The following is a 115,343-nucleotide window of genomic DNA, read 5'->3' as shown; positions in this document are numbered from 1 at the left end:
CATACAACAGGAGAATATCAAAAAGGATTAGAAATAAATAGTACTTCCCTTATGCAAAAAGATTAACATTTTTGTTATGGGAAGATTAGCTATCTCAATACTTAGGCCCACAGCCCTTTGATAATTCCCAATTCCAATCCCCGGATCTCAGCTAAACCTTTCAGTCGCCCTATGAGAGTATATCCAGGATTATCAGGTACCTCTTTCTTCAAATCATCGATAATGGTATGTCCATGGTCTGGACGAAAGGTGAATCGCCAATCTGGACGGCCTTCTGATTTCCTTCTGGCCTGTTCTTTTAATAATTGGGTTATAACCTGATACATATCCACTGACCCTTCCAAATGATTGGCTTCATAAAAGCTTCCATCACTGTTTCGCTGGGTACTCCTTAGGTGAACACAGTTAATTCGGTTTCCATATTGCTCTATCATCCGGGGTAAATCATTATCTGAGCGTGGGCTATAGGATCCGGTACAGAAACATAATCCATTAGAAGGATCATCAACCATAGCCAATAGGTCTTCAATGTCCTGGGAACAAGAGACAATACGGGGCAGCCCCATGATATTCCATGGTGGATCATCAGGGTGAACGGCCATTCTAATGCCAACACGAGCTGCTACGGGAATGATCTCTTCCAAAAAGCTTTTATAATGTGCTTTTAGCTGATCCGTATCAATGTTGGCATACTTGGACAGCATATTTTTAATATCATCAATCGACAATCCTAATTTTGTCCCAGGAAAAACATCAATGATGGTTTGAGTAAATTCTTTTTTTTCTTCTGATGATAGACTATCATAAAAGATTTTTGCTCTTTTGATTTGATCTTCTGTATAGTCTTTATCAGCTCCTGGCCGCTCCAGTATAAACATGTCGAACGCCGCAAAATGAACAGGATCATAGAAGAGACATTCCGAACCATCAGCCAATTTGTAACTTATATCTGTTCTAACCCAATCCAATACGGGCATGAAGTTGTAGATAACCGTATCAATTCCAGCTTTACCAAGGTTGATTAAACTGATTTTGTAGTTTTCAATATATTCCTGATATCGTCCCGTTCGAGTTTTAATGTCTTCATGAACCGGGACTGATTCTACAGCAGCCCATCTAAGTCCAGCTTCTTCTATAAGCTTTTTGCGGACAATGATATCTTCCAGAGGCCAAGCTTCACCGTAGGGGATGTGATGCAAAGAAGTGATGACAGCACTGGCTCCTGACTGTCTGATATCATTAAGAGACACTTTATCAAGAGGGCCGTACCACCTCATGGACTCTTCCATCCCCCATTCATTTAATGCACTCATGTTGCTCTCCTGATTACTAATACTTAGAACAATAGTGAATCACAGAAGGAGAGCTGTCAAATAAAATTATTTATAAAAAATCATTACTGGCTACATAAGCCAGGAAATCATCATCACTCATTTTTTCACTGAGATAATCTTCATATAAAGGTCTTGGACTGTATAAATAGCGTGTCTGATTCCTTTCATCTATCAATAAAACAATCAGATTACTTTTTTCATCAGCGAATTTGTCTGCATAGGCAAAAGCATCAAGAACTGGTTCACGTAATAAATCCAGTTGATCCACAGATTGGCAATGATATATGATGGTATAAGCACCATCTTTCTGTCCTCCATCTTCATATCCTTTTTCAAGTATTGGAGAAGATTTTAGTGCAGCACTATTGCTCTCATTAACCGTTTTGCATCCCATTAATGCTATCATGACAATTATCCCCAACTGTCCTATTTTATTCATTTCCGGCTCCCTTCCTTTCAAGCTTTAAGACACCAATAGAGTCCGTTTATCATGTCCCCTTGGTATTAACATTTTGGGATAAACATTTTTTTCATACATTCTTTGTGACAAAGCTATCATAATACTCTCTATTGGGCCAACAGTGAAATCTAACTCTATTTCCACTTCTGTAGAAAAATGATTATCAATCGGGAAAATCCTGACTTCCTTCAATCCTACCTATTGATTTTAAGTATTAACATGTGTTAATTCTGATTAACATAGTTATATATACACGAAAGGACCAGAAAATGATTTACCTCAATAACATAAATAAATTACCAGTTATAATGACACATTGGATACAAAATACTCTCTATTGTCTATCTCATATTCCCTCATCCCGATTATCCCAAACCTATGATGAAGCATTAAAGAAACGAAATGCCATACTCTTTAGAAATTTAGCCAAATCAGGAGATTCCTTTCATATAGAATCCAGAACTAGACTGGATCCCCTAGATAAGGACCATTCAACTTGGAAGCTGGTCTTTAAAGGTAAAAGCCGAACAAAAACAAAACCCGGGGATCTTCTTTATATACAATGGGAGAATTCCCCTGAAGAAGTACAAGAGCTCTTGGATTTTTATAAAAAGAAAGGTTCAGAACTCATACTTGTTCCCACATTAAGTGCCCCGTATCAACCAGGTCGTTTAAAACTTATGACTTTACGCAAAGCACTAAGGTCCTACTACGATATAACAGAAGCTTCCAACTCAACATTACGACTTATTGGTAATTCCGATACGGCAAACTGGAATGAAAAGATGGAAATATCCCAACGTAAAAAGTATATACAAGTCAATCAGGGGATCTCAGCGAAAGAGGACAATAGTAAGATTCAATTCAAACATCCTAAACTTCTTAAGGTATTAAAACAATGTTCCCAAGCACCTTCTCTAATGGCATTACTCAAATCACAGCCCCCTATCAGACCGAGATCTTATAGTATGAGCCACTGCCATCATGAGGGATCTTATGTAAAAGCAGAGATCACTCTCAGTCATTTTCAAAAGGAATATACGGATTTGGCAGGTCAAAAAGAAACGGGGGAAGGAAGATCAACGGCTTACTTAACACGGATTCCTTTAGGTACAGAGGTAAAAACATGGTTCCTTCCTGAAACCCATCAGTTTCCTTCAGAAATCAAAAGGAATATTCCCACTATCATGATATGTACAGGAAGCGGCATTGCTGGAGTAATGTCCTTACTTAGAAAAGGATACACAGGTGGTCCTTTATGGCTTATCTATGGTGTCCGTTCATGGAAGATCAAAAGTCTTTATGGAAAAGAACTAACAGAATATCACGTCAAGGGTGTTATCAATAAAATCACAGCAGTATCCAGTCGCCCCCAAGATCCTTCTGAGGGGAAAGCTCAATATGTACAGGATTATCTCTGGGATCATAGATCTGAGATAAAAGAATGGATTGAAAAAGAGGCTCATTTCTATCTCTGTGGCCGTTTAGCTATGGGAGTTGATGTTAGTAAAACAATGAAAAGAATATTTGAAGATCAGGGTTTGGCATCAGATAAAGAAGAAGCAGCCAGACTTCTCAAATCATGGAAGGATAGTCTCCGATACCAGTCATCTGTGTCTGGACTATAAAAAAATACCAGGTTAGCCCGGCTAACCTGGATTATATAAGCTTATTAATGAACCTCTAAAACAGACTCATGAGAAGCCCATAGTTTACGGCTTTTATAGAAAAAGAGCAGTGCCGACAAGGCTATGGAAAAGATATCAGCAAATGGTTGGGCATACACAATCCCTGTTAACCCCATAGTCCTATTTAAAATAAACAATAAAGGAACAAAAACTAGTCCTTGCCTGCTTATAGAGAGAATCAAAGACTCTTTTGCTGCTCCTAAGGCCTGTAGAGTGTTCATGAATACAAATAAAGTACCAATCACAACCCCAGACACTAATAATGCCTTAACAAACTGTACTCCATATGTAAAAACCTCTTTTGAATCAATAAAAGCTCTTACAATGGTAGGAGCACCTACCCAACAAAGTGAGGTAATAACCACACCCATAACGATCGAATAGAGAAGAGCCACTTTTATGATACTATTGAAACGTTTATGATTTTGAGCACCATAACTATACCCCAACAAAGGTTGAATACCAATTCCTAATCCAATTTGAAGAAGTGCCACAATCATAGCTACTTTCATAGCTACCCCCATAGCTGCTACTTGAATATCACCATAGGTGGCTAAAAAATTGTTTAACAAGATATTGGATAAACTCATTAATACATTATTAAGGGCAGCGGGAATACCAATAGCAAAGACGCCTAACATTATGTTATCCCTAAAATCAAAATCCTTAGGAGACAAGGATAAAAGAGAACTTTTCTTCAGAACATAATAAATGTAATAAGCCGCTCCTGCTACATTACCAATAAGTGTAGCTAAAGCCGCTCCGGCTACACCCAAATTCATACTTAAAATCATAATAGGATCCAATATAATATTAACAATGGTTCCTATCATCATTCCCACCATGGCCTCTTTGGACTTACCTTCTGCACGTACAATATTACTAAATGCTGTTGATATGATAACAAAAGGAGCACTAGGGGCCACATACATCAAGTATGATTTAGCAAAACCGGCCGTATCTGCACTAGCTCCAATGAGTTTTAAAATAAAACCCATACCCCCCAGGAACAACATCATCATAAACACACCCAAGATTAAGGAAGCATAGAAAACAAAAGAGGATACTTTCTTAGCATACTCTATACGTCCTGCCCCCAAGGCACGGGAAATCACAGAGGTTCCCCCTATCCCTAACAAATTACCAGTTGCCATAAAAAGCAAGAATACAGGTACTGTTAAGGAAACAGCTGCCACCTGAAGGGGATCTCCAATTTGACCAACAAAATAAGTGTCCGCAATATTGTATACAAGGACAACGACCATTCCTATAATAGCCGGTACAACGCTCTTTAATATGGCCTTTGGTACTGGCATATGTTCAAAAATTTCTTTATCTACCATCTAATTCTATTCCTTTATATTCTCATAGACCTTGAATAACAGTCTAATGAGTTCTGATTTTTCGCTTTTTGTTAAATTTTTATTTATCTCTTGCTCTATCTTTATACGACAGAGTTCCATTTTTTCATTTAGTTCCATTTCTTTTGGTGTTAACTCGATAATTTTAGATCGCTTATCACAAGTATCAACTTTGGAACTCACATATCCTTTTTGTTCTAGACGCTTAATAATTCCTGTAGCCGTTGGATGTGATATCTCAAAATGAACCTGCAGATCCTTTTGAGTAACCTTCTCATGAGCATGTTCATGAAGATAATATAAAAATCTACCTTGCTTAGCCGTTATTCCTTCAGTTTCCAATTCTTGATTAGCATGTTTTCTAATCTTATTAGATACAAGATGAATTATAAAACCTATATCCCCGGTACTATTACGTAGCATGCTACGCATTCTCCCGATTTATCCTAAGCTTGTCAATGAGAGAAATAACAAGATTTGATCACTTTTTTATCGCTAAGAGTTAAAAGTCATATTACTGTTGTATCTATGACCTCAAAGAATATGACAATCAAGCAAATATATTATAAGTCCTTTATAACATTAATCGTCTTGCCCATCCTTATTGTGTTCGTCATCACATTACCTATTATCCATAACATAATAAAAAGTCAGTCCCTGGATAATATAAGAATTCGGCAATCGAACATCAAAGATACTCTGGTAAGAGAATATGAAACCATGTCTATCCGATTGTCTCATCTAGTTTATGTTAATAATAATAACTTACTGGATATCATAGCATCTATAGACACAAAGGATCCCGGGGAAAGGCATCAGTATGAGCAGGAATTAAACAAAGCGGCTCAATTGGCACTAGTTCCGGTCTCTCATATCATTGGAATGAATATCTATATGAAAAGTGGTCGAATCATCAATTATAAAAACGAAGTGGAACTTACAGAAGAAGACATCCGTAATAATATAATCCCTGCCACTCCTTCCTTAGTTAGTAATAAAGTCTATGTGGGATCAAGTAACAAAAATCAAGAAGTCTATCAAGGAGCTGGTAAAAGTGCTCTTATTCTGGTAGCTGCTTTACAGCCTGATGTACTAACAGATCGATCAGAGAAGATAAGCCTCATTACCATGTATGATTTGTCTGAAATCTCAAAGCTTATTCATCGTTATGATAGTGAAGAACAAGGCTATACCATCATTACCAGTGGAGAAAACCAAGATCAATTAGTCTATGCCGGTAAGATCGATTCCCAATTATTAAATGGGTACCTAGGAAAGCTAAGTTTACCAGGATATACCATAAGCAAAACACCCATAAATCTAAAAGATAAGCACTTGAATATCATAACCATTACGAAGACAGCCAGTTTGACCAAACATTTCAATGTTATATCGACTATCATTCTCTCTGTTATTCTTGTTATCTTGTTGCTATTCACGGTTTTCTCCCGAATGTTTCTACAGAACATTGTTCATCCTATACTTACAATGTGGAAGAGTTTGAAAAAGGTTGAAGAAGGTCAGCTTGATATATATGTAGAACCAATGGGATGTTTAGAAGTAAGCACTATGACTCATTCCTTCAACTCAATGGTTTTGAGGATAAAAGCTCTCATAGATGATTATGAAAATCGAATAAATGAACAAAATGGCACTCCCCAGAATATCTTTATGGATCTGATCAAGAAAAACATTAGCCCTGAAGATATCATCAAGAAAAACAATACATACTTTACACAGCCCTTCCTAATAATTGGTCTACAACTGAAAAACCATACCAAGGACCTAGTGAAAAGCTTATATCAAGTCCCCCATTTTGCCTCCCATTGCCTCATAGAGCAGTTCCAGGATGACTACTACATTGTTCATTATCAACTTCAGTCCGTATATAACGAGAGTCAAATCATTCATATGCTCCATGATTTAGATAGCATTGTCTTAAAAGAAACGCATAGCAACCTACAGGCTATCCTACGGAAACCACTTTCAGATTTAACATTGATAGAGGAAGAAATAAAGATACTGGGACAGCTTAAAGGACTCTTTGAAATCACCCCCCAAAAGCCATATATGATCCTGGATGAAGACCAAACACAAAGATTACTACAAGGAATAGGTCAATATAAAGAATGGGCCCATGCGGTCTACCTGGGTGATGAAAAAAAAGAAAATGATCAAAGACAACAGTTTATTAACCACATTGAGACAGAATCCATTTCACTAGCAAGAGATGAAATCGTTAGTTTACTTCTGGCGTTCGTTCAGGAATTTAACAAAGAAAACCTGTCCCTAAGTCAATTACTGGGGGATAACAAATCAGATTACATTGATACAATTAACAATATAGAAACGGTGACAGAATTAATTCTATTTATTAATAATATAATCAGAACATTACTGGATTACAGCCTCAAACAGTTAGGACAGCATTGGACAGATCATGTGACATTAGCCAAACGTTACATTATTAACAATTACAGAAATCCAGAATTGTCCCTAGGTGTTGTAGCTGAATATGTACAATTGAATGAGAATTATTTTGCAACCCAATTCCATCAAGAAGCAGGAGAGACTTTTCTATCCTATGTAACAGGACTTCGTATCCATAAAGCTAAACAATTAATCGAAACAACTAACTTCAAGATATACGAAATAGCACATAAAGTGGGTTATGCCAGTCCTGAGCATTTCAATAGGGTTTTTAAAAAAGAAGTAGGAAAAAGCCCCTCAAAATGGGGAAAAGACCTACAAAATGTGAAGAATAATCAATAATTATTAATATTTGCCTGTAGCGAGTTCCTATTTTTCCCCCTAGTCTGGATTAACCTTACAAAAAAATCTAGGAGGATTTTGAATGAGAAAAACGAATTACCTTATTCTTGGAATGGCAGTTCTTATCCTAACGGCTGGGGTAAGTTGTTCAAAGGGTAATGCTAAATCTGATGATCCCTATAGTGGAACAATCACCTTTACAATCTGGGACAATAACCTAAATGATTTTATTGAGTCCCAGGACATGGTAGCGAAGTTCCAGGAAAAATATCCCAATGCGGATGTGGAAGTCGAAAAAATCAAGGATGACTCAGAATACTGGAACAGTATGAAGATGCGTGCTTCTGCTAATCAGTTACCTGACGTTATGTTTAATAAGCCTTTCACTTTATCAAGATTCAAAGATTATCTTGTTGACCTATCAGATACTGAGGCAAATAAAAATAATCAATTAGCAGATGGTTATGCTATTAATGGAAAAGTTCTTGGTATCCCCATGACTAGTGGATATGAGTATGTATACTACTGGAAAGATCTCTTTGAAAAAGCAGGAGTTGAAGTTCCAACAACCTGGTCAGAATTAGAAGAAGTAAGCCAGAAGCTACAGAACTATTATAGTAAGACCAATCCTGACTTTATAGCTTTAGGTATAGGTCTTAAAGACGAATGGCCTGACTATCCTTTCATGGAATTTGGTCCGGCACTTGAAAGTGGTAATGGCCAGTACTGGAATATGATGGCCACACAGGACAGACCATTTGAAAAAGGAACAGATATCCGAAAAGTATATGAAAAGATATACGACCTCTACACAAGCGGTGTTCTTGGTAAGGATCCCTTAGGCTTAGGAAATGATCAAATCACAAATCTATTTGCGACAAAAAACATTGCCATATTTGCCTCTGGAGACTGGTCCCTGCAAAACATCACTAAAGGTGCAGAATCAATTGATGATTTGGGAACCTTCTACCTACCTGTAAGAGACTCCGAATCAGATCCTTACAATGTAATAGTACAAGGAGATTCCTTTATGGGAATCACAACTCATTCCAAACAACCTGAATTGGCAAAAGCCTTTTTGGAATGGTTCTATTCAGAAGATTGGTATCCCGATTATTTGAATTATGTATCTAGTGCCTCTTCAATGAGTAATTTTCCTAAAGCAAAAGAAGCAGTCCTAGCAGAAGCTGATAAGAATACACCAGACATGACATTAGTTATGTATGATGGTGGTGGCGATAACTTTATGGCCATCCAAAACGAAACAGCTTTTGACTACAAAAAGCTAGGAGCCCAGATGTTAACACCTAATTTTGATCTTGATCAAAAGTTATCTGAGCTTAATGACAAATGGGAAGCCGCCAGGGACAAACTTAACATTCAATAAACCACTATATAAGGAGGAGTCTTGTTGACTCCTCCTCTTTCAAGGATTATCTATGGGTACTTTAAAGAAACAAAAAATGGTCTTCATTTTAACAGCATTGCTGGTTCCGATATCCCTTTTAATAGCTTTTGTTATCGTTCCTGGTTTGGATCTATTCCGAATTAGTGCAACAGATTGGGATGGATTATCACAATCCTATCAGTTTGTTGGATTCCAGAACTACATTGATATGTTTCACAACAAAGATCTGTGGGGATCTCTCAAAAACAACATGGTGTATTTTGTTATTCACCTTCTCATGATTCCAGTTGAATTAATGTTCGCCGTCTTATTAACCAGCAAGTTACGGGCAGCCAAGTTCTATAAGACAACAGTATTTTTGCCCTATATTATAAATGGTGTAGCCATCAGTTATGCCTTTTCCTATTTTTTCTCTCCTATTAATGGCGCCTTTAATGCCATATTAGAAACCATGCATCTCTCTGGATTGATTCGCAATTGGTTAAGTGATGCAGGTATTGTAAATTATGTCCTAGCCTTTGTATCTTTATGGCGCTTTAGTGGATACCATGTGGTACTCTTTATGGCAGCCCTACAATCTATCCCCCAGGACATTCATGAAGCAGCTCTTGTTGATGGAGCGAATCCCTTACAAATATTCAAGTACATTCAAGTTCCCTCTATTATGTTGATGGTGGACTTCATCTTATTTGATAACATACGGGGAGCTTTGCAAGTATTCGATATTCCCTTTGTTATTACCAATGGAGGGCCGGGATATGCCTCATCAACCTTCACCTTATACACAATCAAAACCGCTTTTACTTTCAGTAAGTTTGGTTTAGCAGCCACAATGGCAGTAGCCATAATGTTTATGATTATCTTGATATTCCTTATCCAGAATATCCTCATACATAAAGTCGTACTAAGGGAGGGAAAGAAAAGATGAGAAAAAACGTTACCGTTCAGTTAATTAAACAAGTATTTTGTATAGCCATGGTAGCTATTGTAGCAGCGCCTATTATTTTAACCTTATTTGCTGCTTTCAAAGATAGAGCTGATATGGTTAATACATCCCCCCTATTACTTCCCCCTCTTAGCCGTATCACCTGGGAAAACTTTAGAACCGTACTTACGAATAAATATTTACTATTAGGGTTCAAAAACACAGGAATTATACTGGGGATAAGTTTGGTCTTCAATGTTCTTTTTGGAACCATAACTGCCTATATTATTGAACGTTTTCAGTTCCCCTTTAAAAAGATAATAGTTGGACTCTTTTTCTTTGGAATGTTAATACCTACCTTTGTCACAGAGATAGCCCGATTTAAACTCATTAGCGGATTGGGATTATACAATACACTGAGAGCTCCTATCCTTATATATATAGCCAGTGATTTAATGCAGCTCTATATATACAGACAATTTATCAGCACCATTTCTGCATCCCTGGATGAAGCAGCCATTATTGATGGATGTTCCTATTATGGTGTATTTGGAAGAATTATCTTTCCTTTATTAGCACCGGCAACAGCCACAGTATGTATCATAAAGTCCATCACAATAATCAATGATATGTATATTCCTTACTTGTATATGCCCAAAAGTAAGTTGAGAACCCTAACAACATTCTTAATGAACTATGCCAATGCACAACAAGGATCATGGCAAACTCTTGCAGCTGGAATCATTATTATTATGATCCCTACTATATTACTCTACCTCTTTTTCCAAAAATATATTCTGGCAGGGGTTGTTTCTGGAGCAGTCAAAGAATGATGAATTACAATTATATAGATAGGGAGGCAATATGAATACAAAACCTCAGTTAGAATGGTTGACAGATCCAAAAGTCTTTCGAGTTAACCAATTAGCAGCTCATTCAGATCACATTCATTATGATAGTTGGGACAACATGACTGAAGATAATCGGACATGTTATATGAGCCTAAACGGACGATGGAACTTTAAATGGTCCCGTCATTATAAAGAAAGGCCTATGGACTTCTATAAAGTAGAGGACAAGCTGGAAGGGTTCACCAAAATCGATGTTCCTGGACATGTAGAATTACAAGGCTATGATCAAATTCATTATATAAACACCATGTATCCCTGGGAAGGGCATGTATCTTTGCGCCCCCCTGAAGTGGATATGGATCATAATCCTGTTCTATCTTATGTCAAAAACTTTGATATTCCCTCTTCCTGGACCCATCAAAGGACCTATATTCGTTTTGAGGGAGTAGAACAAGCTTTTTATCTCTATTTAAATGGTCATTTCATTGGTTATGGTGAGGACAGTTTTACTCCTAGTGAATTTGATTTAACTCCCTATATCAAAGAAAAGGATAATAAGTTAGCTGTAGAAGTGTATAAACGATCTAAAGCTGCCTGGGTTGAAGATCAGGATTTTTTCCGGTTCAGTGGAATATTCCGACCTGTAAGCATATATACAAAACCTAAAATACATCTGGATGATATGTGGGCTAAAACAAAACTGCATGAGGACAAAGGAAGTTTGCAACTTGATGTCCAATTGTCTTATCAAACTCCCTCAAAAGGTTTCATAGAATATAGCCTGGAAGATGAGAACCGTGTCATTTTACAAAACAAACAAGAACTAAGTGGGGAATCATCAAAAATATGCTTTCCCCAACAGGATATAGATCGTCCTAAATTATGGTCGAATAAAACACCTTATTTATACAAGCTCATTATTAAGCTTTTCGATGATAAGAATAATCTTATAGAAGTTGTGCCCTATCATATCGGTTTCCGAAGTATAGGACTGGAAAACAAGATCATCCAATTCAACGGAAAGCGTCTTATCATCAATGGCGTTAACCGTCATGAATGGAGTGCTAAGAAAGGTCGAGCTATTGATACAACGGAAATGGAACAGGATATACAGATTATTCTGCGTAACCACATCAACTCTATACGAACCAGTCATTATCCCAATCGTTTAGAATGGTATGACCTTTGTGATCAAAATGGTATTTATCTCATGGCAGAAGTGAATCTGGAAAGTCATGGATCATGGCAGAAGATGGGGGCTGTAGAACCATCATGGAATGTTCCTGGAGACGATCCTGATTGGACGGCATTAGTCTTGGACAGGGCTAAAACTGTATTTGAAACCTTCAAAAACCATCCCTCTATACTCTTTTGGTCTTTAGGTAATGAATCCTATGCAGGAACAGCTTTGGTAGAAATGAATCAGTATTTCAAACAAACTGATCCCTCCCGTCTCGTCCATTATGAAGGAGTCTTTCATAATCCAGATTTAAAATCCAAGATATCAGATGTGGAATCCCAAATGTATGCTCCCCCTGAACGTATAGAAGAGTATTTGAAGACAGATGGTTCCAAACCGTTCATCCTATGTGAGTACATGCATTGTATGGGTAATAGTTTGGGTGGAATCAAAACATATGATGCCCTATTGGATAAATACCCCCAATATCAAGGGGGCTATATTTGGGACATGATTGATCAGGCTCTTCTGGTTATAGATCCCTACACGGGTCGCAAAGTATTAAAGTACGGAGGAGATTTTGATGATAGACCGAGTGATTATGAATTCTCCGGTAATGGAATCCTGTTTGCGGATCGAACAGAAAAGCCCTGTATGCAAGAAGTGAGGTATTTTTATGCGCTGCGTTCTGAGTGATGTGTTCTTAGGTCTGCATGGAGATCGATTTGAATATTTGTTTTCCTATGATCATGGTGGACCAGAATCGATAGTTATTGACCATATGCAATGGCTATATAGAAGTCCTAAACCAACCTATTGGAGGGGAACAACCTGCAATGACAGAGGAAATGGGTTTGGGCAACGTTCCCATATGTGGGTGGGAGCTGATTTGTTTACAGGAGTTGATTCTATACAAATCATTATTGATGGACAGGAACTGCCCCAATACATAGCTCCTTATAATAATACTTTTAGAGGGACGGCCTATGAAACTCCTAAGGTAGTCTGTATAAAATATACCTATACAACCTGTACAAATCCTTCTACCAAAGTAGAAGTAAGCTATACCATAACAGAAGATGGGAATATGACCGTTGATGTTCATTATCACGGAAAAGAAGGTTTACCTGAACTACCGCTTTTTGGGATAAGATTTATCTTACCACGTCCTGTTGAAAGCTTTATCTATAAAGGTTTAAGTGGTGAGACTTATCCCGATAGAAGAATGGGAGGCATACCTGGTACCTATAAAGTAGAAGGTCTTCCTATGACTCCCTATTTGGTACCACAGGACTGTGGTATGCATATAAAGACAGAATATGTAACCCTTAGACAAGAATTTCAGGAAAGGAAAGGAACCTTAACCTTTGCCATGAAGGGACAACCTTTTGCCTTTAGCGCCCTCCCCTATACGGCTTTAGAAATAGAAAATGCTACCCATCAAGAAGAACTCCCCCCTGTCAGACGGACTGTACTTAATATACTAGGTGCTGTTAGAGGGGTAGGTGGTATTGACAGTTGGGGAAGTGATGTAGAAGAAGATTTTCGTATACCTGGGAATAAAGATATCCAATATTCCTTTGTTATAAAACCCTAAGTTACTGATGCTTCTCAATGAAGCGATTTATCATCCATCCGGCGATGCTCAAGTTGGGGGCTCTCTTTGGTAATTCATCAAAGGCAAACCAACGGGCATCGTCGATTTCTTCTTCTTGAAGTGAGATATCACCAGAATCGTATTCTGCTTCAAATCCCAACATTAATTGATGAGGAAAAGGCCAGGATTGACTATTCAAATACTGGACATTCTTAACCCGGATTCCTACTTCTTCAAAGATTTCCCTGTGAACCGCTTGTTCTGCTGATTCCCCGGATTCAATAAAACCGGCTAAAGTAGAATACATACCACTGTCTTTAAAACGTACATTGCGGGCTAAAAGGAGTTGATCTCCCTTGTAGACCAGAACGATAACACAAGGTGATATACGGGGATAAGCAGTTAAGTTACAACTATCGCAATGGGCTCCCGGTTCATGATCAAAATAGTTAAGTGGCTTTCCACAGCGACCACAAAATTGATGATCCTGTTTCCAACGTCTTAGACTCAAAGCCCTTCCGGCAAGAACAAATATTTGTTCATCCAATGGCCCCACATCTCTTAGACTAATAAGTTCAACATTATCTAGGTCAAAAGAATCATCCACCCAGAAGGCACTCCAAGTTATATGATCTATGGTAGCCAGGTATTGAGGGTCTTGCGAACTAATCCCCTCGAACTCAGAAGCCTCTAAAAATAGCTTTTCTCCAGGAAAAGTAATAATATTATCCTCTTGAAAGAGAATAACCTTACCTGTTTGTTTATTATGCTGGCCTTTGGGAGTGATATCCCATAGGGTGTCCTGTAAACGGTAGAGCATGGGCGAAGCCCCCTTTTCAAATGCAAAAATAGTGACACCATGCTAAGCATAGCTCTCCATGGTGTCAAGGCATCATTCCCGGGAACCAAACTTATGGATCTCCTGACTTAATTCAAAGGTACTCATCCGATTTTGTTCGCTTAACTCTCCTAAAGCCTTAGTACCATTAGCCAATTGAGTCAGACCATGACGCATCTCTTCCGACTCTAACAACAACTCTTTTTGTTTATCTTTAATTCCTTCCATATGGTGACTTATTTGATGGCCGCTTTTGCGGACATCTTCACTAATGTGGTGGATCTTGGTAGATTCAGTAAGAATGTCCTTTAAGGAACTAAAAAAGGAACTTGTTAAATGGTGGATTTCACCATGACTTTGCTTGAGGGATTGTACAGCTTCTTCTGCATTCCGGTTCTGTAAAATAAGACGATCAATTGTTTTTTGACTAGCCTTTTCTTCCTCTGCCATTTTTGCCAGGCTTCCTTCAAGTTCATCCAATAGTTCTGTGATGATACTCGAATTAGATCGAACTTCATTAGATAACTGCCTCATGGCGCCGGCAACGACAGAAAAACCTTTACCAGAATTTCCGGCCTGGGCTGCTTCTATAGAAGCATTGATAGCCAAGATATCCGTTTGATCAGCCAGATCCTGAATGGACATAATAGATTTGGCAATCAATGAAGAGTTATCCAATATCTCCTTAATCTGGTTCTTAAGCAATTCCATAATCCGGCGGTTTTCCAGACCTTCCTTACGAACCTGTTCTGTCAATCGGACTTGTTCTGATACCGCCTCTATCTGCCGAGCTAAGGATTCTTGAACATCCTTACCATGATTATCCATGGTGACCACCTGATTCTGCTGACGCGAAGCCAAAGCATTGAGTTCCACTAATGTTTTGGCTATCTTCTGCACTTCTCCAAAGGAGTCACTCACACGTTGTTCCATGGTATAGCTGTGCTCATAGATAGAATTCAAATTCTCCGTGATATTAGTAACAGCCCCCTTATGTTCAACAGTAACATCATTAAGACGCTCTCCGGATTGAACTTGCTGATCTGCTATCACTAATAAACTCTGATGTCTCTCATTCAAGTTGGACATGAAGTGATTAAAGTTAGCTCTTAAAGAAGAGATCTCATTTTTACCTTTAACAGGAAGAGCTACATCTAAACGCCCCTGCCCCTCTGCCAGCACCCCCAGAAGGTCTTTTGTTTTATTAATATTACTTAGAATAAACTGGATGATTAAAAAGTTAACAAATAACAATAAGAAAAGAACCCCAAAACCAGCGGGAAGCCAAATGGTTAGAAGATTTTCCTGTTGCTCACTTTGCAATAAACTTTGTTCTTTTATTATTGTACTTAACTTTTCTCTTGCCGTATTAATATCCGTTTTTAATCCTGCTAATTCTTCATAAATTAATCGCCCTAACAGGCTTTCATCTGGAACCTGATGTGCATACAAAGGATCAAGTAGTTCTTCCTTACACATTCGGGCTAATCCTTCACCGCGCTTTGTCAGCCGATCTACATCTTCATGGAGCGATTTGTCTACACTTAAAAGCTCTGACAATCGCTCAATCTGTCTTGGCATCTGTGTTTCTGCCATTCGATAGGTAATGATCCTATCACCGGATATATCACCGGTTCTTAAAACATCAACCCCATATAATACCTGTTCCATAGCCGCAACTTGAAATTCATTTAACAGTATTAGACCTTCTTCAGCTTTCTGAAGTTGTTCAGTCAGGGCATCGGTTTTTTTTGTTTGATTAAACATTACCAGCCCGATAGCTATCATCATTATGAAACTAAACAGTAGCATAACAAAAGCTTGGGTTTTAATTTTCATGGTCTATAACCGCCCTCAATAATATGTCCTTCTTTTTTTAAGAACATTAAACATTGGGTATGTTAAGATTGTATTAGGAAAATATTATGAATCGTTCACCTTGTAATGCAATTTTAATGACCCCACCCGTTTGAGACCTCCTCAAAAACCTAACAGTTATTTAACAATTCTTTTATCGTTTTCAAATATGCAAGTTTGATGATGGGGTCAACTCAAAGGCAATTGAGATTAATTGCAAATAATCAAGGAGTTATGAAAAATGAAAAAAATCATTGCTGGTTTAATGATTCTACTAGTTGCTGGTTTTACTTTTGCTAATGGTCAAAAAGACGCTTCCGGAGCTAGCTTCTCTGGAAACTACGCTTTTGGTGGATCTACAACTGTAGAACCTATCGTTCGAGCTACTATCGAAGCTTACAAAGATATGTATCCAGAAGTTAAGATTTCTTATGATGCTCCAGGTTCCTCTGCTGGTGTTAAGGGTGCTTTAGCTGGAACTTATACAATTGGTGCGGCTTCAAGAGATTTAAAAGATTCTGAAAAAGAAGCTGGTGCTGTAGGAACTCCTATCGCTAAAGACGGTGTTGCTGTTGTTGTAAACAAAGGTTCTGTATCATTAGATAACCTTAGCCATGATCAATTAATAGCTATCTTCGCTGGTGAAATCAAAAACTGGAGTGAAGTTGGTGGTCCTGATGCAGAAATCGTTGTATTCAACAGAGATGAAGCTTCCGGTACCAGAGATTGTTTTAATGAAAAAACTGTTAAGAGTGCTGGTAAATCTTTCGTAGAGACAGCTGCTATTGTAACTTCAAATGGTGATATGGTAGCTAAAGTAGGATCTACTCCTTACTCTATCGGATACTGTGGTCTTGGTTACCTAGGTAAAGATGCAGGAACAAAATCTGTAAAGATTGACAATATAGCACCTTCCACAAGTAATGTACTTAATGGATCTTATGTTATTCAAAGAGAATTACTTCTTGTAACAAAGGGAACTGTTCCTGCAGGATCTCTTGAAGAAAACTTCATCAACTACATCTTGTCTGACGAAGGACAAGCCATCGTAGCAGAAGAAGGTTTCATACCTTTAAATGAATAATTGAATTAGTATAAAAACTAAAATCAAATACAGTTAATAGGCTGCTCGGGAGAGCGGCCTTTTTTTTTAACCATATCCGAAGATCAATTTAACAATACTCTAACATTTCTCTAACAATAATCACCTTCCTCAATTGAGATCTTTGTATAACGAATATAGCTTAAGGAGAAGATATATTGAAATCTTCGAAGAGTTTACTGGAAAAAATCGTGGAGAAAATCCTGTTGATCAGCGCTTTTATATCGATAATAAGTGTTGTCTTCATAACAGTATTTATCCTCAAGGAAGGTTTGCCCCTTTTCACACAAGTGAGTCCCCTAACCTTTTTATTTTCATCAGATTGGGCACCCACCGCTGATCCTCCACAATATGGGATATTAGCCTTCATTATGGGATCCATCTGGGTAACAACGGGGGCTTTGTTATTATCCGTACCTGTTGGATTGGCTGTAGGAATCTTTATGGCTGAGATAGCCAAAGGACGCTTTGCCTCTATATTACGATCTGTAGTGGAATTACTGGCAGGTATCCCTTCTGTTATTTATGGTCTATTTGGCTATATAGCCATATCGCCTATTATTAGAAAGATTTTTGATAGCCCCACCGGTCTGGGAGTTATCACAGCCAGTATTGTTCTGGCGATAATGACTCTTCCTACCATTGTAAATATAACAGAGGTATCAATTAGAGCGGTATCTCAGGAACAAAAGGAAGGTTCATTAGCCTTAGGCGCTACCCATTGGATGACTATTTATCGAGTACTGGTGCCATCAGCCCGATCCGGGATATTGGCAGGTATTGTTCTGGGTATGGGACGAGCCATTGGGGAAACCATGGCTGTACTCATGGTAGCTGGTAATGCAGTTACTATGCCAAAAGGGCCACTATCCTTAACAAGAACCTTAACCATGAACATAGCAACGGATATGAAATACGCTACGGATTATCATTCGGTGAGTCTCTTTACCACAGGTATTGTGCTCTTCATTTTCATACTGGCTATCAACCTAATCGTTCAATACCTAATGAAAAAAGCCATTAAGGAGGATATATAATGCCCCTATTAAAACAAAAGAAACCTAATGTATCCTCACCCCATTCTCGCAAGATACGTAGACAGGAACAGATAGCCAAAGGGATTATCTGGTTCTTAGCCCTCCTGACTATCTTTATACTAGCCTGGATCATAGGTTATATACTGGTAAAGGGGTTACGATACAACAATCAGGTATCCTATTCGGTCACTCCGTATGTTGAAAGGGAACTGGCTTTAGACGGAATGAATGAAGATGTTGTCTTTATTATCCAAGATAAAACAAGATCACAAGATATTCCCGTAGAGGGATTACGTAAACTCTATAACAAGGTTCGTAATGAAAACTGGGGATTCTATAATCAACAGGACTTAAGAGTAGAACCCTTTGCGTACAAAGAGGAAGGAGCCTTTTCCTTAGCTGTTAAAGATTTTATTCTAGCTGGATCAGACCTGGAAGATTACCGCAAGAACGTTAATATGGTGAACTCTTGGTCCGATATGATTGAAAAGGTGGGAGACACGCCAGGAGCTTTAGGTTTTCTACCTGCTTCAGAAGCAAAGGACCTACCCAAATCAGTTAAAGTCTTAGGGGTCAGACGAACAAGCATGGCTGTGAATCCTTCTGTTCTCATGATTCAAGATAATAAGATGCTTCGTGAACTAACAGAGGAGCAAGTCAATCTTATTACATCAGGAAAAGTCAGCAACTGGAAGCAAGTGGGAGGAACCAATTTACCTCTAGTCCTCCTGTCCTCTGATGATCCAGATCGTTTAACTAAACTAGAAAATACTGAAGGAGCTGTGTTGGTCACAGACCAAAGAACAGTTAATAAATATGGATTATCCTTTATTCCCGTGTTGCGACATGAAACAGGCTGGAATTTAACCTGGCATTTTATCATTGAGCCACCAGCCCGTTCAGGACAATGGGGAGGAATCTCCTATATTATTATCAACACCTTTGTCCTGATTATCTTTACCCTCTTGTTTTCCACACCTATAGGTGTGATGGCCGCTATCTACCTGGTGGAATACGCAAAGCAGGGCCGAATGGTTCGTTACCTGAGAATGGGAACAGAAACCTTATCAGGTATACCTTCTATTGTATTTGGTTTATTTGGATTTATCTTCTTCGTACAGATCTGTGGTTTAGGTATTGGTTTTATTTCCAGTACCCTAACAGTAACCTTAATGGTACTTCCTACCATTATCCGAACAACAGAAGAAGCCTTAAAATCGGTACCCCAAACTTATAGAGAAGGGAGTTTAGCTTTAGGTGCTACCAAACTGCAAACCACTATAAAAGTTGTACTACCTGCTGCGTCCTCAGGGATTCTCACAGGTATCATTCTGGCTATGGGAAGAACAGTGGGAGAGACGGCGGTCCTCATTTATACATTAGGGTCTAACTACGATCTAGTGTCCAGCCCCTTTTCCTCGGCCAGAGTTTTATCCCTCCACTTGTATATGTTGTTCTCTGAAGCATTGTCCTTCGACAGAACCTTCTCTACAGGAGTTGTTCTAGTCGTTATCATCCTCATAACAAACTTGTCCGCTACCTTTATTACTAAGCGGATAAACAAGAAATCCGGAATGTAACCAAGGAGTAATTGATTATATGGAAACCTTAAATACTATCGAAGTCAAAGACCTGAACTTATATTATGGAGAATTCCAAGCTCTTCATAATATTGATATGGACATAAAAACCAAAGAAGTGACCGCTCTTATCGGTCCTTCAGGTTGTGGAAAATCAACCTTTCTCAGAACTCTTAATCGCATGAATGATCTTATTGATGGAGTAACCATTGAAGGATTAATCAACTATGATGATAAAAACATCTATTCAGAATGGGATATCATAGAACTTCGCAAGAAGGTAGGTATGGTTTTTCAAAAGCCAAATCCCTTCCCCATGTCTATCTTTGATAACATTGCCTACGGCCCTCGAACTCATGGTATTAAAAACAAACAAAAACTTAATGAGATCGTAGAAAAAAGTTTACAACAGGCTTCTCTTTTTAATGAAGTCAAAGACAGACTTCATAAACCGGCTTTAGGATTATCAGGTGGCCAGCAACAACGCCTCTGCATAGCCAGAGTATTAGCAGTAGAACCGGAAGTTGTACTTATGGATGAGCCAACATCTGCTCTTGATCCCATCTCCACTTCCCGTATTGAAGATCTTATTCATGAGTTGAAAGAAAAATACACTATTGTCATTGTTACACACAATATGCATCAAGCAGGTCGTATCTCTGATAAGACGGCTTTTTTCCTTCATGGTCAGATTGAAGAATTTGGAGAAACAGACAAGATATTCCTCAAACCGGAAAGCGCGAAAACAGAAGAGTATATATCTGGTAAATTCGGCTGATATTTACAATTAGCAGTGGTAGCCATTCTCAGTAAATACTTTGAGAATGGCTATTTTTTTATATCGTAATTAGTATGCCGTCTTTACGTTCTTTGACGAGAACGAGAAAGTCTATATAAAGGGATACTATATTATCATTCTCATCGACACCCCAAAAAGCAGGATAAGCACCATCTCCATAACCACTTGAAGTAATAATACCATCGTTATGAGCATGAATATTAAGAAGCTGCGGATTCCCTTCTGAAGTAGACCATTGAGTAAAAAGTCTTTCTTTCTTAAGGTTATTCAATTGGGTCAGGGAACTTACATCAAAGATAGCTAGATTCCCTGCATCTACCCCATAGATCCCGTTGCCCTTGGGAGTCTTGGCTGAATACCACTTAACAGCTTTCTTATCATCTTTGAAAAGAATTCGTATTCCTCCCACTCTTTGGTCTGCCATAACAGCTTCAACCTTATAATGGCCAGGCTTGACCCTATGTTCCAAAGGCTCAAACTCATAGATACTATCCCCAAAGTCCATAATACCCAAGATGCCTGATGGAGTATGGAAATTACCGATAAAACTGATCTCAGGAGTCTCATCATCGATATCAGAAGACAGGATTTTACGTCCCTTCTTGAAGAGAAGATTCTCATCTAATTCCAACTTATCATCCAATAATTGGAGAGAAGCACTTTCAGAGGCTAAGGCTAAGATCTTATCTACTTCAGTAGGAGCAATAACTAGCTCTTCGGGAGGATCCAAGAGGGTTATGATCTTCTTAATAAGCCATGAACCATCCCCTTGTTGAATAACATCATAGACATGATATTCATCCATCGCTTGTTTAGCTATTTTGGAGACAATGACAGCATAGCCTTGACTAGCTTGTACAGAAATAATCTCCTCTGTGGAGGGATCAAAGTCCGGAATCGAACTAAAGGAATTTCTTGTCCCGGATAAACACCCAGGCACAAAATGTTTACCTTCCACATCCTGAACCATATCATTCCAATGATCAAAATCAAAATCATCATCGTGAACTTGGTCCACACTGCCCCAGCAGGAATACCAGTCTTTGACAAAAGAGGCTATTCTGTATTCGGGACTGTCGTCTGAATAGAATTTGTTATCCATTTTTTCCTTACTCATTAAAGATTTAATATAAATTCTTTATATATAAAAAATCAGGAAAAGAGAATATATTTGACTAAATATCTATAAGCAATCATCATATATCCAGAGGTAAAGTATGTTTGAAATAACCAAAGTCGCCGTCCTGGGTGCAGGAGCCATAGGATCCTATTATGCTAGTCAGTTGTCGAAGGTTAATGATATTCAGACCGTACTTCTGGCACAGGGAAAACGTAAGGATCGCCTGACTAAAGAGGGGCTTATTGTTAATGATGTAACATTCAAACTTCCAGTCATTGATCCAGAAGAAACAAACGAAGTATATGACCTCATTCTAATTGCTCTAAAAGATTATCAACTTCCTGAGGCTCTTCCTATGTTGAACAACATAGTAGGTCCAACCACTATATTCTTGTCTCTTATGAATGGACTGGACAGCGAAAACCAGATCGCAGATATCTATGAAGCGGATAAGGTTCTCTATGGAATCTCTGTAGCCATAGATGCGGTAAGAGAAGGAAATAAAACCCGTTATTCTAATGCAGGAAAGATTACCTTTGGGGAGAAGGATAACACCAATCTCAGTCCTCGTGTTCAAGCAGTCCAGGCAGTTCTCGACAAAGCTGAGATCAGCTACACAACACCTACAGATATGATGAGACAAATGTGGTGGAAGTTCATGGTAAATGTAGGAATCAATCAAGCCTCCTTTGTATTAGATGCACCTTATGGAGTATTCCAGCAGAACAAAGATGCACAGGATTTAATGAAAGCTCTTATGGGAGAAGTTATAGAACTGGCCCAGGCATTTAAGATAGATTTGACGACAGAAGATATTCAATCCTGGAACAAAATGTTAGTCACCCTGGCACCAGACGGACAAACATCCATGCTACAAGACAGAAAGGCCAGACGTATGAGTGAAGTGGACATGTTTGCAGGCAAGATTATTCGTATGGGAAAAGAATTATCCATTCCCACTCCTGTTAATAGTACGATCTACAAAATCATCAAAGTAATAGAATCAGGATACTCAAAACAAGAAAACCAGGAATAGCTGAGATGTTATAAAACAAACGCACATTAATAAAAATGTACGTTTGCTGTATTTAATGAATATTAAACAATACCGGATTTCTTACGAGTATAGATATCATAACAAACGGCTAATAAAAGAACAGAAGCCTTAACAACGTATTGCCAATCAGCTCCAATATTCATAAGAGACATACCATTGTTTATGACTCCCATGACAAGCCCTCCTGTTATGGCACCAATGATAGTTCCTATTCCTCCAGAAGCAGAAGCACCTCCAATAAAACAGGCGGCGATAGCATCAAGTTCGAATAAGTTACCCGCTTGAGGAAGGGCTGAGTTCATATAAGCAGTGAAGACGATTCCAGATAATCCAGCCAAGGCCCCCATGATCACATGAACAAAGAAGATAACCTGTTCTGAATTAATCCCGGACAACTTTGCCGATCGAGCATTACCTCCAACAGCATAGACATACCGTCCAAAGATGGTATTATTTGTCACAAAGACAAAGATTCCCACTGTGATAGCTAACACAACAAAGACAGTGGGGAGTCCCCTGTATTGGGCAAATTTCAAACACAATAAAAGGACAACAGAACTCAAGATAGCCATCTTGAAAATAAAATACCCTATAGGCAGTATTTGAAATTGATTATTCTTTTTCTTAACACGATCACGATAGGCGTAGACAATATAAACAACGAGTAAAAGTAATCCTAATAAGAGAGGTAATAAGTGAAGCCCTCCAACCTGAAGAAAGGAAGGAGATATTGAACCGGATGCAATATCACGAAAATGATCATCCCTTAAGGATATGGGAGTAACATTGGTCACGATATAGGTAAGCCCCCGGAACAAGAGCATACCAGCAAGGGTTACAATAAAAGCCGGTATTTTAACATAGGCAATAAAAACTCCTTGAAAGCATCCAATTCCAGCACCAATAATCATGGTTAAAAGGATGGTAAAAACAATTCCTATACCCGTGTTATAGATCATGGCTCCCAAAGCGCCTGTTATAGCAGCTACAGAACCAACAGATAAATCAATGTTTCCCAGAATGATAACGAGGACCATTCCTACAGCTAATACAAGAATATAACTGTTTTGTATAAAGATATTTGTTATATTACGGGCATTAATATTGACTGAGTTCGTCAATAGAGCAAAGCCGATAACGATAACAGCCAGCATAATGAACATTGAGTAATTACGTAGATTAGCCTTCACGATCTGTTTGAAGGATATTTGCATTTCTTTGTTATCAGACATATTATTCTCCTAATTCCTTCTTAAAGCCATTTGCATGATGCCTTCCTGGGTGGCTTCGGAACGTGATAATTCTCCTTTAATGACACCTTCATTCATGACATAAATACGGTCTGCCATTCCTAGAGCTTCTGGTAATTCGGAAGATATCATAATGATGCTCTTTCCTTGTTCAGCTAGTTCATTGAGAATGGTGTAGATCTCATATTTGGCTCCCACATCGATACCTCTTGTTGGTTCATCGACGATAAAGATAGAAGGTTCTGCCAATAGACAACGGCTTAGAACCACTTTTTGTTGATTACCACCACTTAGGTTTTTCACTAATTGGGCAATACTAGGGGTTTTGATGTTAAGCGCATCTTTAAATCTTTTTGCTTCTTTGATTTCTTTTGACTTATTTACGATTCCCAGTTGGGATAAACGTCGTAAACTGGAATTACTAATATTGGTTTTGATATCCTGAATAAGGATTAATCCCAACTCTTTTCTATCTTCGGATACATAACCCAAACCATGGGCTATGGCGTCTTTGGGGGTATGGAAATGTTTAGATTCCCCCTCGATAAAGAGTTCCCCCTCACAGGAAGAACCATAAGCTCTGCCAAAAAGACTCATCATGAGTTCTGTTCGACCAGCTCCCATAGGCCCACAAAAGGCAAGGATTTCTCCTCTTCGTAGATGAAAATTAGCTTTATTAACTACTTTTCGATCTGGATATTCCGGATGATAGACAGACCAGTCCTTCACTTCCATTATGGTATCTGTGATTTTGGCTGTCTTTGGAGGATAGCGATGGGTGAGATCCCGTCCTACCATTCCTTGAATAATAAGGTCTTCTGTCACTTCTTGAGTGGCCATATCATAGGAACAGATGGATTTGCCATCTCTTAGTATGGTAATGGTATCAGCTACCTTCATGATTTCATTTAGTTTATGGGAAATCATGATACAAGTTATTCCTTCCCTTTTTAAATCCAACATCAAGTCTAAGAGTTTATCACTCTCATCATCATTAAGAGAGGATGTTGGCTCATCCAGAATAAGCAGTTCCACTTGTTTGGACAAAGCTCTGGCAATCTCTACCATTTGCTGTTTACCGACACCTATCTTGCTGACAATAGTTTCAGGATTTTCCTTTAAACCAACCCGTTCGAGATAGGGTCTGGATTCTAAGATCAGCTTATCCCAATTAATAACACCAAAAGAACTTTGGATATGTCCAAGAAATATATTTTCGAATATAGAAAGATAGGGACTCAAAGCTAGTTCCTGATGAATGATGGCTAACTTATCCCGTTCACTATCTTTTACGCTCTTGTAGGCTACTTCTTTACCTTTGTAAAAGACCTTTCCATCATAGGAACCATGGGGATAGACACCACTGATGATATTCATCAAAGTTGATTTACCAGCACCATTTTCACCGCATAGACAATGGATTTCTCCCTTCTTTATACGAAAATTAACTTGATCTAAGGCTTTTACTCCGGGAAAGGATTTGGTTAGGTTATCCACATGAAGTATATAGTCACTCATATTTAACGTCCTATTCTGCTTAGCTATACAGAACTGCCGTGACAGCAGTTCTGTATTTATCTGTTAATCAATGAACTTTTTACTGGAGTTCGTCTGCGCTATAGTAACCAGAGTCAATAAAAACTTTCTTGTAGTTGTCCTTGGTAACCATTATTGGTTCAAGAAGAAAAGATTTAACGACCTTTTTACCAGTGTTGTAGGAAGTAGTATCCATACGGGCACCTGGGATATTAGGCGTTTGATCTTTAATGATAGCGTCAGCCAATAAGATAGCTGCTTTGGCAAGTTGTCGTGTGTCTTTGAAAACAGTCATATATTGTTTTCCATCACGGATGTACTTAACAGAAGCCACTTCTCCATCTTGTCCAGTAACAACAGGAAGTTTTTCTGTGCTGTCATATTTAGCATCAGTCATACAAGCTTCAATAATGGCTCGAGCCAGGGTATCGTTAGGTGCTAGAACAGCATCAAGAACAACATCTTTGGCATCATTATTAAGAAGGTTTTCCATGCGAGCTTTTGCAACATCAGCTCTCCAGTTTTCTGTAGCTATTTTGGTAAAATTGCTCTTATCCATGGAAGACATTGGTGCTGGACCAACGACCTTTAAAACACCGCTTTCGATATAAGGTTTAAGAACAGACATTGCTCCATCAAAGAAGAAATTAGCATTATTGTCAGTTGGTGAACCGGCAAATAATGTGATGTACTTAGTTTGAGTAGCACTGTCTAATTTAAGACCTTCTACAATTCCTTTTCCCTGGAATTGACCAACCTTGAAGTTATCAAAGGTTATATAATAATCATAGTCTGCTGAATTGACGATAAGTCTATCATAGGCAATAACCTCGATTCCTTCTCTAGCCGCATCAGAAACAACAGAACCTACACCTTCATTTACAGATCCTATAACAAGAAGCTTCGCTCCTTTAGTAATAAAGTCCTGTATTTGCTGATTTTGTTTACTTTGATCAGCATCACCAAAGGCAACTTCTGCTTTATATCCCTTGGCTGTTGCTTCTTCAACGAGGGATGCCCCATCGTTCTGCCATCTTTCAACATGAGTTTCGGGCATAGCCAAACCAATGTCTAACATTCCTTCATTTTGTCCATTTCCATAGATCCCAGCCGTTAGAATCAAGGATAAACAGAAAGAACTTAGTAGAATTTTTTTCATTAAACCACTCCTTAACTTTCGTTATAACTAAATTGTACCTGCTGACTGACTTATCTCGATACAGGATTTATCTGATATTTCCTTGTCAATAATGAGGCATACCTGGTATTTTCCCTAATTATTCTGCACAAATTAGATATCAATATTGTGCTATACCAATTCAGAGGGATTAATACCTCTGTGTTTTTTAAAGATTCTACTAAAGTAATTCGGATCCTTATAACCAATTTGAAAAGCCACTTCTTTAATAGTCAACTTTTTATCTCTGATCAGATCAATAGCCCGATTAATACGGTAGTTATTAAGATAATCCACAAAGGTTGTATTCAATTGTTCTGAAAACAAATGGCTTAAATACCCAGAAGATATATGGCAGGCATCAGCCACCTTTCCCAGAAAAATAGAGGAAGTGTAATTGGCTTCAATATAATCCAGAGCATTACGTAGGGGTTTGCTTATCTTTAGACTACGATTATTCTGCCACATGGCATGGATGATTTCTAAACCATAGATATTCCATTGTTCCCATTGATCCTCAGTTTGGATAACCGCCATGTCATCACTTGGATTAACTAATTCCCTATCATAGGAAGGATCAAAGTACCTCATAGAAGAAAAGATCAGGATATAGCACTCGGTCATATGATTGATAAATAGGGAAAAGGGAACTCGTTCCCTTATATTCTGCTGGAAATCAACAAAGAATTGGTCAAACTTTTCCCATGAGTCTTGTTGAAGAAGAGAAAGGAGACAACGTAATTGATCCCGATACCAAGCCTGAAAGGGAAACCAGGGAGAATCATTCTTATAATGACGAATGGCTTCCAGATAAGCTTGGTTAATATCTTTATAGCTATAGTATCTGCCTTCCGTTATAATCCATTCATAGGGTGCAGAACCGGCTATTTCCTTAATCTTTTCTGTTGCACTTAAGGAATCGTTAGTCTCAGGAAGGAGAAAAATTAGTCTTTGTCCTACCAGAAGAGAGGGACAGGCACCATAGGCCATCATTCGGCTAGCCAGATCTTTAAGCAAAGCAAAAAGCCTTTCCTTATCCATATCCTTGTCTCTTTCGAAACCGACAAGAAGAATTTGGACTTTGTCAGTATTGATTCCTGTTAGTTTTTTAAACTGATTCCACATATCTACAGAAATATTGGACCACAGGGCTTTACTTAAGATCTTACGTATTGTTGATATTTGATTGTCATATTCTAATTGAGCTTTTTTTACACCTATACGGATCGATTCTCTTATACCATTTAGATAGATACTGACCTGTCCCATGGTTTGAAGAAAATTTTCTTTTCTTAAGGGTTTACTCAATTGAGCAAAAATATTCTCCTGCTTATTCTTTATGTTCGTAATGTCCTCTTCGGAGGATGTTAGTAAAATAAAAACAGTTTTGGGAAGAATATTTTTGATCTGACCAATGGGATCAATGCGGCTCATTCCTGGGAGATCCTGATTCATAATGATAAGATCCGGTTTTAACTCAGCACATAGTTCAGGAGATTCATAACAAGTTTGACCAGTGCCACAGATTTGAAAATATTTTGTATAATCACTGATCACATTTGTTATTGTGGATAGATCATCAACATCATTCTCAATAACTAATACGTGATAGATGGAATGCCCCCTGTTTTATTATAGGGAGGGAATTCCAAAATGATCTAGCTTTTTATAAAGTATATGCTCTTCTGATTGATCATGTTAGCCATATCGAAAGGAACTTCAGATTGAAAGCTGAGAAAACTAATCCTCTACAGAAACTTTTATCCATAGTACTATCAATATATGAACAGTATTTCTAAAGTAAACCTGAGCGATAAGAAGCTTACCTCTCTTATTCATAAAAACTTCGGCCCTCACATCAATATATTAAATGTAAAAGAAAATACCCAAGGTTGGTTTAATGCCTTATATGATATCTGCCTGGATAATGACCAAAAGGTGTTTCTCAAAATTGCACCACCTGATCATATCCCTGTTCTTCGGTACGAGCAGCAATTATTGATAACAGAAATCGAAGTTTTAGAATTATTGGCAAATTACCCCGATATCCCCTCCCCCAAAGTTCTATCGATCGATTTTGACAGAGAAGTTATTGATTCAGACTACTTCATCATGGAAAGTTTACCAGGCGAATCCCTATCCTCATGTCATCAAAGCTTTGATATAGAAACCCTTAAAAATATTGAACGGCAAAAAGGTCGAATTAATAGATCCCTTAATAAAATAACAGGTACTAATTTTGGAATGTATGGCAAGCAGCATAAGAAATATCAAACATGGGGGGAAGCCTTTCTGGAAATGGTTGATAATATCTTAGCCGATGCCTATGACTTCAAGGCAAAGCTCATTTGGCCGCAAACAGATATTAGGGAACTGTTTATTCAACACAAAAGTCTCTTTGATCAGGTTAAGGTTCCCTCTTTAGTACATTGGGATCTACATGATGGCAATGTAATGGTTAATGCAAGTGGTCAGATAACAGGTATCATAGATTGTGATAGAGCCCTATGGGGCGATGCCTCTATAGAATATTATTTCAACCAGATATACCCATCCTCGGATGACTTTTATTCGGGATATGGCATAGATAGGCCGAATTCAGAAGATTTCATCATTAAGAGGCAACTCTATGATTTATATCTTACCTTAATATTTGTTACAGAATGTGAATCAAGGAAGATTACAGATAAAGATCATAGGAGCTGGGCAAAGGATTGTTTATCTACCCAGCTCAAAAAACTATCTTAAGTATATCGATGTCGATTTTGATTCAGAATTAAAATATCTTTTAAATCTTCATGACCTTTGGCTTTGAGCCATTGCCCTTCAAATCGGGCATGCTGCATAACTTGAGCAATAGCAGCTAATGAACGGAGATGTAAATTACGACAATCCTTCGTTCCTAATAAAACAAATACGGCTTTGACGTTATTATGGAATTCATCAAAATAAATCCCTTCTCTTGCTCGTATCATCAGAACTTTCAAAGTATTTTTACCTTCAAAAATCATATGAGGGATAGCAACAAAGGAACTGATGGCAGTACTACTTTCTTCTTCTCTTTCCTTTAATAAGCTGACAATGTATTCTGGTGATAAGTCCGGCAGTAATTTGTCATGTATGGTGGTTGCAATGCTAAACCAGATATCCTCAATTTGAACATGTCCATCGACTTCCCAAAAGGCAGAGGTATCAATCACCTCATCTAGCTCATTGAGGATAATACCATCTCTGTCTTCTATAATTTTTCTTAATTCCGATCCTAATCCTTCCGTAACAAGGTCTTTATTGGTGATTCGTTCTACAAGATGAATTAATGCAGGAGAACTATGTTCCAAAGATCCTCTTCGAAGGAAGTATATAAAAACACCGACAAAAACAAACAATAAACTAATAAGAACAGGAACGATGCCCATATCTGCAATCAAAAAGATAAATACCATAATACCTAATATTTGTAACCAGGGATAAAAGGGACTGCGGTAAGACGGTCTATAATTGCTGACATTACTTTCTCTCATGATGATAACAGAGAGATGGGCAAATATATTGGATAATAAAATAACTGTAGAAGCAGCTTTAATTAGTAAGGTCAAATCTAACAGAACTGATATTCCAATCAGAAAACCTGTTAGAATAATAGCAACAAAAGGAGATTTTCCTCTTTTGGTTAACTTTGTCACCAGCTGGGGAAACATCCCATCCTGAGCTAAAGCGACAGGATATCTTGAAGCTGTGAGAATACCACCATTTGCGGTTGTAATAAAAGCCAGTAAGGAAGCTAAGGCTACTAAATAGAAGAGAACTTGTCCTCCCATCTTTTGAGCGGCTAAGGCGATGGGAGATAAGGAACCGGATAGCTCCTGAGAAGGAACAGTACCAACCACAACAAAAATAATGGTTCCATATAACAAGGTAACAATCACAGTAGCAGATATCAGACCAAGGGGAACATTCCGTTTAGGATGAATAACCTCCCCAGCAATACTGGCAGTGGTCAATATGCCGCCAAAGGAAACAAAAACAAAACCAGCTGTTGATATAAGAGAGTTAAATCCCTTCTCCATAAAAGGTCTATAAAAAGATAAATCGACTTGAGGAACCCCTTTCACAAAAAAACTAAGTAGTATCACGATTAACATAATGACAAGAGCGATTTGGAAACGAACAGCTTCTTTGACCCCAAATAAATTAATTATAGAGAAAAGCAAAGTTAACACTAATGCAGTAACACGCAAGTCAATAGCAAAAGCCAGGTATACCAATTCAGAGATACCTATGATAGCAAAGGCACTTTTTAGGGAAAGGGCTAACCAGCTTAACAACCCTGATACGGTTCCGAAAAGAGGACCTAAAGATCGGGATACATAAAAATAATCCCCCCCCACCATGGGCATGGCAGTAATTAATTCTGATAAGCTCAACACAGTGGTCAGGGCGATAAGGCCAGCGATCAAATAAGAGATGAATACAGCTGAGCCAGCATTAACATAGGCTAAACCAGGTAAGACAAATAGACCTGAGCTAATCATAGCTCCTGAAGAAATGCAGAAAATACTAACAAAGCCTAATGTTCTTTTCATCAACTACCCCTCTTACACATTGTAAAAAAAAGCATACCATAAAAGTTACATAAATTGAAAAAAGTCTGGGGAATAGCAACAACCTAACCCTGTTTTATTTAAGGGATTGGTCACACTAGAGACTGGCATCATGATCTCAATCGCCTTTTTTACTATCCTGTTTACTATGGTTAATAGTATCAATGATCTTATCTCTTTCTGAAGAGGGCAATCGAAGAATGTTTATTAATTGTACTAATACCTGCCAAAAAGAATAGGAGGGCTGTTCCTTTGAGTCATCCTCAATATTAAGGTTATAGTATTGTATATTCATATTTTTGATATCCTCATACTTAATAATCATTTTGTTACCTCTTATAGAGTTAAAAGATCCAGGACTATCCTTGTGAATTCTTTTTTTCATTGCATCCTTAAGAATAATTCTATCGAGCGATCCATCTTTATTAAGATGAAACTCCTCCAGGATACCTCTATAAAGGTAAGCAGAGTCTTTAAAATCCACTAAGCAGGTTATCTTAGTAATGTCTGCTTTTACATCTTTGGAAATGAGCCCTCTTAGATCATAAAACCAAGGAGTATTATAGGAAAAAGGAGAATCTTTATAGGGAAAGAGTTGAAGTACTATGATTTGTAAGAATTTACCAAACAGGAATGATGAGATAAATACACTCATAAAATAGATAGAAATAAGAACAGAACAGGCCTCCAGGATATCCAATTCATCCTGCACCAAATTACATCCTGTTAAAATCTTGATACTGATATCAACATTGATGGTATAGCCCATTAATCTGACTATTGATGTTCCTATTAGATGGATGAGTGTAGACAAGATGACAGCCAGTACAAAAGATCGATCTACTCCAGAATGTTCAACTGAAGTGTTTTCCTTCTTGTTAAAGGCATAAAGAAAGATATATCCCGGTAACAATAAACATATTAGATAAAATGCCGAAAACGCTATATTCATACTTTTTTAATTTGTTTTATGGTTATTTATTAGCTGTTAACAGCCTCTATTTTATATTTTTTACCTTTTGATGTTATTACCTTTGGTTCTTTATCACCACTGGTAATATATTCTGATAATTCCTTTCTCGCTTCCGAATCACTTAGGACTTTTTTAGCACTCTCGCTAATGATGGCTTTCATAAAACCCCCTATAATAATAAGTTACATCTAAATATTGGAAATATCAATAGCAATTCCCCAGAGGACAGTTTTTCAAGAGCCCCCCTCTAGGATCACCATTTCTTTGATTTTAACAGCTTTCTCAAAATGATCCAATTCATGAGTCTTAATCCACCAAGTAGCCGCCTCCATCAAAAGATCAGGATCATTGTTTTTATTAGCAAAAAAAGCATAAAAGGATAATCCAACATTATCCCCTTTAGCTTCGATCTTACTATTACAAACCTGTATTATTTTTTCTCTAAGTTGTGCTCTCAAATGGAATCCTTATTTAATTTCAATTCCAGACAAGATACCAAAGGTCTCTTGATAGGTATCATCATCAAAGTATGTCATTATCATGGCAACTACATTTCTATCGATCATTGTAACATAATACTGTTGATAAACATCAACTTGACCTAATTGAATAATTGTCTTAATTCCTTTGAACGTTACATCACTAAAAATAACGGGATCAATATCTTCAACACTAACATCCATTGCGGATTGTGCTAATAGACTCTTTACATTGAGAATATAATCATCAGAGTTTTTAATTCCAGGATACATGCTATTATCTTCTGCCATCAACATAACACTAGGATTCAATTTTTGTGGTGTTCCTAATGGATATTTGAATGAAGCTAAAGAAAAAATAGTAGTGCTTGCAGCAGTACTTTTAATGGCTTCTTTCATATTTTGATCATCACCAGAGAGGGTGTCGGCTCCCACTTCTTTAATATGATTTAATTCCTCTTCTCCTTGAAGATTCCAGTCTTCAGGAAATAGAAAGGAAATACCCAGGTCTTCATTGGTATACAAAGTACCCTTCAGAGTACCTGGAGAAGGCCTTTTACTCACCTTATTCTGTTCAGCATTAGTTGTTGTGCTACAAGAAATAAACCATAAACACAAAAATAGGGAAAAATAATATTTAATTTTCATCGCCTAACTCCTTTTAGATAATGATGTAATCTATCACAGTAGTCGGAAATACAGAAGTATCGTACTCTAGTTATTTAATTAAACCACCATGGAATATACACTTATAAACTTTTACAGAATTAAAGTATATACACTCATCCCCCTGGAACCATTCAAAGTCTCCTTCAATATGACAATAATAAGTAAAATGTCCCTTTTGATAGATTTCGGGGCCTCTATAGGGACGAGAAGGGCTCACTAAAGCTAGACATTCTTTGAGAAAATCACCTGAAAAATGGCCATCCAGTACATGACCTGAATAATTCATAGCCCAATAGGATATTGAGTTAAGATAGAGGACTTCCTCACCTATGAACTTTTCTCCACCAAAATAGGAATCCAGATAGGACAGATTCTCCTCTTCATAGAGTAAATCATGTGCTAAAGGTCTACAGGACTTTATTTCTGAACCATTCCCAGCATAGGTATTTTTCTTGGCAGTACATAGAAAATTCTTAATATCATCAAGATTCTCTGAACTGGCAGATTTATAGCTTTGGTAAGGATTGGGACCTTTCACAATATAATCAATGGGAATATTGAATAGATTACTCAACTCAATGAGATTGTTTATATCAGGAGTAGAATCATTATGTTCCCATTTTGCGATAGATTGTCTTGAGAGTCCTAACTTGTCAGCTAGCTGTTCTTGTGTGAATCCTATTTTAACTCGTAATTCCTGTATTCTTTTTCCGATATTCATATGTACTCCTAGGGAGTATTTTATATACTTTTCTTAATAGAACAATTAACTAGTAGGTTCTTTTAGGCAACTATCAGTTGCTAGAGAATTATCTTATATCCATACGAAGTCTAATCATATCACGACATTCTATTCCATTTTCATAAATAGGTTCTGGATAATTTCGACGGAAAAAATCAAAATCGATACCAACAATGCGAAATCCACACTTTTGGTATAAAAGCATTTGAATAGCTCCAGGATTACCTGTTCCTATCTCTATAGTTCTAATGTCTTTCAACTTCTTAATATCATCTATTACGTGTAAAATAAGTTGTTTGCCAATACCTTTATTCTGCCAGTCTTCTCTCACAGACAGATTCATTATTTCCATTGTGCCTTTTTTTGTGGTCATTATGAGTATAACAGCTACAATTTCATTCTCTATCTCGGTTACATAACAACTTCCTGTTTTCAGGTAACGACATACCAAGTCTTCATTGGGATCTGCTTGAAGTAATAAGGACATTGGGGGCTCTTCTATAGGAGAGAGCTTCCTTATTTTCCTGTTCATTAGCTTTTTCTGACAATATCTGGAATATGGTCCGTAATGATTTGGACCTTATCAGAAAGCTTCTGAGGAACGTTTTGTAAGGTATTACTTAGGACAAAAACCTTTTTATCGTAAGGCCATTCCTCAAAAGTTAGAACTTTTTCAAATGTATTTCGCCCCATGACTACAGCCATTCTAAATCTCCATTGTTAGACGCAATATAAACGATGTTTTTCACTTATCCTCCCAAATATTCAATTCATCAAGCTAAAAACAATTCTGGTTCCTGTCTTTCTTGACAATTGATATAAAGTTTTTGTCTGATATTAATACTCATTTCATCTTTTAATTCTCTTGCACTGAACGCACATGTTTTTATACAAGCACAACATCGTAAACAAAGATTACCATCTGTAATCAATGGATTATCCTTAGGAATAGCCCCTACAGGACATACATTTATACAGTCATGGCAATGTGTACATTTTGACTCATCCGTTATGATGACAACTTCATTCTTAGGATTCAATTCACGATAGGGACGATTACCGGGGACAACAATATCAGCTATCTTATCGATAGGACTATTCTTAATCTTTTTGCCAAACTCTCTAGCGATGTTAAGGTCTTGAATATCCGGTCGACCCGGGGCTATTGGATGAGCATCATCAGAAAGGGAATGTTCTCCGATAAAGGCAGAAGCGCCTATAATATGACCACCTTTGAGTGCCACCATATCCTTAAGCTCTAGTAAAGCATCATCAAAGGCTCTATTACCATAAACAACAACCAGTACGCATAGGCAATGATCAAGTTTGACTGATTTTAATCTATCAACAAAATCAGTAGGTAAACGTCCTGCATACACTGGAGCACCTATCAAAACAATTCCTTCAACAGAAGAGTTCAATGCACTATGGGTTATATCCAGTTGTTTATAGTCTTTTCTGTCCATACCTTCCGCGATGGCCGTCAGTATTTGTTTGGTAGTTCCAGTAGGTGAGAAATAAATAGTACTTATTGATTCCATTCTTAATAATACTTCCTATATAAATCTATTTATCAATAAATAGTAGATTGATCCTATTAGTTTTAACATATTATAAAGATCTTTACAAAACATAACCTCCCCGTTAAGGAAGGCCTATGTATTGAATACAATCATAACTAATAAGACTATACCAAGTCATTTTTATATGGGTATTTATCTTAATAGAGGAAGAGAACCTGTATAGCGAGCCACCTTTTTATTAGAACCGACAATGGCTATTCCACTATAAGATACATTATCAGGCGATATTTTCGAAATATCTTCCTTATAGGAATCATAGTCTCTACTTCTTTGAGCTACTTCAGTAAAAGGAATGAGAGTGAGATCATCTTCTAATCTCGCTGTAGAAACAATCTCTTTTATCTTATCACCAGTAGCTGATAAAATGGGAATATTTAGGCTTGTTATTCCAGCATACTCATTACCCTGAGCGTCATTAACCGTTTCCCGAACAATTTCTGGAAAGGTTCGACCTAATGATATACCCAATACGGAAGCGGTATTTGTTATTAGCCCTATGGGCAAATTGTTATTTATTATTATGGCTATCTTCATGACAGGAATATAAATAAGACGGCAAAAACATTCTTGTAAAAATGTGCGCTACCTTTTTAAGTACTGACTGGGAGTTAATCCTGTATAAGCTTTAAAGACCTTAGTGAAATGACTTTGATCATAAAATCCACAAATTAAAGCGACATCCACCAGATCTTGTCCGTCATTTAGTAGTTTTTTAGCCTGTTCCATTTTCTCTATTGTATCTAGCTTTTTATGTCCAATACCAAAAAGCTTACGAGTGAAACGATAACGTTGGAAACGGCTTAACTTGGCAGGTTTAATATGAGGATCTCTACCCCTATGTAATAGATTCTCACCCCACTTGGAATCTAAAGGAGAACTACTATTATACAGAAGAAGTTTCAATCTCTTGGTATGATTCCTAATTTCTTTCTTTGTTTTTAATAATATGAAAGGATCAATGAAATCAAATAGTGTAGCCGAATCCATTCTACCAATTCTCGGATTGGTCCAATCCCCTATTTGTTCATCCAGATATTCAATAGGTAAGTAAAGGACAACAAAACTAAAAGGGTTATTCTCATCAGGGGAACACAAATGGGGAATACCTGAAGGAATAGCCACAAACTGATTTGACTTTAATTCCCCTTCAAAAGTACCTATTGAGACTCTCGTAGAACCATGGAGAACATAACTTAACGACCAGGTTTGATGAATATGAGTGTGCCTTGAATACTGATCTCGTCCCCATTTAAGTTCAACATCCGGATAGTAAGGATTATGTGTTAGACCTATATTTAAAGGCAGGACATTTTCCATCGTTTTAAAATATATAAAAAAAACAGGAAAATCTATAGTCTTATTTGGTTTTACTTTCATATAAGTAGACCTCACTTACAAGACAAAAAGAAAGAGGTCTTAAGAAGCTACCTTATAATAGGGACAACATAAATGATCTAAATATTTTACCACAGAAAAACTGTTATCAGGTATAATCAACGAGAGAAATTTGATATTGATGTGGTAGAACTCATTTTACAAGGAATAACAACTAATAAATCGTAAAAACCTTAAAGTACAATTTTAACATACCTAACGGGAGGTATCTAATATGACCAACCAACATTGTTCATCACCAGCAATATTACTTATAGGGTTACTCATAGGATCATTAAGTATCATATTGTCAGGCTGTCAACACAGCTCTAAGAATATGGAAGATACAAAGAATAAAACATCTTCAGCACAACTTATTCAAGCTATTGTGGAAGAAGCACAAATACCAGCATTTGCCTATGTGATTATAAATAACAATAAAATCATGGACATGAAAGCAATAGGAACAACAGTACACCAGGGTGAACAGCCAGTGACCCTAGACAGTGCTTTTCACATTGGTTCAAACACTAAGTCCTTTACAGCTCTTTTGGCGGGAATAGGGGTTGACCGAGGCTTGCTAAATTGGGAAAGTAACATAGGAGATGAACTTTCTGAGATTTTTTCAGAGATTCCCCAGCCCTACAAGACCATCACACTAAGACAACTACTGAGCCACTCTTCTGGGGTGCCTTCTATCCCACCGAACAAACAATGGTTAGGATATTTTAGCTCCCATGCACCTTCACCAGAACAACGAAAACAGATGATAACTGATACTTTTACATTAGACATCCGTTTTGATCCTGGTACCAAGAGTGAATACTCAAACATGGGAGTGGTTATCGCGGCAACAATGATAGAAAGAGCCTTTGGAACAAACTGGGAGGATTTAGTTGTTCAGCTCATATTTACCCCCCTTTCAATTGACTCTGGTGGTTTTGGACCTCCAGCATTGGATAAAGGTGTCGAAGAACCCTGGGGACATCGAGAGAAAGCAATTTCACCTCAATCGATATATGCCGATAACCCTCGTGGTTTAAATCCGGCTGGACGGATTCACATGAGTATCCGTGATTCAGCTCAGTACGCTCAACTTTGGCTTAACAATGGCACTCCTTTGGTTTCAAAGGAAGTTTTTGAAGAAATCACTAGTGTTCATATGGATAACTATGCTCTTGGTTGGATTCGTATAGAACAAGACCCCCATTACATTTTAACACATGATGGATCAAACAGTAATTTCTATTCACGCTTTACCCTCATACCAGATGAAGGATTTGGTCTTGTTCTACTAGCCAATAAAGGAGATCTTACCCAGGTATTTGATAAAATTCAACAGATCATAATATCAGATTATAGATAATTCCCAGTGTAGTTTTATATTCATATATTAGACCATCCCACACCTATAAGACCTCAAGCCAAATATTAAGTAATCCCTTACTCTCTGGTGCAACTCTACAGGTTCAAACAGTTCAATATTATCCCCCATTCCACAAATAAAATGAACAACCATCCCTAGGTTAGGGAAGATTCCCTGGTCTAAAAGCCTTTAATATTGGAAAATCCTTAAACACAGTTACCTTATGACCCCCTGAAAAAAGAGGATCATTGTTATCTCGATTAATCCCCTCATGGAATAATGTTTCCCAAAGATCCATCAACTTATCCTGACGATCGAAAAACTGAATTTCTCTAGTAGAGATTATGTTCTTATTATTTTTATATTCCCAATGTATCATAACAGGAGATCACTGACATACAGTTGTCAATAGACCTTGCTGAGATTACTTTATGAAACGCACAACAAAAAAAGACACTACTATTTCTATATAATAGATAACTTTATCGATTGAGAAATCGTTTTTATTACAGCAGAATTATATAGTTAACGACTACTTTCACCCAATAAGGATTACAAACTCACACTCATCAGTTCCATAATGGGGATTAAGATAACATTTAATTTACTGAGCAAGGCATCCCTCTCTTGCCAGTATCAGATAAATGAAGGAAGAGACATCAAAAACTCAATCAATAGCCATACTAAGTAATATGATGACCTGATAATTCAAATGAGACAAAACAGTCTATTTCACAAGTGCTTCATACATAGAGAAATAAAAAAGCAACAAGACCTGGTAGTAAGTACAAAGCTAAGAGCTTAAACAATTTCTTTAGAACCTTTTGCTTCGTATTGAACCAAGAAGGTAGACTATTCTTCATCCTTGACTGTCATTCAATCTATCAATATTCATATAAAATTGAAGGCCTATGTTCTCATAAGAGATCAGAAGAGTCTCTAAGCACAGCAATACAATCTTAGATATACCAGAAGAAGATACTAACATTAAATAAAATCTACCTTGCGATGATAGACAGATGGAGAAGAAAATAAAGTTAAGGCTGTTAGCAATAGGGAATACAGAGAGGAACATAATAGAGCTATATTGATAAGTAGAATAGTAGTGTTAAACATGTTCCTATCTCTAAAAACTAAGCCTTCTCTCTTGTATAGTAGTTCTTATATATAATATTAAGCTGTCTATTGAACTCATCATCAACGATATCCTGATTCACTTTCTTTTTCTTAGCCCAGGCACTACGCATAATAGAGAAAAAGATAGTAGGAACAAGAACAAAGAAATAATCACATAAGGAAGTGCTTAATTTATCCTTATCTAAGTCATAGCCTCTATGGGCCAAAACATCTTTGCGTATGGACTCATTGATCTCTTCCCAGAAATCAAAGAGGGATATATCCTTGTTGTTAGATTTAAGGGCTTCTGATATAAGTATGGTAAACTCATCTTTGTGAGTCATGAAAACTTTCATGCCAGCCTTCATTTCTTCATTTGTCCAATACATGGCATCTTCACTATCAACATTATGAAAGACTTCAGTAAACATTGTTTTGATGTTTTCTTTGAACCGTTCCATAATTGCATCCAAGATAGACTGTTTACTGGGAAAATTGTAATAAATCAAAGCCTTACTGATATCACACTTGGTTGATATATCAGCTACTCTTGTTGCAGTATAACCATTTTGTGCAAAGAGCTTACAAGCATTATCTAGTATTTTTTTCTTAGTAACTTCTGAATCACCAGCCATCGGCTTTCCCCTTGATTAATTATATCTAGTATTTTACTGAACTATAGCTTATTTTTCCTTTGCAGTAAATGAGGAAATAGAATCACCCTATCCCTTCATTGAACAGTAAAACATAGCTTGTCCCATCTAGCAACAATATGAGAATGAGTCCTCCAGACTAACTATAAATTCTCCATTTTAAAAGATCCAATTAGTTCGGATTACTTGCGGAAAATCGACTATATAAGGAACTTCCCATTAGCTGAAGTATTACTTAATACCTGTAAATCTATATCAGTATATAAATTATTCCTTCTATGCTTATCCTCTCTCTTTTTTTTAAGTGTAATTGAGGAGATACACGGATATCAAACAAACACAAACTTTTCCTTGTTAGACTTTGAAAAGGGATAGTAAAATAAACAAATAATAAGTCATACAAGGAATATTCATGAAGATCAGCCCGACTTTACATCATTTGCTGACCTATCTACTGTTCTTTTTCATTATAATTCTACTTCCCTCCTGTTCTATAGGCAAAGATACCACCAGCAAAGATCATAAAGAACCATCTCTTATTCTTGGCTTTTCTCAAATTGGTGCAGAAAGTAGTTGGCGGACTTATAACTCAGAATCAATAAAAATGGCAGCTGAAGATCAAGGAGTTCAACTCCTCTTCGAAAATGCAGAGCAAAAGCAGGAGAAGCAGATCAAAGCCATCCGTTCTTTTATAGTCTATCAGGTAGATGTGATTGCTTTTGTACCCATTGTAGCCGACGGTTGGGATAACGTTCTCAGGGAAGCGAAAGCAGCAGGTATTCCTGTTCTCATTACCGATCGTAAGATAGTAACTAAGGATCCTTCCCTCTACGCAGGATTCGTGGGTACAGATAGTTATCAGGAAGGACGGGAAGCTGGAAAGTTCCTCTTAAATAAATATAAAGAACAGGATTCCCGGGATACTATAAGAATTGTTGAGATATCCGGAACAGAAGGGGCCTCCTGCGTAATAGATAGAGCCAATGGCTTTCGCCATGAGTTAGAAGGGCATAAAGGTTTCCAGATAGTACATACAGAATCGGGGGACTTCCTTCGTTCCAAGGGGTATGAGATCATGTCCCGGATCCTTGATAATATCGAAAATATTGATGTCCTTTATAGTCATAACGATGGGATGACCTTAGGAGCTATTGATGCCATAAAAGAAAAGAACATCCGTCCGGGCACTGATATCACAATTATCACCATTGATGCAGAACAAGCAGCTATTGACGCTCTTAAAAAAGGTGAGGTGAATTGTGTTATTGAATGTAATCCAGAAACAGGTCCGGTCATAATGGATCTGGCGAAACAATTGGCTAATGGAGAAACCATACCCCGCCTTATTCATATGAATGAAGGAGTCTTTAAGGAAGGGGATGATCTAAGCAAACTGCCTCCCAGAGGCTATTAGGATGAGCCGTTTTGTTCTCCTTGTAGAAAGGCTGCTTCCTTTTCTCAAATCCTATAGTATTAAGAAGAAAATCAAAAACTCCTATGTGATTATCATTTCCTTATTACTTATACCCTCTATCATCAGTGTAGCTAGCGTAGTACTGCAAACCCTGCGTTATGACAAAATCATTACTAATGTCAGTAAAACAAACCAACTCAATCAAATCGTCAAAACCAGCATAACCAATGAGATCTGGGATATCTTTTCAGGAAAGAAAAAGTTTGGTCAGGGAGAGCAATATCTAATCCTTAATGACATTAATCGACGTTTGGAGGACATACTACAGACAACTCAGGTCCAAAAAAACAGAGAAATGCTAGCCGTTGCCCAAAGAGCAGTTAAAACACTCAAGCAATACGTTGACCGTATGGGCCTACAAATAGAGCAAAAATATCCTGTGGCGGAAAATGAGCAAATACTTGATGAAATCCGGAGTGTTTCCGCTTTGGTATCTGATGTACTGCAGGATTTCATTGTCCTTGAGATAGAATCTACAGCTGCAATTAATGAGAATATCAAAGAATCGACTAAGATAATTGTTCTATTCCAGTTGATCATCCTCCTGTTAGTAACCTTATATGCAATCTTTGCCCAAAGGTCAGTAGCTCTCAATATCAATAGCCCCATACAAAATCTAGAAAAGATGTCCCAACGCATTGCCGAAGGAGATCTTAACATTCGGATGCCCCTTCCCCAGGTAAAAGAACTGGACTTACTAACAGAAAACCTGAACGTTATGGCTGTCCGTATCCAAGAGCTCATACAAAGCAATATAGAAGAACAACGGAATCGTCAAAAATCAGAAATGAATGCCCTCCAGGCCCAGATCACACCCCATTTTTTATACAATACTTTAGATACCATCATCTGGTTAGCAGAAGCTCAGCAGCATGATCAGGTGATTGATATAACAAGAGCCTTTTCCAATTTCTTTCGCATTTCCCTTAGCAAAGGGGAAGATTGGATCACAGTAGGTGAAGAGTTGGAACATGTTCGGTCCTACCTAACCATTCAAAAGATCCGCTACCGGGACATCCTCGATTATCAGATCAGTTATGATCCCCAGATGGCAGATTATCCCATAATCAAGCTACTACTCCAACCTATAGTAGAGAATGCTCTCTATCATGGGATCAAGAATAAAAGATCAAAAGGCTCCCTTATAGTTAAAGGATGGATGGATGACAATAACCTTTACTTTCAGGTAGAGGACAATGGAAAGGGGATGACACAAGAAAGACTCCACCAGATTCTAAAACAAATGGCTGATGGAATAACAACAGAATCCAGGCATGACATCTATGGTCTCTACAATGTGAGCAAACGCCTGGAACTTTTTTATAATAAAAAAGCCCATATACAAATAGAAAGTGAAAACAATAAGGGAACAAAAGTACTCTTTTCTGTGCCCTTAGGGAGGGATAATGTATAAAATCTTATTAGTCGATGATGAAATTGTTATACGTGAAGGTATCCGTAATAACATTGATTGGCAGAGCACAGACTTTACCCTGGTGGGTGAAGCTTCTGATGGAGAGACAGCACTGCCCTTATTAGAAGATCTAAAACCTGACATATTGCTCACAGATATCAGAATGCCCTTCCTTGATGGTTTATCCCTGGCTCGTATGGTAAAGAGCAACCATCCCTCCATTAAAATCATCATCCTATCAGGACATGATGAGTTCCAATATGCCAAAGAAGCCATAGCCATTGGAGTCGAGGATTACCTACTCAAGCCCTTTAGTTCTACCGAATTACTTCAAACCCTTAATCAGGTAGCCCAGCAAATACAGACAGAAATAGAGCAGCAAAATGATATCAAGAGCCTTCGACAGCAGATTATCCAAACAACCATCATCAGACGGGAAGAATGGCTTAATGATCTGGTGGCGGGACTTATCCCTTTTACCAATGCTGTAGAGCAATCTAAAGAAATGGGTATCGATCTCATTGCCAAAAAGTATGTCATTACAATCATTGATCTGAATGCCCAGGAAGGGTATTCCCAAGAACTCATCCAGACAAGACTCATGCTCAAAAAAGTGCTCAGAGACCTCCAGGACACAATCATATTCTCCCAGGGAGCTGAACGTCAGATACTACTTATAAAGCAAAGAACCTCTATTGATATCAGGGATCGTCTGGAAGTCATTCTTAATGAGATCCAGCAAAAGGTAGGGAAAAACAGCCATTGCCAACTCATTATAGGAAGGGGAACACCTGTGGATCGCATAACAGAGCTTCCTCTCTCCTACGAAGGAGCTCTCAGGAATCTAGGGGATGACCAGCTGATCCCTCACTCAGACAGGGAAGTCTTATCACTAATCCCGATCAAAGCGGCCAAGTTAGGAGATAAACTACCTTATATCCAGGGAAAAGACGTTGATGAACTCATTAAGGGTTACAAGGAGTTCCTCGAATCCATTCCCGGCCATTCCAGCTTTATATGCAATTATTTATTAGGTTCCCTATTAGTGACAGCCTCTGAAATGATCGTAGATATGGGTGATAATCCAGAAGAGATTATTCCCGGTTATCTACAAAAGGAAAGGCAACAATCTATAGTGCAGAGCAAAGATCAGTTCTGTCATCACATCCAGGAACTAATTCTCACCATAACCAGATACAGAGATTCCCATGATAAACACAAACACTACTCCCTTGTGCAGAGGGCCAAACGCTTCATTGATGGGCAATATACAGATACCAATCTATCTCTTCACATGGTGGCGGAGTTTGTTAAAGTGAGCCCTAACCACTTCAGTACAGTGTTTGCTCAGGAAATGGGAGTCACTTTTATTGAATATGTCACTAACATGCGCATCGATCGGGCTAAGTATCTATTATTAACGACAGACAAGCGAAGTAGTGATATTGGATACGAAGTAGGCTTTAGTGATCCCCATTACTTTAGTTTTATCTTCAAAAAAACGACCTCCATATCTCCTAGAGAGTTCAGATCAGAAAAAAACACAACTCTCACGTAAAATATCTAACCTTTTGAAAAACTAAGGAAAAACTTGAAATAATTACCAGAAAATATCTCATGTACGGATTAGAAAAGCGGGCTTAGCCTATTCTTCTAAATCCTTAAGGAGGGATACTAATGAAAAGAAAGATTATTCTTTCAATGGGACTAATGGTGCTCTTATGCACAATGGTCTTTGCTAATGGACAAAAAGAAGCAGCTTCACAAGGGGATGGTCTTATTACGGTCGGCTATGCCCAGGTGGGAGCAGAATCTGATTGGAGAACTGCCAATACAGAATCATTTAAAAGTACCTTTGTGGAAGCTAATGGGTACAAACTCATATTTGACGATGCCCAGCAAAAACAGGAAAACCAAATCAAAGCGATAAGGAACTTCATCCAACAAGACGTGGACTATATTGTAGTAGCTCCAGTTGTGGAAACAGGATGGGAAACAGTTCTTAAGGAAGCCAAAGAAGCGGGAATCCCTGTTATCTTATCTGACAGACAAATGGATCTCTCTGATGATAGTCTTTACACAGCTTGGGTTGGTGGTAACTTCCTCAAAGAAGGTCAAGATGCTATCAAATGGCTTAATGACTATGTGAAAAAAGAAGGAAGAGCCAATGAAGAGTTAAACATTGTTCTTCTTCAAGGAACCATTGGATCTTCTGCTCAGGTAGGAAGAACAAAGGGTGTTACAGAAGGTTTGGCCAAAAATCCAAAGTACAAACTATTAGCGAAACAAACTGGTGAATTTACCCAGTCTAAGGGTCAGGAAGTAATGGAATCCTTCCTAAAAGCTTATCCTGATATTGATGTTGTTATCGCTGAAAATGACAACATGGCCTTCGGAGCTATTGATGCTATCAAGGCTGTAGGTAAAGTTCCTGGTGAAGATATCATTATCATCTCCTTTGATGCGGTTAAGGAAGCTTTTAACCGAATGGTAGCTGGTGAAATAAACTGTGATGTGGAATGTAATCCCTTACATGGACCACGTGTAGCGGAAATCATCCAAACCTTGGAAAACGGGGGAACTGTCGACAAAATCATGTATGTCAAAGAAGATGTCTTTGATACATCTAACGCAGCAGCCATGCTTCCTACACGTAAATACTAATATTTAAAAGAGGATAGAGCCGAGACCTTCGGCTCTATCTGCCTTCCTCTTCAAGGAGACACTCATGACAAAAGAAATCCAACCCGTCCTACGCATGGTAAATATCAGTAAAACCTTTCCTGGCGTTAAAGCCTTGTCTAATGTGGACTTCACCCTTAATGCTGGAGAGATCCATGCCTTAATGGGGGAAAACGGGGCTGGTAAAAGTACTCTGATCAAAGTGCTTACTGGGGTTTGTACAATGGAAGAAGGTTCCATTTTACTGGAAGGACAAGGGAATCCCGTCTTTCCCCATAATCCCGGGGAGGCTCAGAAATTAGGAATCAGCCCTGTTTATCAGGAAGTTAATCTCTGTCCTAACATCTCAGTGGCAGAAAACATATTTATAGGACGTCACCCTCTTAACCTAATAGGCGGTGTTAACTGGAAAAAAATGAACCAACAAGCTCAATCCATATTGAAAGCCGTTGGTTTAGACAATATAGATGTAACAAAGAATCTGGGGGAATACTCCGTAGCTATTCAGCAAATGGTAGCCATTGCCAGAGCTATAGACTTTCAATGTAAAGTTCTCATTCTAGATGAACCGACCAGTTCTTTAGATGAATTAGAAGTTCAAAAACTATTTGAAGTGATGAAAAATCTAAAAGAAAGGGGTGTAGGAATTATTTTCGTCACCCACTTTTTAGAACAGGTGTATGAGATATGCGACACCATAACCGTATTAAGAAATGGTGAACTTGTAGGGCGATATTCTGTACAGGAACTACCTCGGGTACAACTGGTAGCCAAAATGCTGGGCCACGATTTTGACGACCTGGCCTCCATCAAGCAGGAAGAACAGGAATTAGAAGAGACAAACACCCAACCCCTTATGGTTAAAGCAATTGGTCTAGGGAAGAAAGGAACTATAAAGCCCTTTGATCTACAGATTCATAAAGGGGAAGTCATAGGATTAACCGGCCTTTTAGGTTCAGGACGTTCAGAACTGGCCAGATCCCTTTATGGGGCAGACCAGCCGGATCAGGGAGAATTATACTACAAAGACCATCCTCTCAAAAGTATGGCCCCTATTGATTCTATGAAGCAGGGAATGGCCTTCCTTCCGGAAGATAGAAAGGAAGAAAGTATCATCGGGGACCTGACAATCAGGGAAAACATGATCATTGCCCTTCAGGCCAAGACGGGAGTCTTCCGTTTATTACCCAGAGATAAACAAAATGAACTATCAGAAAAGTTCATCAAAGCTCTTAAAATCAAAGCTCCTTCTCCGGAAACCCTAGTCAATCAACTATCAGGAGGGAACCAGCAAAAGGTCATCCTGGGTCGTTGGTTAATAACCAATCCAGACTTTCTCATCCTTGATGAACCAACCAGAGGGATCGATGTGGGTACAAAAACAGAAATCCAGAAGCTGGTATTAAAGTTAGCCAAGGAAGGGATGACCATTATGTTCATCAGTTCCGAAATCGATGAAATGCTCCGTACTGTCAATCGTCTCTGTGTCTTAAGGGATGGTCAAAAAGTAGGAGAGCTCAATAATAAAAATCTTGATCAACAAGCTGTTCTGTCAGCCATAGCAGGAGGAGCCCATAGTGAACAATACAGTAAAAACTAAATTCCAGGACATCCTAAGGAAGCCCTTATTTCTTCCCCTCTTTGCCTTGGGATTAATGCTCATAATCAATGTGATCATTACCCCCTCCTTCTTCAAAATATCTATCCAGAATGGAGTGCTCTATGGGTATCTCATTGATATCATTAACAGAGGTTCTGAACTCTGTATCATGGCCGTAGGGATGACGTTGGTTGTCGCCTCCTCTCGGGGGGCAGATATATCCGTAGGAGCCGTAGCCGCTGTAGCTGGTGCCGTTTGTGTCCGCCTACTGGGATCCAGTTATGAAGCCTATGCCGTTCCTATGATTGTGGCTATACTCCTTTGTCTATTAGCAGGAGCCTTATGCGGAGCTTTTAATGGCTTCCTTGTTGCTAATCTAAAAATCCAGCCAATGGTTGCAACTTTGATCCTATTTACAGCAGGAAGGGGGATGGCACAGCTCATAAGTGCCAGGGAAATCGGTGATAAGATGGTTCCAGGACAAATACTCTATGTGAGAATGGAGTCCTTCAAAAACATTGGAGGCTATCTCCCCCATATAGTGGTCCCTACGCCCGTCTTTATAGCGGTGGCCTTTGTGCTCATCACCTGGCTCATTCTGAAGAAGACAGCCTTAGGACTCTATATACAATCTGTAGGAATCAATCCTAAAGCGGTTCGGCTGGTAGGAATCAACTCCACCCTGATCATCTTCTTGACCTATGTTTTCTGTAGCTTTGCCTCAGGACTGGCGGGGCTCATTGCAGCAAGCCGTATCTATTCTAGTGATGCCAACAATATCGGTCTCTATATGGAACTGGATGCCATTCTCGCAGTGGCCCTAGGAGGTAATAGCCTAGCCGGGGGAAAGTTCAGTTTAGCAGGATCCGTTATAGGCGCCATTACCATACAAGCCTTAACCACAAGCCTGTATGCAATGGGGGTCACAGCAGACCAATTACCCGTGTATAAGGCTATAGTTGTAGTTCTCATCGTGGCCATCCAATCGGAAGAGCTCAAGCGTTGGAGAGTACAATGGAAGGTCAGACAGCAAAAACTCAAGGAGGCAGCCTAATGCCAAGCCTGACAAAGCTTAAAAGTGTTCGTTCCCGATTGGGAGGGAACAACTTTCTCCTTACAGTAACAATCTCGATGTTTGTCCTTATGTATCTAGTGGGAATGGTTGTGTATGAACAGCAGAACTTCGGCACCATGCAGACCTTTTTTAATATGCTTATGGATAATGCCGGTCTTATTATTGCCGCCTCAGGTATGACCTTGGTACTCATCACAGGAGGTATTGATATCTCTGTAGGCTCCGTTGTTGGAGTCGTTTGTATGATGCTGGCCGATTTAATGGAAAACAAAGGAATGGGAGCCTACCCGGCCATCTTCCTTGTCCTCGTGTTTGGAATTATCTTTGGCGCTGTCCAGGGTTGGCTCATATCCTATTTAAAACTCCAGCCTTTCATCGTAACCTTGGCAGGATTATTCTTTGCCAGAGGGTTAACAGCTATGATTAGTGTGGAACAAATCGCCATCACTAATGAACATTTTCTCGGTATGGCTCATAAAAGCATCAAAGTATTCTTTGGAGCTGTTGTCAATAAACGGGGTATAAAACTCTATCCCTTTGTTCACCCTAATGTCATCATCGCCTTGGTGGCTATGCTTAGTGTTTGGTATATATGCCGTTATACCAAATTCGGTCGTTCTCTGTTTGCCATTGGAGGTAACGAACAATCAGCCCTTCTCATGGGACTGAATGTAAAGCGGATTAAGCTTTTAACCTACACTCTCAATGGCTTCCTGGCAGCTCTCGCAGGAGTGGCCTTCTGCCTCAATACGGTTAGTGGTTTTGTTGAACAGGCACGAGGTTTTGAAATGGAAGCCATAGCCTCTGCGGTTATAGGAGGCACCCTTCTCACAGGTGGGGTGGGAACAGTGATAGGAACCTTTTTTGGTGTTTTGATAAAAGCCACGATAGAGACCTTCATCCGTTGTGATGGAACCCTTTCCTCCTGGTGGAACAAGATCGTCTTATCAGCCCTTTTGTGTTTCTTCATTGTTCTTCAAAGTGTCTTTACTTATATCAAAAACAAGAAAAACCAAAGTATCTAGTCTCCTTCTCCTTCCCTTCGGGGGGGGAGTTATTTATTGAGGGAACGAATATAATCCTTCCCGTCATCCTTAATGATTCTGGAAGTGGGAAAGATACCCTTTAACCTTTGATAGGACTTATCATCGTACACCACAATGTCTTTAATCTTTTCCCGATATTTAAGAAATAGTTCCAGATAATCAATATCTGAACTGGGAAAGCCATAACCGATAAAGTTGATCTCATCCGTTAGTTCCAGACAGGAGAGAGTCTTATTCCACAGGGAATTAAAAAAGCTTCCCGATAAGAACTTAAGCTTGCTAAAAGACATAGGAACAAATAAGGGGGTGTCATTAAGGTGAATCAAACGTCCTGATTCATCTTCCAAGTCCACCTTATACACATTGTTTAAACTAATCACCTGAGAAGAAGGTGCTAGAAACCAATTGAAGGATCCATGAAGTTTATGATACTCAAAGATTAAGGGACAGGAATCTTCAGGAGAGGTGAGCTTAGTCTGACTATAGGATTGGAGAGGAATCCCGTAATCAATATTCCATACAGCATTCTTTTCTGTATAGAGGAGTTTTTCCAATAAAAGATCATAGTTAAAACTAATGATGAGACCATTACGATGTTCATTAGGCCCGGAGGCTGAATAGCAATTACTTTCTAAAAAAGAGATCAAGTCTTCCTTAAAATCATCCCTCACAGCAAAATCACTACTATTTAACTTAAAACTGATAAAATTAATCAGTTGAGACTCAAGAACCTTATATTGCAGTTCCTCGGCTTTATTGCGGAAAAAAGGCTTGGATAATACCAAATGGCAGAGAGATTCAAAACTATCCAGAGCCCCACCGGAAAGGGCAATGTTGTTCAGATGATAATCCTTAAGTTCCTTATATTCAGACTGAGTCGATTCAATAAGCTGATCATTGAGATCTTTTATGGTCTGCATACCGGGGCACACGGATTTTGAAAATCCAGAACCAAGAATATAGGCTTTATTGTAACTGAGCATATCTCTATTATAGTTTATACTATTAATTATGGAAGCCTATTCACGTCCTCCCCAGAATAAATATAAAAGCCTCATTCAGGAAATATGGTATACCCATATTGATAAAGAGGAAGATATCCCCCGACAGGATATGATTATCCCCAGAGGTTACATTAACTTAGTCTTTAATTTTGGTGATCCCTACTACTGGTTAAGAGAACAAATCCCCCAGAAACTTCCTCCTATTCTCCTCACAGGTCAACTAACAGGACAGACTATTATCAAGTACGGAAATTTCGTTGACCAGATAGGCCTAGTCATCAAAGCCGCAGGATTTTATCCTCTCTTTCATAGACCGGATAGCTTATTTAAAAACATCATCATTGATGGGTCCCACAGGGAATGGAGACTTGACCCCCTTTACCAGGAGCTTATAAAACAGCCTTCCTATGAAGAAAGGTACAAGAGTATCCATACCTGGCTGGAACAAGTGACAAAAGGTCAGGAGATACCTGACAAACTCAATACCATTCTTAAGGATATGGACCAATTGGATCAAAGAGGATCTATACAAGATTTAGCTCTTAAGCATAATTATTCCCAAAGCGGTTTAGAACGATTTTTTAAAAAGTATGTGGGAATGACCCCTAAGGAGTACCTTGGGATTGTCCAATTCAAGAAGACCCTGGGCTCCTATAATAGTATGGACATGGTTGACTTCTACTATGATCAATCCCATTTTACAAAAGTCTGTCACCGTTACACAGGAAGAGCGCCAAAACAATTATGGGAGGAATCCCAGGAGATCACCCTACGCTACCTATTGAATAACGCCGATTTTTTACAATCCAAAGAAGGAGAATATGAATAATTTATTATTCCGCAACAGGGAATAAGGAGGATATAACAATGAAAAAAATCCTATTAGCCGGAGCCACAGGATACTTAGGTGGTCATATACTGGATAAATTATCCACCAGTTCATACGACTATAAAGTTCTTGTCAGGAGCCCTGGAAAGTTAGATGAGTCCCTCAAAGGCACAGACAAGGTCATCCTTGGTGAAGTTACCAAAAAGAAAACCCTCGAAGGCTGTTGTCAGGATATTGATATTGTCATATCAAGTATAGGTATAACCCGCCAAAAGGATGGTTTGACTTATTATGATGTGGATTATCAGGGAAACAAAAACCTACTAGAGGAAGCGGTCAAATCGGGAGTGAAGAAATTCATCTATATCAGTGCTTTGAATGCTCCCAAATACAGAGAACTCAAAATCCTGGATGCCAAAGAAAAATTCGTTGATGATTTAAAACAGTCAGGAATAGCCTACCAAGTCATAAGACCTAATGGATTCTATTCCGATATAACAGAAATATTTAACATGGCCAAGAATGGTCGAGTCTACCTTCTAGGTAATGGGGAACAATTAGCCAATCCGATATCCGGAGAAGACTTAGGAGAATATGTCCTGTCCCAAATAGAATCTAGTGACACAGACCTGGATATTGGCGGGCCTCAAGTCTTAAGCCAGAATGAGATAGCAAAACTGGCCTTTGATGCCTTAGGCAAAAAAACCCGCATCAGTTACATGCCTGTTGGAATGGCCAAGTTCATCATAAAAGTACTTCATTTATTCACTTCTATGAAGACATATGGACCTATAGAATTCTTCTTAACAGTCATGACTGTGGATATGGTAGCCCCTCCTACCGGACAAATTACACTAGGGGATTATTTTAAATCTTTGGCCAATAAGAAGGCTCCATAAGGAGCCTTCTTCAGGACAGGGGAAACAGCAAAGTAACCCTGACATAAGGCACTTTACCTTCCGGTAGGTGCATAATCATATTACGAGCTCTCACATCCCCTCCCATCTTTTGTACCATTTGTTTCACCACAAATAAACCAGCCCCTTGAGACCACTCTTCCTCAGGAATTTTGACAGGAAAACTCTCAAAGGTATAAAACAACTCAAACACAGCCTCACTATACTCATAGGGAATCCCATAGATAGCTTGTCCATTATCATCTCTAGTAACAGTGTTCTTGGGAGGATTCCAGAAGCTATACTCCACATAGGATTCACTTCCCTCATGCCGAATATTAGACAGGAACAGAATCTTACCATCTTCAGGGGAGTACTTTATGGCATTACATAAAAGTTCTTTGAATATAGTAGCTAATGACTCCCGATTCACAGCTAAAGTATGACTTTGACCGAGTTTAAGGGGATTCAAACTAATAGAACGCTGATGTTCTGCTAATATGGGAAATAACTCATCCTTAAAATATTGTTCTATTCCCTTGGTCACCTCGTCCAAAGGATAAGATTTTACCTGAATATCTTCATGGGCCAAGCGTGATATGGCATCTAAATCATTAATGATCTTCTTCATATAATCAGCTGATTCTACAACCAATTCTAGGACCTTCTTACTAACGATCAATTCATCAAAACTTTGATCCTGGTTGTTGATTTCCTCTTTGAGCATATCCAACCAATAGAATCCCCCCCCTTGTCCCATATTACGGGATAGAATACCCATAATACGATTGGTTTGGGTCACATCCTTGGAACGGTATAAATCCTTCCAGGAGAAGAGCCCTAACTTATCGTATTGATCCATGATGTATTCCTCATGATTCTTACGGATAAAGTTCTCTTCCATTTTTCTTTTTAGAATGCGGTCGACATCTTCCAGGAGCTCAGCCCCCTTAAGGGGTTTCTCCAAATAATCATCCGCCCCCATTTTTAAAACTTTTACCGCTGTTTTAGTAGATTTCTTGGCAGTAAGGAAGATAAAAGGAGTGGTAGGAGAGTATTTGCGGGCTTCCTGAAGGAACAGCTCTCCATCCATATCGGGCATCATCAGATCAGATATAATTACATCATAATTGGTATGTTCCAAGGCATTGATAGCATGTCGCCCCTGTAAATAAGTATCAACATTATAGCCTTTGGTTTCCATCGCCTTGCGTATGAGCGCAAGACTTACTTCATCATCATCAACAGCTAGCACTTGTATCATAGAAATACTTTAACAGAAGAAGTATTAAATAGACATTAAGAATTTTTATTTTGTTTAAGGAAGTTTCTCTTCTAAGGGGATAAATACATTGTTAGGATCCAGGAACCCCGGAATGGCTGTACCATCATTAGGATAAGGTAAGCTCATCCCTCTTGTTGCAGGAGTATTCTCATTGTACTTATACCACTGGGTCAAAAGAGCATAGAGATATGCTTCTCCATCGTGGATTCCCCAGAGCCATTGACTGTTGTCACCCAGCAAGGTCGCCAATATCATAGCCTCTGAAAAGCGAAGGTCCCCCCTATCATGGCCGATGGCTCCGTCCCCCTCCCATATTTTGATAACGTAATTAGTACGATATCGTTCGAGAACAGCCCCCTTCCAGTAGGGATCATCCTCATAGAAGTTAGTTACAACGTTCTGAATATCCTCGTCAGCTTTGGACAAACTAAAGAGGATATGAAGGCTATAACGCTCATCATTAATCCCAATTAGACCTTCCTGATGATAGATTCGAAATCCCTCTCCTTCCATAGGCCCCTTATCAAGGGATGCCATTAGAAAATCCCCTACCTGCTGATCAAGAACTACTGCCGTCTGAATCCCCATCCCGGGGGCTTTAAGGGACTCGGAACGCTGGAAACTATCCATAGTCCTTGTTAGTGTCATACTTCTATCATCTGCCCGGCCGAATTGGGAAGGAATACCATCCTGGTATATATCGACAGCAGCTAAAAGATTAGTAATGGCAAGCATTAAAACCAATGAATAACAGTACTTCAAGTCATAACCTCTCCCCTTCATTTTTGGCAAAAACACTCACAATCTTTAATCCTTTACTGTCGATAATGCTCCAAAAACTCCCCTAAGCGCCCTATAGCCGTGGTCAAGTCAGTTTGACCGGGAAGGAAGACCACACGGAAGTGATCCGGTGACTTCCAGTTAAAACCTGTTCCCTGTACAATAAGGATTTTCTTCTCCAGGAGAAAATCTAAGGCAAACTGCATATCATCCTTAATGTTGAATCTATCATCAAGCTTAGGAAAGAAGTAAAGAGCTCCCTTAGGCTTAACACAGGACACACCAGGAATATCATTCAACATCTTCCAGCCCAGGTCTCTTTGTTCCTTTAACCGTCCCCCTGGATTCACCAGGTCATTAATACTTTGATAACCCCCAAGAGAAGTTTGTATTGCAAACTGGGTGGGAACATTAGAACATAGACGCATATTGGACAGAATATCCAAACCTTCTCGATAACCACCAGTCATATAACGGGGACCTGTAAGGTACATCCATCCTGAACGGAATCCAGCCGCTCTATATGCTTTAGACAAACCATTAAAGGTGACAATAGGAACATCATCACATAGAGTAGCTATCGAAGTATGTTTCACATCATCAAAGACGATCTTTTCGTAGATCTCATCACTGAATACAATCAGGCTATGCTCTCTGGCAATCTCCAGAATTTCTTCCAGAAGTTCCTTAGAATACACAGCCCCTGTAGGGTTGTTAGGATTGATTAAGACAATACCTACAGTTCGATCCGTCACTTTTTTACGGATATCATCTGGATCAGGCATCCACTCTGCCTGTTCATCACAGATGTAGTGAACTACTTTTCCCCCTGATAGAGTGGCAGCCGCTGTCCATAAAGGATAGTCTGGAGAAGGAACCAGAAGTTCATCTCCATTATTCAGCAATCCCTGCATAGACATGGTGATCAATTCACTGACCCCATTACCAATGTAGATGTCTTCAATACCTACATCCAGAAGGCCTTTCTTCTGGCAATCCTGCATGATCGCTTTGCGGGCCGAAAACAAGCCCTTGGAATCGCAGTACCCTTGGGCTTCTGGTAAGTTCCTTATTACATCATGAATTAACTCTTCAGGAGCATCAAAACCAAAGGGGGCAGGATTACCTGTGTTAAGCTTTAAAACACGATACCCTTCCTCTTCTAATCTTTTCGCTGCTTGAAGAACGGGACCTCTAATATCGTAACAGACTTCGTCTAGTTTTTTGGATTTTTCAAATACTCTCATAGGGACGGTTTAAAACGTATTGTTCATTAAGTCAACGAGATACGGACAATTTCTTACCTATTTTTTAGTGAGACTAAAGTTTATACACTAACAAATGATTGTAAGCAAATCGATACTTTGGTCTAAGCAAAGTAGCCATTTGGTCTAAGCAAACCACTCCTTTGGTCTAAGCATTCCATTGAATTGCTTAGACCAAAGTTATGTTTTAGTTCTGAAGATGATAACGTTCCTTTAGACCTGTGGCAAAGTATTCCATAATAAAAGCAACGACGAGGATAAGATAGGTGATAAAACCGATCTCCCGAATATCATAAAAATAGCCTGATGACATGAACAAATTGTATCCGATACCACCAGCTCCTGCAGCAGCCCCCATAGCAACAGCCACAGCAAAGTTGATCTCAAAGCGAATGAAAGTCCAGGATAAAATATAGGATATAGCCGTAGGAAAGACAGCTTGAAACACGATTTGGAACCAGGTTGCCCCTGAAGCTTTTAAGGCTTCAATGACCCCTTCATCCAGTTCTTCAAAAGATTCCGAATAAGCTTTAAGCAAATACCCAACCGTATGAAAGCTCATTCCGATTACAGCAGCAACCGATCCCAAACCGGCTCCTATGGCAAATATCAACACCCAGAGAACTGTAGGAACCGATCGCATTAAGGCCACTATGGTTTTCACAACATTACTGATAAAAGGAGTTGATAGATTTTGTGCGGCCAGTAAACCGAGAAATAAAGATACCACTCCCCCAATGAGAGTTGTTAGAAAAGCGAGAGCTAAGGTTATACCTACCTGTTTTAGCCCTGCCAATAGTATAAGGACAGTACTGCTTTCTTTGACTCCAAAATGGGAGGCTACCCCCCTTGGACTGGTAAACATAGTCCAAAAGTATTGGATTGTTTTGATCGTAGCCTCACCCATAGGAACATCTTGAGTATCTATCTTCACAAAACCATAGATGGTGACCAGCACTAACACTAAGAGAGTTAAACCAAGATAAGTCTGAGGGAGAGACCTTTTATGAACCACAATTTTAGGGGCTTTCTGATCTGTTATCATAGGATTACCCTCCTGAGATAATTGGACAGGGTTTCAATCAGTAGAACGATCACGACAATACTTATAACGACTAAGGCAGCCGCCTGGTATTGGAGGCTTTTGTAATACAAACTGAAGATAAATCCGATACCGGAACCAGTTAATAATCCAACCAGGGTAGCAGAACGAATATTATGTTCTATCATGTACAAGATCCAGCTCACCAACTGAGGCATACTGGCGGGTATAACCGACTGAGCGATAATGGATAAGCTATCAGCTCCAGCAGCAGTTAGAGCTTTAACAGATTGAGCAGAGGCTTCTTCTATGGTTTCCATAAAAACACGGGTCAGAAAACCGAAGGAGTAGAAAAACAAAGCCAAAAAACCTGTAAACACACTTTGACCAAAGGTCAAAAGGAGTATCATGGCCCAAGCGGCAACAGGAATATTTCTATTAATGGAGGCTATAAGTCTGGAGATATAAGCCACCCCTTTATTAGGTCTCGTGGTCCCTGCACCTAATAGGGCAAAAACCAAAGCAAACACAGCAGATACGGTAGAGGCCATAATGGACATTAAGATCGTATCTACTAATTTATCCAGTATGTTAGGGAGCTTAGCAAGAGCTGCTTGACCTGGAATCATATTAGAGAATATCCAGACAATAACCTTCGGTAGAGAGTAAAGGGCTTTTGTAAAGCTAAAATCTGTAATACCTGCTGTCACAAAGACAACAAGAACCATTAGAGTAAATAAAGCCAGGGCTCTTATCTTCTGAGTAAGAAAGAACTGATTAATTGATGAGTTCATATGCCTCTGTCCCGTAGATATTATAGATAGACTCATTGTCTAATTCCGGTGGGGTTCCATCAAAGACAAGGTTCCCCTTATTGAATCCAAGGATCCTGTCTGAATAGGTCTTAGCCACTTCTACCTGATGTAAATTGACCAGGGTGGTTATCCCATATTCCTGTTGGACTTTACGAATATAATCCATAACGATCTTAGCTGATCCCGGATCCAGGGATGATATAGGTTCATCACATAACAATAATAAAGGCTCTTGAACCAAAGCCCGTGCTATCCCTACCCGTTGCATTTGCCCTCCGGACAATTGATCACAACGTCTATAGGCATAATCTTCCAATCCTACAAGAGCCAGCACCTCCATAGCCATTTGCTTCTCCTGTTCTGAATAGATCCCCAGGACCCCTTCAATGGTGGATTTATAACCTAGCCGCCCATGAAGAACATTCTCAATCACTGTCAAACGGGTTACCAGATTATAGTGTTGGAAAATCATACCTATTTTGGCCCGGGCCTTTCGTAATTTATGTCCCTTGAGGCTTAGCATGTTCTGATCATCAAATAAGATCTGTCCATCAGAGGAATCAATGAGACGGTTAATGCAGCGGATAAAGGTTGTCTTTCCTGATCCTGAAGGACCGATGACTGAGACAAACTCACCCTTTGTAATATCAATATTTATTTTATTAAGTGCCAGTACATCTTTGTAGTACTTAGTTAAATCATTCACTTCCAAAAGTGCCATATATTATCCCCTATTATAAAGAAACAAAGGCATCCAGCCCTGGGCGTAGGCCCGGACTGAATGCCCTAAACAATCAACTTACTTCATACCGCTTAATTTACGAATAGGGTCGTACCAGGAATCTTCCACTGTGGCAAACTTTTGCCCGGCCCGAAATAGAGCTTTAATGTCAGATCCTTTAGGAGCAAAGAGAAGTTTATTGTTGTATACTTCTGAAGACATAAGGACTTGTTGTACCTTAGCAACTTCTTCTGGTGTAACGAGATTAGTATTAACAACCAAGGGAGCATTAAGAACAGGAACAGTAGCAATCAATCGTACCTTTTTACCCGCTTCTTGATCAAACGGAGCATCAGCACCATCTTTAACTACCAGAATATCACCAGCTTGGGGATCATCATAAGAACCTTGTTCCCAGGATACATATTCATTAACACAGGAGTTACAAAAAGCACCAATATCAGCTTTACCAGTCAAAACATTCATCAAAGATCCCTGGTGGGAACCACCAAAAAGAACCTGGGCAAATACCTTATCAGAGCCACCTTCGAGAAGGTCATCTGCTGTTACATTGAAGTTTTTACTAATGATACTGGAAGGGACACGGAAGCCACTAGTAGAGGAGTTAGAAACAAAGGAGAACTTCTTTTGTTTTAGTGTATCCAGGTTATAGTCTCCACCAATTTTATACTGATCCGTGTTTTCAAGAAGGGTTCCTAACATGGAGTAATACTTGGCATCTGATAGAGTACCTGAGTTTCCTGTGTTCACAACTAAAGGTAATACAGCTTTTTCACGGGCATGGGCCTGAACATAACCTTCTCCACCAAACCATGAAAAGGCTGCATTTTCATTAACTAAGGCTTCGATAGCAATGGCATAATCTGTTGTTAACTGTTCCTTGATAGGTCTTCCCAATGCTTCTGATACAATACGTATTAATTCTGTACGAGTTTCAGCAAACTCAGGAGTAGATTCATTGGGATACCATACCCATACTAATTCATCATTTGAGCTTTCTTGACCGCCATTGGCATAGAGCCCCATGGTTAAACTTAAAGCCACAAGTAAAATAGACACGATTTTTTTCACGTCATTCTCCTCATTCAATTTTTCATGAGTCACTCTACCTAATGGGTATTAAAGGAAGGTTCAGATAATATTAGAATCAAATTAAGCTAGTTAAAGTTTAAACAGTTTTTCTTTAAAATCTCCCAATCACCAGGAGGAACAGTCATTAATCCCAGGGCATCTTCCTTGCCGTATTCGCCATGAAAATCACTTCCTCCTGTACAGATAAGGTCATATTCATTGGCTAATGCCCTTACCTTTTTATAGTCATCAGAACTATGATCAGGATGGGCTAATTCAATCCCTTGTAATCCTAAGTAAACCATATGGGGAACTAAGTCATAGACAGCTGATTGTCCAGGATGAGCTAAGACAGGGATTCCTCCATCAGCCTTAATGGCAGCAATGGCATCGTGATATGTTACATAAGAGATATCCCGGGCAGCTATCCCTCCTGACTTAAAAAGTTCCCTATACAGATCAGAGTAGATCTCTGTGGTTATTTTCTTATCTTTAAGTACAGCCATAATGTGTTGTTTGTACAAACATCTGGAATGGGAATTCAGACAGTAAGCTTTATCTTCTACTTCCTGTACAGTGACAGGATATCCTTGAGCCTGAATGATTTGTATTTGCTCCAAAGTATTATTATGTCTTTTCTTAAGAGTAGCAGAACATAGGTCCTGAATATGATAGGGATTCCGGTTATACTGATATCCTAAGATATGAACCTTTCGTCCCGTATCGGGATCAAAGGCGGATATTTCAATACCCCTGAGATAGAGTAAGTTGAAGCGACTCGCCATGCTTTCATTTTCCCCCTGGTGCTCTACTGTGTCGTGATCTGTCAGGGATAAAGCAGCAATTCCCCTCTCTTGTGCCAATTTCATTAAGTTACGAGGAGAATAACTGCCATCGGAGACCCAGGAATGGAGGTGCAAATCGATTAACATAAGGCCTCCATTTGTCCCTGGCTCATATGATGTTCCCTATCACATAAGCCTTCCATGAACTCTAGATCATGGAAGATACCCAACATGGTGGTCCCCCTTTCCTTGAGCTGGGCAATAAGAGATCTGACCTTTCCTTTGGAATGATGATCCAGGGAAGCTGTTGGTTCATCCAGAAGGAGTAATCGCGGTTCTTTTACCATAGCCCGGGCTATATTCAGTCTTAGTTTTTCTCCACCTGAAAAGGTTGCGGGATAAGAGTCCCATAATTCTTCTGATAATTCAAAATGGGTTAATAGTTCTATAGCTCTCACTTCACTATCCTTATGGGATAATCCTTTTTCCCTTCCTGCTTGAATTAAGATGGTTAAAGCGGTAGTCCTGGGAACAACCTGAAGAAACTGACTAACATAACCTATTTCATACTGACGAAGGAAGATCCTCTGACGATGGCTCAGTTCATAAAGATTCACCATCCCATAGGCCTCACTGTCATATAAAATGCTCCCTTTCTGAGGGATATAGGTTCCATAGATGAGTTTGAGGATGGTTGATTTGCCGCTTCCACTCTTACCCGTAATACCTACAAACTCACCGGGATAAAGGGATATATTAATATCACGACAACCTTCTATGCTTTTGTTATGATCATGAAGGTAAAAAGATTTGCTCACCTCTTGGATATGTAATAAAGCTTGATTCATGAGTGGCTCCTGTTATTGTTTTGGTACTTGTGAATAAACTCCTGGATAGGCAGGGAAAAATCCTCCAATCGTTCCTTTAGACAATCATGGGACCAATCCCACCATTGAATGGAAAGGAGCTGTTCTATCTGGGAGGGATCAAAACGGTGGCGAATGAAACGGGCAGGATTCCCCACGACGATCCCATAGGGGGGGACATCTTTTGTCACTACAGAACCTGCGCCAATGACCGATCCAATACCTATGTTGATTTCCGGAAGGATAATGGCACCGTGTCCGATCCAGCTATCATGACCTATGGTCGTGATACGTTCCCTTCGCTTTTGAAAGAAAGTATCATCATTAGTATCCCTTAATCCAAATAACTGACGCCTATAGGTAAAGTGATGCTGACTTGGTCTTTCCATAGGATGGTCTGTTGGGCCAATACGTACCATAGCAGCAATATTACTGAATTTTCCAATGTGGGTATTCTGAATGATGCACCAAGGTCCTGTATAGGAATAATCGCCAATGACACTGTGATCGATATGGTTTTGCTCTCCAATATCGACATAAGCCCCTGTTACGACTTTGCTTAAAACAGAATCAGCCCCAACAGAGGGATGCTCTTCCTTTAATATCTTCATTGTGCTTCCTCGTTAATAATGGGTTTGGTATTTAAGCTGCCCTTGAACATACACAGAGGTAATGAGAGGGAGCTTTTCATCATTAAGATGAAGAACAAGTACATCCGCTTCTTTTCCTGCTTCCAGGGAACCTAAGCGATCCTCCAAACCAACTGCTTTTGCAGGATTCAGGGAGACAAGATTCAAAGCCTCTGGGAGGGATAAGCCATAGTCATCATGAAGCTTGAAGATACAATGGATCATAGCCGCAGGATAATAGTCACTACAGAGGGTATCGATAGCCCCCTCTAAGATAGCTTCCGCGGCTGAAAGATTCCCGGAATGACTTCCTCCCAAGAGAATATTGGGAGCACCAGCGACAGTGTAAAAACCTAGACGTCGCGCTTCTTTTGCGACTTCCATAGTAATGGGAAACTCAGATATATTAAGAGATAATTCCTTATTCAAATGTAACTTATCAATCGTATCATCATCATGACTGGCTACAGGAACGCCCCGACTGATCGCTAGTTGAGCTAATTCCTGTATAGCAGTGATAGGCAGCTTCTGTGCTGTTTGGGTTCGCTTTATCACTTCATCAGCTTCTTCTTCTGATAGCTTGCGATACCCTTTGATGAATTTCTTATAGACTTCCAGGTTTCTATACTGCCCCTGACCGGGGGTATGATCCATGAAGGAGAGTAGATGCACCATGTCAGACTTAATATAATCTTCCAGCTCTTCGACCCTATCTAAGCTGTCTATCTCAAAACGAGCATGAAAGCGGTGACGGATGAGACTGTTCTTCCGGCGGAGACGATCAATGAGTTCAACAAAACGTCTGGTATGAGAGGCTTGTCGGATAACCTTGTCATCAAACTTCCAGCTTTGATAAAAGGACAGGCTATGATACATGGTGGTAATTCCCTGTCCTATTAAGTTTCTCTCTGCTTCTTTGAGAGCTATCGAAAAATCCATAACACTTGATGGTCGCGGAGCGGCAATCTGCTCGATATAATCAGAGTGAACATCAATTAGTCCAGGAAGAATATAGGATCCCTGGGTATCAATATAGGAATCTGGAAAATCATTACGGCAAGCTTTAATCTCAGTAATGTGTCCCTCTTCCATTATCAGTAAATGATCAGGAAGTACTTTGTGGGGAGTGACGATATGACCTTTCAATATTGTTTTCATTATAAAACCTCATAGTAGGGAATGAACCAGTTCCTGTGTGTACTGGTGTTGGGGATCTTCTAATATCTGATCTGTTAAGCCTTCTTCAATGACTTGACCATTGAGCATGACTAACGCTCTGTCAGCTAACATTTTGACCACAGATAAATCATGGGAGACAAGGAGCATGCTTACTTTGTATTCCCGTTGAATTTCTTTTATCAAATCCAGAACTTTTGCCTGAACTGATAGGTCTAATCCTGTGGTAACCTCATCCAGAAAGAGAACTGGAGGGTTGTTTGATAAGGCTTTGGCTATCTGCACCCTCTGTTGCATTCCCCCTGAGAAGTGGGAAGGAGATTCTTTCATACGGAAGGAGGCGATCTTGACCTGGTCTAGTAAAAACTCTGCCCGATTAGTCATGGATTCTACATTTCGCCATCCGGCAGCAATCAGGTTCTCCCCTATGTTGGATAAGGAGGAATAGTTCATCCGTAATCCTCTAAGGGGATTTTGATAGATCATTCCGAACTTCTCATTCCGTAAACGACGTTGTTCTCTTCGGGGAGCCTCAAAGAGGTTGGTATACTCTTCTCCCTGAAAGTGATAATTCCCTTGCTGGGGATATTGATCAAAATACAAACATTGCATTAGTGTCGACTTTCCACTGCCCGATTCACCGACGATCCCAAGGATTTCCTGAGGATAGAGATCGAAATTGACATTCTGTAAGGCATAAACCGTCCCACAGCGGGGACAGTAATTATGGTCCAGTCCCTCTTTATGGCTGTGGCAATAGGAACATCCTGTACCAAATTGTTTATTCAAATTTCTTATAGATAAGAGAGGCTTTGATTCATTAGCCAAGGAGCACCTCCTTTGAGGAATCCTGCCGTTCCTGACAATAGCTTGTGTCATTACACTGGTAGTAGGTTTGATTTGTTTCTGTATCAACTAGCTCATCCATAAACACATTTTGAGCCCCACAGAGGCGACAGGTTTTATCTTTGAATTCTTCTGCTTTGAAAGGAACATCCTCAAAACCGAGACTTTCGACTTTTGTATAAGGGGGAACCGCATAGATTTTCTTTTCCCGCCCTGCTCCAAAAAGGAAGAGATTCTTACTCTCATGAAGTCTGTTATTGTCATAGCGGGGGATGGGACTGGGAGCCATAACATACCGATTCTGGACCATGACAGGATGATCGGCTCCTGTTGTCATGTCCCCTGTTTTAACGATTTCTTCAAAGAGGCTTAGAAAGGCCCCTGAATACTCTTGTTCACTGTGGAGGATTTTTGTTTTTCCTTCTGAAGGTTCAATGCTCCGTAGTGGTTCAGGAATAGGGACTTGAAGGATCATGATTTGCTCTTCCTCCAGTTCTATTTCGGGGATTCTATGGCGCGATTGTATCAAAGTAGCCTTCTTTGTATGGGTAGTTACTTCAATGTCCGTTGTGGTTTGGGTGATTAGTTTTTTGATATTGACCGCATTAACAGAATCGTCTGCCCCCTGATCGATAACTTTAAGAGTATCCCCTTTACCTATAAGGGATAAGGTTAATTGTAAACCACCTGTCCCCCAACCTCTGGCTATGGGCATTTCCCTGCTGGGAAAGGGAACTTGGTATCCCGGGATGGCTATAGCTTTCAAAGCAGCTCTTCTAATAACCTTCTTGGAGGATTCATCAAAGAAGGCATAATGGTGTTTTTTACCGGCTAAACTCATTCCTGGGACCCTCCTGATTTTCTTACCCTCCGTAGAGCTTCTAATTTGGATTGGAAAGTTACGTAATGGGGAAGCTTTAGATGGGATATAAATCCTGTGGCTTCTACAGAATCAATGTGAAGGAGAACAAACTCTTCCTGATGAGTAGGATAGCGGATATCTTTAGTCTCTAGATTATGATCGAGTAGACTCATGGCTATCACTTTGGTTTCATTCTGGCCGTAGCAAATACCATAGCCCAGTTCAAACTCTAGCTCTTCCTGCCCCTGTCCCAAGGATTTGGTAACAGGAATGAGGGTCTCCACTTCAGATATTTCAATATCCCCTATGTAGTATTCCCTGTCCTCTGAGGTTTCTTCATAGGGATCATCGATATAGAGGGGCAAAAGCCCTACCCGTAACTCACCTACTGTGGGATGGAGGGCTCCTCCTCCGAATCCTCTTAGAGAGGCATAACCTAAAGAGGTTACAGCCCCTGTCTGTCCTCTTGTTAATACTTGTAATCGTTCAGATCGCGATGTAGGGAAGCTGATTGAAGCTGTTGTAACATCTTTTGGAAGGGTACGATCCAAAGGAAAATCTTTGAGGAGGCCTTCTTTGCGCAGATAATCTACGACTTTGGGATAGATCCAATCCTTTGGGATGGCAGAACCAGAACTTTCCCGTTGATAGAGAGAAAGCAATGCTTTTAAGTCTGGAACCCTTTCTTCAATAAGGGAAAAATCAAGGAGACGCTGGGAATAATCAGGTGAGGATCCTAATAACTGCCCACCGGGGATATCTTTAAAAGCCGCTGATATTCGTCTTTGTATAAACAGGGAATCTGTATTAAGTTCTTTTGTTGTATAAAGCCGAGGGACGGTAGAGCGGTAAGCTCTCAATAGGAAAACAGCTTCTTCAGGACTCCCTTGTCCCTGTTTAATGGCCAAAGCGGCTAATTCCCTATCGTAGAGACTGGCTTCAGACATGACTTGATCTATGAGCGACTTCATTCCTCCTTGTATGGCTTCTACCTCCAGAAGCACAGCGGACTGAACACGAAGGACCTCGCGCCTGAGTAAAGAACTTTCTATAGCTTCGCGTCCCCCTCTTACAGCAACATAGGCCATCAGTTTACCTCCTTATTGATATAGCTAATGGTTGTGGTTCTTGGTAGTCCACAAAGACGTCCATATTGGTCAAAAAGGAGAACATCTACTCCTAAGGGAAAATAAGAACAGGCTTTGTTTCGTTCCGGTATCCAACATTCCAGAAAAGGAAGGGGCTTCCATTGGACGACATCTTTTATTCCCGGACCTGATAATTGATAATGGGATTCTGTAGGAAGTGTTTCTGCTAAAAGGGAAAGATCTTCTATGGAGAGGAGAATCGTAGCTCCTTCATGGGGATTCAATTCACTCCCCTTCTTCGCTGCAGTAAAGCAAAGAGAAGCCTCTTCCTTTATCTCCTGATTGAGAACAAACAGGAAATCCGCCTTTTCCTTGGTAGTTCTTTTCATATGAGTCAACTGATGAAGAAAGGTGTCATCATAACTTCCCACCAGGGATACCAATACCCCTTGATCGAGGAGTGTACATCCTAATAGGAGTACCATGTCATCCTTTGTCGTGGTGATCTTATCATCGATCCCAAGGGTATATATTCTACCTGGAAAGCTAAATGCTTTGACTAATTGACGGTACACTTTCTGGGTATGATGAACAGGGTCAATAGTCCTCATAGATAATCCTCCTCCATCATGGATTGAAAATTAACTTTAGTCTGAGCCAGTAGGCTTATCTCTTCCTGTTGTCGTTCTTTTATGAGATTATCTGCCTGAATGAAAGCATCCTGCCAATTCCTGGTTATAGGAAGTCCAGCTTTATAGGCGGCATCTATGATGGCTAAGGCTTTGGATAAGTTTTCATCATGCCCTTTTACAATCCCCAGCCCTAATTGTTCTTCTATCTGAACTTTGGTCTCTGTTACGACAACTTCACCCAGATAGAATTGACTTTGTCGTGCTTTTTCCCTGAGCTTCACCATGACAAGCCCTTCCTGAGGAGCCTGAAGGACAACAATGGGATAAAGGTCTTCTACTTCCTGAGCCAGATTCAGGGCTAATCCGCTTTTATCCTTGATGAGTATTCGAGTCCGATAACTCGTTAATGTCCATTTATCTTTCATGATAAGGATTCTAACTTGTTGCCAAGTTAAGAATTATTAAAATAAGATTAAACTTGTTTGAGTCATGTTAAGGATTGATTAATTGATGTGATACTTAAATCGGTCCCCCCGGTAAAGTATTCTTGTATACTGGAGAGGTGTTACTTCTTTGGAATGGGTACAATTCTCTAAAACTAGTAAAGGAATCAAGGGGGGACAGCATAGAAGCTCCTGTTCTTCACTAGTGGGGAGGCTCAATTCCATGGTCACAGAAACGGCCTTCAGTTCAGTATATCCATTTGTTGTAAAATAGCGAAACATACTTTTAATAGTAGGAGCCTCCTCTTCTACAAGGGGAAAGTATTTAATAGGCAAATAACTGTGATGAATGGCAATGGGACTATCTTCAATCATTCTGATAATGGCGATGTGATAAACCTGCTCCTCTTTTCCATCCAGGTCCAAACGTTTCCATATATCCCTATCGTAGTCACAGGATTTTTGTATGAGAATGCGATTATCCAGTTCTAACCCTTGAGACATTAGCTTTTCCGAGAAACTACTTCCTGTCCAGAGATCAAGATGTACGGGAGTTTTTGAAGGGGTTAAATAACGTCCTTTTCCTTGACGGCTGACAACAATCCCTTGATCCTCCAGACGATTATAGGCATTTCTGACTGTTATCCGGGGGACAGAGTAACGGGCACACATTGTGTGTTCTGATGGGAGTGGTTCCTCCACATCGTATCTTCCACTTTGAAGGCCATTCATGATGTCATCAATTATCCAGTTTTCCATAATCATAATTCTAACTTGAATAATGTTAGAACTCTATGAGGTCTTTGTCTTTTTTGAGATTTCTGACATGATAGAAACATGTATAGTTTTAAGAATGATTACTCCGAAGGGGCACATCCCTCCATCCTTCAAGCCTTAGTCGATACTAACTATGTGCAAGCCCCCGGTTATGGGGAAGATCCCTACTGTGAAGAAGCAGCTCAACTGTTGAAGAAGGAAGCACAGACCCAAGAGGGAGATGTACACTTTATTGCTGGTGGAACCTTAACCAATCTATTAGTTATCTCATCCTTTCTCCGTCCTCATGAAGCTGTCATTAGTGCAGATTCAGGACACATTTATACCCATGAGACAGGAGCTATTGAAGCCACAGGGCATAAAATCCTTACCAGAGCCCCTCGAGACGGTAAGATCTATCCCGATCAAATAGAAGATATTATGGAAGAACATTATTTTGAGCATATGGTAAAACCTAAGCTTGTTTATATATCCCAGCCTACGGAAATGGGAACATTGTATTCCCGTTCCGAATTATTAGATATTCATCATTACTGCCAAGCTAAGGGCTTATACTTATTCGTTGATGGAGCACGATTAGGTTCAGCTCTTGCTTCCTCTCATAATGACGTGACCCTGAAGGATTTAGCCGAATATAGTGATGCCTTTTACTTTGGAGGAACTAAGAATGGAGCCTTACTGGGGGAAGCCTTGTTTCTTAGTCACCCCGGAGTGAGAGAGGAGTTCCGTTATCTCATCAAACAACGGGGAGCCATGTTGGCCAAAGGGCGAATTATTGGTCTACAGTTCTTAACTTTGTTCCAAAATAATCTGTACCTGGAATTAGCAGAACATGCCAATAAAATGGCATCAAAGCTTCAGGAGCAGATTAATCAACTAGGTTATTCTATGCAGTTTACCTCCTATACGAACCAGATTTTCCCTATTTTCCCTCTTCCTGTGATAGAAAAAATGGAAAAAGAATTTGAGTTCTTCCGTTGGGAAAAGATTGATGATCAGAACTGGAGTATTAGGCTGGTATGCTCTTGGGCCACACCGAAAGAAGAGATTGATCGATTTATAGAATGCCTAAAAGGATAGTATTTGACGTAGGTCCCTAAATAGGCCTACCTTTATGGTTATGAGAGACAATACTTACACATTAGCAAATGGCGTAAAGATCCCCCGTTTAGGATTGGGAACTTATCTGATTAAAGACGGAAAGGAATCAACCACTGCCGTCCGGGTAGCCTTGGAAGCAGGGTACAGACACATTGATACAGCCTCATTATATAAAAATGAAAAAGGCGTAGGACAAGGTATAAGAGAATCTGGAGTTCCCAGGGAAGATATCTTTTTAGTCAGTAAAGTATGGAATACAGATCAGGGCTATGAACACACAAAGAAAGCCTTTCGAGAGTCCCTGGAACGTTTGGGTACTGATTACTTGGACTTGTATTTGATTCATTGGCCTAAACAGGCTTCTCCAGAGACTTGGCTGGCCATGGAAGAACTGTATAATGAAGGTAGAATTAAAAGCATTGGGGTCTCTAATTTTACCCCCCTGCAATTGGAAGAATTGCTGAAAACAACTAACATTGTTCCTATGGTAAATCAGGTAGAACTTCATCCTCAATTTCCCCAATACCAATTACAGGAATACTGTAAAAGCAGAAACATCCAGATAGAATCATGGGGACCTCTTATGCAGGGACGAATTTTTCAAAGTGCCATTGCTCAGGAAGTAGCAGCTAAGAATGACATGACGGTTGCTCAATTGGCCATTCTATGGCAATGGCAACAAGGAAATGTGGCTCTGGTTAAATCCACCAATCCCCAGAGAATCAGGGATAACTTTGTCATTCCTGATAAAGAGTTGTCTACAGAAGATTTGAAATTACTCAAATCAATGGAAGGACTCAGATTAGGTCCTGATCCTGAAAATTTTGATTTTTAATAAAATGAGCCGGTTTTGCCGGCTCTTTGTCTTATAAACACATATACAAAACTAAGGAACATATCTATGGGAAAAACAAGAGAGCTTACAGGCTGTCGAGCATTAATAACAGGAGCTAGTGCAGGCATTGGAGAAAGCATTGCCCAAACATTAGCCGCTTCAGGAGTCAACCTTATACTAATGGCTCGTCGGGAAGACAAAATCAAGACATTAGCTGCCTCCCTCATGAAAAAGTATTCTATTAATGTAGACACTTATGTAGCAGATATCAGACACAAGGATGAAGTGGAAGGAATAGCAAAGCAGATCATAGATTCCAAGCAAAGTCTGGATATACTCGTTAATAACGCCGGTTTAGCTAGGGGAACAGATAAACTCCAGGAAGGTAATATTGATGACTGGGAACAAATGATCGATACCAATGTTAAGGGTCTTTTGTATATGACCAGATACTTTGTTCCTTTCATGCTTCAATCCTCCTCCTATCCACAGGTTATTAATATAGGTTCTACAGCAGGTATTCAGGCTTATCCCGGAGGAGCCGTTTATTGTGGAACCAAGTCAGCAGTTGGGTTTCTGTCAGACGGACTTAGAATTGATACGGTAGACACCCCTTTAAGGGTTTGTAATATACGACCAGGGCTTGTAGAAACAGAGTTCTCTGTTGTTAGATTCAAAGGAGACAAGGATAAAGCAGATAATGTCTATAAAGATATAGAACCTCTCTATGCCCAAGACATAGCTGATACGGTAGAATTTGTGCTAACACGCCCTACTCATGTTCAAATCACCGAGCTTACAGTCATGCCAAATTGTCAAGCCTCAGGAACAATAGTACATAGAAAAGGAGCCAAACAATAATGGGGACGGTAAAATCGGATATAGAAATAGCCCAATCAACAAAAATGGAAGTTATTAACGATATCGCTTCTCACATGAATCTTCCAGAAGAATATCTGGAAAATTATGGTAAGTACCGGGGTAAAATAAATTTAGAGGCTATTAAAGATTTTGATTCTCACAAGAAGGGAAAACTCATTTTAACAACAGCCATCACCCCAACACCAGCAGGAGAAGGGAAATCAACAGTGTCTGTTGGTCTGGGAATGGGGCTGAATCAACTGGGAAAACAATGCGTCATTGCATTAAGAGAGCCCTCTCTTGGGCCTGTATTTGGAATCAAAGGAGGAGCTGCCGGAGGTGGTTATGCCCAAGTCCTTCCCATGGAAGAAATAAACCTTCATTTCAACGGAGATATTCATGCGATAGGAAGTGCCCATAACTTACTATCAGCTACCATAGACAATCATATTAAATTCGGAAACGAATTAGGTATTGATCCTACAAGGCTTACATGGAAAAGAGCTGTAGATATGAATGACCGTGCATTAAGGAATATTATTGTGGGGCTGGGAGGCCCCGCAAACGGTATCCCCAGAGAAGACGGATTTATGATTACCGTAGCTTCTGAAGTAATGGCCATTGTTTGCCTAGCTTCCGATTTGATCGATCTAAAAACAAGAATTGGTAATATTCTTATTGGTTACACTTATGACAGACAACCTGTTTTTGCTAAACAACTTAAGGTTCATGGAGCTATGACAGCCTTATTGAAGGAAGCCATCAAGCCTAATCTTGTTCAGACCCTGGAACATACTCCTGCTGTTATTCATGGAGGCCCCTTTGCCAATATTGCCCACGGCTGCAATAGTATTATTGCCACGAAGACAGCCTTAAAATACGGGGACTATGTGGTAACAGAAGCAGGTTTTGGAGCTGACCTGGGTGCAGAAAAGTTCTTTAACATAAAATGCCGTATAGCGGATCTTAAGCCAGATTGTGTGGTTCTTGTAACAACAGCTGTTGCATTAAAAATGCATGGAGGTAAAAGGAAAGAATCCTTAGGAGAACCTGATGTGGAAGCGTTAAAAAAAGGGTTAGAAAATATGGTTAAACATATTGAAAACTTGCGGAGCTTCAAAGTGCCATTAGTGGTTTCCGTGAATAAAATGTCACAAACCTCTGAAGCGGAATATGCCCTGATAAAACAAACCTGTGACGAATTAGGCGTTCCCTGTGCGGCTACCCATGTTTGGGAACGGGGTGGTGATGGGGGCAAAGATTTGGCCCTGGAAGTTTTGAAAGCGATGGAAGAGCAGGAGAATAACTTTACCTATCTCTACCCCTTAGACATGTCCGTTAGAGACAAGATTGAAAAAATTGCCAAAGAAATATATGGAGCTGAAGACGTATCTTATACCAATCAAGCTTTAAACCAAATAAAGACTATAGAAAAGAATGCCTGGGGGCAACTCCCCATTTGTATGGCAAAAACACAAAACTCTATATCTGATGATCCTAGCCTATTAGGGAGACCATCACATTTTACTTTAAAAGTTACCGAGATAACACCATCTACAGGAGCTGGATTTATTGTGGTCAAAGCTGGGAATATCATGACAATGCCGGGACTCCCCAAAGTTCCATCAGCAGAATTGATTGATATAGACGAAAAAGGAAGAATTACAGGACTTTTTTAATAGGTACAGAAAAAAACATAGAAATATATGACCACATGTGCTAAAGAAACGGTCGACCTATTTACGAATCCATAGTAATCTTGTTATCCTGAACTCAACATAAAATACAGGAGTAAATCTAAGATGAGAAATCTTGTCCTCATATTAGGAATCATTGGTTTTGTAGCTTCCCTAAGCTTTGCTCAGTCAACCGATACAGTGGATATCAGTAATACCCAGGCACAAATAGACCAGCTGAAGGTAACAAATGATAATCATCAGTATTACATTGATAAAAATAATAACCGTAAAACAGAATTGGAGAGTAGAATATCATCCAGTGAGTCACGACTTTCTGAGATAGAGGATTCTTTAGCCTATGCAGAATCCATTAACAAGGAACTTCTTGATATCATGGAGCAGACACCAGATAAAGGTGCTTTAGCTGATATGGAGAAATCCAGATCTGAATTACTTAGTGTAAGATGGTTACTTCGCAATGAAAAAAAATCTCTCACAGCTCAGGTAGCAAAAGACAAAGAAGAAATGGCATCAATTGATGCAGATAATAATAGACGTAATATGTTAATTAGTCAGAACAATGAGACTATAACTAGTCTTCAAGAGGAAATCTCAACAACACAAACAAGGTTAAGTGAAATTGAAGGCAAATTAACTGATCTTGATTCACGTTTAGCACAACTTCGTGAAGGAATGGATAAGCCTCAACCTGCTAACTAAAAATGTGGGGCTATCTCAAATGATATGGGATAGCCTTGATTTTAATAAATTCCATTTAAATACTATCAAAAATCAAAGAACGTGAACTATAGAAACTTTTACTTATAGATTGGGAATAGTATGAAAAAGAAAAAATACCATCATGGTGACTTGTCTAATACCCTTATAAGGGAAGGACGTAATTTGCTACGTCAAACATCTGTAGAGAATTTTTCCCTACGACAATTAGCGTACCTTATTGGGGTAACTCCCATGGCCGTGTACAAACATTTTCAAAGCAAAGAAGACTTGATTACAGCTATTGTAACAATAGCCATAGAGGACTTACACACAGAATTGGAACAAATGTTACTGAATGATATGGATAATCGGGAACAGTTGCTTCACATTGCTGTATACTACATTAAATTTTTCCTAGCTAATCCAGAAGTCCTATATGCTCTCTTTCAGGACACTCAAAAGAGAGAGCACCTACTTGAAAGTGAACATGAGAACCTGCAAGAAACCCTGAGATCCTATGTACTGTACAAGCCATTGTTCAGTAAAATAAAAGAAACAGGAACTTTAAATGAATTTATCCCCTGTGAGTTGACACCTTTATTTCTTATCTCCCGAATACAGGGAATCGCCACCCTATTGATTAGGGAAAGTTGGGCGTTTGTGGAAAGAACACCTAGTGATGAAGATATAAAAAATCTCATTCAGTATGGATTTTAAAATTTAATGAAGGAGATAGGAAAGGGTTACTCCTTTCCTATTTTACTCTTATTTAAGCCCCACTTCACATATTTATTATAAATGTATTTAAGATCCACCTGAAAATGTCCAATAATTTTGACAATGGATTTGAGATGGAGATAATCTTTCTTCGGTAAGGTTCCTTCGTGATTGCGGGTGATAAGATCTGTATACAACTCTTCCCAAATATCAATAACATGATCCATATGATGCTCTTTTGTAGAATCATAAGTCTTTTGACTCATTAGTTTTACATCAACACGTTCCAATAAAATATCAACAAGTCTATCGGCCATTTCTTCCGGGTCATCAGGATCGCATAAAAAGCCATTAACACCATTATCTATTAAGTCAATCAAGCCACCTGCCGCAGCACAAACAGGTACAAGGCCATTAGCCTGAGCTTCAAGAATGGTAATACCCTGTGTTTCCGTTTTTGAAGCTGTAGCAAAACATTGACAGCATCGAAAAACACCACTCTTTACTAAATCATCATGAGGTATAGCCCCTGTAAATATAATAGAATCATCAGGACACAAGCCTTTAGCTTCAACTTGGAAATCTTCCCGTTGCGGACCATCTCCAATAATCAAAAGTTGAGCATCAGGGACTTCACTTTTAAGGAGGACAAGGGCTTTTATTAATTCTGATATATTCTTTTCATAGGCTACCCTGCCAACATAAAGTATGACATGGCTTCCCAGATTATACTTTTTTTTGAATTCTTCAGATTTTGAATTATCAAAGATAGACAAATCAATACCATTTGATATAGCCATAGAAGGGGGTGTACAACCATGGTCCTTAATAATTTGTACAGCTTTTTCAGTAGGTGCTGTAACATAGTCAGCCGCATTGTAATAGAGATTGGCATAATCCCAAGCAACATGCTCATCTATACGAATAGGCCCATGAAATAAATGTTTAAAATAAGTGGGATCACCAATGAAGGTATGATAAGTCCCAATAACAGGAACCTTTAACATTCTACCAATTTTTATCCCTAGATAGGAAACAAAAATGGGAGTCATAAAATGAACTATATCTACTTTATTCTTCCTTAATTTGCGGTATGTAGAATAACTAAAGACTGTCGTCCATCGAAAGTCATCATAAAAAGAGGCTGGTAAAGAAGGTAGACGAATGACTTTAATATCAGGATGACAAAATTCATCTTTGAGCTTAAATAAAGGGGCAACGATATACACTACATGCCCTCGAGCAATCATATTCTCAGCAAGACTCATAGTCGAAGTGACAACCCCATTTATCTGAGGATAGAATGCATCCGTAAATATAGCTATATTCATTTGATCACCCTTAAGCTTTCATTTTTTATTGTGTTACTTTACCCATTATACATCACATATAACGAAATTATCTACAATATTGTTACATACCAGGTCTGTATCCAAGGTTCTAATAAGGAACTTTTGCGGTTCTTTTCCATAAGTTAAAGGCATCAAGAGAGTTATCAGTAGTGCATTGGCAGCATGTACGTTCCCTTTCTATGTAGGACTGTTCTAATTCGTTATACAATTCTTCGTCTGAAAAATTGACCCCCTGTACAGCAGCATCAAATCGGGTAGCAGCAAAACATAGAACAGGAATTCGTGCCCAGGAAACAGCAGAATAGCACATAGGACAGGGTTCACAACTAGAATAAATCACACAATAAGAGAGCGCACCAGGTTGTTCCAGTTGGGATTCTTTTTTGTCAATATGACCTAAATCAAAGACGCCTAAAGAGTGACAGGCACTTCGGATAGTCATCACTTCGGCATGAGCTGAGGGATCATAGGTACGGGTAACCTGATTGTGATTAGTCCAATAGCGAATGATACGATTGGTCTCTTCATCAACCTGCAAAATTGCCGCACCAAAAGGACCACCAGAATTTTTAACAGATTCTAAAGCTACTTCACAGGCTAAACGAGCCCATCTGTCACCTTCATGCTCAATATCCTTATACAATTTATTTGTTTTTATATTAGCCGTCTGCAAGGGAACAAATTGACATTCATGAGGATCTTCTAAAGTACAATCGGGCTGATATCCAGACCACTCTTGAAAGGACTCCCCTTTTTCTTTCTTAGGAGGGACTTTAAAATAAATTTCTTCCATTACTTCTTCAGGATCTGATAGATAAGGCTGTTGATATGAATTGGACTTTGCCATGTGCTTCACTCACTTCTTAACTCAACAACTAGAAGAGTCAAATATTAAAATTCATTAGATATGCATAGTATATGGTATGACAACTCTGATACAATAGGCAATAAATTATGAAGTGTTCAATCTAGGAAATATCTGTACATTAACTTCTATTGTAGCCATTTTCACCCATTACTGGACAAACAATTCTTTTTCATTGACTTAGGTATGCCAAAAAACTAAAGTTTTAGTAACTTAAATAGGTGAGGAATCAAATGATAGCTAAACTTAAAGGATATCATAAACTTCCTTTGCTGTTCTTGATGATGCTAATGGGGTCTTCTCTATTCGCTCAGGAACAAGGTGAAGGTGTCTCAGAGACCTTATTCAAACATATCTTGGATGGTCATGAATGGGATATATTCCCCTTTCTACCTACCATTCACCTACCAAATAACCTGTCTGTGCATCAACTGATGCTGATTATTGGAGTCTTCCTGGCTTCCCTGTTCTTTCTTCTACTTGCTAAAAAAAACGATATGAAACCTAAGAAGTTAACACTGACTATGGAATACCTGGTGCTCTTTGTTAGGGATGATATGGTATATCCAATTATGGGAGAAGAAAAGGGAAAGAAATGGTTACCCTTTTTCATCACCTTATTCGTTTACCTCTTGATCTTAAATATCCTGGGATTGATACCAGCCTTCAAAACAGCGACAGGGAATATTAATGTGGCAATGATGATGGCTATTCCTATCCTCTTCATTACTTTTATTGATGGAATAAGACATTTGGGTATTAAAAAGTTTTTTACCAATCTGTATCCGGAAGGGTCTCCTTTTGCCGTAGGGATCTTTGTCGCTGTCTTAGAGTTTATCAGTATTTTTACCAGATCATTAGTTTTAGGACTTCGGTTATTTGCCAATATGTTTGCCGGACATATGGCTATACTGTCCTTTCTTGTTTTGATCTTTGTTATTAACCCATTCTTTGGGTTTATATCCGTACCCTTTGCGGTCTTTACATATACACTTGAGGTCTTGATAGCGGTGCTTCAAGCCTTTGTTTTTACTTTGCTTAGCTGCATTTTTATCGCAATGGCGAGTGAGCACTAAGACAAATTGTTTATTAGGGAGGAAATTAAATGGATTTAACATTATTAGCTAAGGCAATTGCTGTTATTGGAGCTGGATTAGCCATCGGTGGTGGTGGAATCGGTATTGGTTTGGTAGGAAGTAAGGCTCTTGAAGCTATAGCCCGACAACCACAGGAAAAGAAAGACATCAGAACAAACATGTTCCTTGTAGCAGCATTGGTTGAAGGGTTAGCTTTCTTTGGTGCTATCATAGCCTTACTCGTTATCTTTATGGGATAAGGGTGTTCTATGGATTTATTTGCTTTAGAACCGGGATTGGCCATATGGACTTGGATTAGTTTTGCCATTCTATTCTTTATTATGAGTAAGTTTGCTCTTCCTGTTGTGTTGGATAACCTCAACAAAAGGGAACAATACATCTCATCAGCAGTTGATAAAACAGCGCAGATTGAGAAGAGACTGGGAGAGATTGAATCTGAAAGAGATGAAATAATAAAGAAGGCGAACGAAGAAGCAGACAAGATCTTGCTTAACACTCGTCAAGATGCAGAAAAGCTAAAACAAGAACTGGCTAAAAAGGCAGAAGCAGAAGCTTCAGCCATTATTCAGGAAGGTCATGAAAGAGCGAAACTTGAAAGGGAAAAAATGATTTCCGATCTTCAAGACGATTTATCTGATCTTATATGTAATACTTCAGAAAAGGTGGTAGCCTCAACCTTTATATCTGATAAAGAACGTCAGTGGACAAAGGATTTGGTCAAACAACTATGAAAGGAATAGAACGAATTCAGCGCTATGCTCAAGCCTTATATGAAGTCGCAGCCAAACAGGGTGTGTTAGAAAACATACAACAAGACATGGACTATATAGAAGAAATAGTAGGAAGTTCAGAGGAATTACATGAATTCTTTCATAATACAAAAAACTATTCTTTAAGCGATAAAAAAGTGCTGGATACCGTGTTTATTCCTTATGTTCATGAATTAACGGCTAATACGATAAAACTACTGAAAGACAATAAGCGATTGTCTGCACTCCCCCTATTACCCAAAGCCTATCGGGATATTGATCTTATGGAAAGGAATATCACCGAAGTTACAGTAGAAAGTGCATCACCCTTAGATGAAGAAACGAAAAAACAGATTCTTAATACTATGAAGAACAAAGTACAAGGTGACGTGCTACTTAAAGAAAGTTTACAACCAAGTATCATCGGCGGGGTACGCATCATCTGGAATAACAGAATGATTGATCATTCACTTAAAGGCCGTTTAAAAGCCTTAAAAGTCCAACTAAGTAGGTAAATTATGGCAAATGATATGAAAGCATCCGAAATACTGGATATCTTAAAAAAGAAAATTGAGAACTTACCCCAAAAGCAAATTGAGTTTGAAATGGGACGGGTTATCCAAGCGGGAGATGGAATTGCCCAGGTATGGGGACTCGATCATATTTTATCTGGAGAACTCGTTGAAATAGAGACACCCTCCGGTGAACTTGTTCAGGGAATGGTTATGAACCTGGAAGAGGAAACGGTTGGAGTTATACTCTTTTCAGACTATGAAAAGGTCACCGAAGGTTGTCTGGTAAGAAGAACAAAGGAAGTAGCAAAAGTTCCTGTTGGAGAAGCGTTATTAGGCAGAGTTGTTGATCCTCTAGGAAATCCAATTGACGGAAAAGGGCCTATTAAAGAGTCAGGTTACAATCGGGTTGAAGTAAAAGGACCAGGGATCATTGATAGACAGAATGTTATAGAGCCCTTACAAACAGGTCTAAAATCTATTGATTCTATGGTTCCCATTGGAAGAGGACAAAGGGAACTCATTATTGGTGATAGACGGACAGGTAAAACAACTATAGCCATAGATACTATCATCAATCAAAAGAATCAATTGGATCCTGCTAATCAAGTCTATTGTTTTTACGTTGCTATTGGTCAAAAAAGATCTTCTGTTGTAAACCTCATGGAAACATTAAGAAAACAGGGGGTTCTTGAATTCACAACTGTAGTAGCAGCTACGGCTTCTGATCCTGCGGCCCTTCAGTATTTAGCCCCTTATTCAGCTACAGCAATGGCAGAGTACTTTAGGAACTCAGGACGTCACGCTTTGGTCATTTATGATGATTTAACAAAACATTCCCAGGCTTATAGAGAAATATCTCTTCTAATGAGACGGTCCCCGGGAAGAGAAGCCTATCCTGGAGATATCTTCTATCTACACTCCCGACTCCTGGAAAGAGCGGCAAAAATGAGTGAAGAACGTGGTGGAGGCTCTTTAACCTCCCTGCCTATAGTAGAAACACAGGAAGGGGATGTATCAGCCTATATTCCTACTAATATCATATCCATTACAGACGGTCAGATATTCCTTGAGTCTAGTTTATTCAATTCTGGTTTGCGACCAGCCATCAATGTAGGGATATCCGTTTCCCGGGTTGGAGGGGATGCCCAATTAAAGGCAATGAAACAAACCGCAGGATCCTTAAGGATAGACCTGGCCCAGTTCCGAGAGCTCGCTGCTTTTATGCAATTTTCATCAGACTTGGACAATGCCACAAAGAGCCAACTAGCGAGAGGAGAACGACTAACAGAATTATTGAAACAACACCAATATTCTCCTGTGGAAGTATTCAATCAGATTATGATTATACAAGCAGGAGTCACAGGGCGCTTAGATAAATATCCCACAGCTAAAGTACTTAGTTATCAAGAAGAATTATTCACTTTCCTTGAAAAGGAAGGTCCCCAATTCATGGCTAAGTTAAGAGAAAAGAAGGCCTTTGATGATGAGTTGAAAGAAGAATCTGAAAAGCTTTTTGATCAGTTCGAAGAAATATTCCGGCCAGATGCTATGCAGCATGATATTGATTCTGGCTATACATTGAATCTATCAATGGCTATGAGTCAAAGGACGTCCCGTATCAGTAAGGATATGTTTAAGTTAGTCGAAAGACTTACGGCTCAGGAATTATCCTCACCAAACTTAGAAACAGAGATCGAAGACATCATTACGAATAAGGACAATAAAGAATCAGATAGATTTGATAGATTGATTCAGGATTGTGAGATTATAGATTACGATAAGTCTAAGTCAATGGAAGCCCTCTTAAAAGTGGCGGCAAAGAAACTACAGACAAAATCCATAAATAAAGAACTGATCTTTGATAAACTTATGGAAAGAGAAAAATCGAGTACTACTGCACTTACGCCTTTCTTTGCGATTCCCCATATTGTAGTGGAAGAAGAAGATACCTTTAAGATGCTTATTGTAAGATCCAAAAAGGGAATAAGCTTTACTAATGATAGGGAGTCTGTCCACTCTATTTTTGTTTTAATGGGATCTATGGATCAACGGCACTTCCACTTAGTGGTCCTCTCCACATTAGCACGAATTGTTCAAGACCCTACTTATCAAAGGTCTTGGATGGAGTCTAAAAAGCTAAGTGATCTTAAGGACTTAATTCTTCAGATCAAGCAGGAAAAGGAACAGGAATAATTATGGCAGCCTTTAGAGATTTGGGAAGAAAAATAACTTCCCTTAGAAATATGCAAAAAGTCACGCGAGCTATGAACATGATATCTTCTATTAAGCTGCGAAAATATATGGCCATAGCTGATGCGGTAAAAGAATTCCATGGAGAAGTGGATAAGATGTGTGACAAAATCCTGGCAGGGACATCCCATGTCAATCATATTCTCACGGAAGGTTATGAAGAGGTTAAGACCATACACCTAATCCTCTATACGGCTGATAAAGGACTTTGTGGAAATCATAATAACAGCATCATCAAAAACTTTGATGCCTTTGCCAAAAAACTAAAGGAACAGAAGATAGATCTTCATATAAGTTGTTTTGGTAATAAAGCCATACAACACTGTCATAGGCATGGGTACAATGTAATTCATGAAGCTAAAATGACTGAAAAGGACCTAACAAAGGATCAACTTAAGACGATTGCTCACGATCTTTACCAACAATATATGAAGGGAGAGGTTCAGCAGATTATTATACTAGGCAATATATTTGAATCAACATTACAACAGGACACAAAAAAAGAGCAATTATTACCTCTTGTTTCCAATAGTGATTGGTCTGGGACAACTTTTTCAGATTTTGAACCCGAAGAGAGTATAATACTAGACAGTTTTGCCCCCTCTTATCTGTATGATAAATTAAAAGCCTTCATGCTTAATTCATATTTAAGTGAACATTCTTCTCGCTTAACAGCCATGGAGAATGCCACAAACAACTCTGAAGATCTAATTAATAAATATACCAATTTGGAAAATCACGCTCGACAAGCGGCGATTACCAATGAATTGATTGAAATTGTTTCCGGAAAGGAAGCCTTAAAGGGATAGAAAATGAGTGAAACAGTAAGAACAGGAAAGATAGTACAAATATTAGGCCCCGTTGTTGATGTTCGTTATGGAGATGAGAACATACCTCCCATCTATACTGCATTGAAGACAACCAACGCCTCTATTTCTGATAAAAAAAATAACCTGGTCCTGGAAGTGGTTCAACATATCGGAGACAACACAGTAAGGGCTATTGCTATGGATTCCTCAGAAGGATTAAGTAGAGGCCTGGAGGTACAGGATACGGGAGAACAGATTACTGTTCCTGTAGGGGATGCGACCTTAGGAAGGATACTAAATGTAACTGGTGATCCTGTAGATGCAAAAGGTATCGTCGATAGTAAGGTTCGTTATCCCATTCATAGACATGCACCTGCGTTTGATCAATTAAGCACGTCAGATGAGATTCTCCATACTGGTATCAAAGTCATTGACCTCCTCGCACCCTACATGAAAGGTGGTAAAATTGGATTGTTTGGTGGTGCCGGTGTAGGAAAGACTGTTCTTATTATGGAACTAATTAATAACATAGCCAAAGTTCATGGTGGATATTCTGTATTCTGCGGTGTAGGTGAGAGAACCCGTGAAGGAACCCAGCTATATGGGGAAATGCAGGAATCAGGAGTACTTGACCGTACCTCACTTGTCTTTGGTCAAATGAATGAACCACCTGGAGCAAGAGCCCGGGTAGCTTTATCAGCCTTGAGTGTGGCTGAATACTTTCGTGAAGAACAACAAAAGGACGTTCTCCTTTTTGTTGATAATATATTTAGATTTGTTCAGGCAGGCGCTGAAGTTTCAGCGTTATTAGGAAGAATACCTTCTGCCGTTGGCTACCAACCAACACTCGCTTCTGAGCTCGGTGAATTACAAGAAAGAATTACCTCTACCAAGAATGGTTCTATCACATCAGTACAAGCCGTATATGTACCTGCTGATGATTATACCGATCCGGCTCCGGCTACAACATTTTCTCACTTAGATGCAACAACGAACTTGAGTCGGTCCATTGTAGAGATAGGGATCTATCCAGCCGTAGATCCCCTGGCATCCTCCTCCCGGATGCTTTCACCAGATGTCGTAGGTAAGAGACATTATTCTGTAGCACGAAGAGTTCAGGAAATCCTTCAGGTCTATAAAAATCTCCAGGACATTATCGCAATCATGGGAATGGATGAATTATCTGAAGATGATCGGCAGACCGTAGAGAGAGCTCGTAAAATACAAAAGTTTCTCTCCCAGCCCTTTAGTGTGGCTGAGCACTTTACAGGAATGAAGGGTGTTTTTGTTCCCCTTGAAGACACAATTCGGTCCTTTGAAGAAATCCTCGACGGCAAGCACGACGACCTGCCTGAACAAGCTTTTTATATGGTGGGAACCGTAGAAGATGCCCGAAGGAAAGCAGGGAAGCTGTAATCATGGATAGTTTTACCCTTAAAATTTTATCTGATAAAAAAATATATCATAAGGGGCAGGTGTTATTCTGTACCCTGATGACAATAGAGGGATCCCTGGGAATCAAGGCAGGACATGAAAACTGTCTGGCCATCTTATCTCCGGGATCAACCATTGAGTTTTCAACATCAAAAGGCAAAAATGGCCAGATAAGCATTAGTCAAGGCACAATGTCTTTTGATAATAATACATGTACAATTATAATAGATGAGTTAAACACTGATGAAACATGAAATTTTAACCCTTTCTGAGGTAGCCCAATATTTAAAAGTATCTGAAAAAACGATTCATCGTATGATTGGAGAGAATGCCATTCCCTGTGCCAAGATTGGCGGTCAATGGCGGTTTCTTCAAGATATGATCGATGATTGGCTTCTAACACAAATGCGTGTTGTCCCTCAGCAAACCTATCTAGACACCTTACAGGCTCAACGGGAAGTTATATCAATTGGTCGTCTGCTTAATCCTGATTCAGTGGTTATGGATTTAGTACCCGGGAAAGCAGAGACAGCCCTAATGACCATCACCAAAGCGATGGAAAGTGCCGGGATTATTGATGATTGGGAACTATTCCACAGGCAGTTAACAGAACGTGAAAAGATGATGTCAACTGGAGTAGGCAATGGAATAGCAGTCCCCCACCCCCGTAATACAGGTCGTCCTCCCATTGTTCATAGCGGAGTAGGAATAGGATACTGTCGTGAAGGAATAGACTTTAACGCCATTGATGGAAATAAAACCAAACTATTTATGGTTATAGCCAGTTCTTCTGACCCTGTTCATGTAAAAGTTATGTCACAACTGGTACGAATTGCGGGAACAGAAGGTTTTCTTGAAGCTGTTGATCAGATAAAATCCAAAAATGATTTAATTGGTCTATTCTTGGAAAAAGAGGCTGAGATTTTTATTTAATAAGGAGAAGGAATTGGAATTTTTGAACCACGTGAAGGAAAACTATGTAGTTCAGCTTAAGGGAACTAACAAAGCTAGTGTTATCTCCGAATTAGCATCTCTAGCATTATCAAACAATCTTATTAAGAATCTGGATGATTTAGTTCAACAGTTAAACTACAGAGAAGAACTAATGAGCACAGGTATTGGATTAGGATTGGGTATCCCCCATGTTCGTTATGCAGATCTAAAAGAACCTGCTATTTTCATAGGAATACAGCCAGAGGGTATAGCTGATTATGAATCCCTTGATCAATCTGTAGTCAAAATTGTTTTTATGATACTTGTAAGGGAAGGAGAACACAAAAGACATGTTCGTCTCCTATCCCAAATCGTTTCTCTTTTAAAATCAGAGGAACTAAGAAACAAACTATTAAATTCATCAACCCCAAGTGAAGCCTTAACTCTTCTTAGGGAGGCAAACAATGCCTGATTTCTTACATTTTAACACATTATTATTACTTGGTTTAGCTATCTTCGGAGGAACAATCGGAGGAAGGCTTTTTCAGAAAATAAAAATCCCCCAAGTAGTAGGATATATCATCATAGGACTGATCATCGGGACCACAGGAGCCAAGATCATATCTACAGATACCTTATCCACCTTCTCTCCCTTTAACTCCTTTGCCCTAGGTCTTATAGGTTTTATTATTGGAGGGGAGCTTAAGAAAGAAACCATTCAGAAATATGGTAAACAATTCACCATTATTCTATTTTTGGAAGCCTTAGGGGCCTTCTTTGCTGCGGGATTACTAGTATTTAGCGTTTCTTACTTAATGTTCCATGATATCAAAATCGCTACGGCTTTAGGTCTATTACTAGGTTCTATCAGTTCTGCAACGGCTGCGGCTGGGACAACGGACGTATTATGGGAGCTTAAAACACGGGGACCACTAACTAGTACGCTATTAGGGATAATTGCCTTGGATGATATCCTGGCGCTTTTCTTATTTGCAATCGTATCAAGCTTTGCCAGTGTCTTGGTAGGTGGCGGAGAACAAAGACCCTTCTACTTTGAATTACTTAAGCTTGTATATGAAATCGGTGGTGCGGTGATCCTGGGATTAGCAGCTGGATACCTATTGGCAAAATTGCTTAAGAATAGTCATGATGAAGAACGAACCCTGACCTTCACAGTGGGAGGTATCCTCTTAGTATTAGGTTTAGCCACAGCCCTTGATTTTGATACTATTTTGGCAGCCATGTTTATGGGTATTATGATTTGTAACATTGCCCCTAAGAGAAGTAAGGACATCTTTAGTTTGATGGAAAAGCTGGCACCTCCTGTCTACGTACTCTTCTTCGTATTCGTAGGAGCCAAACTTGATTTAAGTACAATACCTTTTACTATCATTTTCTTATTACTAGCCTATCTACTGGGACGTAGTGGAGGAAAAATGTTCGGTGCTTGGTTTGGAGGTTTTCTATCAAAAGCACCAACAACAGTACGTAAATATCTATCCTTCTGCTTATTTAGCCAATCAGGTGTAGCAATAGGACTATCTATCATTGCAGGACAAAAGTTTTCAGGTTCTGTAGGTTCAACAATTATCACTATAGTAACAGCTTCCACATTTGTCGTTCAGTTGATAGGACCTGTCTTTATTAAATACGCAGTTATCAAAGCTGGTGAAAACGGTCTTAATATTACAGAGAATGATTTGATAGTAAAAAGTAAGGCCTTAGACGTCATTGATAAGGCACCTATCCTTATAAGAGATAACACACCTATAACCAAGGTGTTAGCTAAGATTAGTGAGTCTGAGAGCTTATACTTCCCTGTTGTTAACAAGGACAATCAATTAACTGGTGTTCTATCTATTGAAGGAATCAAAAACGCTTTCATTGCCCAGGAATTAACAGATATGATATTGGCACACGACTTAATGGAACCGGTCAGCTATGCCTGTGGTAAAGACAATCCTTTACCGGAAGTACTGGAAGCTATGAAGCATAATCTTGTGGAATCGGCTCCTGTCTTAGATGAAGAAAAGCATCCTGTTGGGATGATTGAAAATAGGGCGGTTCAAAAACACTTCTCCAGAAAGATACTTGAGCTGCAGCACAAAGCAGATGCCCTTGGCTAAAGGATTATGTTGATTTATTGATGACATCCATTGGAGTTAGGCAAAGAAGCAATTGCCCTTTATAAGGAAGATTCAGAAGATCAGCCAATCTATAGGGTATCATTTAGATACAAGAGATAATGAAAGGGATTACCCCCTATTTGATCTTCATAAGTTTTAAAAACTAAAGATCACTAGTTACATGTCTCCCCCTGCTACATCCCAAAGAGAGGATCAACCTGTATCCTCTCTTTGGGATATTTATATAAACCCATCAAATCAAGAAAGGAGAGATTGGCCTTCCCTAGATAATGTGCCATCTACCTAATACTTTCTTCCTCCTCTGATCTTAAGCTGATATAATGACTCTTATAATGATAACGAAAGTAGATAGGGATGCTGTCGCTAAAAGAGCCGGAGTAAGCAGTGCTACCGTATCCCGCGTTTATAACAACCCCTCAAGAGTAAGTCTTGATAAAAGACAGGCCGTATTAAAGGCGGCAAAAGAACTAGGCTATGAACCAAACAAATTTGCCTCTGCCCTAGCCCGTAAAGGAACAGGTCGTATACTCTTTGTAGATGGACGGAAATTATACACTTACGATAAGCAGAATAGTGACTATTATTCCTCTTTGTACTCTCATGTTTTAACTACGGTAAACCAAGTACTTCAAAACAGTCTCTACACTTTGACTTTGGCAGATAATCTAGACCAGATACATCAATTAAGAGACTACGAAGGTATTTTACTTTATGACATAGATACACCCTATCAATTAAACGGCTATATGGACAAACCCTATTGTGCCGGTCATCACCTCCAGGACTTTGATGGAAGTAATCTATTCTGTACAGATAATTACAAGGGTGGATATCTCGTTGGTCAGGCTCTTAACATCAAGGGGTATAAAAAAGTCTTTTATGCCACAGGCCGTTTAAAAGAGCTGTCCCCGCATAGACAACGCTTAGCGGGTTTGCAAGATAGCTATAAAGGAACACTCATTATTGATGAAGGAATGATAGGCTATCAGGGGGGACGTCAAAGAGCACAAGAATTATGTACACAGCTTAAAGCTGATAAAATAGAAGCAATTGCTGCAGTTAACGATTTGACAGCGATGGGTTTTTATCAAGAATTGTTAATTCAAGGATACACAATACCCACAGATATTGGGCTAATAGGCTATGACAACCTTCCCTTCACCAATCTATTTCCGACAACCTTAACTAGTATTGATATTGGATTGGAACAGGTATACAAGGAAGCAAGCTTGCACCTGATCAAACAACTAAGAGGAGAGACTGAAATCCTGAACACTCCTCAATTAATTGAACCTCAGATTATCTGGGGAGGAACATTAGGCTAGCTTGTAATAGCCCTTGGAACGAATGTGAAGATCAGTAAGAGCATCTTCTCCAAATATAGCAGAAAGGGTTTTTGTCACTTCTACCTTAATCTGATCGGGAATATAAAGCTGAATAGTACCAGCAAATCCCCCACCATGAACACGATAGATAAGTTCACTCTTCCATAAACTTTGACAAACGCCCAAGGCGAAGGCCATAGGTTGCTCCTCTGCCGAACCAGCAGGAATAACATTCTGCAGCATCATAAAAGAGGAATCCCCAGAATCACGTACTAAATTTAAGTATTCTTCTAAATTATTGTCGAGAAGAACGTTAGCCATCTTCCGGGCCCGTAAAGTCTCATCAACGAAGTGAAGGGCACGAAGGACTGGTCTATCCCCCCATTCTTCTCTTAATTTAGGAATATCCCGGATCAATTCTTCTTTACTAATACCTGCAAGTACTGAATGCTCAAAATGTTTTGCTACATTTCCCATCTCAAAAGGAATACTTCCATAGTCATCCGTTAAATCAGCATGACTACCTCCCGTATTCAGAACAGCTAAAGTATAGGAATGCTGGCTAAAGTTATAATCTACAGGCTCAATAATAGGTTCAGTAGGCTCACAAAAGTCAATAGAGATGATTCCCCCATGAGCACAGGCCAACTGATCCATCAGCCCACAGGGCTTTCCAAAATAGACATTCTCTGCATACTTGGCAGCTAAGGCATAAAAAACAGGACCAGAATCAGCATTATTAGCTAATTGATCAATGGCATAGGCAATGAGAACTTCAAAAGCAGCAGAGGAACTCAGGCCAGATCCACGAAGGACATTACTGGAAACACAACCTTCGAATCCACAGATCTCCTTTCCATGGTCAATAAAATATTTCGCAACCCCCAGGATAAGGGATTCTGTATTCTCTATTGGTTTTACTAAAGTAAGATCAGACAGATCCACTTCAATGACCTTATCATACCCTTCTGAATGAACAATGACTTTTAAATCATCTCTTTTTGAAAAGGCACCAATGGTATCAAGTTGAACACTACCAGCCAAAACAACACCATGATTATGATCGGTATGATTTCCACCAAGTTCTGTACGTCCAGGACTACTGAATAGGTGAACCTGTGAGGAATGAAAAATATCTGACTCCCAAGTTAATAGATCAATATATCTTTTTTTGTTGGATTCTAGTTTTTTTCCATAAAGATCTCTAAAACAGTCGTCAAATTGCCCCTGTTCTATGGATTCTATAAGTTTTTGCGACGTCATGATATCCTCCTCAATGTACGCGCGTACATTATATCACGAGGATATCATGTGTCAATCAATAAGTATTAGCGGAATAATTGATTTTCCTGTTCCTGGACACGGATAAAAGTGGTTCGCTTTGTCAGTTCTTTTAGTCGTGAAGCTCCCACATAGGTACAGGCAGAACGTACACCACCAAGAATGTCCTGGATAGTATTGATCACACTACCACGGAAGGGGATTTCTACGGTCTTACCTTCACTTGCTCTATAGGAGGCCACACCTCCAGAGTGTTTCTCCATGGCTGTATCAGAACTCATTCCGTAAAACAACATAACCTTAGTCCCGTCTTCTTTGTCCAGAATCTGGCCCCCCGTTTCTGCATGTCCAGCAAACATGCCCCCAAGCATAACAAAGTCAGCACCGGCACCAAAAGCTTTAGCCACATCACCGGGACGAGTACAGCCACCATCTGCAATGATCTGTCCACCCAAACCATGGGCGGCATCTGCACACTCAATGATAGCCGATATCTGAGGATAGCCAACACCTGTTTTGACCCTTGTAGTACAAACAGAACCAGGTCCAATACCAACTTTAATGATATCAGCCCCTGCTAAAAGAAGTTCTTCAACCATTTCACCAGTGACCACATTCCCTGCAATAATACCTTTTTTGGGATATTCATGACGTACTGTTTCTACAAAGGATACAAAAGCTTCTGAATAACCGTTAGCTACATCAATACAAATAAACTTAATTCTATCATCAATGCCTAGTATATCTTTCAGCTTCTGATGATCCTTTTCTGAGGTTCCTGTAGAAACCATTATATGATCAAAAAACTTATCCTCCCTATCTTTGAGGAACAGTTTCCATTCTTCTATACTGTAATGTTTATGGATAGCCGTAACTAAACCTTCTTCCGCAAGTGATTCTGCCATAGTAAAAGTACCAACAGTGTCCATATTTGCAGCAATAACAGGAATCCCTTCCCATTTAATGCCTGAACTACGAAGGACATAGTTTCTATCCAAACTCACCTGTGATCGACTGGATAAAGTAGATCGTTTAGGTCGAATCATTACATCTTTAAATCCCAATTTAATATCTGGTTCAATCCTCATAAAAATATCCTTTCTAAATATTGATTCAGGAATTTACCTTCTTTATCGTACTGCCTACGCAAATTGACAAAGTCATTCCATTTAGGATAAAGCCCGGCTAATTCCTGCTTTCCCGCTTTAAATCTTTTGGCCCAATGAGGCCTGGCACCATGTCTGAGGAAAATATCCTCTACAACCTCGAAGGCTTTATACTCATCAGCATGGGCGGCTTGACGTGTTACACATCCAATCGTAACGGTGTCTTCCCCATAAGCATAGGAAAGCCAGTTATTATCCTTATTAATAAAGCGTACGTCCATAGGTATATGGGCAAAAGCCTTAGCATTTTTTTTATCTGATAAAGCTTCTTGAATCTCCTTAAAGGCACCATCAAAACGACTAAATGGGATGGTCCATTCGGCCAATTCCAAGGTAGAGCCTCTCGATTTCGTTACTGTTGCCTCATAGAGGCTTCCCTTCTTGACTTGCTTGCTTCTAAAAAACAAAAAAGCAATGAGCTTATTGGCAAAAACAGTAAAAGACGGTTTCTTCAAAGCTTTATTATAGAGTTTCCTTGATAATTCTCTTCTATACCTATAATACCAAGGTCCTGTTTTGGTTTTAACGCTGATATTAGTAATATCCTTATTACCACGCATAACATAACTATAACCAACATGGGGTAAATAAAGGATTCTGAGAAAGTCATATTCTCTTACCCAAGTCTGCCATTTGGACAACCAAACCTTATCTTTCATAGGAGCTTCTGTAACCACTAAGTCATATAAAGCAGTCAATTGGAGAGTTATTTCTCCCATTATCCCTAAGACACCAACTGATACCCTAAGGGCTTCTAGTAAGTCTTCATCCTTTACTTCTTCAATCTGACCATTTGCCTTGATCATGTGACACCCAATCATATACTGGGATAAGATATAACCGTCTTTTCCAGTACCATGAGTTCCCGTTGCAATAGCTCCCCCCAGGGTAATCACATCAATATCTGGCAGACAGGGTAGACACCATCCTTCTTTTTCTATCAAGGGAATAAGATCTGATAACATTATCCCTGATTGTACAGTTATGAGTCCCTTTTCTTTATCAAAGTTCACCACTTCCTTGTACTGATCTAAAGAAATCAAGGTATCTTCTCCACCTACGATATCAGAAGAACTTCTACCTGTACCGATCACTTTGACCTTACGTGAATTCTTAACAATATCGGCGATCTCCTCCATTGTCTTCGGATGATAGAGATTATTATATTCATGTTTTATATTTTCATTCCAGCTAACCCAGATGCTCATCTGTTCCTCCGCTCCCTTATATATCGCCCATAGAATGTAATGTTTTTGGAAGGTCAACGTCTAGTTTATCTAAGGAAAGATAGGAGATATCACTGTTATATTGAAAAAAAAGATAGGATATGTTTTATGTATCTAACTGTAAAGAGCATTCTTCACAGTTAGATACTTAAGCTATTCCATAGTTGTAGAGATTAATTTAGCTTTTGGTTTGGTAACAAAATACATGATTGTTGACACTACGGCAGTGATCGGAAAAGCCATAATTGCAACATCATAAAACATAAATACCTTGATGATTTTCAGAAGCCATAGAGCCATCTATTATTGTAGAAAACATGACACTGGATGAACTAAAGAAACAGAGAAAAAAGCTGTATAATAATAAACTTTATGCCCTTGACCACGCTCTTTTAGCTACCATATCTGAGTTCCCCCAGTGGCCTGCATATCAAATTTTGTTCCAAAATTCTCATTCATCTGAAAGGTATAAAATCTATTATCCATTTCAAAGCTGCCTGGAGCACTACCAAGTGATTGATATTGCTTTATGATTAATCCAGAATTACTAGTATTCATATCAATAGTTCCCATAGACCAATATAAAGGTATCTAACTCCTACTAGGTACAACAAACTTAATTACAGTTGTACTATCTACATTCTAATCTTCAAGCTTTTTGTTTCTTGAGAATAGATTGTCGTTACAAACATAATTATAATTGCTTTAATTTTAAGCCTCAATAGATCTGTTATAGGCTGTCTTTCTCTCTGTACTAGAGGACAGCTATCCTTTGAGAAATGGTATTAGTCTACTGAAGCAATAATATTCATATCAATGGGCATGTTAATTGTTAATCCATAAGCAGTTACATCTATAGAGCCACCTACGTGAACTGTTGAATCTTGTCTATTGATCCACCCAGTTGATCTATCAACTTCCATGGTTCCTTCAATGTTTCCCTCAATATCGATTTGAGCATCCACTCCCTCTACATCTAGATTTAGCAAAGCATTATTACCTATCCCTCCACTTAGGATCTGTCCTGTGTAGGCAAGGGTGACGGTTTTACTACTTATGTCTGTCACAGTATAGGTATAGGCCACAGTCATACTAATCTGATCAGTTATACTCAGATTGCTGTTCCAAGAATCCCCCACACCTACCGGTTCTGCAGGGATATAATCAAATGTCTGGTTCCAGGAATCGCTAAATATATCTTCACTCATGATCTGTTCGATACCAATAGTCGTCGCTTCACTATCAACACTTTCCTGTAAGTTAATAATATGCTGTATGGCCTCTTTTAAACCATCAAATTGGAGGATTTCTCCTTTGGGGTTAATGGTTAAACCGAAATTCAGTTTCTTGACTGAATCTGATGCGTTTCTTAAATTTCTGTAAATCTCTTCATCAAGACTGGCATTGTCCTCTGCCGTAACATCTGGATAATCAAAATCCATCGTATAATCAAAGGCATCATAACGTACATCAATCTTCATATTGCCATCACTATCAACTTCTGAGACATGATAAGTATTGACCATTTTTATCTCATTAGTAAAAGAAATTGGAATCCCCTGCAAAGATTGGGTATAATCATTTTTGACATGACTTGTTAATTGATAGTCTTGACCTGCCTCAAGGTCTAAAGCCAAATTAACCTTTTGGGGAGTTCCTAGTGAAGAACAGGAACCCAGAGTTAGTATTAAAATAATACTCAACAGAGCAAAGTTTGTTTTCTTAAACGATTTCAACATATTAATAATATTCCTTTATAAAGTATTGCTGGGGATAATAAGAATTAGTAGCAGCGAAGTCAAATATAACCCAAATTAATTACATTTTCTTGAGCAAATGGTAGAGATCCTTTATCTCTTTTAATGAGGATTTATACATACGACGACATTTTTTTATTACCTTATTATCAAGGATAATTTCAGGATTATGTTCCCATTTTTGCCATTCTTCTGCTAGTTTGGTTAAGCCTATCAAGTGACAGCTCCCCTTTAAATGGTGGGCTTCTTCAACAATTTCATTAGAAGCATACTTTTTACCATTACTGAGGAACTTAGCTATTCGCGGGGAGGTTTCGTTTAAAAATATTTTAATCAAATCCAGATAAATAGAAAAGGTATCAGAACTGGAGAACTGTTTTTTTAAATATTCTAGAGATAGATACTTACAATAAGATAACTCTTCTTGAATGGAGTCCCAGTTCTTTGTAGGTTCAGAGTCTTTAGAAGGAAAGCTATCATCCTTATCCAATAAATATTTATTGAGGATCAGTATGATATCTTCTGAATTGAAAGGTTTAAGGAGAAATTCATCAATGACCATGTCAGAGAGCTTTGGATGATCAATGTAAGAGATATCACCGGTGACAGCAATGATGGGAATCCTCTCTGCTTCAGCCATAAATTCCCATTGCCTAATCCTTCGGGAAGCTTCTTGACCACTTAATTGAGGCATATGGATATCGCTAATGATAAGATCCACCTTTTGCTGTTGTCGTAAGCGAACCAATTCATATCCACTGTGAGCAGTAAAAACCTGAATTCCCAAACGGGACAGATATTCCTGCATATAGGCTCTATTGATCTCATCATCATCTGCATAAAAAACACATTTCCCATCAAAAGACGGTACCTCTTCCTTTTGCTTTTCTTTTTCTGGATGATCATCCTTCACAGAATCAAAAGGAATGAGTATGGAAAAGGTACTTCCCTTCCCCCATTGACTGGAAACTTCTATTTTGCCTCCCATAGCTTTGACTATGGTATTAACAATTGATAGTCCTAATCCGGTTCCTCGTGAGTTAATATCCCAGGTAGGATGATCAGCAACCTGTTCAAAATCAATAAAGATTCGCTTAATATCCTCCTTTTTGATACCACAACCAGAGTCCATAACCTGTAATAGTAGATAAGTATTGTTTTGCCGTTCGGTAAGCAACAAAGACAAAGTAACACCTCCTTGGGAAGTGAACTTGAGGGCATTGACTACTAGGTTTGTGATGATTTGATGTAATCGTAAAGGATCACACTGAATTTCTCTGGGAACTTCTTTGTCGATGATCCATTCACAGAAGAGCTCTTTTTTGTCAAATTGAGGTTTTACAAAGGTCGCAAAATCTTCAAAAAAATCATAGAGAATAATCTTGCTTTTAACAACACTAACCCCTTGTTTATCAAATTTGGCAATATCCAATATATCATTCACGATCAATAGTAATTGTTCTGTCGAATTCTTAATCAATGTTCCATAGGCCTGATTCTGAGTAAGACTCTTTTCATCCATAATCAGTTCAGCCAGACCTTTAATGCCTTGTAAGGGAGCTCTTAATTCATGACTAACAGAGGTCAAAAACATTTTCTGCTTATTTAAAAGGAAGTTCACCTGACGGGATGAGTGAATTAACTTTCTTATCAAATAGGAGATAAGAAGGAAAAGACAGATTAAGACTAACAAGCTGTAGGATAAATAACGAAGGCGATCGTAATAGGTGTTGATTAAACTTGAATATTCATGAGCCTCCTTAGTTTCAATAAGATAACCTACCGAAGAATCCATACCATTTATCAAAGGAATAGCCGTAATACTAAAGTAGTGATCCCCCCATGACATAGTAGTCCATTCAGGGAGCTCAGTTGAATTCATGTTATCATAATTATCAAAATACTCTTTAATGATCTGTTTATAAACAGTCACGGGAATGTTACTATGGGGGGGCATATGAGCTAGTTCGAGTTTACTTCCATCAATAAGACGGGCGCCCTGTTTTAAGTAAACACTATATCGTCCTCCATAAAAGTACTCCAAAGCTTCAGTCATAGCTATAGATGAAATGATGGGAATGGCTAAACTATCAGGACCGTAGTTATCAAGGTTGAGGTAAAAATAGAAATTACCAGTATAACCATTAATCGTATAAGATAAATCTTTAGGATTTGAAGGTACCCCACTCCACACGGAATAGGGACTATCATAGGGGGAATCGCTCAACCACAACACCCTTGCTTTATCTTTTGTGGAAGCAAAAGCAATATTAGTTAAGCCATTATTTTTCAATAATCCCATTATAGGACTTAATCCTTCTCTGTAATGGGATTCATCAAAAATATTAGGCTCTTCCTGAAACCATGATTCTATAAGGGGATTATTGTTGAAGGTTGTGCTCACAAGAGACTTAAACTGGAGACCGTAGGCATTGATGGTAGCTTGGTACTCCCCTTGCAATGCATCAATATTCTGATGAGCTATTAGTTCAATCTGACGATTCCTATAATCCCATACAAAATAATAAGCCAGTCCCACAAGACCTAGAATAATGAGTAGAAGAATTACCAATAATGGATAATAGGGAAGATTTTTTTTATACTGCACCCTTAAAGCATAGTAGAATCCTCTAAGGGTGCAAGAAATTTAAGAGCGGTATCCTTTAGGATTTTTACTTTGCCAATTCCAAGCGGATTCAACCATTTCTTCCAGTCCCAATTCCGCTTGCCAGCCTAACTCTTTGTTAGCTTTTGTAGGATCGCCATAAACAGAAGCGACGTCACCATCTCTTCTGGGGCCAACTTCATAGGGAACCTCATGACCACAGACTTTGGAAAAAGCCTTGATCATCTCTAGAACAGAGTAACCTCTACCTGTCCCAATATTATAGACAAAGACACCCCTATCTGAGCTTAACTTTTCTATAGCTTTAACATGAGCCTTTGCTAAATCAACAACATGGATATAATCTCTTACACCTGTGCCGTCGATGGTGGGCCAATCGTCTCCAAAAACAATAACCTTTTCCCTTAAACCAGCAGCTACCTGACTAACAAAAGGAAGAAGATTAAAAGGATACTCCGGATCTTCTCCTATACGACCAGACGGATGAGCTCCTACAGGATTAAAATACCTAAGGATGACAACATTCCAGTTTTCAGCGTGGGCAGTATCCATAAGGATTTGCTCCATCATCGTTTTTGTATGTCCATAAGGATTTGTTGCTTTAATAGGAAAACTCTCATCAACAGGAACTGATGCGGGATCCCCATATACAGTGGCAGAGGAGGAGAACACAATGTTCTTGACTCCATATTTCTTCATTGTCTGATATAAGACAAGAGAGCCTGAAATATTATTTTCATAGTACTTAAGTGGTTTTTCAACAGATTCACCAACTGCTTTTAAAGCGGCAAAATGAATAACACCATCAATGTTAGGTTCTTTTTCAAAGACTTCACCTAAAGCCTTTCCATCCCGAATGTCTGCTTCATAAAAACGAACTTCTTTACGGGCAATGTCTTGAACCCGTTTGATAGCTTCGGTAGTTGAATTACATAGATTGTCAACAATAACCAGATCATAGCTCTCACTGAGCAATTCAATGTTAGTGTGGGAAGCAATATATCCTGCGCCTCCGGTTATTAGTAACTTTTTCATTCTAACCTCCTGAATGTACGCGCGTACACTAGGTGTATGATATAACCTCATTTAGATTATGTCCACTTACTTAAGTTTATGATTATTACCTTCGATCTAAGTAGACACATGGCCTATAGAATCAAAGATTGGTATAATTCCATAGATCCTTATATGGGTTACTTCAATTCATACACAGAAGAGAAACGCGGTTTGCACACTTTGTTAAATCAATTATGTGAATGTTATTGGACACAGAAAACCCCAGCAATAGAAACCCTCTCCCTCATTGATCAATATCCCTTAGAGATAGGAGATTTTTTTGTTTCCACAATGGGTATAACACAGGAAGATTATCAAATATGGTTAAAAAAATTATCCAATAAGCAAAAACATTGAGTTCTATAGACTTCTTCAACACTTAGATAATCTTTTATAATCTGATCATGATCAAGATCAACAAGATCAGGATCCTCTGTTAACCAAGCTTTAAGCATGTCCAAAGTCAGCTCCAAATGACATTGAAATCCATAGGCTTTTTCTCCAAAACTTAAAGCCTGATACTGACAATCAGCACCCTGACCAAGCCATTGGATCTGTTCATTAGGAACAATAGTTTCTCCATGAAGATGAAAGACTGGTATGGTATTAGAGATATTACTGAAGAGGGGATTATCCTGCCCCTGGTCCAAGAGATAAAGAGGATTCCAATTGCCCTCACTATCACGAAAAGCCCTTTCTGTCTTACCAAGAGGAACAACTTTGCCTTCCTTCGCCTTGGTCATGATTTGCATGCCCAAACAAATGCCAAGAACTTTAAGATTTTGGTTCATAGCTTCACGAGCAATATCGATTTTATGAACCATATCCTCTGTCTGATCATTGGCACTAGCAGGACCACCAAGAATAATAAGAGCTTCCAGATCTGATGGTAAGGTAAAATCAACTAGAGCATCAGGCTCAATAACCTGGAAAGATTTTCCTTTTTCCTTTAGATACTCAGCGATGAGACCGGGACCTTCCCTATCTATGTTCTTCAGAATATATGTTGTCATAATTCAAGAGTATAAATGGTATTTACTAAAACTGTAAAGATTGACAAGTGATATGCTTAACAATAAGATACGATTAAGTTAGGTGCTTATCAGAGCTAAAAGGGAAGCAGGTCAAAATCCTGCACGGTCCCGCCACTGTAGAAATATTCTCCAGAGAATATGAAAGTCAGAATACCTGCCTAATCTATTACCTTGGCATTGTCTACGGAGTATAGACAGGAGGCTTAATGCAGAAAACAATTTCCCTTTTCTTATTCCTATTAATATCATTACAAAGCTGGTCAACTGGTCAAAAAGAGGATCCTGCAACAACAACTGTTTTTACCGATAGCTATGAACGACAGGTTAATATTCCAACAGAGATAAATCGAATTGTATCTCTAGCTCCCAGCATTACAGAAATCATATATGCCTTAGGAAGCCAGGATAAACTAAAAGGTCGTACTGACTATTGTGATTATCCGGAAGATGCCCTTAGAATCCCCTCCATGGGATCACTCAGGAATCCAAGTATGGAAAGTATCATTCAGGCTCAACCAGATTTGGTAATAGCCTCCACACATTTTCAAAAGGATACACTGAAAGCCTTGGAAGATCTTAATATCCCTATATTAATCCTTAAAGGTGAAGACAGTATTGAAGGAACCTACTGGGTGATTCGTCAAATAGGAACGCTACTCCATAAACAAGAAAAATCAGAACAGATTATTACTCAGATGAAGAAAACCATAGATCAAGCCGCAGGAAGAATTAACAATTCTTACAAGCCTAAAGTTTACTATGTGGTAGCTTATGGACAACAAGGGGATTTCACTGCTGGAGGTAATACCTTTATCGGTCAATTGATCCAGGAAGCAGGCGGAATCAATATTGCCCAAGATCTGGATGGCTGGGCTTATAGTTTTGAAAAGATTGTAGAACAGGACCCTGACATCATTATTTGTTCTCAGTACTATAATGTAAAAGAAGGACTGTCCAATACAGAGGGGTATAAGGATTTGAGGGCAATAAAAGAGGGAAGGATTTATACTATTGATAGTAATATACTGGATAGACAAGGACCTAGATTAGCTCAAGCTTTTGTAGATCTTGTAACCATAATCCATCCTGAAAGCTTTGAATGATTAAACTTAACCATTGGCAGATATCTTTTCTACTAATCATTCTTATTCTCTTTAGCAGCTTATTATCTCTCACCATAGGAACGGCTGATATAAAAGCCGTAGAAGTCTTCCATATAATAAAAGAACAATTCAATTATCCTCTAGTCTCTAAGTCCACTACCCCTGCGGATATTATTATTCTTAATGTCAGAGCTCCCCGCATAGTACTAGCCCTTCTGGTAGGAGGGGCATTAGCAGTATCAGGGACAGCGCTTCAAGGATTATTTCGTAATCCAATGGCGGATCCTTATGTATTGGGCTTATCATCAGGAGCGGCCTTCGGGGTGACAGTTGTTATTATCTGTGGCTTATCGACTACAGTGCTATTACAGGGTTCTGCTTTCATAGGGGCTCTATTAACAGCATTCTTTGGCCTGTCCCTGGCACAGGGCTTGTCGAGGAGAGGAACAACGACTCTGCTTCTCACTGGGATGACTCTTAGCTTTATGCTGTCAGCCTTAATTAGTTTCTTTATGTACATAAACAGGGATTTAGTGGAAAATATTCTATTCTGGACTTTTGGAAGCTTTTCTTCTTCTTCCTGGATGAAGGTTTGTCTTCTTTTACCACCTGTCTTTCTGGGAGTTACTGGATTGCAGTTATTATCAAAAGATTTGAATCTCCTCACACAGGGAGAAGATATGGCGGCCAGTTCAGGTGTTTCTGTACAAAAAGTAAAGATCCTCATCGTACTCCTTAGTTCTTTATTGACAGCCAGTGCAGTAGCTCTCAGCGGGATTATAGGCTTCATTGGCCTAATAATCCCTCACATTATGAGAACGTTAGGAGGCCCTAACCATCGGGGTTTACTGATATCAAGTTTCTTTGGGGGAGCCCTCGTGGCTCTTTGGGCAGATGGGTTAGCTCGTGTTATTTTAGCCCCTTCTGAGCTTCCTGTCGGTATTATTACTGCTTTGATTGGAGGACCTTATTTCTTATTCCTTTTAGGCCGGGGACAAAAAAGATGATACCCCTATTCGATATCACCCAACTGTCATGGTCCTATGGAAAAAAAACAATCCTGCAAGACTTTAATTTAACTATAGAATCAGGGCAATTTCTAGGCATCATCGGCCCCAATGGTTCTGGAAAAACAACCCTGATCAAATTAATGATGGGACTATTGCCATCCAAACATTCTATCAAACTGGCAGGCAAACCGCTGTCTCGATACTCCCATAAAGAAAGGGCAAAAATGATTGCTTATGTGCCCCAACGCCCGGAAACATCATATCCCTATACTGTAAGCGAATTAATCATGATGGGACGCTACGCCCATCAAAGTCTATGGAAACAGGAAACGGAACAGGATAAGCAAATTGTTATACAGATAATGGAAGAGCTTGGAATAGCTTCCCTATCACATCAAACCATTGACACCCTCAGTGGAGGGGAAATGCAGTTGGTATTACTAGGGAAAGCTCTTGCCCAAGAAAGCTCTTGTCTGATACTTGATGAACCGACAAATCATCTTGATGCCAAACATCAGGGGGCATTATTACAACAACTAAAAAGAATCCAACAAAAGGATATTACTATTATAAGTATCTTCCATGACATCAATGCCGCTGTAGGTTACTCTGACAATATTTTGCTACTGGAAAATGGTCATCCTGTGTTCTATGACAGAGGGAATAAACTTGCTTCCTCAAAGCAACTTGAAAAAGTATTTGGAATGACTTTTGTGTCCTTCACAAGGGATAATGAAACCTATCTCCTCCCGGAAAGGAAGCATCAATGAAACATGGAGGACACATTGCAGAATACCTAAAGAAATGGGATATTCCCGAAGAGGACATCCTGGATTATAGCGCCAATATCAATCCTCTTGGTTATCCAGATTGGCTACGGGCCGTAATAAACATCGAACTGGATAGAATAGAACATTATCCAGAACCCCACCAAGAAAGCTTAAAGGAAGCTTATAGCCAGAGCTGGTCTATTGATCCAAAGGAGATTATTTTCGCAAACGGGGCGACAGAAATCCTTTTCTTTACCCTTTTCACTCTTAAGCCCAGTAAGGTATTGCTACTGAGCCCTTCCTATGGAGATTATAGAGACGCGTGCCTCAAGCTTAATATTCCTATAATCGAATTAGAGAGTGGCTGGGAAAACAACTTTGTGCCCTCCTTAGAAGATTTTAAGTTAGCCTTAGAGAATCTGCCAAAAGATAGCATGGTGATCCTGGGGAATCCTAATAACCCTTCCGGTTTAGTGGTAGAAAAATCGCTTATTGATTTATGCCAATCCAGAAGTGAAGTGACATTATTACTCGATGAGTCTTTTATTGATCTGACAGATAAAAGTAAAGATCAATATCCGACAACAGATTACCTTGTTATGAGGTCTCTAACAAAAGCCTGGGCCATACCCGGTTTGCGTCTCGGCTACCTCCAAGGACCAGCCCCTATATTATCCTCAATTGAACATAATATTCCCCAATGGAGTGTGAATCGACTGGCGGCAGCAGTAGGACGAGAGTTATTGACTCATAAGAAATATCTCAAAGAAAGTCAGAAAATGATTGAAAAGGAAAGGAACTACCTCAAAAACGAATTAAAAGGCAGGGGATTTTGGGTAGCGCCTGGAGAAGCTAACTTCCTTCTTTTCAGATTACCTCAGAATTATTCTCCTAGTGACTTTTATGACTTCCTTGCCTCCCAAGGATTGTTTATACGTCTCTATAAGGATGTTAAAGGGCTTGATGATTATGACTTTCGAATAGCGGTCAAGGACCATTTTTCGAATTCAAGATTAATAGAAAGGATCAATGCATTTGTCAAACAGCCCCATCCTTCTACACAGCGAAAACATAGACTAACCCCCAAAAGGCTGATGATACTGGGAACAGCTTCGAATGCAGGTAAGAGCTTAATGGTTATGGCTTTTTGCCGAATCTTCCGTGATTTAGGCTACTCGGTGGCTCCATTTAAAGCACAAAATATGTCACTCAATTCCTTTGTCACTTCCCATGGAGAGGAAATAGGAAGGGCCCAAGCGTTACAAGCTCTGGCCGCAGGAATAGAAGCAGATGCCCGTATGAATCCTGTCCTTCTGAAACCGACTTCTGATCAAGGTTCCCAAATCATTGTTTGTGGTAAGCCGTGGGACCAATTACAAGCTAGAGCTTATTATCAGAAAAGAGAATACCTCTGGTCTCAGATAACCCAAAGCTATGAGAATTTAAGCAGGGACTATGACATGATCATCATGGAAGGAGCGGGGAGTCCTGGCGAAATCAACCTCAAGAAATATGATATGGTGAATATGGCCATGGCCAAATATGCCCAAAGTCCTGTCCTATTAACCGGTGATATTGACAAGGGTGGAGTCTATGCTTCCTTTTATGGCCATATGAACGTGATGGCCCAATGGGAAAGGAATCTAGTGAAAGGTTTTTTGGTGAATAAGTTTCGAGGGGACGTTTCATTCCTAACAGAGGCCCATGATCAAGTATTAAAAGAATTGGGAAAACCTGTAGTAGGTATCATTCCCTATCAACACAATCATGGTCTGCCGGAAGAAGATAGTGTGAGTTATGATCTCCACTTTCAATCAAAGGGATCAGGACTTATTAATCTAGGCATAGTTCGTCTGGGACATTTGTCTAATTTTACGGATATAGCCCCCTTTCAACAGGAAGAGGTTAATCTTATATCTATAGATACAGTGGAAGATATGGATAAAGTGCCCTTACATGGAATTATTCTTCCAGGAACCAAAAGGACTATTGAAGATCTCCGCCACTTAAAGAAGGATGGACGTTTTCAGGCCATTAAAGAATATGCCCGGAGAAAAAATAGCCTAGTTATCGGTATCTGTGGAGGCTTTCAGATGATGGGCCTTAGTATCAGCGACAATCTGGGAATAGAAGAAGCTCCAGGAACGGAAGAAGAAGGCCTTGGCCTTCTGCCCCTTCACACTCAGCTTATGAGAGAAAAGCATCTGGTTCAGATGAATTCTCGACATAAGGAATATGCCCTCAAAGTAGCAGGGTATGAAATCCATCATGGGGCTACTGAGATTCCGGAGGATTGGGACTTATTTGAAGAACCAGGGTTAGGAGCTCAAAATCCCCGTGATAATCATTGGGGAAGCTATCTTCACGGGATTTTTGATAATGATGACTTCCGCCATCGCTTTCTACAAGAATTATTGGACAAACATCATATTGATATTATGCCTAAGTGGGGTTCCTACAATGTGGAAGCTAAGATCAAGCATTTCACAGAGGTGGTTAGAGAGTCTATTGATATGGATTATATAAAGAAGATCATGGGACTATGATTTATTCTTTTCTAATCGCGATCATAGCGGATTACCTCATAGGAGCTCCTCAATCATGGCCTCACCCCGTTAGATTAGTGGGACGAATAGCCTCTTTCATAGACAAGAGCTTCTCCAAACGAACGTTTATTCAAGGATTACTGGGTTTATTTATGGTATTGTTCACCTGCTTCCTTCCGGTTCTGATACTTGATAATCTATTAAATAGATGGCCCATACTATCCATAGTAGGAAGAGCTTATCTCATCTACTCCTCTTTTGCCCTGGGCGATCTAATCAAACATGGCAAAGATGTACAGAAAGCCGTTGAAGCGGATGATATTCCTACAGCCAGAAAACGCTTATCCTATCTAGTATCCAGAGATACAGAAGCTATGAATGAGGATAAAATCATTACTAGTACCGTAGAAAGTTTATCAGAGAATTTTCTAGATTCCGTTCTATCTCCTCTCTTGTTTCTATTGTTTTTTGGTCCTTTAGGAGCATGGTTCTTTCGCATAGTAAACACTTTGGATGCCATGTGGGGATATAAAAAAGAAGGTTACTATCGTTACGGGACTTGTGCCGCCCGTTTAGATGATATGCTAAATATCATCCCCAGCCGTATAGCCATTATGATTATATTACCTGTTGGACTACTATTAGGAGGATCTTACTCCCATATCATCGAGGTTTATCGTAGAGACAAAGGAAAACATGACAGTCCCAATTCGGGATATACAGAGTCTTTGGCCTCTGGCATTCTTAATATATCCTTAGGTGGTCCTACTCCCTACTTTGGTCGAATGGAAGACAAGCCTGTCATAGGAACAGGAAAGGCAGATAAGTCCCACATAAAAAGAATGATCAACTTATTAAAAGGATCTGCTTTGTTCTTTTATGTTGTGATCCTTTTATTACTAGTCATCAAAGGAGTTATTCTATCATGAAAAAAGGTTATATTCATGTCTACACAGGAAATGGAAAAGGCAAAACTACAGCTGCTTTAGGATTATGCTTTCGAGCGAAAGCAGCAGGGTTTAATATTGAAGTCATACAATTCCTTAAGAATAAAGAATATTCAGAAATCAAAGGTTTAAAAGAATGGGGAATAAAGGTTCATCAAAGTAAAACAGGATTCCTCATCAATAGAACCCCTAAGGACAGGGATAAAGAAGCGGCTACCGCTCTATGGGCCCGAGGAAAGGAAGTCCTTGAGGGAAAAAGACCAGTAGACCTTCTCTTGATGGATGAATTAAATATTGCCCTCTATTACAAATTTATTGAGCTAGACCAAGTCCTTGAAGCCCTTCGTAATAAGCCGGACAATCTGGAAGTCGTCATTACCGGACGTTATGCCCCTAATGAGCTTATTCAGACAGCAGACCTTGTCACAGAAATGAAAATGGTCAAACACTATTACAAACAAGGTGTACCTGCCCGCCTGGGGATTGAATATTAATGAGCCCTATCCATCTTCATGATAAGACCAGGATTCTTATGTAAAAAATCAAGGATATCCTGTCTTTCCATGCGATAGACCTTTAGCGAGCCTTCATAACGGTACTCAGAAAAGGAGGCTTGATGCTTATAGAGCAATTCAAAGGATCCAATAATGGAACCAGTATCCAATAAACAGTCATCCTTATACACCTTGCCTTCTATTAGGATATAGAGATAATCAGGATGTTGTCCGCTCTTTATTAACACACCCGAACCTTGAAGCTCTTCACAGGTCATAATCGATTCCAGCCAGGTGATTTGATAGGAGGTCAATTTTCTAGACAAACCCCCTCTTTGAAAAACTTCCCAGGATTCAAAATTTCTTATTTCTACCAAACGATGAAGAGCTTTATTAAAGTCTGTTCCCTCTATCAGTCTTAAAAACTGTTCATGATTAAGAGAATAAAGGGTAACATTGCTCAAGGCGAACACATCAGCAGAACGGGGACGCCCTGTCAACGCAGATCCTTCTCCAAAATAATCAAAAGGTCCATAAAACTTGATATCCCCTTCCCTCTCTCCTATAACTTGAACTTGACCTGATGCAATAAGATAAAAACGGGAACCTTTATCTCCTTTTTTTATGATCTGCTCCCCTTCTTTGAAGAACTCTTCCTGCATGTAACCAATAGTTTGACGTATCCTTCTAAAGGATAAATCCTGAAGGAATTCCAAATTATCAAATAGAGTCATGACCTGATAGGTCTTATCAAAACTGGGAATAGAACAATCAAAATAAAGAGTTTCATCAATTCCAAAACTTGCTAAAGAGAGCTTTGTCTCTTGAGGAAAATCTTTTTTGGCAATGTGATACACAGTAACTTTCTTCTGAATATCTTCAGGAAGGGAGTTTAAAAAAGAAATGGGTGTATGCAAGGGAGCAATTCCCGATTCATGATAGATAACATCAGCATCCCAGAAGAAAGTATTGAGTTCTTCATATCGAACATCATCAATTATCCCTAATTCCCGCATTTCTTTATGAATAGCAGGATCATTTTGATGATCTGATGAATAAACAAAGCTCTTATCCTGAAATCGTAACATGAAACCTATAGTAGGGATGCTGTGCAAGGAAAAACGGAAATTAAATAATCCCCCATTGATATAAAATGGTTTATCAATATACACCGGTTCAAAAGAAAAAAGTTGAGCCAGATACTCTTCTGATTCCCCCGTAACAGCAGCAAACTTTCTAAGAAAGCTTTCCATAATAGTATGAGTTGTATAGATCGTGACCCTGCCCTCTTCCATAATCTTCTGAAAGGTTCCTGCGTCGTGGTCGGCATGGCAATGGGTAAGGATAATACTGTCTATTAATTTTGGTTTCACATGGGATTGCTCTAACCACAACGTTGAATCCACAGGAGGATCAATCATAATTCCAGAATGGTTAAGCCAGAGTATATATCCAGAGGTGTTTTCTGTCGGATCAAAACCATGGCTGGGACCAAGACAGGTTATCCCAAATAAAGGAGGTTCAAAAGCCTCTTTTAGGGGCTGACCGATTTTAAATCGTGGCTGATAATTAATATCACCTGGAACACTAATCTTTTCTGATCCCTGATCATCGATTAAAAATTGTCCGTCTCTAGTTTTAGTAATAAGCAGACCATTACCTAAGTCAGCTTGAGAATCTTTAAGAATAACTAATTCCAGAAGATCATCGAAGGACATATTCCCCTTAAAGAAAGCCATTTCCTTACCTAGTTCCGGGAGGGAGGAGGGCATAAAGTCGGGATCATAATTATCTTCTATTCTTAAGTCCTTTGGACCAAATAAGGATTCCTGAAGAACTTTATAGATACGCTCTACACGATCTGAATCAGTGATAACTCTAGTCTTCTTTCCACGAATAAAAAAATTAAAATAAAGGGGGAATTCTAACTCTGCTAAGCTAATTCCTTTATTCCAATGAAATAAAACATTGGGAAGGACGAAAATTTCTGGAACGCCTCCCTCTGTCATCATAGTATCTTTAATGGTTTCCGGGGGAATTCCTATTTGAAGAGGTCCTTGGGATGTTTGAATAAGAAAACCACCCCTGGACAATGTTTCATACAATTTATCACCTCAGTCTATCATCTAACAAATTTTAACAAAGCATCAAAAGGGACGGCTTCTGAAAAAAGATATCCCTGAAAAAAGTCACAACCGGCCTGTTTAAGAAACTCATATTGCTCCTGTCGTTCTACACCTTCTGCCACAACCTTGAGTTCCATGGTTTTAGCCAATTGAATGATAGACGATATCAAGGCTTTATCTTTGGGATCTCCCATAAGAGAGTCTACAAAGCACTTATCAATCTTCAGCTTTTCTATAGGTAATATTCTTAGATAATTCAATGAAGAATAACCTTTACCAAAGTCATCAATAGAGATATCAAAACCTGCGTTCTTAAAGCAATGGAGCAAATGCTGACTTTCTTCAATGTTTTCAATGAGAGCCGTTTCAGTCAATTCAAAGCTAATCTTATCAACACCTATGTTATAACTATCTAAGTAATTTTTTACTCTATGACATAGATTAGGAGCTTTTAATTGTTTGGCACTCAGATTTAAACAAAACTTTATAGGCAGATTTTCCTTATCCAATTGCCGGATATCTGACAAAACTTGCTGAATCATCATATCACTTAAAGGCATAATTAAACCAGCAGTTTCCGCTAAGGGAATAAAAGCAGATGGTGAGACCATGCCCCATTCTGGATGTTTCCACCTTAATAAAGCCTCTGCAAAGACGACTTTACCATAGGTATCTACTATAGGCTGATAATAAACAAGAAGTTCCTCTTTATGTAACCCCTCTCTTAAAGCTGATATCATATCCACATTACGCTTGGAACGTTCTTTTAATCCTGAGCTATAAAAGCAATAGCGGTCATTCTCTTGTTTTGCTTCTAACAGGGCAACACCAAGACACTTCATAATCCACTCAGGAGTATCACTTCCCTTTACAGGGAAAACCCCTGCTCCTATACTGACGGTAAGAAAAAAATTACTATCCTGATAGTGAAACGATTGATCAAAGACACTCTTCAAATCATCAGCGAAGAACATCGCTTCCTGTTTATTCAAAAGACGGGGACTGATATAACCAAATTCATCTCCAGATATGCGGAACAATTTACCCCCGACATCATGAATCAGGCGTCTTATGGCTCTGGTAACAGATTGTAACATATAGTCTCCGACACGATATCCATAGCTCTCATTAAGATCTTGAAAATGATCAATATCAATCAAATAAGCACCATAGACAGCTGTAGGATTTTGACATATGTCTTCCAGTTCATAGATAAAGCTTTTTCTATTAGGTAGTCCTGTAAGATCATCCCTAAAGGCTAATCGGTACAGAGTTTCTTTCTGTTCCTCTAATTGAAGATTACTCTCTTCATAATTATGGGCTCTATGAAAAAAGAAATGTAGAAAAAAGAGCATCCCCGTTAAGTTAAAGACAGACAGACCTAAATTAACAAAGAAATGCTCTGCCAAATTACGCCAAACAAGGGAATAGGCATAATTGTTCATTAATCCAATGAGACTAAAAGAAATCCCGAGAATAAGACCCCACAAGAGAATGGTCTCGTTCTTTCTTCTAAAAGATTGTCCTTTGTAATGGAATATCATGATAGTGAATAAATAAATTATATACACAAAGAAAAGGGCATCTCTGATCCACAACCCCAAACCTTGATGCCTATATAGAATGAGTTCACCATAACTTGTCAAATCTGTATTTTCCGGAAGGGCTAAAAACTCCTTTGGAAAGAGAAAAAGAAAAGCAAGAAAGAAAAAAACCAATCCCTGTCCTATAATCTCTGCCCAGCGATTTATATTCTTGGCCCAAAGGGGAAGTTCAAAGACATTGCCTATCAAACTTGGAATAAGGGGAAAGTAGAAGCAAAACAAATACTCCTGAATGAGGGTATAACGGTGTAGAACAGATAAAGAACTATTATGCTGCATATGATACAAAATGAAGACTTCAATAGTAATGACAAACAACCCCAGTAAGTTAAACCCAATGAAGGGCATATACGTTTTACGAGGGAAATTGACCTGAATATAGAGGATGACCGACAGACTAACAATAATAAGCCCTAAACTTAATAGATTGAAGGCAAGAAAAAAGCTTATATCCATTAAACTAAGTATTAAGAGGACTTAGTTAATTGTCAATTAACTTATTGCACCTCCCACTCAAGGGATAGGAAAATACTAATCAAATTTAAACAATTCCCTTCTACAGTATGCAAATCCCAAAGGAGATCCTGTGAATTCCGTAAGCATTAGTAACATTGTTCCCATCAGACAGATTCCCAAACCCTTTATATCCGTCGCGATTGATGCGTCCCAAATCATAGGCGGTTACTGGTGGGAAGGGGCTAAAAAAACCAAAAAAGGCTTAGGAGCTAAAAGAGTTGATCCCATTGACTTAAGCAATCCTGATCTCATCAAGGCAGCCCAGTTATTGTCACTAAACTATCTTAGGATTGGAGGAACAGAAGCAGACAAAATGTGGTATGCCATAAAAAAAAAGGGTAAGAAATTACCCCATGGTTATGACTACCTTCTCACAAAAAAAAGATGGAAAGAAATAGCGACCTTTGCAGATAAAGTCGGGGCTAAAATGATGATAACCCTCAATGCCGGGAGCGGACCTCGTAAAAAGAAAAAGAAATGGGGTCGCAAGAACGCCAGACAATTGATCCAATACGCAAAGGATATGTCCCATGAGGCGGATGTATGGGAACTAGGTAATGAGGTTAATGCCTTTCTCTTTTTTCATGGTTTTGGAGGATATATTTCACCAGAACGTTATGCCAAGGACATGTCCAAATTGACAAAGACCCTTCATAAAACATCTCGAGGTTCTAGTGCAGGACCAGCCGTTGCCGTTTGGCCTATTATTGGGGAAGTTCTACCTTTTTTAAAATCCTTTCTTAAACAGACGAAGCAAGACGTGGATATTATCACCTGGCACTACTATCCCCAACAATCCTCTCGCTCTCCTGTGGCAATCAGAAGAGCGAGACCCAGAACAATGCTTCGGCCAAGAGCCTTGAATGAGTTTATTAGACAAGCAAAGCATATATCCAAACTAAAACAGAAATATTCCCCTAATTCAAAAATTTGGCTAGGAGAGACGGGACATGCTCAATGTGGTGGAGAACCGGGACTATCCGATACCTTTCTATCGGGCTTTTGGTGGCTTGATCAATTAGGAGCAGCGGCAGTCTATGACCAGGAACAAGTCGTAAGACAGACTTTAGTCGGAGGCGATTATGGACTTCTATCTTATACTGATTTTACACCAAGACCTGATTATTGGATCACCTTATTATGGCAGCATTTGATGGGGACAACGGTATATCAACTGCAAAAGCAGGGGAGTCCTAAACTCAGAGTATATTTGCATTCTCTAACACAGGAGACGGGGTATTGCCTATGTTTTATTAATATAGATACTAAAAATTCTATAAAAATCGAGGACTACCCCGAACAGACTATGCCCAGTCAAATATTTTTATTTACTTCATCAGAATTGACTAGTCCAACAATATACCTTAATGGAGAGGAACTCAAAAATCTTCCTCAATCGGTAGAGGAATTAAAAGGGCGTTCCCTTTCACAGCTAAATAATATTATTATACCTCCAGCAAGCTACGGATTTATTACCTTTACAAAGGAGATATAATTGGATACTCCCGCTTTTCATCTTATTATAAACCCAAGCCGTTATCCTCAGTATTCCAAGATTCTTAAGAAACGTATGAAAGGAATACCCGCAGGGCAAATTCACGTGAGTCAGAATAAAGCTCATTTCATTCATCTAGTTTATGAGTTTTTACGATCATCGGAACACTACCTGCTCGTTTGGGGAGGAGATGGAACAGCAAACCTGGCTATAAATACTATGGTCAAGAATAGCAAGTACCGAGATATCTCCTCCAAACGGATAGGTTTTCTGCGAGGAGGAAGTGGTAATGGGATTCAGGACTCCTATGAAGTACCCCTTTCCTTGGTAAAACAAATAAAGTGCTATTTGAAAAGTATAGAAAAGGATTATTATCAAAAAGTCGACATTCTGGAAGTGAAAAATGGACAGCGTAAACACTATGGCCAACTATTCGGCATTGGTATTGATGCCTCCATATTAGCGGCTCGTAATAAAAGAAAGAGTTTTTTCAGGAAGAAAAATGTCACTCGTCCAGGTATGTTGTCTTATATACTACAGGCAATACATATCATCAACAAACAAGCCCGTCGCCGAACAGAGAAGATAAAAGTCAAACTTAAACACGGTCGTTTTGCTTATAAAGGGACGAGAACAAATGCAGAGTTCCCCTTCAACGAATATGATTTTAAAACAAAAGCAGGAATGGTTGAAGTGGGAACACGCCCCTATTACGGAGCCTTCTTCCGCATATGTCCGGATGTGGTTTGTAATGATGGTTATGTGGATAGTTACTTCTTTAATTTTCGCAATCAATGGGCTGTCTTAGCCAACTTATATAATTTGTGGAATGGTTGGTATAACAGGGTTAATCATAAATGGGCCAAGAAGAGATTACCCTTGATTCAGCACTTCAAGTCGAGGGAAATAAGTTTTAAAAGCAAGGGAAGTCTTCTATATCATATTGACGGAGAACTCTATCAATCAGAAGGAGATATACGTCTGAAGGTTAGACCTGAAGCTCTAAAATTCATTGTACCTCAAAGTTTTTGGGTTAAATTCCATGTACAGACCTAATTATTTTTTAGGAATATATTTATTCCTAATCAAAGCTGATAGATCTTGAAGTACTGGACTATAAGGGCTTTTGATACCTATATCTTGTAACACATCACGTCTTTCTTTTTCCAGATAGGCAAAAATAGCCTGTCCTCCCTTAGAAGGAAGATTACCTTTCCAGGCGGCGCTTACTAATCCTCTCAATTCAACACGTGTAAAGATACTCCTCCTGTTATTGAGAATTAGAATAAAAGTATTCCCCCCCACACCCTCTTCAATATCAACCTTTTCTGATAATGGTTCATTGTGAAGTAATTCTTCCTGTTTATGTTTTACCTTACGCTCTTCTGGTTGAGCTTTAGGGTGTTTTTGGATTTCTACACGTACTGTCAATTCAGAACCTGACTCGATTTGTTCTATAACCAAATGCCAGTTGCCGGAATCACTAACAGCGAGACGGGCAGGTGAGGCTTCTGCCTTTCCTCCAAAAGCCTGGAAGGATTCATCCTCTGTGTATTTGATGTATTCTTCACCTGTCATAAGGTACACCTGAGCCAAACTGGTCAAATGTACTAACACCATATCATCTGGTGTAAGACTCAATATTTTATGGAGATGATTTTTCATGCTCTTTATAATAGCACTATAATTGAGAAAAAGAAGGTAATTTATTGGGGATATCAATACCTAATCGAAGAGATATTTTCTTCATATCTTCCCAGGTTTCAACAGGAAGTGAGATATCATCACCATTAATAAGGGAATGGGCATACAGATTATCACCTGGAAAGCGAACAGGTTCGGACAAACGCTTGTCAATGTCACTGCGAAGCTGTTCCATTCGTCCTTTCCACTGACTCATGGCTCCCACTTCATTTAAAGAGATAACAAGGATTGTCTGACTATGAACTTTCCATCCTCTCTTGGGTTTCACCTGAGGACCCATAGCTCCTCCGGATAATCCGGAGGTCATCAACTCATTCATGAGAGCCAGACCAAATCCTTTATGTCCCCCTAGAGGACTACAGACCCCTCCATTTAGGACATCTCCCGGATCGGTGGTGAGCTCACCCTGACTATTACGCCCCCAATGAGAAGGAATTTCCGTTCCAGCCAGCATATGCTCCCCTAATTTACCCAGAGAAGAATAAGCCATACACAGATCAAGCACCATAGGATGAAGAACACCGGGAGCACCAAAGCCTAAAGGGTTATTTCCTATTACAGTAGCCTCAGAGCCCGGGTCTCCCATACAGGGATCTGTATTGGACCATACAATAGCCATACAGCCTGCTTCAGCAGCAATCTGTCCATAAGGATGTCCCGCTAAGAAATGATTGCTATTACGAACAGTCCCCAGGGCTAATCCCATTTTCCTGGCTTTGGCAATACTATGATCTAAAAGATAGGAACAGCAATATTCCCCCAAAGCACCTTGTCCATCATATCTACTGAATACAGGAGTCTCATCCAGTAATGTCATCACCCCTGAAGCATTTATATCTCCTGCTTCAATATGCCTGATTCTATCAGGGAGATAGGTCATATCATGGTGACCGGCCCCCCGGAGACTAGCTCGAATAAATATATCTGAACTTAATAAAGCCGCTTCTTTACTTAAGTTTAGTGATGTAAATATTTCATATAGCCATTGACGGGCTATTTCCCTTTTTATCCTGATCATATGGGTCAGCTTACAAAGGATGGGTAGTTTTGACAAGCGATCATCCCCTGCTCCTCCCTGTTTATATCGGACATTAAAGTCCTAAGACTTAGTCGGATAGAGAACTCGTATCCCATAGATATTCCGACTTGGTCCTGAACCCCACTTATCTGATATATTATAGACCGCTTCCATTCTATGTTCTTCAGGAAATTCCGGATCATTCATTAAAAATCCTTTTTCATCATAACCTGTCAAAACAATATAATGGGGTGCACCATGATAAAGAACCTCACCAATAACAGGGACTTTTTGATCTAGATAATACTTAATAAGTAAGATATCTGCTGGTTGAGCTTTCCAATCAAGTCTGGTATAAACATATCCTTTTCCATAAGAAGCCAAAGCTGGCCAGTTTAATACCACTTCACCTAAGTAATCTGTGCCCTCCCATCCATCTTGATAACCATTATTTGTCTTTAACCAATCATTCATAAGATCAGGAGTAAGGGACTCTGGGCTATAATGATCCACAATCATGGTAATACAAGTCAAAGCACAGCCATGACTACGTATGGTTAATTTGGATTTATTTCCCAAAAGCTCATCAGCCCAAGGACTATCCTTACCTTGAGCGTAATAAGGTATATCAAGGGTAACTTCCTTTGCCACAACGGACAGTATCGGAACAAAAATAAAAAGACCTATTAATAACAATTTTAATCTAGTCATCATAGGACGGAATATAAAACATGTTTGCCCTCAAAACAAAGGAGCACCAGCCCTTCTCCTATCAATTATACCAAAAGGTCTATTATATCTTATAGTTTTAGTCCCATTTATCATTTTAACCGGATACCTATTAAAACTTATTTGCAGGGTGGAAGTTATTCTTGTACTATCTTAATAGAGTATTAAGATGATGGTGTGACTTATGATTGAACGAAAAATTCATTTTTTTATTGCGACAGCTGAAACAGGAAGCTTTACTGCTGCCGCTAGAAAATTCAACCTCTCCCAATCAGCTATTAGTCAGCAGATACGATTGCTGGAAGAGGAATTAGAAGTGAGGCTCTTTGAGCGCAGCCACTACAGACCTAAATTAACCAGTGCTGGAGAGTATTATTTCAATGCTTGCCGTAAGCTCCTGGATTTAGAACAGGAAATCCATAACACAGTTAGATCCTATTCTGCAAATGGCAGACAACGATCTCTGAATATAGGGATTACAGGTTCCATTGAGACTAATGATTTACCAAGAATAATAGAGCGATACAAAGATAAAGAGGATAAAGTCTATCTCAATGTTAAAAGGGTATCTTTTGCAGAAGGAGCCACAGAATTAGAGGCAAAGAACCTGGACCTAACTTTCGGAATGCCTAATGATCTTGTCAACATTCCAGAAATTCAAATAGAAGCTCTCAAACCATTGGATCTATGTCTTATTTGTTCACAAAAGCATAGGTTTAGTAAACTAAGCTCTGTGAATATCAAAGACTTAAAAGGAGAACCTGTTATAGCCTTCTCTGAAAACATTGGAATAGGCTTCTATAAAGACTTTCTTATGGGATTTCAAAAAGAAGGTATCTACCCGCAGATTACTAAGCATTGTGACTATCTGGAAGAGATGGTCATGTCGGTCAAATTAAATCAAGGAGTGGCCTTTCTATCCAGACAGGTTATTTCTGCCGAAGAGGATGTTTGCATACTAGACATAGAGAACCCTCACTTTGTTTCAGAGTTCTGTCTAGGATATTTGAAGAGTAATGACAAAGAATATCTCAAACCTTTCCTGGAAGAGGTTATTCACTACTATAGAAATTAAACTATAAGATAAACTTGCATTATTAATAAGAAATAGAGGCCTTTCATATTCTCTGTATACCAGGCTAATCTAACTGTTAGACAGGGAATAGGGAGCTTATGAATGTGCAAAATCATTGTTTGTGGCGTAGACGGTAACTTTGGTGGCTATGTCATTGATGAGATAAATACACTAGTTGATAAAAAAGATTTGATACTAACAGCTCCCCTTGAGAAGGGTCTAATAGAATACAAAAACCAAGGTTATGAGACAAGAGTGGCTAATTTTAATCATTATGAAGGCTTGGAAAAAGCTTTTGCAGGAGGAGAAGTTCTCCTTCTTATCTCAGCACCTTTTGTGGGAAAGAAACGGCAAACAGCTCATAAGAATGCTGTGGATGGAGCAATGGCCGCAGGGGTAAATAAAATCGTTTATACCTCCCTAGTTAACACATCAGATCCTGGAAACCCCAGTATAGAAAAAGTGGATCATGCTTTTACTGAAGAATATATAGTCAGCAAAGGTATTGACTACATCTTCCTGCGGAATTCTCAATTTGCAGAAGCCATGATTACTAGTTATCTCACATCCGGGGGTAGAATGCTTAGTTGTCAGGGAGAGGGAAAAATGTCTTATATATCGCGAAAAGATTGTGCTATTGCGGCTGCCCATGCTCTCATCAAAAGAGACATACATAAAACCGTTTTCAATATCAATGGTCCGGAATCGTTGACCTTAAAGGAATTGGTAGCTAGGGGCAACAAAGAAACAGGCTTAAATGTTTGTGTCGAAGACGTCTCTGAAGAGGAAGTTTATAAAGCATTTGATGCCATAGGAGTTCCTCGAACAACAGATGGTCTTTTTCAGGAAGACTCTCCTGCTCCCTATTCCAGTGATGGGATGGTCACCTTTGCTAGAGCGATTAGAATGGGGAAGCTGGATAGTTTTACAAATGACTTTGAAATCTTAACAGCAAAGAAAGCCCGTACTGTAAGTAAAATGTTTGCCCATAAAGATGATTATCTAGTGGGAAAACGCAATTCTTTTGACAATTAGTATGATAAAAAACATGAATAGAAAGTG

Annotated in this window: 108 protein-coding genes and 1 riboswitch (1 of these 109 only partly in view); of the genes, 51 read left to right on the top strand and 57 right to left on the bottom strand. The window is 39.1% G+C overall.

The features are described 5' to 3' along the window. From K345_RS21750 to K345_RS0117755, 3 genes are all read right to left on the bottom strand, one after another. On the bottom strand, positions 1-3 hold the 5' portion of the coding sequence (locus K345_RS21750) for a DUF368 domain-containing protein (RefSeq protein WP_083963852.1). The gene continues 843 nt to the left of window position 1, outside the view; only the first 3 of its 846 coding nucleotides appear in the window; it begins with the start codon at positions 1-3; its stop codon lies beyond the left edge, outside the window. A 98-nt stretch (positions 4-101) separates the two neighbouring features. Next, positions 102-1,313, bottom strand: coding sequence for a mannonate dehydratase (gene uxuA, locus K345_RS0117760; protein WP_211227920.1), 1,212 nt, complete (start codon positions 1,311-1,313; stop codon positions 102-104). A 70-nt stretch (positions 1,314-1,383) separates the two neighbouring features. After that, positions 1,384-1,773 (bottom strand): hypothetical protein, encoded by a 390-nt coding sequence (locus tag K345_RS0117755; protein ID WP_028975307.1) that lies wholly within the window; start codon positions 1,771-1,773, stop codon positions 1,384-1,386. Between the two features lie 329 nt (positions 1,774-2,102). Between K345_RS0117755 and K345_RS0117750 the strand changes: the two genes are divergently transcribed. Next, positions 2,103-3,422: a ferredoxin reductase domain-containing protein gene (locus tag K345_RS0117750; protein ID WP_169714837.1), complete on the top strand. Its 1,320-nt coding sequence runs from the start codon at positions 2,103-2,105 to the stop codon at positions 3,420-3,422. A 44-nt stretch (positions 3,423-3,466) separates the two neighbouring features. On the opposite strand, the gene K345_RS0117745 is transcribed toward K345_RS0117750, so the two are convergent. Next, entirely contained in the window at positions 3,467-4,825 is a 1,359-nt protein-coding gene (locus K345_RS0117745) for an MATE family efflux transporter (protein WP_028975305.1), read from the bottom strand. A gap of 6 nt (positions 4,826-4,831) precedes the next feature. Next, the gene (locus tag K345_RS0117740; RefSeq protein ID WP_028975304.1) at positions 4,832-5,266 is read right to left on the bottom strand and encodes a MarR family winged helix-turn-helix transcriptional regulator; all 435 of its coding nucleotides are present in this window, start codon (positions 5,264-5,266) and stop codon (positions 4,832-4,834) included. A 105-nt stretch (positions 5,267-5,371) separates the two neighbouring features. Between K345_RS0117740 and K345_RS22640 the strand changes: the two genes are divergently transcribed. From K345_RS22640 to K345_RS0117710, 6 genes are all read left to right on the top strand, one after another. After that, complete coding sequence (locus K345_RS22640) at positions 5,372-7,615, top strand: helix-turn-helix domain-containing protein (RefSeq protein ID WP_028975303.1); 2,244 nt, start codon at positions 5,372-5,374, stop codon at positions 7,613-7,615. Positions 7,616-7,697: 82 nt separating this feature from the next. Next, positions 7,698-9,002 (top strand): ABC transporter substrate-binding protein, encoded by a 1,305-nt coding sequence (locus tag K345_RS21740; protein WP_083963850.1) that lies wholly within the window; start codon positions 7,698-7,700, stop codon positions 9,000-9,002. A 52-nt stretch (positions 9,003-9,054) separates the two neighbouring features. Next, positions 9,055-9,951, top strand: coding sequence for a carbohydrate ABC transporter permease (locus K345_RS0117725; RefSeq protein WP_028975302.1), 897 nt, complete (start codon positions 9,055-9,057; stop codon positions 9,949-9,951). Continuing rightward, positions 9,948-10,781, top strand: a complete 834-nt coding sequence (locus tag K345_RS0117720; protein ID WP_028975301.1) for a carbohydrate ABC transporter permease — start codon at positions 9,948-9,950, stop codon at positions 10,779-10,781. Before K345_RS0117725 ends, K345_RS0117720 begins: the two co-directional genes overlap by 4 nt. Before the next feature lie 31 nt (positions 10,782-10,812). Beyond that, entirely contained in the window at positions 10,813-12,675 is a 1,863-nt protein-coding gene (locus K345_RS0117715) for a glycoside hydrolase family 2 TIM barrel-domain containing protein (protein ID WP_028975300.1), read from the top strand. Continuing rightward, positions 12,656-13,576, top strand: coding sequence for a beta-galactosidase small subunit (locus K345_RS0117710; protein ID WP_028975299.1), 921 nt, complete (start codon positions 12,656-12,658; stop codon positions 13,574-13,576). Before K345_RS0117715 ends, K345_RS0117710 begins: the two co-directional genes overlap by 20 nt. Position 13,577: 1 nt before the next feature. Here K345_RS0117710 and nudC read toward each other — a convergent pair whose 3' ends face one another. Further along, positions 13,578-14,396: an NAD(+) diphosphatase gene (gene nudC / locus K345_RS21735; RefSeq protein ID WP_053228446.1), complete on the bottom strand. Its 819-nt coding sequence runs from the start codon at positions 14,394-14,396 to the stop codon at positions 13,578-13,580. Between the two features lie 72 nt (positions 14,397-14,468). After that, positions 14,469-16,253: a methyl-accepting chemotaxis protein gene (locus tag K345_RS0117700; protein WP_028975298.1), complete on the bottom strand. Its 1,785-nt coding sequence runs from the start codon at positions 16,251-16,253 to the stop codon at positions 14,469-14,471. A gap of 259 nt (positions 16,254-16,512) precedes the next feature. Between K345_RS0117700 and K345_RS0117695 the strand changes: the two genes are divergently transcribed. From K345_RS0117695 to pstB, 4 genes are all read left to right on the top strand, one after another. After that, positions 16,513-17,355, top strand: a complete 843-nt coding sequence (locus K345_RS0117695) for a phosphate ABC transporter substrate-binding protein (RefSeq protein ID WP_028975297.1) — start codon at positions 16,513-16,515, stop codon at positions 17,353-17,355. Positions 17,356-17,531: 176 nt separating this feature from the next. Then, on the top strand, positions 17,532-18,410 hold the full coding sequence (gene pstC / locus K345_RS0117690; protein WP_028975296.1) for a phosphate ABC transporter permease subunit PstC: 879 nt from the start codon (positions 17,532-17,534) through the stop codon (positions 18,408-18,410). Then, on the top strand, positions 18,410-19,990 hold the full coding sequence (pstA, locus tag K345_RS0117685; RefSeq protein ID WP_053228445.1) for a phosphate ABC transporter permease PstA: 1,581 nt from the start codon (positions 18,410-18,412) through the stop codon (positions 19,988-19,990). The genes pstC and pstA overlap by 1 nt, the downstream gene beginning before the upstream one ends. 19 nt (positions 19,991-20,009) lie before the next feature. Next, positions 20,010-20,768, top strand: coding sequence for a phosphate ABC transporter ATP-binding protein PstB (gene pstB, locus K345_RS0117680; RefSeq protein ID WP_028975294.1), 759 nt, complete (start codon positions 20,010-20,012; stop codon positions 20,766-20,768). A 58-nt stretch (positions 20,769-20,826) separates the two neighbouring features. Here the strand turns inward: pstB and K345_RS0117675 are convergent, their stop codons facing one another. Then, complete coding sequence (locus tag K345_RS0117675) at positions 20,827-21,906, bottom strand: DUF4241 domain-containing protein (protein ID WP_156888464.1); 1,080 nt, start codon at positions 21,904-21,906, stop codon at positions 20,827-20,829. 100 nt (positions 21,907-22,006) lie between these two features. Between K345_RS0117675 and K345_RS0117670 the strand changes: the two genes are divergently transcribed. Next, positions 22,007-22,945: a ketopantoate reductase family protein gene (locus K345_RS0117670; protein WP_028975292.1), complete on the top strand. Its 939-nt coding sequence runs from the start codon at positions 22,007-22,009 to the stop codon at positions 22,943-22,945. Positions 22,946-23,007: 62 nt separating this feature from the next. Here the strand turns inward: K345_RS0117670 and mmsB are convergent, their stop codons facing one another. The 4 genes from mmsB to K345_RS0117650 form a co-directional block, all read right to left on the bottom strand. Next, complete coding sequence (gene mmsB / locus K345_RS0117665; RefSeq protein WP_028975291.1) at positions 23,008-24,198, bottom strand: multiple monosaccharide ABC transporter permease; 1,191 nt, start codon at positions 24,196-24,198, stop codon at positions 23,008-23,010. 9 nt (positions 24,199-24,207) lie between these two features. After that, a complete protein-coding gene (locus K345_RS0117660) occupies positions 24,208-25,734 on the bottom strand; it encodes an ATP-binding cassette domain-containing protein (protein ID WP_028975290.1) in 1,527 nt (508 codons plus the stop codon). Between the two features lie 79 nt (positions 25,735-25,813). Next, positions 25,814-26,911, bottom strand: coding sequence for a substrate-binding domain-containing protein (locus K345_RS0117655; RefSeq protein WP_028975289.1), 1,098 nt, complete (start codon positions 26,909-26,911; stop codon positions 25,814-25,816). 150 nt (positions 26,912-27,061) lie between these two features. Then, positions 27,062-28,525 (bottom strand): response regulator transcription factor, encoded by a 1,464-nt coding sequence (locus K345_RS0117650; protein WP_281169347.1) that lies wholly within the window; start codon positions 28,523-28,525, stop codon positions 27,062-27,064. Positions 28,526-28,711: 186 nt separating this feature from the next. On the opposite strand from K345_RS0117650, the gene K345_RS0117645 reads away from it, so the two are divergent. Continuing rightward, positions 28,712-29,677 (top strand): phosphotransferase family protein, encoded by a 966-nt coding sequence (locus K345_RS0117645; RefSeq protein WP_028975287.1) that lies wholly within the window; start codon positions 28,712-28,714, stop codon positions 29,675-29,677. Here K345_RS0117645 and K345_RS0117640 read toward each other — a convergent pair. The 11 genes from K345_RS0117640 to K345_RS0117590 all read right to left on the bottom strand — a co-directional run bounded on the left by K345_RS0117640 (position 29,674) and on the right by K345_RS0117590 (position 37,353). Next, the gene (locus K345_RS0117640) at positions 29,674-31,512 is read right to left on the bottom strand and encodes an amino acid permease (RefSeq protein ID WP_037573068.1); all 1,839 of its coding nucleotides are present in this window, start codon (positions 31,510-31,512) and stop codon (positions 29,674-29,676) included. The genes K345_RS0117645 and K345_RS0117640 overlap by 4 nt on opposite strands. Positions 31,513-31,648: 136 nt before the next feature. After that, positions 31,649-32,482, bottom strand: coding sequence for a hypothetical protein (locus tag K345_RS21730; RefSeq protein WP_156888463.1), 834 nt, complete (start codon positions 32,480-32,482; stop codon positions 31,649-31,651). Positions 32,483-32,511: 29 nt separating this feature from the next. Then, on the bottom strand, positions 32,512-32,664 hold the full coding sequence (locus tag K345_RS23245; protein WP_156888462.1) for a hypothetical protein: 153 nt from the start codon (positions 32,662-32,664) through the stop codon (positions 32,512-32,514). Between the two features lie 72 nt (positions 32,665-32,736). After that, a complete protein-coding gene (locus K345_RS0117625) occupies positions 32,737-32,961 on the bottom strand; it encodes a DUF6500 family protein (protein WP_028975285.1) in 225 nt (74 codons plus the stop codon). A gap of 9 nt (positions 32,962-32,970) precedes the next feature. Beyond that, positions 32,971-33,630 carry a hypothetical protein gene (locus tag K345_RS0117620; RefSeq protein WP_028975284.1) on the bottom strand — a complete coding sequence of 220 codons (660 nt, stop codon included), beginning with the start codon at positions 33,628-33,630 and terminating at the stop codon, positions 32,971-32,973. Between the two features lie 70 nt (positions 33,631-33,700). After that, the gene (locus K345_RS0117615; RefSeq protein ID WP_028975283.1) at positions 33,701-34,372 is read right to left on the bottom strand and encodes a DUF5680 domain-containing protein; all 672 of its coding nucleotides are present in this window, start codon (positions 34,370-34,372) and stop codon (positions 33,701-33,703) included. An 88-nt stretch (positions 34,373-34,460) separates the two neighbouring features. Then, positions 34,461-34,880 carry a GNAT family N-acetyltransferase gene (locus K345_RS0117610; protein ID WP_211227919.1) on the bottom strand — a complete coding sequence of 140 codons (420 nt, stop codon included), beginning with the start codon at positions 34,878-34,880 and terminating at the stop codon, positions 34,461-34,463. 44 nt (positions 34,881-34,924) lie between these two features. Then, the gene (locus K345_RS23240; protein ID WP_156888461.1) at positions 34,925-35,098 is read right to left on the bottom strand and encodes a dihydrofolate reductase family protein; all 174 of its coding nucleotides are present in this window, start codon (positions 35,096-35,098) and stop codon (positions 34,925-34,927) included. A 68-nt stretch (positions 35,099-35,166) separates the two neighbouring features. Then, the gene (locus tag K345_RS0117600; RefSeq protein ID WP_028975281.1) at positions 35,167-35,934 is read right to left on the bottom strand and encodes a flavodoxin domain-containing protein; all 768 of its coding nucleotides are present in this window, start codon (positions 35,932-35,934) and stop codon (positions 35,167-35,169) included. A gap of 174 nt (positions 35,935-36,108) precedes the next feature. Continuing rightward, positions 36,109-36,510, bottom strand: a complete 402-nt coding sequence (locus K345_RS0117595) for a DUF2000 domain-containing protein (RefSeq protein ID WP_028975280.1) — start codon at positions 36,508-36,510, stop codon at positions 36,109-36,111. Between the two features lie 48 nt (positions 36,511-36,558). Then, the gene (locus tag K345_RS0117590; protein ID WP_028975279.1) at positions 36,559-37,353 is read right to left on the bottom strand and encodes an AraC family transcriptional regulator; all 795 of its coding nucleotides are present in this window, start codon (positions 37,351-37,353) and stop codon (positions 36,559-36,561) included. 232 nt (positions 37,354-37,585) lie between these two features. Between K345_RS0117590 and K345_RS0117585 the strand changes: the two genes are divergently transcribed. Continuing rightward, a complete protein-coding gene (locus K345_RS0117585; protein ID WP_028975278.1) occupies positions 37,586-38,716 on the top strand; it encodes a serine hydrolase domain-containing protein in 1,131 nt (376 codons plus the stop codon). 1,133 nt (positions 38,717-39,849) lie between these two features. Here K345_RS0117585 and K345_RS22635 read toward each other — a convergent pair. Further along, positions 39,850-40,467, bottom strand: coding sequence for a TetR/AcrR family transcriptional regulator (locus tag K345_RS22635; RefSeq protein WP_028975277.1), 618 nt, complete (start codon positions 40,465-40,467; stop codon positions 39,850-39,852). A gap of 430 nt (positions 40,468-40,897) precedes the next feature. Here K345_RS22635 and K345_RS0117570 point away from each other — a divergent pair, with 430 nt between their 5' ends. The 7 genes from K345_RS0117570 to K345_RS0117540 all read left to right on the top strand — a co-directional run bounded on the left by K345_RS0117570 (position 40,898) and on the right by K345_RS0117540 (position 49,755). Further along, positions 40,898-41,899: an ABC transporter substrate-binding protein gene (locus K345_RS0117570; protein ID WP_053228443.1), complete on the top strand. Its 1,002-nt coding sequence runs from the start codon at positions 40,898-40,900 to the stop codon at positions 41,897-41,899. Position 41,900: 1 nt separating this feature from the next. Then, the gene (locus K345_RS0117565; protein WP_028975275.1) at positions 41,901-43,373 is read left to right on the top strand and encodes a sensor histidine kinase; all 1,473 of its coding nucleotides are present in this window, start codon (positions 41,901-41,903) and stop codon (positions 43,371-43,373) included. Continuing rightward, entirely contained in the window at positions 43,366-44,931 is a 1,566-nt protein-coding gene (locus K345_RS0117560; RefSeq protein ID WP_028975274.1) for a response regulator, read from the top strand. The genes K345_RS0117565 and K345_RS0117560 overlap by 8 nt, the downstream gene beginning before the upstream one ends. A 119-nt stretch (positions 44,932-45,050) precedes the next feature. After that, complete coding sequence (locus tag K345_RS0117555; protein ID WP_028975273.1) at positions 45,051-46,037, top strand: ABC transporter substrate-binding protein; 987 nt, start codon at positions 45,051-45,053, stop codon at positions 46,035-46,037. Positions 46,038-46,101: 64 nt separating this feature from the next. Beyond that, entirely contained in the window at positions 46,102-47,655 is a 1,554-nt protein-coding gene (locus K345_RS0117550) for a sugar ABC transporter ATP-binding protein (protein ID WP_028975272.1), read from the top strand. Continuing rightward, positions 47,633-48,709 carry an ABC transporter permease gene (locus K345_RS0117545; RefSeq protein ID WP_028975271.1) on the top strand — a complete coding sequence of 359 codons (1,077 nt, stop codon included), beginning with the start codon at positions 47,633-47,635 and terminating at the stop codon, positions 48,707-48,709. The genes K345_RS0117550 and K345_RS0117545 overlap by 23 nt, the downstream gene beginning before the upstream one ends. Next, entirely contained in the window at positions 48,709-49,755 is a 1,047-nt protein-coding gene (locus K345_RS0117540) for an ABC transporter permease subunit (protein ID WP_028975270.1), read from the top strand. The genes K345_RS0117545 and K345_RS0117540 overlap by 1 nt, the downstream gene beginning before the upstream one ends. A 29-nt stretch (positions 49,756-49,784) precedes the next feature. Here the strand turns inward: K345_RS0117540 and K345_RS0117535 are convergent, their stop codons facing one another. Further along, positions 49,785-50,759 carry a hypothetical protein gene (locus K345_RS0117535; RefSeq protein WP_028975269.1) on the bottom strand — a complete coding sequence of 325 codons (975 nt, stop codon included), beginning with the start codon at positions 50,757-50,759 and terminating at the stop codon, positions 49,785-49,787. A gap of 28 nt (positions 50,760-50,787) precedes the next feature. Here K345_RS0117535 and K345_RS0117530 point away from each other — a divergent pair, with 28 nt between their 5' ends. Beyond that, positions 50,788-51,609, top strand: coding sequence for a helix-turn-helix domain-containing protein (locus tag K345_RS0117530; protein WP_028975268.1), 822 nt, complete (start codon positions 50,788-50,790; stop codon positions 51,607-51,609). A gap of 38 nt (positions 51,610-51,647) precedes the next feature. Further along, a complete protein-coding gene (locus tag K345_RS0117525; RefSeq protein ID WP_028975267.1) occupies positions 51,648-52,508 on the top strand; it encodes an SDR family oxidoreductase in 861 nt (286 codons plus the stop codon). Positions 52,509-52,518: 10 nt separating this feature from the next. Here K345_RS0117525 and K345_RS0117520 read toward each other — a convergent pair whose 3' ends face one another. The 17 genes from K345_RS0117520 to K345_RS0117440 form a co-directional block, all read right to left on the bottom strand. Then, a complete protein-coding gene (locus tag K345_RS0117520; protein ID WP_028975266.1) occupies positions 52,519-53,769 on the bottom strand; it encodes a hybrid sensor histidine kinase/response regulator in 1,251 nt (416 codons plus the stop codon). Positions 53,770-53,823: 54 nt separating this feature from the next. Further along, positions 53,824-54,552, bottom strand: coding sequence for a hypothetical protein (locus K345_RS0117515; RefSeq protein WP_156888459.1), 729 nt, complete (start codon positions 54,550-54,552; stop codon positions 53,824-53,826). A gap of 53 nt (positions 54,553-54,605) precedes the next feature. Beyond that, complete coding sequence (locus tag K345_RS0117510; RefSeq protein ID WP_028975264.1) at positions 54,606-55,817, bottom strand: pyridoxal phosphate-dependent aminotransferase; 1,212 nt, start codon at positions 55,815-55,817, stop codon at positions 54,606-54,608. Positions 55,818-56,022: 205 nt separating this feature from the next. Next, a complete protein-coding gene (locus K345_RS0117505) occupies positions 56,023-56,880 on the bottom strand; it encodes a PhnE/PtxC family ABC transporter permease (RefSeq protein WP_028975263.1) in 858 nt (285 codons plus the stop codon). Next, positions 56,877-57,671, bottom strand: a complete 795-nt coding sequence (locus K345_RS0117500) for an ABC transporter permease subunit (protein WP_028975262.1) — start codon at positions 57,669-57,671, stop codon at positions 56,877-56,879. The genes K345_RS0117505 and K345_RS0117500 overlap by 4 nt, the downstream gene beginning before the upstream one ends. Then, positions 57,655-58,413 (bottom strand): phosphonate ABC transporter ATP-binding protein, encoded by a 759-nt coding sequence (gene phnC, locus K345_RS0117495; RefSeq protein ID WP_028975261.1) that lies wholly within the window; start codon positions 58,411-58,413, stop codon positions 57,655-57,657. Before phnC ends, K345_RS0117500 begins: the two co-directional genes overlap by 17 nt. 78 nt (positions 58,414-58,491) lie before the next feature. After that, complete coding sequence (locus K345_RS0117490; RefSeq protein ID WP_028975260.1) at positions 58,492-59,505, bottom strand: PhnD/SsuA/transferrin family substrate-binding protein; 1,014 nt, start codon at positions 59,503-59,505, stop codon at positions 58,492-58,494. 86 nt (positions 59,506-59,591) lie between these two features. Continuing rightward, positions 59,592-60,437 carry a PHP domain-containing protein gene (locus K345_RS21720; protein WP_037573059.1) on the bottom strand — a complete coding sequence of 282 codons (846 nt, stop codon included), beginning with the start codon at positions 60,435-60,437 and terminating at the stop codon, positions 59,592-59,594. Next, entirely contained in the window at positions 60,431-61,138 is a 708-nt protein-coding gene (locus K345_RS0117480) for a phosphonate C-P lyase system protein PhnL (RefSeq protein ID WP_028975259.1), read from the bottom strand. Before K345_RS0117480 ends, K345_RS21720 begins: the two co-directional genes overlap by 7 nt. Next, positions 61,135-61,767 (bottom strand): LbetaH domain-containing protein, encoded by a 633-nt coding sequence (locus tag K345_RS0117475; RefSeq protein WP_028975258.1) that lies wholly within the window; start codon positions 61,765-61,767, stop codon positions 61,135-61,137. The genes K345_RS0117480 and K345_RS0117475 overlap by 4 nt, the downstream gene beginning before the upstream one ends. Positions 61,768-61,779: 12 nt before the next feature. Next, positions 61,780-62,943, bottom strand: coding sequence for a phosphonate metabolism protein PhnM (gene phnM / locus K345_RS0117470; RefSeq protein WP_028975257.1), 1,164 nt, complete (start codon positions 62,941-62,943; stop codon positions 61,780-61,782). A gap of 9 nt (positions 62,944-62,952) precedes the next feature. After that, a complete protein-coding gene (locus K345_RS0117465; RefSeq protein WP_028975256.1) occupies positions 62,953-63,789 on the bottom strand; it encodes an ATP-binding cassette domain-containing protein in 837 nt (278 codons plus the stop codon). Continuing rightward, positions 63,782-64,648, bottom strand: coding sequence for an alpha-D-ribose 1-methylphosphonate 5-phosphate C-P-lyase PhnJ (locus K345_RS0117460; RefSeq protein ID WP_028975255.1), 867 nt, complete (start codon positions 64,646-64,648; stop codon positions 63,782-63,784). Before K345_RS0117460 ends, K345_RS0117465 begins: the two co-directional genes overlap by 8 nt. Continuing rightward, positions 64,645-65,757: a carbon-phosphorus lyase complex subunit PhnI gene (locus tag K345_RS0117455; protein WP_028975254.1), complete on the bottom strand. Its 1,113-nt coding sequence runs from the start codon at positions 65,755-65,757 to the stop codon at positions 64,645-64,647. Before K345_RS0117455 ends, K345_RS0117460 begins: the two co-directional genes overlap by 4 nt. Beyond that, positions 65,757-66,368, bottom strand: a complete 612-nt coding sequence (gene phnH / locus K345_RS0117450; RefSeq protein ID WP_028975253.1) for a phosphonate C-P lyase system protein PhnH — start codon at positions 66,366-66,368, stop codon at positions 65,757-65,759. Before phnH ends, K345_RS0117455 begins: the two co-directional genes overlap by 1 nt. Next, entirely contained in the window at positions 66,365-66,814 is a 450-nt protein-coding gene (gene phnG / locus K345_RS0117445; protein ID WP_028975252.1) for a phosphonate C-P lyase system protein PhnG, read from the bottom strand. Before phnG ends, phnH begins: the two co-directional genes overlap by 4 nt. Positions 66,815-66,892: 78 nt before the next feature. Beyond that, positions 66,893-67,591, bottom strand: coding sequence for a GntR family transcriptional regulator (locus K345_RS0117440; RefSeq protein WP_169714836.1), 699 nt, complete (start codon positions 67,589-67,591; stop codon positions 66,893-66,895). A gap of 78 nt (positions 67,592-67,669) precedes the next feature. Between K345_RS0117440 and K345_RS0117435 the strand changes: the two genes are divergently transcribed. The 6 genes from K345_RS0117435 to K345_RS22630 all read left to right on the top strand — a co-directional run bounded on the left by K345_RS0117435 (position 67,670) and on the right by K345_RS22630 (position 73,522). After that, positions 67,670-68,689, top strand: a complete 1,020-nt coding sequence (locus tag K345_RS0117435) for a threonine aldolase family protein (protein WP_028975250.1) — start codon at positions 67,670-67,672, stop codon at positions 68,687-68,689. A 40-nt stretch (positions 68,690-68,729) separates the two neighbouring features. Further along, on the top strand, positions 68,730-69,545 hold the full coding sequence (locus tag K345_RS0117430) for an aldo/keto reductase (protein WP_028975249.1): 816 nt from the start codon (positions 68,730-68,732) through the stop codon (positions 69,543-69,545). Positions 69,546-69,611: 66 nt separating this feature from the next. After that, complete coding sequence (locus K345_RS0117425) at positions 69,612-70,406, top strand: SDR family NAD(P)-dependent oxidoreductase (RefSeq protein ID WP_053228442.1); 795 nt, start codon at positions 69,612-69,614, stop codon at positions 70,404-70,406. Further along, a complete protein-coding gene (locus K345_RS0117420) occupies positions 70,406-72,085 on the top strand; it encodes a formate--tetrahydrofolate ligase (protein WP_037573052.1) in 1,680 nt (559 codons plus the stop codon). Before K345_RS0117425 ends, K345_RS0117420 begins: the two co-directional genes overlap by 1 nt. 123 nt (positions 72,086-72,208) lie before the next feature. Continuing rightward, positions 72,209-72,805 carry a coiled-coil domain-containing protein gene (locus K345_RS0117415; protein ID WP_028975246.1) on the top strand — a complete coding sequence of 199 codons (597 nt, stop codon included), beginning with the start codon at positions 72,209-72,211 and terminating at the stop codon, positions 72,803-72,805. A 120-nt stretch (positions 72,806-72,925) separates the two neighbouring features. Continuing rightward, positions 72,926-73,522, top strand: coding sequence for a TetR/AcrR family transcriptional regulator (locus tag K345_RS22630; RefSeq protein ID WP_053228441.1), 597 nt, complete (start codon positions 72,926-72,928; stop codon positions 73,520-73,522). Positions 73,523-73,548: 26 nt separating this feature from the next. Here K345_RS22630 and K345_RS0117405 read toward each other — a convergent pair whose 3' ends face one another. Next, a complete protein-coding gene (locus tag K345_RS0117405; protein WP_028975245.1) occupies positions 73,549-74,853 on the bottom strand; it encodes a glycosyltransferase in 1,305 nt (434 codons plus the stop codon). 109 nt (positions 74,854-74,962) lie between these two features. Further along, the gene (locus tag K345_RS21710; RefSeq protein ID WP_083963848.1) at positions 74,963-75,721 is read right to left on the bottom strand and encodes a nucleoside deaminase; all 759 of its coding nucleotides are present in this window, start codon (positions 75,719-75,721) and stop codon (positions 74,963-74,965) included. A gap of 251 nt (positions 75,722-75,972) precedes the next feature. Here K345_RS21710 and atpB point away from each other — a divergent pair, with 251 nt between their 5' ends. From atpB to K345_RS0117335, 12 genes are all read left to right on the top strand, one after another. Next, positions 75,973-76,815 carry a F0F1 ATP synthase subunit A gene (gene atpB, locus K345_RS0117395; RefSeq protein ID WP_028975244.1) on the top strand — a complete coding sequence of 281 codons (843 nt, stop codon included), beginning with the start codon at positions 75,973-75,975 and terminating at the stop codon, positions 76,813-76,815. Positions 76,816-76,844: 29 nt separating this feature from the next. Next, entirely contained in the window at positions 76,845-77,075 is a 231-nt protein-coding gene (atpE, locus tag K345_RS0117390) for an ATP synthase F0 subunit C (RefSeq protein WP_028975243.1), read from the top strand. A 9-nt stretch (positions 77,076-77,084) separates the two neighbouring features. Continuing rightward, on the top strand, positions 77,085-77,567 hold the full coding sequence (locus K345_RS0117385) for a F0F1 ATP synthase subunit B (RefSeq protein ID WP_028975242.1): 483 nt from the start codon (positions 77,085-77,087) through the stop codon (positions 77,565-77,567). Beyond that, entirely contained in the window at positions 77,564-78,100 is a 537-nt protein-coding gene (gene atpH, locus K345_RS0117380; RefSeq protein ID WP_028975241.1) for an ATP synthase F1 subunit delta, read from the top strand. The genes K345_RS0117385 and atpH overlap by 4 nt, the downstream gene beginning before the upstream one ends. A gap of 3 nt (positions 78,101-78,103) precedes the next feature. Then, entirely contained in the window at positions 78,104-80,293 is a 2,190-nt protein-coding gene (atpA, locus tag K345_RS21705; RefSeq protein WP_083963847.1) for a F0F1 ATP synthase subunit alpha, read from the top strand. Between the two features lie 2 nt (positions 80,294-80,295). Next, positions 80,296-81,159, top strand: coding sequence for an ATP synthase F1 subunit gamma (gene atpG / locus K345_RS0117370; protein ID WP_028975240.1), 864 nt, complete (start codon positions 80,296-80,298; stop codon positions 81,157-81,159). Between the two features lie 3 nt (positions 81,160-81,162). Beyond that, positions 81,163-82,575 carry a F0F1 ATP synthase subunit beta gene (atpD, locus tag K345_RS0117365; RefSeq protein ID WP_028975239.1) on the top strand — a complete coding sequence of 471 codons (1,413 nt, stop codon included), beginning with the start codon at positions 81,163-81,165 and terminating at the stop codon, positions 82,573-82,575. A gap of 2 nt (positions 82,576-82,577) precedes the next feature. Then, the gene (locus K345_RS0117360; protein WP_028975238.1) at positions 82,578-82,847 is read left to right on the top strand and encodes a F0F1 ATP synthase subunit delta/epsilon; all 270 of its coding nucleotides are present in this window, start codon (positions 82,578-82,580) and stop codon (positions 82,845-82,847) included. Further along, positions 82,837-83,526 carry a PTS sugar transporter subunit IIA gene (locus K345_RS0117355; protein WP_028975237.1) on the top strand — a complete coding sequence of 230 codons (690 nt, stop codon included), beginning with the start codon at positions 82,837-82,839 and terminating at the stop codon, positions 83,524-83,526. Before K345_RS0117360 ends, K345_RS0117355 begins: the two co-directional genes overlap by 11 nt. A 13-nt stretch (positions 83,527-83,539) precedes the next feature. After that, positions 83,540-83,998: a PTS sugar transporter subunit IIA gene (locus K345_RS21700; protein WP_053228440.1), complete on the top strand. Its 459-nt coding sequence runs from the start codon at positions 83,540-83,542 to the stop codon at positions 83,996-83,998. After that, positions 83,991-85,652 carry a cation:proton antiporter domain-containing protein gene (locus tag K345_RS0117345; RefSeq protein WP_028975236.1) on the top strand — a complete coding sequence of 554 codons (1,662 nt, stop codon included), beginning with the start codon at positions 83,991-83,993 and terminating at the stop codon, positions 85,650-85,652. Before K345_RS21700 ends, K345_RS0117345 begins: the two co-directional genes overlap by 8 nt. A gap of 353 nt (positions 85,653-86,005) precedes the next feature. Next, on the top strand, positions 86,006-86,998 hold the full coding sequence (locus tag K345_RS0117335) for a LacI family DNA-binding transcriptional regulator (protein ID WP_028975235.1): 993 nt from the start codon (positions 86,006-86,008) through the stop codon (positions 86,996-86,998). Here K345_RS0117335 and K345_RS0117330 read toward each other — a convergent pair. From K345_RS0117330 to K345_RS21695, 8 genes are all read right to left on the bottom strand, one after another. Continuing rightward, positions 86,990-88,261, bottom strand: coding sequence for a galactokinase (locus tag K345_RS0117330; protein WP_028975234.1), 1,272 nt, complete (start codon positions 88,259-88,261; stop codon positions 86,990-86,992). The two genes, K345_RS0117335 and K345_RS0117330, sit on opposite strands and share 9 nt — an antisense overlap. A 65-nt stretch (positions 88,262-88,326) precedes the next feature. Continuing rightward, on the bottom strand, positions 88,327-89,367 hold the full coding sequence (locus K345_RS0117325) for a GMP reductase (protein ID WP_028975233.1): 1,041 nt from the start codon (positions 89,365-89,367) through the stop codon (positions 88,327-88,329). Then, entirely contained in the window at positions 89,364-90,653 is a 1,290-nt protein-coding gene (locus K345_RS0117320) for a D-arabinono-1,4-lactone oxidase (protein WP_037573047.1), read from the bottom strand. The genes K345_RS0117325 and K345_RS0117320 overlap by 4 nt, the downstream gene beginning before the upstream one ends. A 414-nt stretch (positions 90,654-91,067) precedes the next feature. Beyond that, complete coding sequence (locus K345_RS23230) at positions 91,068-91,244, bottom strand: hypothetical protein (RefSeq protein WP_156888458.1); 177 nt, start codon at positions 91,242-91,244, stop codon at positions 91,068-91,070. 212 nt (positions 91,245-91,456) lie between these two features. After that, positions 91,457-92,410 carry a DUF6263 family protein gene (locus tag K345_RS0117310; RefSeq protein WP_028975231.1) on the bottom strand — a complete coding sequence of 318 codons (954 nt, stop codon included), beginning with the start codon at positions 92,408-92,410 and terminating at the stop codon, positions 91,457-91,459. 79 nt (positions 92,411-92,489) lie between these two features. Beyond that, positions 92,490-95,036, bottom strand: coding sequence for a hybrid sensor histidine kinase/response regulator (locus tag K345_RS0117305; RefSeq protein WP_028975230.1), 2,547 nt, complete (start codon positions 95,034-95,036; stop codon positions 92,490-92,492). 39 nt (positions 95,037-95,075) lie between these two features. Further along, positions 95,076-96,089: a UDP-glucose 4-epimerase GalE gene (galE, locus tag K345_RS0117300; protein WP_028975229.1), complete on the bottom strand. Its 1,014-nt coding sequence runs from the start codon at positions 96,087-96,089 to the stop codon at positions 95,076-95,078. A gap of 335 nt (positions 96,090-96,424) precedes the next feature. After that, positions 96,425-97,123, bottom strand: coding sequence for a type 1 glutamine amidotransferase (locus K345_RS21695; RefSeq protein ID WP_053228439.1), 699 nt, complete (start codon positions 97,121-97,123; stop codon positions 96,425-96,427). Positions 97,124-97,186: 63 nt separating this feature from the next. After that, positions 97,187-97,320, top strand: a riboswitch (cobalamin riboswitch). Between the two features lie 30 nt (positions 97,321-97,350). Between K345_RS21695 and K345_RS0117285 the strand changes: the two genes are divergently transcribed. The 6 genes from K345_RS0117285 to cobO are packed head-to-tail and all read left to right on the top strand — an operon-like array spanning position 97,351 to position 104,014. After that, on the top strand, positions 97,351-98,247 hold the full coding sequence (locus tag K345_RS0117285; RefSeq protein ID WP_053228438.1) for an ABC transporter substrate-binding protein: 897 nt from the start codon (positions 97,351-97,353) through the stop codon (positions 98,245-98,247). Next, the gene (locus K345_RS0117280) at positions 98,244-99,254 is read left to right on the top strand and encodes a FecCD family ABC transporter permease (RefSeq protein ID WP_028975226.1); all 1,011 of its coding nucleotides are present in this window, start codon (positions 98,244-98,246) and stop codon (positions 99,252-99,254) included. The genes K345_RS0117285 and K345_RS0117280 overlap by 4 nt, the downstream gene beginning before the upstream one ends. Then, positions 99,251-100,027: an ABC transporter ATP-binding protein gene (locus K345_RS21690; protein ID WP_053228437.1), complete on the top strand. Its 777-nt coding sequence runs from the start codon at positions 99,251-99,253 to the stop codon at positions 100,025-100,027. Before K345_RS0117280 ends, K345_RS21690 begins: the two co-directional genes overlap by 4 nt. Beyond that, entirely contained in the window at positions 100,024-102,573 is a 2,550-nt protein-coding gene (locus tag K345_RS0117270) for a cobyric acid synthase (protein ID WP_028975225.1), read from the top strand. Before K345_RS21690 ends, K345_RS0117270 begins: the two co-directional genes overlap by 4 nt. Next, positions 102,570-103,502, top strand: a complete 933-nt coding sequence (gene cbiB / locus K345_RS0117265) for an adenosylcobinamide-phosphate synthase CbiB (protein ID WP_028975224.1) — start codon at positions 102,570-102,572, stop codon at positions 103,500-103,502. Before K345_RS0117270 ends, cbiB begins: the two co-directional genes overlap by 4 nt. Continuing rightward, positions 103,499-104,014: a cob(I)yrinic acid a,c-diamide adenosyltransferase gene (gene cobO, locus K345_RS0117260; RefSeq protein ID WP_028975223.1), complete on the top strand. Its 516-nt coding sequence runs from the start codon at positions 103,499-103,501 to the stop codon at positions 104,012-104,014. Before cbiB ends, cobO begins: the two co-directional genes overlap by 4 nt. Here cobO and K345_RS0117255 read toward each other — a convergent pair. Together K345_RS0117255 and K345_RS0117250 are read right to left on the bottom strand one after the other, a co-directional pair. After that, positions 104,011-106,119 carry a cAMP/cGMP-dependent 3',5'-cyclic-AMP/GMP phosphodiesterase gene (locus K345_RS0117255; protein WP_028975222.1) on the bottom strand — a complete coding sequence of 703 codons (2,109 nt, stop codon included), beginning with the start codon at positions 106,117-106,119 and terminating at the stop codon, positions 104,011-104,013. The genes cobO and K345_RS0117255 overlap by 4 nt on opposite strands. 17 nt (positions 106,120-106,136) lie before the next feature. Next, positions 106,137-108,200 (bottom strand): putative bifunctional diguanylate cyclase/phosphodiesterase, encoded by a 2,064-nt coding sequence (locus K345_RS0117250; protein WP_028975221.1) that lies wholly within the window; start codon positions 108,198-108,200, stop codon positions 106,137-106,139. Between the two features lie 130 nt (positions 108,201-108,330). Here K345_RS0117250 and K345_RS21685 point away from each other — a divergent pair, with 130 nt between their 5' ends. Then, a complete protein-coding gene (locus K345_RS21685) occupies positions 108,331-109,755 on the top strand; it encodes a glycosyl hydrolase family 79 N-terminal domain-containing protein (protein WP_053228436.1) in 1,425 nt (474 codons plus the stop codon). Beyond that, complete coding sequence (locus K345_RS0117240) at positions 109,756-110,811, top strand: diacylglycerol/lipid kinase family protein (RefSeq protein ID WP_028975220.1); 1,056 nt, start codon at positions 109,756-109,758, stop codon at positions 110,809-110,811. Here the strand turns inward: K345_RS0117240 and K345_RS21680 are convergent, their stop codons facing one another. The 3 genes from K345_RS21680 to K345_RS0117225 form a co-directional block, all read right to left on the bottom strand. After that, complete coding sequence (locus K345_RS21680) at positions 110,812-111,420, bottom strand: DUF1883 domain-containing protein (RefSeq protein ID WP_037573045.1); 609 nt, start codon at positions 111,418-111,420, stop codon at positions 110,812-110,814. A gap of 16 nt (positions 111,421-111,436) precedes the next feature. Continuing rightward, entirely contained in the window at positions 111,437-112,477 is a 1,041-nt protein-coding gene (locus K345_RS21675; protein ID WP_156888457.1) for an Ldh family oxidoreductase, read from the bottom strand. Positions 112,478-112,558: 81 nt separating this feature from the next. Then, positions 112,559-113,191 (bottom strand): C39 family peptidase, encoded by a 633-nt coding sequence (locus K345_RS0117225; protein ID WP_037573043.1) that lies wholly within the window; start codon positions 113,189-113,191, stop codon positions 112,559-112,561. A gap of 199 nt (positions 113,192-113,390) precedes the next feature. On the opposite strand from K345_RS0117225, the gene K345_RS0117220 reads away from it, so the two are divergent. Both K345_RS0117220 and K345_RS0117215 read left to right on the top strand, forming a co-directional pair. Next, positions 113,391-114,281 (top strand): LysR family transcriptional regulator, encoded by an 891-nt coding sequence (locus K345_RS0117220; protein ID WP_028975218.1) that lies wholly within the window; start codon positions 113,391-113,393, stop codon positions 114,279-114,281. Positions 114,282-114,383: 102 nt separating this feature from the next. Then, on the top strand, positions 114,384-115,316 hold the full coding sequence (locus K345_RS0117215; RefSeq protein WP_028975217.1) for an NAD(P)H-binding protein: 933 nt from the start codon (positions 114,384-114,386) through the stop codon (positions 115,314-115,316). Positions 115,317-115,343: the final 27 nt, after the last annotated feature.

The organism is Spirochaeta cellobiosiphila DSM 17781 (assembly GCF_000426705.1).
GTDB classification, from domain to species: domain Bacteria; phylum Spirochaetota; class Spirochaetia; order DSM-17781; family DSM-17781; genus Spirochaeta_E; species Spirochaeta_E cellobiosiphila.
Note: the sequence above shows the minus strand (reverse complement) of the source record. Positions and strands in the feature narration are given on the sequence as shown.

Excerpts from the sequence above, each read along its gene's own strand:
- atpE (WP_028975243.1), top strand. The coding sequence starts at position 76,845 with ATGGATTTAACATTATTAGCTAAGGCAATTGCTGTTATTGGAGCTGGA.
- K345_RS0117640 (WP_037573068.1), bottom strand. The coding sequence starts at position 31,512 with ATGAAAAGAACATTAGGCTTTGTTAGTATTTTCTGCATTTCTTCAGGA.
- K345_RS0117645 (WP_028975287.1), top strand. The coding sequence starts at position 28,712 with ATGAACAGTATTTCTAAAGTAAACCTGAGCGATAAGAAGCTTACCTCT.
- mmsB (WP_028975291.1), bottom strand. The coding sequence starts at position 24,198 with ATGTCTGATAACAAAGAAATGCAAATATCCTTCAAACAGATCGTGAAG.
- K345_RS0117460 (WP_028975255.1), bottom strand. The coding sequence starts at position 64,648 with ATGAGTTTAGCCGGTAAAAAACACCATTATGCCTTCTTTGATGAATCC.
- K345_RS0117700 (WP_028975298.1), bottom strand. The coding sequence starts at position 16,253 with ATGAAAATTAAAACCCAAGCTTTTGTTATGCTACTGTTTAGTTTCATA.
- K345_RS0117710 (WP_028975299.1), top strand. The coding sequence starts at position 12,656 with ATGCGCTGCGTTCTGAGTGATGTGTTCTTAGGTCTGCATGGAGATCGA.
- K345_RS0117215 (WP_028975217.1), top strand. The coding sequence starts at position 114,384 with ATGTGCAAAATCATTGTTTGTGGCGTAGACGGTAACTTTGGTGGCTAT.
- K345_RS0117455 (WP_028975254.1), bottom strand. The coding sequence starts at position 65,757 with ATGGCCTATGTTGCTGTAAGAGGGGGACGCGAAGCTATAGAAAGTTCT.
- K345_RS0117615 (WP_028975283.1), bottom strand. The coding sequence starts at position 34,372 with ATGAATATCGGAAAAAGAATACAGGAATTACGAGTTAAAATAGGATTC.
- K345_RS0117335 (WP_028975235.1), top strand. The coding sequence starts at position 86,006 with ATGATAACGAAAGTAGATAGGGATGCTGTCGCTAAAAGAGCCGGAGTA.
- K345_RS23230 (WP_156888458.1), bottom strand. The coding sequence starts at position 91,244 with ATGGGAACTATTGATATGAATACTAGTAATTCTGGATTAATCATAAAG.
- K345_RS0117420 (WP_037573052.1), top strand. The coding sequence starts at position 70,406 with ATGGGGACGGTAAAATCGGATATAGAAATAGCCCAATCAACAAAAATG.
- K345_RS21695 (WP_053228439.1), bottom strand. The coding sequence starts at position 97,123 with ATGACAACATATATTCTGAAGAACATAGATAGGGAAGGTCCCGGTCTC.
- K345_RS22640 (WP_028975303.1), top strand. The coding sequence starts at position 5,372 with ATGACCTCAAAGAATATGACAATCAAGCAAATATATTATAAGTCCTTT.
- K345_RS0117720 (WP_028975301.1), top strand. The coding sequence starts at position 9,948 with ATGAGAAAAAACGTTACCGTTCAGTTAATTAAACAAGTATTTTGTATA.
- K345_RS0117310 (WP_028975231.1), bottom strand. The coding sequence starts at position 92,410 with ATGTTGAAATCGTTTAAGAAAACAAACTTTGCTCTGTTGAGTATTATT.
- K345_RS0117695 (WP_028975297.1), top strand. The coding sequence starts at position 16,513 with ATGAAAAAAATCATTGCTGGTTTAATGATTCTACTAGTTGCTGGTTTT.
- K345_RS0117555 (WP_028975273.1), top strand. The coding sequence starts at position 45,051 with ATGAAAAGAAAGATTATTCTTTCAATGGGACTAATGGTGCTCTTATGC.
- K345_RS0117660 (WP_028975290.1), bottom strand. The coding sequence starts at position 25,734 with ATGAGTGACTATATACTTCATGTGGATAACCTAACCAAATCCTTTCCC.
- K345_RS0117655 (WP_028975289.1), bottom strand. The coding sequence starts at position 26,911 with ATGAAAAAAATTCTACTAAGTTCTTTCTGTTTATCCTTGATTCTAACG.
- K345_RS0117740 (WP_028975304.1), bottom strand. The coding sequence starts at position 5,266 with ATGCTACGTAATAGTACCGGGGATATAGGTTTTATAATTCATCTTGTA.
- K345_RS0117675 (WP_156888464.1), bottom strand. The coding sequence starts at position 21,906 with ATGAGTAAGGAAAAAATGGATAACAAATTCTATTCAGACGACAGTCCC.
- cobO (WP_028975223.1), top strand. The coding sequence starts at position 103,499 with ATGAAAAAAGGTTATATTCATGTCTACACAGGAAATGGAAAAGGCAAA.
- K345_RS0117435 (WP_028975250.1), top strand. The coding sequence starts at position 67,670 with ATGTATAGTTTTAAGAATGATTACTCCGAAGGGGCACATCCCTCCATC.
- atpH (WP_028975241.1), top strand. The coding sequence starts at position 77,564 with ATGAAAGGAATAGAACGAATTCAGCGCTATGCTCAAGCCTTATATGAA.
- K345_RS0117505 (WP_028975263.1), bottom strand. The coding sequence starts at position 56,880 with ATGATAACAGATCAGAAAGCCCCTAAAATTGTGGTTCATAAAAGGTCT.
- K345_RS0117415 (WP_028975246.1), top strand. The coding sequence starts at position 72,209 with ATGAGAAATCTTGTCCTCATATTAGGAATCATTGGTTTTGTAGCTTCC.
- K345_RS0117715 (WP_028975300.1), top strand. The coding sequence starts at position 10,813 with ATGAATACAAAACCTCAGTTAGAATGGTTGACAGATCCAAAAGTCTTT.
- phnG (WP_028975252.1), bottom strand. The coding sequence starts at position 66,814 with ATGAAAGATAAATGGACATTAACGAGTTATCGGACTCGAATACTCATC.
- K345_RS0117595 (WP_028975280.1), bottom strand. The coding sequence starts at position 36,510 with ATGAAGATAGCCATAATAATAAATAACAATTTGCCCATAGGGCTAATA.
- K345_RS0117425 (WP_053228442.1), top strand. The coding sequence starts at position 69,612 with ATGGGAAAAACAAGAGAGCTTACAGGCTGTCGAGCATTAATAACAGGA.
- K345_RS21720 (WP_037573059.1), bottom strand. The coding sequence starts at position 60,437 with ATGTTAATCGATTTGCACCTCCATTCCTGGGTCTCCGATGGCAGTTAT.
- K345_RS0117620 (WP_028975284.1), bottom strand. The coding sequence starts at position 33,630 with ATGAAAATTAAATATTATTTTTCCCTATTTTTGTGTTTATGGTTTATT.
- galE (WP_028975229.1), bottom strand. The coding sequence starts at position 96,089 with ATGAAAAAGTTACTAATAACCGGAGGCGCAGGATATATTGCTTCCCAC.
- K345_RS0117355 (WP_028975237.1), top strand. The coding sequence starts at position 82,837 with ATGAAACATGAAATTTTAACCCTTTCTGAGGTAGCCCAATATTTAAAA.
- K345_RS0117750 (WP_169714837.1), top strand. The coding sequence starts at position 2,103 with ATGACACATTGGATACAAAATACTCTCTATTGTCTATCTCATATTCCC.
- K345_RS0117670 (WP_028975292.1), top strand. The coding sequence starts at position 22,007 with ATGTTTGAAATAACCAAAGTCGCCGTCCTGGGTGCAGGAGCCATAGGA.
- K345_RS0117560 (WP_028975274.1), top strand. The coding sequence starts at position 43,366 with ATGTATAAAATCTTATTAGTCGATGATGAAATTGTTATACGTGAAGGT.
- K345_RS0117220 (WP_028975218.1), top strand. The coding sequence starts at position 113,391 with ATGATTGAACGAAAAATTCATTTTTTTATTGCGACAGCTGAAACAGGA.
- K345_RS0117345 (WP_028975236.1), top strand. The coding sequence starts at position 83,991 with ATGCCTGATTTCTTACATTTTAACACATTATTATTACTTGGTTTAGCT.
- uxuA (WP_211227920.1), bottom strand. The coding sequence starts at position 1,313 with ATGAGTGCATTAAATGAATGGGGGATGGAAGAGTCCATGAGGTGGTAC.
- nudC (WP_053228446.1), bottom strand. The coding sequence starts at position 14,396 with ATGCTCTACCGTTTACAGGACACCCTATGGGATATCACTCCCAAAGGC.
- K345_RS0117280 (WP_028975226.1), top strand. The coding sequence starts at position 98,244 with ATGATTAAACTTAACCATTGGCAGATATCTTTTCTACTAATCATTCTT.
- K345_RS0117325 (WP_028975233.1), bottom strand. The coding sequence starts at position 89,367 with ATGAGGATTGAACCAGATATTAAATTGGGATTTAAAGATGTAATGATT.
- K345_RS0117535 (WP_028975269.1), bottom strand. The coding sequence starts at position 50,759 with ATGCTCAGTTACAATAAAGCCTATATTCTTGGTTCTGGATTTTCAAAA.
- K345_RS0117385 (WP_028975242.1), top strand. The coding sequence starts at position 77,085 with ATGGATTTATTTGCTTTAGAACCGGGATTGGCCATATGGACTTGGATT.
- K345_RS0117270 (WP_028975225.1), top strand. The coding sequence starts at position 100,024 with ATGAAACATGGAGGACACATTGCAGAATACCTAAAGAAATGGGATATT.
- K345_RS0117360 (WP_028975238.1), top strand. The coding sequence starts at position 82,578 with ATGGATAGTTTTACCCTTAAAATTTTATCTGATAAAAAAATATATCAT.
- K345_RS23240 (WP_156888461.1), bottom strand. The coding sequence starts at position 35,098 with ATGGCTGTAGTCATGGGGCGAAATACATTTGAAAAAGTTCTAACTTTT.
- K345_RS21730 (WP_156888463.1), bottom strand. The coding sequence starts at position 32,482 with ATGAATATAGCGTTTTCGGCATTTTATCTAATATGTTTATTGTTACCG.
- K345_RS0117525 (WP_028975267.1), top strand. The coding sequence starts at position 51,648 with ATGAAAAAAATCCTATTAGCCGGAGCCACAGGATACTTAGGTGGTCAT.
- K345_RS21710 (WP_083963848.1), bottom strand. The coding sequence starts at position 75,721 with ATGGCAAAGTCCAATTCATATCAACAGCCTTATCTATCAGATCCTGAA.
- K345_RS0117440 (WP_169714836.1), bottom strand. The coding sequence starts at position 67,591 with ATGGAAAACTGGATAATTGATGACATCATGAATGGCCTTCAAAGTGGA.
- K345_RS0117500 (WP_028975262.1), bottom strand. The coding sequence starts at position 57,671 with ATGAACTCATCAATTAATCAGTTCTTTCTTACTCAGAAGATAAGAGCC.
- K345_RS22630 (WP_053228441.1), top strand. The coding sequence starts at position 72,926 with ATGAAAAAGAAAAAATACCATCATGGTGACTTGTCTAATACCCTTATA.
- K345_RS0117600 (WP_028975281.1), bottom strand. The coding sequence starts at position 35,934 with ATGGAATCAATAAGTACTATTTATTTCTCACCTACTGGAACTACCAAA.
- K345_RS0117725 (WP_028975302.1), top strand. The coding sequence starts at position 9,055 with ATGGGTACTTTAAAGAAACAAAAAATGGTCTTCATTTTAACAGCATTG.
- K345_RS0117550 (WP_028975272.1), top strand. The coding sequence starts at position 46,102 with ATGACAAAAGAAATCCAACCCGTCCTACGCATGGTAAATATCAGTAAA.
- K345_RS0117285 (WP_053228438.1), top strand. The coding sequence starts at position 97,351 with ATGCAGAAAACAATTTCCCTTTTCTTATTCCTATTAATATCATTACAA.
- K345_RS21680 (WP_037573045.1), bottom strand. The coding sequence starts at position 111,420 with ATGAAAAATCATCTCCATAAAATATTGAGTCTTACACCAGATGATATG.
- pstB (WP_028975294.1), top strand. The coding sequence starts at position 20,010 with ATGGAAACCTTAAATACTATCGAAGTCAAAGACCTGAACTTATATTAT.
- K345_RS0117510 (WP_028975264.1), bottom strand. The coding sequence starts at position 55,817 with ATGAGAGTATTTGAAAAATCCAAAAAACTAGACGAAGTCTGTTACGAT.
- pstA (WP_053228445.1), top strand. The coding sequence starts at position 18,410 with ATGCCCCTATTAAAACAAAAGAAACCTAATGTATCCTCACCCCATTCT.
- atpA (WP_083963847.1), top strand. The coding sequence starts at position 78,104 with ATGGCAAATGATATGAAAGCATCCGAAATACTGGATATCTTAAAAAAG.
- phnM (WP_028975257.1), bottom strand. The coding sequence starts at position 62,943 with ATGAAAACAATATTGAAAGGTCATATCGTCACTCCCCACAAAGTACTT.
- K345_RS21675 (WP_156888457.1), bottom strand. The coding sequence starts at position 112,477 with ATGATCAGGATAAAAAGGGAAATAGCCCGTCAATGGCTATATGAAATA.
- K345_RS0117530 (WP_028975268.1), top strand. The coding sequence starts at position 50,788 with ATGGAAGCCTATTCACGTCCTCCCCAGAATAAATATAAAAGCCTCATT.
- K345_RS0117405 (WP_028975245.1), bottom strand. The coding sequence starts at position 74,853 with ATGAATATAGCTATATTTACGGATGCATTCTATCCTCAGATAAATGGG.
- K345_RS0117585 (WP_028975278.1), top strand. The coding sequence starts at position 37,586 with ATGACCAACCAACATTGTTCATCACCAGCAATATTACTTATAGGGTTA.
- K345_RS0117610 (WP_211227919.1), bottom strand. The coding sequence starts at position 34,880 with ATGTCCTTATTACTTCAAGCAGATCCCAATGAAGACTTGGTATGTCGT.
- K345_RS21690 (WP_053228437.1), top strand. The coding sequence starts at position 99,251 with ATGATACCCCTATTCGATATCACCCAACTGTCATGGTCCTATGGAAAA.
- K345_RS0117745 (WP_028975305.1), bottom strand. The coding sequence starts at position 4,825 with ATGGTAGATAAAGAAATTTTTGAACATATGCCAGTACCAAAGGCCATA.
- atpB (WP_028975244.1), top strand. The coding sequence starts at position 75,973 with ATGATAGCTAAACTTAAAGGATATCATAAACTTCCTTTGCTGTTCTTG.
- K345_RS23245 (WP_156888462.1), bottom strand. The coding sequence starts at position 32,664 with ATGAAAGCCATCATTAGCGAGAGTGCTAAAAAAGTCCTAAGTGATTCG.
- atpG (WP_028975240.1), top strand. The coding sequence starts at position 80,296 with ATGGCAGCCTTTAGAGATTTGGGAAGAAAAATAACTTCCCTTAGAAAT.
- K345_RS0117755 (WP_028975307.1), bottom strand. The coding sequence starts at position 1,773 with ATGAATAAAATAGGACAGTTGGGGATAATTGTCATGATAGCATTAATG.
- cbiB (WP_028975224.1), top strand. The coding sequence starts at position 102,570 with ATGATTTATTCTTTTCTAATCGCGATCATAGCGGATTACCTCATAGGA.
- atpD (WP_028975239.1), top strand. The coding sequence starts at position 81,163 with ATGAGTGAAACAGTAAGAACAGGAAAGATAGTACAAATATTAGGCCCC.
- K345_RS0117520 (WP_028975266.1), bottom strand. The coding sequence starts at position 53,769 with ATGATACAAGTGCTAGCTGTTGATGATGATGAAGTAAGTCTTGCGCTC.
- K345_RS21740 (WP_083963850.1), top strand. The coding sequence starts at position 7,698 with ATGAGAAAAACGAATTACCTTATTCTTGGAATGGCAGTTCTTATCCTA.
- K345_RS22635 (WP_028975277.1), bottom strand. The coding sequence starts at position 40,467 with ATGGCTGGTGATTCAGAAGTTACTAAGAAAAAAATACTAGATAATGCT.
- K345_RS0117565 (WP_028975275.1), top strand. The coding sequence starts at position 41,901 with ATGAGCCGTTTTGTTCTCCTTGTAGAAAGGCTGCTTCCTTTTCTCAAA.
- K345_RS0117590 (WP_028975279.1), bottom strand. The coding sequence starts at position 37,353 with ATGAAAGTAAAACCAAATAAGACTATAGATTTTCCTGTTTTTTTTATA.
- K345_RS0117320 (WP_037573047.1), bottom strand. The coding sequence starts at position 90,653 with ATGAGCATCTGGGTTAGCTGGAATGAAAATATAAAACATGAATATAAT.
- K345_RS0117540 (WP_028975270.1), top strand. The coding sequence starts at position 48,709 with ATGCCAAGCCTGACAAAGCTTAAAAGTGTTCGTTCCCGATTGGGAGGG.
- K345_RS0117330 (WP_028975234.1), bottom strand. The coding sequence starts at position 88,261 with ATGACGTCGCAAAAACTTATAGAATCCATAGAACAGGGGCAATTTGAC.
- K345_RS0117475 (WP_028975258.1), bottom strand. The coding sequence starts at position 61,767 with ATGAAGATATTAAAGGAAGAGCATCCCTCTGTTGGGGCTGATTCTGTT.
- phnH (WP_028975253.1), bottom strand. The coding sequence starts at position 66,368 with ATGAGGACTATTGACCCTGTTCATCATACCCAGAAAGTGTACCGTCAA.
- K345_RS0117480 (WP_028975259.1), bottom strand. The coding sequence starts at position 61,138 with ATGAATCAAGCTTTATTACATATCCAAGAGGTGAGCAAATCTTTTTAC.
- K345_RS0117250 (WP_028975221.1), bottom strand. The coding sequence starts at position 108,200 with ATGGATATAAGCTTTTTTCTTGCCTTCAATCTATTAAGTTTAGGGCTT.
- K345_RS0117225 (WP_037573043.1), bottom strand. The coding sequence starts at position 113,191 with ATGATGACTAGATTAAAATTGTTATTAATAGGTCTTTTTATTTTTGTT.
- K345_RS0117570 (WP_053228443.1), top strand. The coding sequence starts at position 40,898 with ATGAAGATCAGCCCGACTTTACATCATTTGCTGACCTATCTACTGTTC.
- K345_RS0117430 (WP_028975249.1), top strand. The coding sequence starts at position 68,730 with ATGAGAGACAATACTTACACATTAGCAAATGGCGTAAAGATCCCCCGT.
- phnC (WP_028975261.1), bottom strand. The coding sequence starts at position 58,413 with ATGGCACTTTTGGAAGTGAATGATTTAACTAAGTACTACAAAGATGTA.